Annotated in this window: 124 protein-coding genes, 3 pseudogenes and 1 other annotated feature (1 of these 128 only partly in view); of the genes and pseudogenes, 15 read left to right on the top strand and 112 right to left on the bottom strand. The window is 29.1% G+C overall.

Features of this window, described 5'->3' with window-relative positions; all coding sequences use genetic code 11:
- The 8 genes from BN6774_RS03425 to BN6774_RS03385 form a co-directional block, all read right to left on the bottom strand.
- Positions 1-492: the 5' portion of a carbohydrate ABC transporter permease gene (locus BN6774_RS03425; RefSeq protein WP_066890058.1), read on the bottom strand. 375 nt of this gene lie to the left of the window's left edge; 492 of the gene's 867 nt are visible here — the first part of the coding sequence; it begins with the start codon at positions 490-492; its stop codon lies beyond the left edge, outside the window.
- An 18-nt stretch (positions 493-510) separates the two neighbouring features.
- Positions 511-1,437 (bottom strand): carbohydrate ABC transporter permease, encoded by a 927-nt coding sequence (locus BN6774_RS03420; protein WP_066890056.1) that lies wholly within the window; start codon positions 1,435-1,437, stop codon positions 511-513.
- 82 nt (positions 1,438-1,519) lie between these two features.
- Positions 1,520-2,851 carry an ABC transporter substrate-binding protein gene (locus tag BN6774_RS03415; RefSeq protein WP_066890052.1) on the bottom strand — a complete coding sequence of 444 codons (1,332 nt, stop codon included), beginning with the start codon at positions 2,849-2,851 and terminating at the stop codon, positions 1,520-1,522.
- Between the two features lie 182 nt (positions 2,852-3,033).
- A complete protein-coding gene (locus BN6774_RS03410) occupies positions 3,034-3,843 on the bottom strand; it encodes a substrate-binding domain-containing protein (protein WP_268873153.1) in 810 nt (269 codons plus the stop codon).
- A gap of 584 nt (positions 3,844-4,427) precedes the next feature.
- Positions 4,428-5,759 (bottom strand): ABC transporter substrate-binding protein, encoded by a 1,332-nt coding sequence (locus BN6774_RS03400; RefSeq protein ID WP_066890052.1) that lies wholly within the window; start codon positions 5,757-5,759, stop codon positions 4,428-4,430.
- A gap of 182 nt (positions 5,760-5,941) precedes the next feature.
- Positions 5,942-6,946 (bottom strand): LacI family DNA-binding transcriptional regulator, encoded by a 1,005-nt coding sequence (locus BN6774_RS03395; protein ID WP_066890050.1) that lies wholly within the window; start codon positions 6,944-6,946, stop codon positions 5,942-5,944.
- Between the two features lie 247 nt (positions 6,947-7,193).
- Complete coding sequence (locus tag BN6774_RS03390; protein WP_066890048.1) at positions 7,194-8,144, bottom strand: metallophosphoesterase family protein; 951 nt, start codon at positions 8,142-8,144, stop codon at positions 7,194-7,196.
- A gap of 188 nt (positions 8,145-8,332) precedes the next feature.
- Positions 8,333-10,027 carry a PTS transporter subunit EIIC gene (locus BN6774_RS03385; protein WP_066890046.1) on the bottom strand — a complete coding sequence of 565 codons (1,695 nt, stop codon included), beginning with the start codon at positions 10,025-10,027 and terminating at the stop codon, positions 8,333-8,335.
- 441 nt (positions 10,028-10,468) lie between these two features.
- On the opposite strand from BN6774_RS03385, the gene BN6774_RS03380 reads away from it, so the two are divergent.
- Positions 10,469-12,598: a GGDEF domain-containing protein gene (locus tag BN6774_RS03380; RefSeq protein WP_066890042.1), complete on the top strand. Its 2,130-nt coding sequence runs from the start codon at positions 10,469-10,471 to the stop codon at positions 12,596-12,598.
- A 253-nt stretch (positions 12,599-12,851) separates the two neighbouring features.
- Positions 12,852-12,953: pseudogene (locus tag BN6774_RS18260) on the top strand (5-oxoproline transporter, DUF969 family subunit); the annotation flags it as partial.
- A gap of 8 nt (positions 12,954-12,961) precedes the next feature.
- Here BN6774_RS18260 and BN6774_RS18465 read toward each other — a convergent pair.
- A pseudogene (locus tag BN6774_RS18465) lies at positions 12,962-13,129 on the bottom strand (PTS glucose transporter subunit IIB); the annotation flags it as partial.
- Positions 13,130-13,570: 441 nt separating this feature from the next.
- Between BN6774_RS18465 and BN6774_RS03370 the strand changes: the two are divergent.
- The 5 genes from BN6774_RS03370 (at position 13,571) to BN6774_RS03350 (ending at position 18,649) form a co-directional block, all read left to right on the top strand.
- Positions 13,571-15,700 (top strand): GGDEF domain-containing protein, encoded by a 2,130-nt coding sequence (locus BN6774_RS03370; protein WP_066890042.1) that lies wholly within the window; start codon positions 13,571-13,573, stop codon positions 15,698-15,700.
- A gap of 253 nt (positions 15,701-15,953) precedes the next feature.
- On the top strand, positions 15,954-16,619 hold the full coding sequence (locus BN6774_RS03365) for a DUF969 domain-containing protein (protein WP_066890040.1): 666 nt from the start codon (positions 15,954-15,956) through the stop codon (positions 16,617-16,619).
- An 8-nt stretch (positions 16,620-16,627) separates the two neighbouring features.
- Positions 16,628-17,557, top strand: a complete 930-nt coding sequence (locus BN6774_RS03360) for a DUF979 domain-containing protein (protein ID WP_066890038.1) — start codon at positions 16,628-16,630, stop codon at positions 17,555-17,557.
- A 19-nt stretch (positions 17,558-17,576) separates the two neighbouring features.
- The gene (gene pcp, locus BN6774_RS03355) at positions 17,577-18,218 is read left to right on the top strand and encodes a pyroglutamyl-peptidase I (RefSeq protein ID WP_066890036.1); all 642 of its coding nucleotides are present in this window, start codon (positions 17,577-17,579) and stop codon (positions 18,216-18,218) included.
- Positions 18,218-18,649 carry a gamma-glutamylcyclotransferase family protein gene (locus BN6774_RS03350; protein WP_066890034.1) on the top strand — a complete coding sequence of 144 codons (432 nt, stop codon included), beginning with the start codon at positions 18,218-18,220 and terminating at the stop codon, positions 18,647-18,649. The genes pcp and BN6774_RS03350 overlap by 1 nt, the downstream gene beginning before the upstream one ends.
- Before the next feature lie 345 nt (positions 18,650-18,994).
- Here the strand turns inward: BN6774_RS03350 and BN6774_RS03345 are convergent, their stop codons facing one another.
- From BN6774_RS03345 to BN6774_RS03320, 6 genes are all read right to left on the bottom strand, one after another.
- Entirely contained in the window at positions 18,995-19,498 is a 504-nt protein-coding gene (locus tag BN6774_RS03345) for a DNA topology modulation protein (protein ID WP_066890032.1), read from the bottom strand.
- A gap of 21 nt (positions 19,499-19,519) precedes the next feature.
- On the bottom strand, positions 19,520-19,813 hold the full coding sequence (locus BN6774_RS03340; RefSeq protein ID WP_066890030.1) for a GNAT family N-acetyltransferase: 294 nt from the start codon (positions 19,811-19,813) through the stop codon (positions 19,520-19,522).
- A gap of 82 nt (positions 19,814-19,895) precedes the next feature.
- A complete protein-coding gene (locus tag BN6774_RS03335; RefSeq protein ID WP_066890028.1) occupies positions 19,896-20,405 on the bottom strand; it encodes a DUF2812 domain-containing protein in 510 nt (169 codons plus the stop codon).
- On the bottom strand, positions 20,406-20,711 hold the full coding sequence (locus BN6774_RS03330; RefSeq protein WP_066890026.1) for a PadR family transcriptional regulator: 306 nt from the start codon (positions 20,709-20,711) through the stop codon (positions 20,406-20,408).
- Positions 20,712-20,929: 218 nt separating this feature from the next.
- Entirely contained in the window at positions 20,930-21,118 is a 189-nt protein-coding gene (locus BN6774_RS03325; protein WP_066890025.1) for a hypothetical protein, read from the bottom strand.
- A gap of 104 nt (positions 21,119-21,222) precedes the next feature.
- Positions 21,223-22,938 (bottom strand): methyl-accepting chemotaxis protein, encoded by a 1,716-nt coding sequence (locus BN6774_RS03320; RefSeq protein WP_066890023.1) that lies wholly within the window; start codon positions 22,936-22,938, stop codon positions 21,223-21,225.
- A 185-nt stretch (positions 22,939-23,123) separates the two neighbouring features.
- On the opposite strand from BN6774_RS03320, the gene BN6774_RS03315 reads away from it, so the two are divergent.
- Positions 23,124-23,861: an NAD-dependent protein deacylase gene (locus BN6774_RS03315; RefSeq protein ID WP_066890022.1), complete on the top strand. Its 738-nt coding sequence runs from the start codon at positions 23,124-23,126 to the stop codon at positions 23,859-23,861.
- Positions 23,862-23,915: 54 nt separating this feature from the next.
- Here the strand turns inward: BN6774_RS03315 and BN6774_RS03310 are convergent, their stop codons facing one another.
- The 4 genes from BN6774_RS03310 to BN6774_RS03295 form a co-directional block, all read right to left on the bottom strand.
- A complete protein-coding gene (locus BN6774_RS03310) occupies positions 23,916-24,419 on the bottom strand; it encodes a VTT domain-containing protein (protein WP_066890020.1) in 504 nt (167 codons plus the stop codon).
- Positions 24,420-24,735: 316 nt separating this feature from the next.
- Positions 24,736-26,031 carry a HAMP domain-containing sensor histidine kinase gene (locus tag BN6774_RS03305; RefSeq protein WP_066890018.1) on the bottom strand — a complete coding sequence of 432 codons (1,296 nt, stop codon included), beginning with the start codon at positions 26,029-26,031 and terminating at the stop codon, positions 24,736-24,738.
- Positions 26,028-26,705 carry a response regulator transcription factor gene (locus BN6774_RS03300; RefSeq protein ID WP_066890016.1) on the bottom strand — a complete coding sequence of 226 codons (678 nt, stop codon included), beginning with the start codon at positions 26,703-26,705 and terminating at the stop codon, positions 26,028-26,030. The genes BN6774_RS03305 and BN6774_RS03300 overlap by 4 nt, the downstream gene beginning before the upstream one ends.
- Positions 26,706-26,996: 291 nt before the next feature.
- Positions 26,997-27,680 (bottom strand): GTP pyrophosphokinase, encoded by a 684-nt coding sequence (locus BN6774_RS03295; RefSeq protein WP_066890014.1) that lies wholly within the window; start codon positions 27,678-27,680, stop codon positions 26,997-26,999.
- 239 nt (positions 27,681-27,919) lie between these two features.
- Here BN6774_RS03295 and BN6774_RS03290 point away from each other — a divergent pair, with 239 nt between their 5' ends.
- Positions 27,920-28,903 (top strand): DmpA family aminopeptidase, encoded by a 984-nt coding sequence (locus tag BN6774_RS03290; protein WP_066890012.1) that lies wholly within the window; start codon positions 27,920-27,922, stop codon positions 28,901-28,903.
- 127 nt (positions 28,904-29,030) lie between these two features.
- Here BN6774_RS03290 and BN6774_RS03285 read toward each other — a convergent pair whose 3' ends face one another.
- The 9 genes from BN6774_RS03285 to BN6774_RS03245 form a co-directional block, all read right to left on the bottom strand.
- On the bottom strand, positions 29,031-30,005 hold the full coding sequence (locus tag BN6774_RS03285; protein ID WP_066890010.1) for a glycosyltransferase family 2 protein: 975 nt from the start codon (positions 30,003-30,005) through the stop codon (positions 29,031-29,033).
- A 129-nt stretch (positions 30,006-30,134) separates the two neighbouring features.
- Entirely contained in the window at positions 30,135-30,743 is a 609-nt protein-coding gene (locus BN6774_RS03280) for a copper homeostasis protein CutC (protein WP_066890008.1), read from the bottom strand.
- A gap of 206 nt (positions 30,744-30,949) precedes the next feature.
- Positions 30,950-34,480, bottom strand: coding sequence for a pyruvate:ferredoxin (flavodoxin) oxidoreductase (nifJ, locus tag BN6774_RS03275; protein ID WP_066890005.1), 3,531 nt, complete (start codon positions 34,478-34,480; stop codon positions 30,950-30,952).
- Between the two features lie 375 nt (positions 34,481-34,855).
- A complete protein-coding gene (locus tag BN6774_RS03270; protein ID WP_066890003.1) occupies positions 34,856-35,725 on the bottom strand; it encodes an ABC transporter ATP-binding protein in 870 nt (289 codons plus the stop codon).
- Between the two features lie 6 nt (positions 35,726-35,731).
- Complete coding sequence (locus BN6774_RS03265; RefSeq protein ID WP_066890001.1) at positions 35,732-38,074, bottom strand: hypothetical protein; 2,343 nt, start codon at positions 38,072-38,074, stop codon at positions 35,732-35,734.
- A 53-nt stretch (positions 38,075-38,127) separates the two neighbouring features.
- Positions 38,128-39,246, bottom strand: coding sequence for a hypothetical protein (locus BN6774_RS03260; protein WP_066889998.1), 1,119 nt, complete (start codon positions 39,244-39,246; stop codon positions 38,128-38,130).
- Positions 39,247-39,737: 491 nt separating this feature from the next.
- Entirely contained in the window at positions 39,738-40,445 is a 708-nt protein-coding gene (locus BN6774_RS03255) for a pirin family protein (protein WP_066889996.1), read from the bottom strand.
- Positions 40,446-40,455: 10 nt separating this feature from the next.
- Positions 40,456-41,055, bottom strand: coding sequence for a nitroreductase family protein (locus BN6774_RS03250; RefSeq protein WP_066889994.1), 600 nt, complete (start codon positions 41,053-41,055; stop codon positions 40,456-40,458).
- Between the two features lie 66 nt (positions 41,056-41,121).
- Entirely contained in the window at positions 41,122-41,544 is a 423-nt protein-coding gene (locus BN6774_RS03245; RefSeq protein WP_066889992.1) for a MarR family winged helix-turn-helix transcriptional regulator, read from the bottom strand.
- Between the two features lie 175 nt (positions 41,545-41,719).
- Between BN6774_RS03245 and BN6774_RS18460 the strand changes: the two genes are divergently transcribed.
- The gene (locus BN6774_RS18460) at positions 41,720-41,890 is read left to right on the top strand and encodes a hypothetical protein (protein ID WP_159426810.1); all 171 of its coding nucleotides are present in this window, start codon (positions 41,720-41,722) and stop codon (positions 41,888-41,890) included.
- 84 nt (positions 41,891-41,974) lie between these two features.
- Here the strand turns inward: BN6774_RS18460 and BN6774_RS03240 are convergent, their stop codons facing one another.
- From BN6774_RS03240 to ilvN, 18 genes are all read right to left on the bottom strand, one after another.
- Positions 41,975-43,021, bottom strand: coding sequence for a DUF4179 domain-containing protein (locus BN6774_RS03240; RefSeq protein WP_066889990.1), 1,047 nt, complete (start codon positions 43,019-43,021; stop codon positions 41,975-41,977).
- Complete coding sequence (locus tag BN6774_RS03235) at positions 43,018-43,578, bottom strand: RNA polymerase sigma factor (protein WP_066889987.1); 561 nt, start codon at positions 43,576-43,578, stop codon at positions 43,018-43,020. The genes BN6774_RS03240 and BN6774_RS03235 overlap by 4 nt, the downstream gene beginning before the upstream one ends.
- Positions 43,579-43,744: 166 nt before the next feature.
- Positions 43,745-43,933 (bottom strand): hypothetical protein, encoded by a 189-nt coding sequence (locus tag BN6774_RS03230; protein WP_066889984.1) that lies wholly within the window; start codon positions 43,931-43,933, stop codon positions 43,745-43,747.
- 166 nt (positions 43,934-44,099) lie between these two features.
- Positions 44,100-44,492 carry a hypothetical protein gene (locus BN6774_RS03225; RefSeq protein WP_066889982.1) on the bottom strand — a complete coding sequence of 131 codons (393 nt, stop codon included), beginning with the start codon at positions 44,490-44,492 and terminating at the stop codon, positions 44,100-44,102.
- Between the two features lie 55 nt (positions 44,493-44,547).
- Entirely contained in the window at positions 44,548-45,561 is a 1,014-nt protein-coding gene (locus BN6774_RS03220; protein WP_066889980.1) for a ketoacyl-ACP synthase III, read from the bottom strand.
- A gap of 284 nt (positions 45,562-45,845) precedes the next feature.
- Positions 45,846-46,016: a hypothetical protein gene (locus BN6774_RS18605; RefSeq protein ID WP_167349595.1), complete on the bottom strand. Its 171-nt coding sequence runs from the start codon at positions 46,014-46,016 to the stop codon at positions 45,846-45,848.
- Positions 46,017-46,040: 24 nt separating this feature from the next.
- Entirely contained in the window at positions 46,041-47,867 is a 1,827-nt protein-coding gene (glmS, locus tag BN6774_RS03215) for a glutamine--fructose-6-phosphate transaminase (isomerizing) (protein ID WP_066889977.1), read from the bottom strand.
- Positions 47,868-48,364: 497 nt separating this feature from the next.
- Complete coding sequence (locus BN6774_RS03210; protein WP_066889976.1) at positions 48,365-48,625, bottom strand: GIY-YIG nuclease family protein; 261 nt, start codon at positions 48,623-48,625, stop codon at positions 48,365-48,367.
- A gap of 102 nt (positions 48,626-48,727) precedes the next feature.
- Complete coding sequence (locus tag BN6774_RS03205) at positions 48,728-49,183, bottom strand: hypothetical protein (protein ID WP_066889974.1); 456 nt, start codon at positions 49,181-49,183, stop codon at positions 48,728-48,730.
- Positions 49,184-49,377: 194 nt separating this feature from the next.
- On the bottom strand, positions 49,378-50,343 hold the full coding sequence (menA, locus tag BN6774_RS03200) for a 1,4-dihydroxy-2-naphthoate polyprenyltransferase (RefSeq protein WP_066889972.1): 966 nt from the start codon (positions 50,341-50,343) through the stop codon (positions 49,378-49,380).
- 214 nt (positions 50,344-50,557) lie between these two features.
- A complete protein-coding gene (gene ilvC, locus BN6774_RS03195; protein ID WP_066889970.1) occupies positions 50,558-51,562 on the bottom strand; it encodes a ketol-acid reductoisomerase in 1,005 nt (334 codons plus the stop codon).
- Between the two features lie 20 nt (positions 51,563-51,582).
- Positions 51,583-53,253, bottom strand: a complete 1,671-nt coding sequence (gene ilvB, locus BN6774_RS03190) for a biosynthetic-type acetolactate synthase large subunit (protein WP_066889968.1) — start codon at positions 53,251-53,253, stop codon at positions 51,583-51,585.
- A 144-nt stretch (positions 53,254-53,397) separates the two neighbouring features.
- Positions 53,398-55,056: a dihydroxy-acid dehydratase gene (gene ilvD / locus BN6774_RS03185; protein ID WP_066889966.1), complete on the bottom strand. Its 1,659-nt coding sequence runs from the start codon at positions 55,054-55,056 to the stop codon at positions 53,398-53,400.
- A gap of 15 nt (positions 55,057-55,071) precedes the next feature.
- Positions 55,072-56,142, bottom strand: coding sequence for a 3-isopropylmalate dehydrogenase (leuB, locus tag BN6774_RS03180; RefSeq protein WP_066889964.1), 1,071 nt, complete (start codon positions 56,140-56,142; stop codon positions 55,072-55,074).
- A gap of 144 nt (positions 56,143-56,286) precedes the next feature.
- Positions 56,287-56,769, bottom strand: a complete 483-nt coding sequence (gene leuD / locus BN6774_RS03175) for a 3-isopropylmalate dehydratase small subunit (protein WP_066889962.1) — start codon at positions 56,767-56,769, stop codon at positions 56,287-56,289.
- Between the two features lie 135 nt (positions 56,770-56,904).
- Complete coding sequence (gene leuC / locus BN6774_RS03170) at positions 56,905-58,170, bottom strand: 3-isopropylmalate dehydratase large subunit (protein WP_066889960.1); 1,266 nt, start codon at positions 58,168-58,170, stop codon at positions 56,905-56,907.
- Positions 58,171-58,186: 16 nt separating this feature from the next.
- Positions 58,187-59,782 (bottom strand): citramalate synthase, encoded by a 1,596-nt coding sequence (cimA, locus tag BN6774_RS03165; protein ID WP_066889958.1) that lies wholly within the window; start codon positions 59,780-59,782, stop codon positions 58,187-58,189.
- A gap of 150 nt (positions 59,783-59,932) precedes the next feature.
- Entirely contained in the window at positions 59,933-60,445 is a 513-nt protein-coding gene (gene ilvN / locus BN6774_RS03160; protein ID WP_066889956.1) for an acetolactate synthase small subunit, read from the bottom strand.
- Positions 60,446-61,177: 732 nt separating this feature from the next.
- Between ilvN and BN6774_RS03155 the strand changes: the two genes are divergently transcribed.
- Together BN6774_RS03155 and BN6774_RS03150 are read left to right on the top strand one after the other, a co-directional pair.
- On the top strand, positions 61,178-61,528 hold the full coding sequence (locus BN6774_RS03155) for a hypothetical protein (RefSeq protein WP_066889953.1): 351 nt from the start codon (positions 61,178-61,180) through the stop codon (positions 61,526-61,528).
- A 31-nt stretch (positions 61,529-61,559) separates the two neighbouring features.
- Entirely contained in the window at positions 61,560-61,913 is a 354-nt protein-coding gene (locus BN6774_RS03150) for a hypothetical protein (RefSeq protein ID WP_066889951.1), read from the top strand.
- Between the two features lie 107 nt (positions 61,914-62,020).
- Here BN6774_RS03150 and ygiD read toward each other — a convergent pair whose 3' ends face one another.
- The 10 genes from ygiD to cdaA form a co-directional block, all read right to left on the bottom strand.
- Positions 62,021-62,800 carry a 4,5-DOPA-extradiol-dioxygenase gene (gene ygiD / locus BN6774_RS03145; RefSeq protein ID WP_066889949.1) on the bottom strand — a complete coding sequence of 260 codons (780 nt, stop codon included), beginning with the start codon at positions 62,798-62,800 and terminating at the stop codon, positions 62,021-62,023.
- Positions 62,801-62,956: 156 nt separating this feature from the next.
- Complete coding sequence (gene glmM, locus BN6774_RS03140; RefSeq protein ID WP_066889947.1) at positions 62,957-64,300, bottom strand: phosphoglucosamine mutase; 1,344 nt, start codon at positions 64,298-64,300, stop codon at positions 62,957-62,959.
- An 85-nt stretch (positions 64,301-64,385) separates the two neighbouring features.
- The gene (locus BN6774_RS03135; protein WP_066889945.1) at positions 64,386-64,691 is read right to left on the bottom strand and encodes a YerC/YecD family TrpR-related protein; all 306 of its coding nucleotides are present in this window, start codon (positions 64,689-64,691) and stop codon (positions 64,386-64,388) included.
- Positions 64,692-64,793: 102 nt separating this feature from the next.
- The gene (locus BN6774_RS03130; RefSeq protein WP_066889943.1) at positions 64,794-65,624 is read right to left on the bottom strand and encodes an AIM24 family protein; all 831 of its coding nucleotides are present in this window, start codon (positions 65,622-65,624) and stop codon (positions 64,794-64,796) included.
- Positions 65,625-65,780: 156 nt separating this feature from the next.
- Positions 65,781-66,848, bottom strand: a complete 1,068-nt coding sequence (gene buk / locus BN6774_RS03125; RefSeq protein ID WP_066889940.1) for a butyrate kinase — start codon at positions 66,846-66,848, stop codon at positions 65,781-65,783.
- 18 nt (positions 66,849-66,866) lie between these two features.
- Positions 66,867-67,937, bottom strand: coding sequence for a butyrate kinase (gene buk / locus BN6774_RS03120; protein ID WP_066889938.1), 1,071 nt, complete (start codon positions 67,935-67,937; stop codon positions 66,867-66,869).
- 25 nt (positions 67,938-67,962) lie between these two features.
- Positions 67,963-68,871, bottom strand: a complete 909-nt coding sequence (ptb, locus tag BN6774_RS03115) for a phosphate butyryltransferase (protein WP_066889936.1) — start codon at positions 68,869-68,871, stop codon at positions 67,963-67,965.
- A gap of 220 nt (positions 68,872-69,091) precedes the next feature.
- Positions 69,092-70,693, bottom strand: coding sequence for an NAD(P)/FAD-dependent oxidoreductase (locus BN6774_RS03110; protein WP_066889934.1), 1,602 nt, complete (start codon positions 70,691-70,693; stop codon positions 69,092-69,094).
- A gap of 134 nt (positions 70,694-70,827) precedes the next feature.
- On the bottom strand, positions 70,828-72,084 hold the full coding sequence (locus BN6774_RS03105) for a CdaR family protein (protein WP_066889932.1): 1,257 nt from the start codon (positions 72,082-72,084) through the stop codon (positions 70,828-70,830).
- Entirely contained in the window at positions 72,057-72,908 is an 852-nt protein-coding gene (gene cdaA, locus BN6774_RS03100; RefSeq protein ID WP_066889930.1) for a diadenylate cyclase CdaA, read from the bottom strand. The genes BN6774_RS03105 and cdaA overlap by 28 nt, the downstream gene beginning before the upstream one ends.
- A gap of 154 nt (positions 72,909-73,062) precedes the next feature.
- On the opposite strand from cdaA, the gene BN6774_RS03095 reads away from it, so the two are divergent.
- Positions 73,063-74,058, top strand: a complete 996-nt coding sequence (locus BN6774_RS03095; protein ID WP_066889928.1) for a hypothetical protein — start codon at positions 73,063-73,065, stop codon at positions 74,056-74,058.
- Between the two features lie 63 nt (positions 74,059-74,121).
- Positions 74,122-74,685, top strand: a complete 564-nt coding sequence (locus BN6774_RS03090) for a cell wall hydrolase (protein ID WP_066889926.1) — start codon at positions 74,122-74,124, stop codon at positions 74,683-74,685.
- A 55-nt stretch (positions 74,686-74,740) separates the two neighbouring features.
- Here BN6774_RS03090 and iadA read toward each other — a convergent pair whose 3' ends face one another.
- The 10 genes from iadA to BN6774_RS03040 all read right to left on the bottom strand — a co-directional run bounded on the left by iadA (position 74,741) and on the right by BN6774_RS03040 (position 86,515).
- Positions 74,741-75,916: a beta-aspartyl-peptidase gene (gene iadA, locus BN6774_RS03085; protein WP_066889924.1), complete on the bottom strand. Its 1,176-nt coding sequence runs from the start codon at positions 75,914-75,916 to the stop codon at positions 74,741-74,743.
- A gap of 9 nt (positions 75,917-75,925) precedes the next feature.
- On the bottom strand, positions 75,926-77,032 hold the full coding sequence (locus BN6774_RS03080) for a tetratricopeptide repeat protein (RefSeq protein ID WP_066889918.1): 1,107 nt from the start codon (positions 77,030-77,032) through the stop codon (positions 75,926-75,928).
- Between the two features lie 23 nt (positions 77,033-77,055).
- The gene (locus BN6774_RS03075; protein ID WP_066889916.1) at positions 77,056-77,580 is read right to left on the bottom strand and encodes a chromate transporter; all 525 of its coding nucleotides are present in this window, start codon (positions 77,578-77,580) and stop codon (positions 77,056-77,058) included.
- Entirely contained in the window at positions 77,581-78,117 is a 537-nt protein-coding gene (locus BN6774_RS03070) for a chromate transporter (RefSeq protein WP_066889914.1), read from the bottom strand.
- 90 nt (positions 78,118-78,207) lie between these two features.
- Positions 78,208-79,827: a phosphoenolpyruvate--protein phosphotransferase gene (ptsP, locus tag BN6774_RS03065; protein WP_066889910.1), complete on the bottom strand. Its 1,620-nt coding sequence runs from the start codon at positions 79,825-79,827 to the stop codon at positions 78,208-78,210.
- 309 nt (positions 79,828-80,136) lie between these two features.
- Complete coding sequence (locus BN6774_RS03060; protein WP_066889908.1) at positions 80,137-81,171, bottom strand: ribonucleotide-diphosphate reductase subunit beta; 1,035 nt, start codon at positions 81,169-81,171, stop codon at positions 80,137-80,139.
- Between the two features lie 35 nt (positions 81,172-81,206).
- A complete protein-coding gene (locus BN6774_RS03055) occupies positions 81,207-83,435 on the bottom strand; it encodes a ribonucleoside-diphosphate reductase subunit alpha (RefSeq protein ID WP_066889906.1) in 2,229 nt (742 codons plus the stop codon).
- Positions 83,436-83,652: 217 nt separating this feature from the next.
- Positions 83,653-84,009, bottom strand: coding sequence for an arsenate reductase family protein (locus BN6774_RS03050; RefSeq protein WP_066889904.1), 357 nt, complete (start codon positions 84,007-84,009; stop codon positions 83,653-83,655).
- Between the two features lie 51 nt (positions 84,010-84,060).
- Positions 84,061-85,836 carry a sensor histidine kinase gene (locus BN6774_RS03045; RefSeq protein WP_084767111.1) on the bottom strand — a complete coding sequence of 592 codons (1,776 nt, stop codon included), beginning with the start codon at positions 85,834-85,836 and terminating at the stop codon, positions 84,061-84,063.
- Positions 85,820-86,515, bottom strand: coding sequence for a response regulator transcription factor (locus BN6774_RS03040; RefSeq protein ID WP_066889900.1), 696 nt, complete (start codon positions 86,513-86,515; stop codon positions 85,820-85,822). Before BN6774_RS03040 ends, BN6774_RS03045 begins: the two co-directional genes overlap by 17 nt.
- A gap of 182 nt (positions 86,516-86,697) precedes the next feature.
- On the opposite strand from BN6774_RS03040, the gene BN6774_RS03035 reads away from it, so the two are divergent.
- Positions 86,698-87,558 carry a YitT family protein gene (locus BN6774_RS03035; protein ID WP_066889898.1) on the top strand — a complete coding sequence of 287 codons (861 nt, stop codon included), beginning with the start codon at positions 86,698-86,700 and terminating at the stop codon, positions 87,556-87,558.
- 394 nt (positions 87,559-87,952) lie between these two features.
- Here BN6774_RS03035 and BN6774_RS03030 read toward each other — a convergent pair whose 3' ends face one another.
- From BN6774_RS03030 to rplK, 46 genes and pseudogenes are all read right to left on the bottom strand, one after another.
- Positions 87,953-88,522: a Fe-S-containing hydro-lyase gene (locus BN6774_RS03030; RefSeq protein ID WP_066889896.1), complete on the bottom strand. Its 570-nt coding sequence runs from the start codon at positions 88,520-88,522 to the stop codon at positions 87,953-87,955.
- Between the two features lie 13 nt (positions 88,523-88,535).
- Entirely contained in the window at positions 88,536-89,378 is an 843-nt protein-coding gene (locus BN6774_RS03025) for a fumarate hydratase (RefSeq protein ID WP_066889894.1), read from the bottom strand.
- Positions 89,379-89,610: 232 nt separating this feature from the next.
- Positions 89,611-90,291, bottom strand: a complete 681-nt coding sequence (cwlD, locus tag BN6774_RS03020) for an N-acetylmuramoyl-L-alanine amidase CwlD (protein ID WP_066889892.1) — start codon at positions 90,289-90,291, stop codon at positions 89,611-89,613.
- A 215-nt stretch (positions 90,292-90,506) separates the two neighbouring features.
- On the bottom strand, positions 90,507-92,123 hold the full coding sequence (locus tag BN6774_RS03015; RefSeq protein WP_066889890.1) for a Na/Pi cotransporter family protein: 1,617 nt from the start codon (positions 92,121-92,123) through the stop codon (positions 90,507-90,509).
- Positions 92,124-92,379: 256 nt separating this feature from the next.
- Positions 92,380-92,772: a 30S ribosomal protein S9 gene (gene rpsI, locus BN6774_RS03010; protein WP_066889888.1), complete on the bottom strand. Its 393-nt coding sequence runs from the start codon at positions 92,770-92,772 to the stop codon at positions 92,380-92,382.
- Between the two features lie 26 nt (positions 92,773-92,798).
- Positions 92,799-93,233, bottom strand: a complete 435-nt coding sequence (gene rplM / locus BN6774_RS03005; RefSeq protein ID WP_066889886.1) for a 50S ribosomal protein L13 — start codon at positions 93,231-93,233, stop codon at positions 92,799-92,801.
- A 182-nt stretch (positions 93,234-93,415) separates the two neighbouring features.
- The gene (gene truA, locus BN6774_RS03000; protein ID WP_066889884.1) at positions 93,416-94,150 is read right to left on the bottom strand and encodes a tRNA pseudouridine(38-40) synthase TruA; all 735 of its coding nucleotides are present in this window, start codon (positions 94,148-94,150) and stop codon (positions 93,416-93,418) included.
- Positions 94,151-94,173: 23 nt separating this feature from the next.
- The gene (locus tag BN6774_RS02995) at positions 94,174-94,977 is read right to left on the bottom strand and encodes an energy-coupling factor transporter transmembrane component T family protein (protein ID WP_066889882.1); all 804 of its coding nucleotides are present in this window, start codon (positions 94,975-94,977) and stop codon (positions 94,174-94,176) included.
- Positions 94,978-94,988: 11 nt separating this feature from the next.
- Entirely contained in the window at positions 94,989-95,849 is an 861-nt protein-coding gene (locus tag BN6774_RS02990) for an energy-coupling factor transporter ATPase (protein ID WP_066889880.1), read from the bottom strand.
- Positions 95,834-96,679 carry an energy-coupling factor transporter ATPase gene (locus BN6774_RS02985; RefSeq protein ID WP_066889878.1) on the bottom strand — a complete coding sequence of 282 codons (846 nt, stop codon included), beginning with the start codon at positions 96,677-96,679 and terminating at the stop codon, positions 95,834-95,836. The genes BN6774_RS02990 and BN6774_RS02985 overlap by 16 nt, the downstream gene beginning before the upstream one ends.
- 225 nt (positions 96,680-96,904) lie before the next feature.
- On the bottom strand, positions 96,905-97,246 hold the full coding sequence (gene rplQ, locus BN6774_RS02980; RefSeq protein ID WP_066889876.1) for a 50S ribosomal protein L17: 342 nt from the start codon (positions 97,244-97,246) through the stop codon (positions 96,905-96,907).
- 14 nt (positions 97,247-97,260) lie between these two features.
- Positions 97,261-98,208, bottom strand: a complete 948-nt coding sequence (locus BN6774_RS02975) for a DNA-directed RNA polymerase subunit alpha (RefSeq protein ID WP_066889874.1) — start codon at positions 98,206-98,208, stop codon at positions 97,261-97,263.
- A 102-nt stretch (positions 98,209-98,310) separates the two neighbouring features.
- Positions 98,311-98,931, bottom strand: coding sequence for a 30S ribosomal protein S4 (rpsD, locus tag BN6774_RS02970; protein ID WP_066889872.1), 621 nt, complete (start codon positions 98,929-98,931; stop codon positions 98,311-98,313).
- Between the two features lie 23 nt (positions 98,932-98,954).
- The gene (gene rpsK / locus BN6774_RS02965; protein ID WP_016205877.1) at positions 98,955-99,347 is read right to left on the bottom strand and encodes a 30S ribosomal protein S11; all 393 of its coding nucleotides are present in this window, start codon (positions 99,345-99,347) and stop codon (positions 98,955-98,957) included.
- A 15-nt stretch (positions 99,348-99,362) separates the two neighbouring features.
- The gene (gene rpsM / locus BN6774_RS02960; RefSeq protein ID WP_016205878.1) at positions 99,363-99,728 is read right to left on the bottom strand and encodes a 30S ribosomal protein S13; all 366 of its coding nucleotides are present in this window, start codon (positions 99,726-99,728) and stop codon (positions 99,363-99,365) included.
- Between the two features lie 221 nt (positions 99,729-99,949).
- The gene (rpmJ, locus tag BN6774_RS02955) at positions 99,950-100,063 is read right to left on the bottom strand and encodes a 50S ribosomal protein L36 (RefSeq protein WP_016205879.1); all 114 of its coding nucleotides are present in this window, start codon (positions 100,061-100,063) and stop codon (positions 99,950-99,952) included.
- 41 nt (positions 100,064-100,104) lie between these two features.
- Complete coding sequence (gene infA / locus BN6774_RS02950; protein WP_066889870.1) at positions 100,105-100,323, bottom strand: translation initiation factor IF-1; 219 nt, start codon at positions 100,321-100,323, stop codon at positions 100,105-100,107.
- 7 nt (positions 100,324-100,330) lie between these two features.
- Positions 100,331-100,642 (bottom strand): KOW domain-containing RNA-binding protein, encoded by a 312-nt coding sequence (locus BN6774_RS02945; RefSeq protein ID WP_066889868.1) that lies wholly within the window; start codon positions 100,640-100,642, stop codon positions 100,331-100,333.
- Positions 100,643-100,693: 51 nt separating this feature from the next.
- On the bottom strand, positions 100,694-101,443 hold the full coding sequence (map, locus tag BN6774_RS02940; protein ID WP_066889867.1) for a type I methionyl aminopeptidase: 750 nt from the start codon (positions 101,441-101,443) through the stop codon (positions 100,694-100,696).
- Complete coding sequence (locus BN6774_RS02935; protein ID WP_066889866.1) at positions 101,443-102,093, bottom strand: adenylate kinase; 651 nt, start codon at positions 102,091-102,093, stop codon at positions 101,443-101,445. Before BN6774_RS02935 ends, map begins: the two co-directional genes overlap by 1 nt.
- Positions 102,094-102,115: 22 nt before the next feature.
- Entirely contained in the window at positions 102,116-103,390 is a 1,275-nt protein-coding gene (secY, locus tag BN6774_RS02930) for a preprotein translocase subunit SecY (RefSeq protein WP_066889864.1), read from the bottom strand.
- A 1-nt stretch (position 103,391) separates the two neighbouring features.
- Positions 103,392-103,832 (bottom strand): 50S ribosomal protein L15, encoded by a 441-nt coding sequence (gene rplO / locus BN6774_RS02925; protein ID WP_066889862.1) that lies wholly within the window; start codon positions 103,830-103,832, stop codon positions 103,392-103,394.
- Positions 103,833-103,853: 21 nt separating this feature from the next.
- A complete protein-coding gene (gene rpmD, locus BN6774_RS02920) occupies positions 103,854-104,033 on the bottom strand; it encodes a 50S ribosomal protein L30 (RefSeq protein WP_008681171.1) in 180 nt (59 codons plus the stop codon).
- Between the two features lie 12 nt (positions 104,034-104,045).
- Positions 104,046-104,543: a 30S ribosomal protein S5 gene (rpsE, locus tag BN6774_RS02915; protein ID WP_066889860.1), complete on the bottom strand. Its 498-nt coding sequence runs from the start codon at positions 104,541-104,543 to the stop codon at positions 104,046-104,048.
- Between the two features lie 19 nt (positions 104,544-104,562).
- Positions 104,563-104,925: a 50S ribosomal protein L18 gene (gene rplR, locus BN6774_RS02910; protein ID WP_066889858.1), complete on the bottom strand. Its 363-nt coding sequence runs from the start codon at positions 104,923-104,925 to the stop codon at positions 104,563-104,565.
- Between the two features lie 20 nt (positions 104,926-104,945).
- The gene (gene rplF / locus BN6774_RS02905; RefSeq protein ID WP_066889856.1) at positions 104,946-105,488 is read right to left on the bottom strand and encodes a 50S ribosomal protein L6; all 543 of its coding nucleotides are present in this window, start codon (positions 105,486-105,488) and stop codon (positions 104,946-104,948) included.
- Positions 105,489-105,550: 62 nt separating this feature from the next.
- A complete protein-coding gene (gene rpsH / locus BN6774_RS02900; protein WP_066889854.1) occupies positions 105,551-105,949 on the bottom strand; it encodes a 30S ribosomal protein S8 in 399 nt (132 codons plus the stop codon).
- 31 nt (positions 105,950-105,980) lie between these two features.
- The gene (locus BN6774_RS02895) at positions 105,981-106,166 is read right to left on the bottom strand and encodes a type Z 30S ribosomal protein S14 (RefSeq protein WP_008681179.1); all 186 of its coding nucleotides are present in this window, start codon (positions 106,164-106,166) and stop codon (positions 105,981-105,983) included.
- A gap of 15 nt (positions 106,167-106,181) precedes the next feature.
- Complete coding sequence (gene rplE / locus BN6774_RS02890; RefSeq protein ID WP_066889853.1) at positions 106,182-106,724, bottom strand: 50S ribosomal protein L5; 543 nt, start codon at positions 106,722-106,724, stop codon at positions 106,182-106,184.
- A 23-nt stretch (positions 106,725-106,747) separates the two neighbouring features.
- Complete coding sequence (rplX, locus tag BN6774_RS02885; RefSeq protein ID WP_066889851.1) at positions 106,748-107,062, bottom strand: 50S ribosomal protein L24; 315 nt, start codon at positions 107,060-107,062, stop codon at positions 106,748-106,750.
- A gap of 17 nt (positions 107,063-107,079) precedes the next feature.
- Positions 107,080-107,448, bottom strand: coding sequence for a 50S ribosomal protein L14 (rplN, locus tag BN6774_RS02880; protein ID WP_008681183.1), 369 nt, complete (start codon positions 107,446-107,448; stop codon positions 107,080-107,082).
- Between the two features lie 28 nt (positions 107,449-107,476).
- Positions 107,477-107,731 carry a 30S ribosomal protein S17 gene (gene rpsQ, locus BN6774_RS02875; protein ID WP_066889849.1) on the bottom strand — a complete coding sequence of 85 codons (255 nt, stop codon included), beginning with the start codon at positions 107,729-107,731 and terminating at the stop codon, positions 107,477-107,479.
- 22 nt (positions 107,732-107,753) lie between these two features.
- Positions 107,754-107,966 (bottom strand): 50S ribosomal protein L29, encoded by a 213-nt coding sequence (gene rpmC / locus BN6774_RS02870; RefSeq protein ID WP_008681185.1) that lies wholly within the window; start codon positions 107,964-107,966, stop codon positions 107,754-107,756.
- The gene (rplP, locus tag BN6774_RS02865) at positions 107,966-108,400 is read right to left on the bottom strand and encodes a 50S ribosomal protein L16 (RefSeq protein ID WP_008681186.1); all 435 of its coding nucleotides are present in this window, start codon (positions 108,398-108,400) and stop codon (positions 107,966-107,968) included. Before rplP ends, rpmC begins: the two co-directional genes overlap by 1 nt.
- A gap of 17 nt (positions 108,401-108,417) precedes the next feature.
- On the bottom strand, positions 108,418-109,086 hold the full coding sequence (rpsC, locus tag BN6774_RS02860; protein WP_066889847.1) for a 30S ribosomal protein S3: 669 nt from the start codon (positions 109,084-109,086) through the stop codon (positions 108,418-108,420).
- A gap of 19 nt (positions 109,087-109,105) precedes the next feature.
- Positions 109,106-109,441 (bottom strand): 50S ribosomal protein L22, encoded by a 336-nt coding sequence (rplV, locus tag BN6774_RS02855; RefSeq protein WP_008681188.1) that lies wholly within the window; start codon positions 109,439-109,441, stop codon positions 109,106-109,108.
- 21 nt (positions 109,442-109,462) lie between these two features.
- Entirely contained in the window at positions 109,463-109,747 is a 285-nt protein-coding gene (gene rpsS, locus BN6774_RS02850; protein ID WP_066889845.1) for a 30S ribosomal protein S19, read from the bottom strand.
- Positions 109,748-109,815: 68 nt separating this feature from the next.
- The gene (gene rplB, locus BN6774_RS02845; protein WP_066889843.1) at positions 109,816-110,649 is read right to left on the bottom strand and encodes a 50S ribosomal protein L2; all 834 of its coding nucleotides are present in this window, start codon (positions 110,647-110,649) and stop codon (positions 109,816-109,818) included.
- Positions 110,650-110,713: 64 nt separating this feature from the next.
- Positions 110,714-111,004 carry a 50S ribosomal protein L23 gene (gene rplW, locus BN6774_RS02840; RefSeq protein WP_066889841.1) on the bottom strand — a complete coding sequence of 97 codons (291 nt, stop codon included), beginning with the start codon at positions 111,002-111,004 and terminating at the stop codon, positions 110,714-110,716.
- Complete coding sequence (gene rplD, locus BN6774_RS02835; protein WP_066889839.1) at positions 111,004-111,624, bottom strand: 50S ribosomal protein L4; 621 nt, start codon at positions 111,622-111,624, stop codon at positions 111,004-111,006. Before rplD ends, rplW begins: the two co-directional genes overlap by 1 nt.
- Positions 111,625-111,648: 24 nt before the next feature.
- Positions 111,649-112,278 (bottom strand): 50S ribosomal protein L3, encoded by a 630-nt coding sequence (gene rplC / locus BN6774_RS02830; protein ID WP_066889837.1) that lies wholly within the window; start codon positions 112,276-112,278, stop codon positions 111,649-111,651.
- Positions 112,279-112,357: 79 nt separating this feature from the next.
- Positions 112,358-112,666: a 30S ribosomal protein S10 gene (gene rpsJ, locus BN6774_RS02825; RefSeq protein WP_008681195.1), complete on the bottom strand. Its 309-nt coding sequence runs from the start codon at positions 112,664-112,666 to the stop codon at positions 112,358-112,360.
- 570 nt (positions 112,667-113,236) lie between these two features.
- Positions 113,237-113,398, bottom strand: a pseudogene (gene rplL / locus BN6774_RS02820) (50S ribosomal protein L7/L12); the annotation flags it as partial.
- 32 nt (positions 113,399-113,430) lie between these two features.
- On the bottom strand, positions 113,431-113,934 hold the full coding sequence (gene rplJ, locus BN6774_RS02815) for a 50S ribosomal protein L10 (protein WP_066889826.1): 504 nt from the start codon (positions 113,932-113,934) through the stop codon (positions 113,431-113,433).
- Between the two features lie 37 nt (positions 113,935-113,971).
- Positions 113,972-114,102, bottom strand: a sequence feature (ribosomal protein L10 leader region).
- Between the two features lie 42 nt (positions 114,103-114,144).
- A complete protein-coding gene (gene rplA / locus BN6774_RS02810) occupies positions 114,145-114,834 on the bottom strand; it encodes a 50S ribosomal protein L1 (protein WP_066889824.1) in 690 nt (229 codons plus the stop codon).
- A gap of 52 nt (positions 114,835-114,886) precedes the next feature.
- Positions 114,887-115,312, bottom strand: a complete 426-nt coding sequence (rplK, locus tag BN6774_RS02805) for a 50S ribosomal protein L11 (protein ID WP_066889822.1) — start codon at positions 115,310-115,312, stop codon at positions 114,887-114,889.
- Positions 115,313-115,343: the final 31 nt, after the last annotated feature.

Below are 115,343 nucleotides of genomic sequence, written 5' to 3'. Positions count from 1 at the left end.
AAAAGGCCATCCTACTGCTGGTAAAATTAATGATTTATAAGTATCTATCCAATGTAACTTTGTTAATATTGTAAATAAAGGCACCATTATAACTTGCTTTGGTAATGCCATAGCTCCTATTAGTAACCAGAATATTAGCTTTCTGCCTGGGAATCTCTTTTTAGCTAAAACATATCCTGCAAGAGCTGATGTTAAGCAAACTAAAAATGTTGTTGAAATTGCTATAAAAAAGCTATTAAAAGTCCATCTTACAAGTGGTTGCTTTGATAGATTTATCCAATTTGCCATAGTTGGCTTTGCTGGCCACCATTGTGGTGGTATAGATAAAGCTGCTGCTTGATCCTTAAACGCACCTGTTATAATCCAATAAAAAGGAAATATAAAAATAACTGTAAATATACATAGTATTATTAATGAAACAATATGTTTTGGTGTCCACTGACTTCTCCAGTCATATAGCTCTTCTTTTTCCTTTTTCTTTTTATTAAACATACCTAACCCTTCTCCCCTCTAATATTCTACATCTGTTCCCAAATATTTGTATTGAACAACTGATATAGCCATAACTATTATAGCTAGTACCACACCCATTGATGATGCTAATCCATATTGTCCTAAAGTAAATGATCTTTCATATACTTGATACATTATGGTTGTAGTTGCATAATTTGGTCCTCCAGCTGTTAATAACTGAATTAATGAGAAGCATTGGAATGAATTTATTGTTGTTATAATAACAATGTAAAGTGTAGTAGGTTTTAATAATGGCCATGTTATATTTAAAAATACTTGTCTACTATTTGCCCCATCTATTTCTGCTGCTTCTAAATAATCCTTAGGTATATTTCCTAAAGAAGCCATATATAAAACTATAGGTTGCCCTACTGATAAAGTAACCAATACAATTAGTATTGCCCATTTTGCAATACTTGGATTTCCAAGCCAAACTTGAGGTTCAACTCCAAATAAACTTAAAACATAATTTAAAATTCCATAATTCGGGTGGAATATCCATCCCCATACAACTGTAATACTAACTACAGATGCTATTGCTGGTAAATAAAATATTGATCTAAAGAATGATCTTACCTTAGATGATCTTTTATATATAGTTAAAGAAACAAACATAGAGAATACAACAACTATTGGTACATTTCCAACAACTAAAAATAATGTATTCCATAGAGATTTAATAAATACTGGATCCTTTGCGATTTGTATATAATTTTGTAAACCTATAAACTCTGATGTTCTAGGTCCATAATTAAAGAAACTTATTACTAATCCACCTATCATAGGTAATATTACAAAACCTAAAAAGAAAATTGCTGCTGGTAGTAGGAATAAATATGCTGCTAACCATTCTTTTTTAGCCATTTTTGAATGTTTATTTACTTTGATTTTAGTATGCTTTTTATCTAATACTTCTGTAACCATGCTGTATAAGCCTACCTCCTTTATAATTAAATAATATCGATGGAGGGATTTCCTCCATCAATATTATTTCTAAATTTATATATTATTTTTTAAGGGTCGCATTTGCCTTTTCATTATAAGCTTTTAATGCTTCTGCAGGAGATTTTTGTCCTAAAGTGATTTCTTGTAAAGCTGGGAACCAATGAGTTCTCATTTCAGCAAATCCATTTACAGTGTTGTAATATTTAGCTGTATATTGTCCCATTCTTTCAGCAAATTTCATTTCTTCATCATCATAAATGTTTTTAACTGAATCTCTAACTGAGAATGTTCCAGTTGCTTTTAAGTTCTTTAATTGCCAATCTGGATCATTAGCTAAGAAATCTATAAACTTCTTTGATGCTGCAATCTTATCTTCATCTTTATTATCAAATACACATAATCCACCAATTAAAGATTCTAATTTAAGTTTTCCTTCTGGTGATGGAATTGGAACTAATGCATCTTCAAAAGCAACTGATTTCTTTGATAAATTGCTCTTTAATAAGCCTGTTGAATAAAGTATTGTAACAGCTGCTTTTTGTTGTAAGTATAAATCAATTGCATCACTTGATGCTAAAGCTTCTGTTCCTTGTCCAATAAGTCCTTCATCAATTGCCTTCTTAACCCATTCCATAGCCTTTATAGCTTCTGGAGAATCAAATGTATAAGCAGTTTGATCTTCATTCATAACGCTTCCACCAAATATATTTGCAACAAAGGCTCTTGTTCCTTGATCTCCTGCAGTACTCTTACTATAGAATGTTAGAGGAATTACATCTGGTTTTGCTGCCTTTATAGCTCTTAAAGCTTTTTCAAACTCTTCTATTGTCCATGTTCTATCTTCTTTCCCTAATGGCAATACGTCTAAAAGTCCTGCTTCTTTAAACATATCCTTATTAACTGACATCATAAAGTTTGTAGTATTAAATGGATACATATAATACTTATCTTCTAATTTACATCCTTGTAATATAGATTCGGATACATCTCCTTTTAAATCTGCAATCATATCATCTACTGTAGCTAGAACACCTTGTCTTGCGTAATCTATTATTCTTCCTGGAGCATCATATAGAACATCTGGTGCTGAATTAGAAGCTATAGCTGCATTTATTTTTTCTCCACCACCTGTAAATGAAAGCATTTCTACATTAACTTTAATATTAGGATTTTTAGCTGTAAATGCGGCAGCTAGTTCTTCTTCGTATTTACCAACTACTCCGTCCTTAGTTTCAAAGTTAGGGAATGCCCACCAAGTTATTTCAACTGGTTTATCACTAGCTCCCTTATCGCCTCCAGCATTTTCATTTCCTTTACTTCCACATCCTATAAACATAGATGTAGTAATAGTTGTAGCTAAAAATAATGTTGATAATACCTTAAATTTTTTCATTCATAAATCCCCCTAATATAATTTTATTTTTAAAGAAAATATTTTTATTTTCTTATAAACACTTTAATATTTTTAAAGACAATATTTTTATAGTTTCACGAGAACAAATAGCAATAAAAAAATATTATTTTAAATTTCATAAATAGTTCTCGTGAACATTTTTCTAAATAAAATACACATTTTTAATAAGGCAAATTTTCTTTAAATATAATTGTATTTTCATATTCATTATTAATTTTTTTAGGTTTGACATCTTTATATAAATACTCAAACATATACTTCGCTACTAGGTACCCTAATTCCGAATGCTTTTGTGAAACTGTTGCTATAACCTTTTCATCTCGAATTAATTGCTTTGTATTATTTGAAAAACCATTATCAACTATTCTCAAATTATTATTTCCTCTATTAATTGCCCTTTCTACCATATCAACTAAAAACCTGCTACTATATAAAGACACAATATCACTAGTTAGATACTTTTCTAAAACCCTATCTATATTATTTTTTAAATCACTTTGAAAAACTGGACCTACAATTTCACACTTTTTACTTTCTACTACTTTGCTATAAAAGCCCTCAAAAACTAATTTTGATGATATTCTATCATCTTCAGTATCAATAAGAAGTATTTTATCTCCCTTATTTAAAGCATTTAAAAGAATGTTTGCAGTAATTCTTCCAGCCTTAAAATAATTTGAATATACACTGTATGTATTTCTATCTAAAGGCATGTCCAAAGCCATGAAAACAGTTTTTTCATTTTCTTTTTTTATTTTTATAATTTCTTCTTTGATTAAAGGTATGATTATTACTCCATCAACTTGCTCTTTTTTTAAAATATTTTTTAAAGCAATAACTTGCTCTTCAGGTTTATCAATATCAGTTTCAATAATATTTAATTTATATTTATAAAATTTAAACTCATTTTGTGCCTTTTCAAATCCTGCTTTTATACTATTTCCATAAAACTCTTTCTTTGTTTTTACAATAAATGCATATATACTTTTACTTTTCTTTAAAGCTAATGATGTACTAATAGGATTTTTTGTGTATCCTAACTCTTCACATAAGTTTAATATTTTTTCTTTTGTATCAGGATTAATACTCCCTGTTCCATTTAAAGCTNCTAAAGAATGATCTTACCTTAGATGATCTTTTATATATAGTTAAAGAAACAAACATAGAGAATACAACAACTATTGGTACATTTCCAACAACTAAAAATAATGTATTCCATAGAGATTTAATAAATACTGGATCCTTTGCGATTTGTATATAATTTTGTAAACCTATAAACTCTGATGTTCTAGGTCCATAATTAAAGAAACTTATTACTAATCCACCTATCATAGGTAATATTACAAAACCTAAAAAGAAAATTGCTGCTGGTAGTAGGAATAAATATGCTGCTAACCATTCTTTTTTAGCCATTTTTGAATGTTTATTTACTTTGATTTTAGTATGCTTTTTATCTAATACTTCTGTAACCATGCTGTATAAGCCTACCTCCTTTATAATTAAATAATATCGATGGAGGGATTTCCTCCATCAATATTATTTCTAAATTTATATATTATTTTTTAAGGGTCGCATTTGCCTTTTCATTATAAGCTTTTAATGCTTCTGCAGGAGATTTTTGTCCTAAAGTGATTTCTTGTAAAGCTGGGAACCAATGAGTTCTCATTTCAGCAAATCCATTTACAGTGTTGTAATATTTAGCTGTATATTGTCCCATTCTTTCAGCAAATTTCATTTCTTCATCATCATAAATGTTTTTAACTGAATCTCTAACTGAGAATGTTCCAGTTGCTTTTAAGTTCTTTAATTGCCAATCTGGATCATTAGCTAAGAAATCTATAAACTTCTTTGATGCTGCAATCTTATCTTCATCTTTATTATCAAATACACATAATCCACCAATTAAAGATTCTAATTTAAGTTTTCCTTCTGGTGATGGAATTGGAACTAATGCATCTTCAAAAGCAACTGATTTCTTTGATAAATTGCTCTTTAATAAGCCTGTTGAATAAAGTATTGTAACAGCTGCTTTTTGTTGTAAGTATAAATCAATTGCATCACTTGATGCTAAAGCTTCTGTTCCTTGTCCAATAAGTCCTTCATCAATTGCCTTCTTAACCCATTCCATAGCCTTTATAGCTTCTGGAGAATCAAATGTATAAGCAGTTTGATCTTCATTCATAACGCTTCCACCAAATATATTTGCAACAAAGGCTCTTGTTCCTTGATCTCCTGCAGTACTCTTACTATAGAATGTTAGAGGAATTACATCTGGTTTTGCTGCCTTTATAGCTCTTAAAGCTTTTTCAAACTCTTCTATTGTCCATGTTCTATCTTCTTTCCCTAATGGCAATACGTCTAAAAGTCCTGCTTCTTTAAACATATCCTTATTAACTGACATCATAAAGTTTGTAGTATTAAATGGATACATATAATACTTATCTTCTAATTTACATCCTTGTAATATAGATTCGGATACATCTCCTTTTAAATCTGCAATCATATCATCTACTGTAGCTAGAACACCTTGTCTTGCGTAATCTATTATTCTTCCTGGAGCATCATATAGAACATCTGGTGCTGAATTAGAAGCTATAGCTGCATTTATTTTTTCTCCACCACCTGTAAATGAAAGCATTTCTACATTAACTTTAATATTAGGATTTTTAGCTGTAAATGCGGCAGCTAGTTCTTCTTCGTATTTACCAACTACTCCGTCCTTAGTTTCAAAGTTAGGGAATGCCCACCAAGTTATTTCAACTGGTTTATCACTAGCTCCCTTATCGCCTCCAGCATTTTCATTTCCTTTACTTCCACATCCTATAAACATAGATGTAGTAATAGTTGTAGCTAAAAATAATGTTGATAATACCTTAAATTTTTTCATTCATAAATCCCCCTAATATAATTTTATTTTTAAAGAAAATATTTTTATTTTCTTATAAACACTTTAATATTTTTAAAGACAATATTTTTATAGTTTCACGAGAACAAATAGCAATAAAAAAATATTATTTTAAATTTCATAAATAGTTCTCGTGAACATTTTTCTAAATAAAATACACATTTTTAATAAGGCAAATTTTCTTTAAATATAATTGTATTTTCATATTCATTATTAATTTTTTTAGGTTTGACATCTTTATATAAATACTCAAACATATACTTCGCTACTAGGTACCCTAATTCCGAATGCTTTTGTGAAACTGTTGCTATAACCTTTTCATCTCGAATTAATTGCTTTGTATTATTTGAAAAACCATTATCAACTATTCTCAAATTATTATTTCCTCTATTAATTGCCCTTTCTACCATATCAACTAAAAACCTGCTACTATATAAAGACACAATATCACTAGTTAGATACTTTTCTAAAACCCTATCTATATTATTTTTTAAATCACTTTGAAAAACTGGACCTACAATTTCACACTTTTTACTTTCTACTACTTTGCTATAAAAGCCCTCAAAAACTAATTTTGATGATATTCTATCATCTTCAGTATCAATAAGAAGTATTTTATCTCCCTTATTTAAAGCATTTAAAAGAATGTTTGCAGTAATTCTTCCAGCCTTAAAATAATTTGAATATACACTGTATGTATTTCTATCTAAAGGCATGTCCAAAGCCATGAAAACAGTTTTTTCATTTTCTTTTTTTATTTTTATAATTTCTTCTTTGATTAAAGGTATGATTATTACTCCATCAACTTGCTCTTTTTTTAAAATATTTTTTAAAGCAATAACTTGCTCTTCAGGTTTATCAATATCAGTTTCAATAATATTTAATTTATATTTATAAAATTTAAACTCATTTTGTGCCTTTTCAAATCCTGCTTTTATACTATTTCCATAAAACTCTTTCTTTGTTTTTACAATAAATGCATATATACTTTTACTTTTCTTTAAAGCTAATGATGTACTAATAGGATTTTTTGTGTATCCTAACTCTTCACATAAGTTTAATATTTTTTCTTTTGTATCAGGATTAATACTCCCTGTTCCATTTAAAGCTCTAGCTACAGTAGTTCGAGAAATATTTAATCTCTTAGCTATATCCGATTGTTTAATCATTAAACTTACCTCTTAAATTTTATTACTTTTATACCTTTTTTTGTCTTAACGTCATAATAATACCATCCCTTAAAATCGTTTTCAAGTATATTTTATAAAATTTTCAGAATTTTTTGATTGTTAAAATTTTATCTTTATTTTCCTAATGTTTTTAAATTATAATTTCATAAGAAATAAAAAAATCGTCCATATTTAAATGAACGATTTTTACTAATACCCTGCCTATACCCTATTTTTTAAATCATATTTATTTTGAAACCTCAATGCTATATGTCCATTCTTTTTCTTTTATATCTCTAGCCTTAATGGTAACAGTATTACCATTTGCTTCAACATAAATCCCATTAATATAATCATCCTCTCTTCTAACCCCTTTTTCTTTATCTGGATCAATTACTAAAGTATAATGAATTGCTCCTGTATTAACTATTGTAAAGGGCTCATTTAAAGATATACTATTATCAGATATATCTCTGTGAGTATGAGATGAAAATAATATTACCTCTGGATAATCTGATAATATTTCTCTTAATTCTTTTGCTTGTTCAATTCCAACCCAATTACTATTTGGATATTCTAAATGTTGATGTAAAAATACAAAAATAGGTTTCCCCTTTTCATATTTTTCAGATATTTTTTCTTTAAACCATTCTAGTTGTTCTTCAGATAAAAATGCTGTTACTGAATTCATAGTTTCAGAATTACCATCCTCAGAACCTAATGAAATAAAATGATAACCTTTTATCCATTTATCATGGTACACTTTTTCCTCACCAGAAAACTCTAAATAATTATTAATAAAACTTTGTACTTGCTCCTTGGAATTTACCTCTATATTGTAATCAAAGAATTCATGATTACCTATATTTTTTATAATTGTTTTAGGCAATAAATTCTTATTTTTATCTAAGGTTTCCTTAACAGAATCATATTGTTCATCTATTCCTTGATCTACAACATCACCATTTAAAATTAGTGCATCCATATTAGGATTTATTTTATAAAAATCATCTATTGATTCTTGAAAATGATCTATATTCTCATGAACATCTCCGAAAACAGCAAAAGCAAGATCTGAACTTATTGCAGGTTCTACTACTTTTTCATTAGAAGAATTTTTAGATTTATTTAGATTTATTACTGATATTACTATTAGAACAAAAATTACAATTAAACTAAAAATTTTTATTTTTTTCATAGTGCACTCCTTTCTAATTATTAATTTATTTTAATGCTTTATGTAACTTACAGTTATTTATATTATCTATATATTACCAACTTATCACTTGTTATCCAATAATTTTATAAGAAAATATTAATTTAATAAAAATTTACTATAAAAAAATAAAAAGCTCAGGAAATTTAATTCCTGAACTTTTATTTAAATTAATCTATATCTAATATATTCTTAATTTCATTTTTGTAAGCATCTGCTTTTGCACCAAATATAGCTTGTATTCCGTTACCTACTTCAACTACTCCTGCTGCTCCTAATGCTTTTAATTCATCTTTGTTAACATTTGCTTTATCTTTAACTTCTACTCTTAATCTTGTAATGCAAGCATCAACACTAACTATATTTTCTTCTCCACCTAAAGCAGCTAATACAGCTGGTGCTTTTTCTTGAATTTCATTTCCTTTTGTAGCTTTGTTTGCCGATTTTTCATTTATATCTGCTTGTGGAATACCAGCTTTTGCTTGATAATCTGATTTTGAATAAAGCTTAACTTCTTCTTCGCTTTCATCTCTACCTGGAGTCTTTAAATTAAATTTCTTAATTAAGAATAAGAATAAGAAGTAATAAACTACTGCATAAACTATACCAACTAATATTAATCTTAACCAGTGAGTTGGAACGCCTGCTCCTGCTGGTAATAAACCGAATAATGTAAAGTCTATTAACCCACCTGAGAATGTCATACCTATAAATACATTAAGTACATCCATTAGCATAAATGATAAACCTGCTAATATACAGTGAACTCCATATAATACTGGTGCAACGAATAAGAATGTAAATTCTATTGGTTCAGTTATACCTGTAAGTAAAGCTGTAACTGCAGCTGATGCTAATAATGAACCAACAACCTTTTTCTTACTTGGAGCTGCTGTCTTATACATTGCTAAGGCCGCTGCTGGAAGACCAAACATCATGAATGGGAATTTACCAGCCATAAATCTTGTTGTTCCTGAAACTATTGTAGCCATATCTGCTGATGAAGCTCCAACTAAACTACTCATGCTTGATAATTGAGCAAAGTAAGCTGTATTAGCTCCTGCAACTGTTTGCCAAGCACCATCAACTAATATACGACCTTCAACAAATGATCCATACCAGAATGGAGTATAGAATACATGATGTAATCCAAATGGTATCAATGCTCTTTCAATAACTCCATAGAAGAATGTTCCTATAGCACCTGCATTTCTAACTAGTTCAGAAAGTACACCTATACCATTTTGAACTACCGGCCAGATAAATGCTAATATAGCACCAACTATTGCCATAGCTAATGAAGTAACTATTGGTACAAATCTTGATCCTGAGAAGAATCCAATAACTTGTGGTAATTGAATAGTATGATATTTATTGTGTAATACTGCTGTAACTATACCTGTAATTATTCCACCGAAAACTGACATATTTAAAGTAAATATACCTAAGTTTGTTGTAACATAAGTCCCGTAATCTCCAATAGCATCTGGAGTAACCACTCCTAATTGAGTTAATCCTAATGCAAGCATTGAAGAAATAACTTGGTTCATAACTATAAATCCAAATATTGAAGCTAATCCTGCAGTTCCCTTATCTTTTTTAGCAAGTCCAACTGCAACACCTACTGCGAATAATAATGGTAAGTTTCCAAATATTATATCTCCTATATTTTTCATTATTGTTAGTATTGCTGTAACAACTGGAATGTTAACGAAAGCTATTAATGGTTGATATACTGCTGGTGGATCAGATAATCCTGAAATTCCTAATAATGCGCCACCAACTCCTAATAAAATACCTGCAATTGGTAAAGCTGCTATTGGAAGCATTATTGCTTTACCGATTCTTTGTAATTGTTGTAGCATTTATAATTCCTCCTTAAAAATAAATTTATATAAATAAAAATAAATTACTACAGTAGTTTTGCTACTTCTGATTTATTGTTTGCATATTTTCTTAAAGTTATTACATTACACTTTAAAAAATAAAAAAAGGACTAAAACTTATAGGTATAGTTATACCTATAACATTTTTAGTCCTTGCCTGCTTTACCAGTAACACACTACTTATTTAATTATGCTTTTATAATATCACAAGTTTTTTTTAATGTAAATGTTTTTTTATACCAATTAACATAATCTTATTTTCAGTATAAAAATTAACTATTTATAGTTTTGATTTTATGTTGAAAAAATATTTTCCTAAAATTATTTATGTTTATTGAAATCCTCAGAAAAAATTGTATAATTTTAGTTAAAATTATAATGTTATTTAATATATATATTGTTTTATAATAGGAGAATTTTATGAATTATTATTTTTATGCCAATATAAAAAAATTAAATATATTTTTTATATTATTAATTTTAATTACATCTTTAAGCTTACCTGTAAAACAAATACAAGCTAAAGAAAATGAAGTTATTAAGGTGGGTTACCCAATAGTAAATGGTTTCACTGAATTAAATAATGGATCTTATAGAGGATATGCTTTTGAATATCTATTTGAAATATCTAAATATACTGGTTGGAAATATGAACTTATAGAAATGCCCCTTAGCACTGCATTAGATAAGTTACAAAGTGGAGAAATTGATATTGTTGCTGGTATGATTAAAAATGATAAAACAGAAGAGTTATTTGATTTTCCAAACTTAAATTCCGGATATACTCATTCAACATTAGCTACACTAAATACTAATAATACTCTTAGCTATTATGATATTTCTACGTTAAATGGAATAAAGATTGGATATTTTGATAGAACTCAATCAAATTTAAGTAAATTAGAAGAGTTCTTTACAAGTAATAATATAAAGAACATAACTTATAAGTCTTATCCTTCAAATGATTCAGAAGCTTTAATAAATGCCTTAAAGTTAAAAGAAGTAGATGCCATTATAACTGGTGATTTACTATTAAATAATGATTTGAAAATTTTGAAAAAGTTTGACTCATTACCTTACTATTTTGCTACTACAAAAGGAAAAACTCATATAAAAAATGGCTTGAATGATGCTATTAATAAGATAAATGAATCTGATTCTGACTTTGCTTTAAATATATATAGTAAATATTTTCAAACTAAAGTAGATACATCTATTATTCTCACTAAAGATGAACAAAAATATCTATCTAATTTAGGAACATTAAAAGCAATTTACGTAGATAACTTTTATCCTATTCAATACTATGATAAAACAAAAGGAGAAGCTGATGGTGTTATAGTAGATATAGGTAAATTAGTGTTTGAGAAATTAGGAATAGATTTTGAATTAATAAGAGCTAATAATTTTGAAGAAGCATGTAAGTTAATAAATGAAAATCCTAATTATTTAGCAATTGGACTTCCTGTTGACTACAACACTTCTACTCTAAATAATATATTATTTAGTAAATCGTATTTAGACTTGTCAATTGTAAAAGTCTATTCTAAATCTTATTCAAAGGATAAAGATAAAATTTTAGCTTTACCTTATGGATATGGTTATAACGAATTAAATAATGGTTTTAAAATTAAATATTATGATACTATAGAAGATTGCTTAATTGCAGTAGAAAAGAATGAAGCTTATTTTACTTATAGTAATTACTACACTATTTCTAAATATATGTCTACTAATTTTCTATCTAATACTTCTATTGTTGCTGATGAACATTCGAACTTTGCATCCTTTGCATTTTCTTTTAATGTTGATAGAAATTTATTTAACATAATAAACAAAGCTATTATGTCAATTCCTAATGATGAAATTAGAAATATAATTTATACTAATTCTAGTAATTCAAAACTTTCAATTACATTAAAAGTATTTTTTCTAAGTAATCTAACTCTTTGCTTAACCATAATATCAATAATATTAATTATTATAGTATTATTAATTTCAATTATTGTTAGGCTTAAATTTAAAACTTTAAAAACGAAAAAAAATATTTTACTTTCAAAATCTCAAATAGATCAATTAAGTGGTCTTTATAATCGTAATACTTGTGAAGAATTAATTAAAAATTATTTAAGTAAAATAGATAACTCAGTATATTTTTCTTTTATTATTATTGATATAGATTACTTTAAACAAATAAATGATAAATTTGGTCATCAAGCTGGAGACAATTTATTACGAGAGTTTAGTTCTTTACTTAAAGAAGTATTTTCTTCTGAAGACATTATTTCTCGTTGGGGTGGAGATGAATTCATTATTTTTATTAAAGATATAAATAAAAATAATATTAATACCATTAATAAAAGACTAGAGAAATTATCAAAATTAATGAATAAAGAAATAGAATATAATGGTATAACTCAAAAAATATCTCTTAGTATTGGAGCCATTATTTCAAAGGATATTAATGATTTTAATAAGTTATATAAAGAAGCTGATGAAGCATTATATGATGTAAAACGCAGTGGAAGAAATGGATATAAAATAAAATAGATTTTTCTAAATTTTATAATTTTACTTATTAATTAACAAAAATATATTCTATAAAATAATATTTTTATAGAATATATTTTTATTTTTTCTGCATAAATATACTAATGTTTTTTCATTTTTTGCCTATTTTTATATTTTTCTCCCTTCTATTTGCATAAACTTTCAAAAATTACTATGGATTTTTAATAAAATTACATATATAATAAAATTAAAAATATTTTTAAACTACAAATTTCGAAAGGATTCGATAATCATGGCATTAATAGGAATACTAATAATTATAGTAGGATTTGCACTAAAGTTTAATACAATTGCCGTAGTAATTGTTTCAGGTATTGTAACTGGTTTAATTGCAGATATNACAACTGGAATGTTAACGAAAGCTATTAATGGTTGATATACTGCTGGTGGATCAGATAATCCTGAAATTCCTAATAATGCGCCACCAACTCCTAATAAAATACCTGCAATTGGTAAAGCTGCTATTGGAAGCATTATTGCTTTACCGATTCTTTGTAATTGTTGTAGCATTTATAATTCCTCCTTAAAAATAAATTTATATAAATAAAAATAAATTACTACAGTAGTTTTGCTACTTCTGATTTATTGTTTGCATATTTTCTTAAAGTTATTACATTACACTTTAAAAAATAAAAAAAGGACTAAAACTTATAGGTATAGTTATACCTATAACATTTTTAGTCCTTGCCTGCTTTACCAGTAACACACTACTTATTTAATTATGCTTTTATAATATCACAAGTTTTTTTTAATGTAAATGTTTTTTTATACCAATTAACATAATCTTATTTTCAGTATAAAAATTAACTATTTATAGTTTTGATTTTATGTTGAAAAAATATTTTCCTAAAATTATTTATGTTTATTGAAATCCTCAGAAAAAATTGTATAATTTTAGTTAAAATTATAATGTTATTTAATATATATATTGTTTTATAATAGGAGAATTTTATGAATTATTATTTTTATGCCAATATAAAAAAATTAAATATATTTTTTATATTATTAATTTTAATTACATCTTTAAGCTTACCTGTAAAACAAATACAAGCTAAAGAAAATGAAGTTATTAAGGTGGGTTACCCAATAGTAAATGGTTTCACTGAATTAAATAATGGATCTTATAGAGGATATGCTTTTGAATATCTATTTGAAATATCTAAATATACTGGTTGGAAATATGAACTTATAGAAATGCCCCTTAGCACTGCATTAGATAAGTTACAAAGTGGAGAAATTGATATTGTTGCTGGTATGATTAAAAATGATAAAACAGAAGAGTTATTTGATTTTCCAAACTTAAATTCCGGATATACTCATTCAACATTAGCTACACTAAATACTAATAATACTCTTAGCTATTATGATATTTCTACGTTAAATGGAATAAAGATTGGATATTTTGATAGAACTCAATCAAATTTAAGTAAATTAGAAGAGTTCTTTACAAGTAATAATATAAAGAACATAACTTATAAGTCTTATCCTTCAAATGATTCAGAAGCTTTAATAAATGCCTTAAAGTTAAAAGAAGTAGATGCCATTATAACTGGTGATTTACTATTAAATAATGATTTGAAAATTTTGAAAAAGTTTGACTCATTACCTTACTATTTTGCTACTACAAAAGGAAAAACTCATATAAAAAATGGCTTGAATGATGCTATTAATAAGATAAATGAATCTGATTCTGACTTTGCTTTAAATATATATAGTAAATATTTTCAAACTAAAGTAGATACATCTATTATTCTCACTAAAGATGAACAAAAATATCTATCTAATTTAGGAACATTAAAAGCAATTTACGTAGATAACTTTTATCCTATTCAATACTATGATAAAACAAAAGGAGAAGCTGATGGTGTTATAGTAGATATAGGTAAATTAGTGTTTGAGAAATTAGGAATAGATTTTGAATTAATAAGAGCTAATAATTTTGAAGAAGCATGTAAGTTAATAAATGAAAATCCTAATTATTTAGCAATTGGACTTCCTGTTGACTACAACACTTCTACTCTAAATAATATATTATTTAGTAAATCGTATTTAGACTTGTCAATTGTAAAAGTCTATTCTAAATCTTATTCAAAGGATAAAGATAAAATTTTAGCTTTACCTTATGGATATGGTTATAACGAATTAAATAATGGTTTTAAAATTAAATATTATGATACTATAGAAGATTGCTTAATTGCAGTAGAAAAGAATGAAGCTTATTTTACTTATAGTAATTACTACACTATTTCTAAATATATGTCTACTAATTTTCTATCTAATACTTCTATTGTTGCTGATGAACATTCGAACTTTGCATCCTTTGCATTTTCTTTTAATGTTGATAGAAATTTATTTAACATAATAAACAAAGCTATTATGTCAATTCCTAATGATGAAATTAGAAATATAATTTATACTAATTCTAGTAATTCAAAACTTTCAATTACATTAAAAGTATTTTTTCTAAGTAATCTAACTCTTTGCTTAACCATAATATCAATAATATTAATTATTATAGTATTATTAATTTCAATTATTGTTAGGCTTAAATTTAAAACTTTAAAAACGAAAAAAAATATTTTACTTTCAAAATCTCAAATAGATCAATTAAGTGGTCTTTATAATCGTAATACTTGTGAAGAATTAATTAAAAATTATTTAAGTAAAATAGATAACTCAGTATATTTTTCTTTTATTATTATTGATATAGATTACTTTAAACAAATAAATGATAAATTTGGTCATCAAGCTGGAGACAATTTATTACGAGAGTTTAGTTCTTTACTTAAAGAAGTATTTTCTTCTGAAGACATTATTTCTCGTTGGGGTGGAGATGAATTCATTATTTTTATTAAAGATATAAATAAAAATAATATTAATACCATTAATAAAAGACTAGAGAAATTATCAAAATTAATGAATAAAGAAATAGAATATAATGGTATAACTCAAAAAATATCTCTTAGTATTGGAGCCATTATTTCAAAGGATATTAATGATTTTAATAAGTTATATAAAGAAGCTGATGAAGCATTATATGATGTAAAACGCAGTGGAAGAAATGGATATAAAATAAAATAGATTTTTCTAAATTTTATAATTTTACTTATTAATTAACAAAAATATATTCTATAAAATAATATTTTTATAGAATATATTTTTATTTTTTCTGCATAAATATACTAATGTTTTTTCATTTTTTGCCTATTTTTATATTTTTCTCCCTTCTATTTGCATAAACTTTCAAAAATTACTATGGATTTTTAATAAAATTACATATATAATAAAATTAAAAATATTTTTAAACTACAAATTTCGAAAGGATTCGATAATCATGGCATTAATAGGAATACTAATAATTATAGTAGGATTTGCACTAAAGTTTAATACAATTGCCGTAGTAATTGTTTCAGGTATTGTAACTGGTTTAATTGCAGATATGAGCATTTCTGAAATATTAACAACTTTAGGACAAACATTTGTACAAAAAAGAGAAATGAGTTTATTTCTTTTAACATTACCAGTTATAGGTTTATGTGAAAGATATGGATTAAAAGAAAAAGCAATTATGTTAATAGAAAAAGTAAAAGGTCTATCTACTGGTAAACTTATCTCTGGATATTTATTCATAAGACAGGTGGCAGCAGCAATGGGAGTTAAGTTGGGTGGACATCCTCAATTTGTAAGACCTCTTATTAATCCAATGGCACAAGGAGCTGCTATATCAAAATGTGGAAAAATTGATGAGAAAGATGAAGATTTAATTAAAGCTACTTCGGCAGCTGCTGACAACTATGGTAACTTCTTTGGACAAAATGTCTTTTTAGCAAACTCTGGAGTACTTCTTATAGCTGGAACATTAGAGACTCTAGGTTACAATGTAGATACATTGCAAATTGCTAAAGCTTCAGTTCCTGTTGCTTTAATCGCATTTGCTTTAGGAGTTATTCAAAATTACTTATTAGACAAAAAACTTTCTAGAAAATATAAAAATAGGTAGGAGACAGTATGGATATTAAGGCACTTTCAAATATATTATTACAAATATTCTACATCATGGTTGGCCTATTCTTTTTACTTACTATGATGTTTACTTTAAAAGATAAAAATCATAAAACTAAATATGGTACTGCTCTATTTTGGGGAATTCTTGGTTTCATATTTATATTAGGTGAAGCTATTCCTCCTGTTATTTCAGGTTTTTTAATAGTAGTAATAGGTGTTTTAGCAGCCTTTAACCAAATTAATATGGGTACTATAAAACAATTAGATAGTACTTTCGCAAGCTTACAAGCAAATAAAATTGGTATAAAAATATTTGTTCCATCACTAATAATAGCTTTAGTAGCATTACTTATTGCTCAATTTACACCAATTTCTGGTGTAGCTGCTGTAGGTATTTCTGCAATGGTTGCTCTAGTAGCTACTTTCTTAATAACTAAAGCTAAACCTAGTGAACTTGTTGAAGATAGTAATAGAATGTTCCAAGCTGTTGGTTCAACTGCAATATTACCACAATTACTAGCTGCATTAGGTGCATTATTTACTGCTGCAAGAGTTGGTGATATTATATCTAATCTAATTTCAAGTGTTATTCCAGAAGGAAACATTTTAATAGGAATAACTGCTTATTGTGTAGGAATGGCTGTGTTTACTGCTATTATGGGAAATGCTTTTGCTGCATTTTCAGTTATTACTGTAGGTATTGGGGTTCCTTTCGTATTTGCACAAGGTGGAGATCCAATAGTTGCATCAGCACTAGCTATGACAGCTGGATTCTGTGGAACATTATTAACACCAATGGCTGCCAACTTCAACATTTTACCTGTGGCACTATTGGAAACAAAGGATAAAAATGCTGTAATAAAAGCTCAAGCTGTATTTGCATTTATTTTACTTGCAATACATATTCCGCTTATGTACTTTTTAGCATTCTAGTTTTAAAGGAGGCTTATATATGAAAATATTAATAACTGGTTTTGATCCATTTGGTGGAGAAAATATAAATCCAGCTTTAGAAGCTGTTAAAAAATTACCAGATACTATTTTAGGACAAGAAATCATTAAAATTGAAATACCAACTGTATTTAGAAAATCTTTAGAAACAATTGAAAAAAATATACAAAAGCATAATCCAGATGTAGTAATATCTGTTGGTCAAGCTGGTGGAAGATTTGGCGTTACTCCTGAAAGAGTTGCTATAAATATAGATGATGCAAGAATTAAGGATAATGAAGGCAACCAACCTATAGACATTTCTATCTATGAAGATGGAGAAGCTGCTTATTTTTCTAACCTTCCTATAAAGGCTATGGTTAAGGAAATGAATGACAATGGTATTCCTTCTTCAGTTTCAAACTCTGCTGGAACCTTTGTATGTAACCATGTTATGTACGGAATACTATACCTAGTAGATAAGAAATATCCAAACATCAGAGGTGGATTTATACATGTACCATACATACCATCTCAAGTAACTACAAAACCTAATACACCATCTATGTCTATTGATGATATAGCTAAAGGCTTAGAACTTAGCATAAAAGCAGTAATAGAAAATTCATCAGATATAAAAACTGTAGGTGGAACTATCTGCTAATGAGTAAAAATGTTAATATCTTTGTTTATGGTAGTTTAAGAGAAGGCTTTTTTAACTATGATCTTTACTTAAAGGGAAAAGTTAAATCAATAAGACCTGCTGAAATAAGTGGTTTTGAATTATACCATATGCCTTATAAAGGTTATCCAGCAGTATTGCCTGGCAACAATACCATAATAGGTGAAGTTGTTGAAATTGAAGATTACGATTCAACACTTAAAGCAATGGATGAAATGGAAGGTTTTCTAGGAGAAGGAAACCCTAATAATGAATACACAAGAAAACTTGTAAAAGTTAAATTAACTGATGATGAAAGCTATGAAGATTGTTATTCTTATTTTTACAATAAGGATATAGATCCAAAATTCCAAGATGAAGCTGTTTATATTGAAAATGGTGATTGGAAACACTACATGCTAAGTTCGAAATAAATTGTAAATACGCCTAGATATAGTTATACTACTTTCTCCGTCGCAAGCTCCAAGTCGACATACGTAAAACTATATCTAGGTCTTTCTTTTACATTTATATCTTTTTAAATGTAAAACTTAATGTTAAAACTTAGCATAAAGCTAAGTTTTTAAAATAGAAGTTGATATATATTATGCTTCGTCTCAATTTTTTCTTTATCGTATCTCTTTAGTGAATAAAACACTCGCTGTTCTACTGAATCTTTAATAACATAATGCAACATTGTAAAGAAAACTATTGTTCCTATAATTCCCCATCCATCATATCACTTCATCGCCATACTTATTAACATTTAAATAATTTACTTATTGTAAGTTTACTAAAAAATTATTACATTCTTTTCTATTCTTAAAAATGTATATATCTTTATCTTTTTCTTCTTTAAGAATATTATAAAAATTAGCTCTATGTGTCTTATTAAAATTCCATATCCATTTCATAAAATCTAAGTCGAATCTTTCAGGACAACCTCCCGCCATATCTGGACGCACTTTACCATAACTTGATATTACTCTTTTTATTACTCCAAAGAGGCATACCCTTCTTGGATAATCTAAGTACACTACAGTATCACATCTTTTTAATCTTTCCTTTAGGGTTCTATCATAATTACCATCTATAATCCATTTTTCTTTCTTTAATTCCTCATTAAGTAAACTATCAAATTCTTCCTTAGATATATTTACCCAACCTTCTTTCCAAAATAATTTATCTAAATGAATTACTGGTAATTTAATTTTTTCAGATAAATTTCTAGAGAAAGTGGATTTCCCACTTCCTCCACATCCAATTACTAAAACTCTTTTCATAAATTCCCCTCCTTTGTACACTTAAAAGTAATCTTTCCTTAGCAATCCATACCAAGCTTCATCACATATTCCAATATTATTCTTTCCAGCTTCCCTTAAAATCCCTTCAAATTTTAATCCACACTTCTCCATGACTTTTCCAGAATAAATATTACGTGTATCATGCCTAGCTTCTATTCGGTTAACCCCTACCTCTTCAATTAAATACTTTATTACAGCATAAAACGCCTCAGAAACTATACCTTTATTCCACCACGCCCTACCTATGCAATAATATATATGTGCTGATTCTACATTTTCATTAAATTTTCCCAATTATAAATTAACCTAATTATAGTTTAAAATACATTAACTTACAATTATAAAAAGTGCCTTATTAGGCACTTTTATTTAATACTTATTCAATTTCTTTTTTCAAAGATAATATCTTTCTCTGACACTTATATACCTGATAAAAAAAGGTGACACATATAATACTTATTAGAATAGCAAAATAGAATGAAATATTAGAATGATAATTTAAATAGTTATTCCATTGTGATGGTAATATAAGCAATTCACATATTGCTAAAATCAAGAATGTTTTTTGTATTCTTCTATACTGCTCAATCTTACTTTCATTATCACTATACAGCTCAAAACTCCCTTTCTTCCTAAAAAAGGCCCATACACCCCAAGTTTCTACAAGTTCCCCACCCGTCTCACGAACTAAATCATAAAATTCATTTTTTTGCTGTGTATCTTTATCTCTGATAATATCAACTCTATAAGTGTATTCTCCAGGTTCACATTTTTCAAACCAATATACGCCTAAGAAAAAACGTGTCATTGCATATCCTCTAGTCACCATGTAATTTAAAAAATACTCTTCACGATCTTTATCATAATACCATCTAAATTTAATCATTTACCCAATCTCACCTCTACCATTTTTTATAAGCTCTTCTAATCTATCTATTTCCTCTAATAAAATACTTTTCCCTAAGTTTGTAATCAGATACTCCTTTTTTCTCCTAGAATTCTTTTCTTCACTATAAAGCATAATCCAACCCTTTTCTAGCAATGTATTTATAGCACCATAGAGGGTACCTGCTCCTAATGAAACTCTTCTATTTGTTAGTTCCTCGACTCTTTGAATAATCCCATAGCCATGATTAGGTTTTAACACTGCTAACAATATATAATAAGTTGATTCTGTTATAGGTGTTCCCATTTTATAGCTCTCCTCTCGATATATCGTTACATGATATATTTATTATATCATATGACGATATATTGTAAATATGTTCCATTTATAAATTATGATATTAATTTTTATTTATATAAATACTACTTGTAATAAATAAAGACATGCAAAGATTATTTAATTCTATTGCATGTCTTTAACATTAAATATTTTTCATTAGTAATTCAAATTTCTATTCTTATATCTTAATCATTTATTTCATATTCTTGTAAGTTACTTTCACCCATTTTCTTCAAATCTTCAGCATTTGAAACATGGTTTCCACAATTATTTCCACAACATATTCCTTTTTTTATTGGTGCAAGTAAGAACCCTGCAACAACTCCTCCTAAAAAGCATGATAAAGCTAATAACCTTTTTTCATTATCATTCATAAATTTGTCCCCCTTATTATATATAAAATAATTATACCATTATATTATCCATTTTTATCCACTATGTTTCTATCTGTTAGTATTACTAAAACTTTTATTAAAATTTATATTTTAAATTTTGATATAATACCTTGTAATTTATTACTTAATTGATTTAAGTTATTTGTTACTGATTTTATTTCTTCCATTGAACTATTCTGTTCTTCACTAATAGCTAATACTTCTTCAGTAATTGCTACATTTTCTTCTGCTACTGAAGAAATACCTTGTATTTTATCAACTATAGTATTTGTATTATCTCCAATGCCTTTAAAAGATACACTTATTATTTGAATCCTTTGAAACATACTTTCTATCTCTTTTGTCATATCACTAAATGTTATCCCTGTACTATCAACTGCAATTTTTTGTTCTTTAGCAATTAAATCTGCGCATTTAATCTCATCAATAGATAACTTAGTATCCATAGTTATTCTTTTTAAAATTTCTCCAATTTCATTAGTTGCTACAGATGCTTCTTCTGCTAATTTTCTTACTTCTTCTGCTACTACAGAAAAACCCTTTCCATGCTCACCAGCTCTTGCTGCTTCAATTGCAGCATTAAGTGCTAATAAGTTAGTTTGTTCTGATATATTAGTAATAGTTGAGAGAATTTCCTCCACTTTTGCTACTTCTTTAGCAAGTTTTCCTACAACTTCTGTAACTTTATTGAATGCAACTAAATTTTCTTCTGTTTTTATACTTTGATTATTTACTGCTTCAAGCCCACTATTTATTAAATTCTTAGTTTTATCAACTGATTTATTAATAATATCTATATTCTTTTTATTTTCATCTATGTCTTTAGCAATTTCTTGAATTCCACTAGAAATATTATTGACACTTTCAGATTGTTTTGTAGCTCCTAATGCTATATTTTCAATGGCACAGGCCACTTCTTCTACAGATTTTTTATTTTGATTAATAGTATTATTCAAATCTTCAGAGGAACTTGCTACTCTATCAGCAGCACCTGTTATTTCTTCTACGATTGACTTTATACTTTTTATAAAATCATTGACTTCATTTCCTAGGGTTTCTAATTCATCTCCTGTTTTAATTTCTATTCTTTGATTTAAATCTCCAGATGAACTAATTTCCTTGAATCTTTTACCAAGCAAGTAAATAGGATTTGTTATTTTACTAGCTAATAAACTAGATAATATTAAAGCTAAAATAATACTAAAAACCATATTTATAGATATACTTGCAATCAACTGACTTCTTGCTTCTAAAATTTTACTAGAATCTATATCTACACCAATTATTGCTATTACTTTCCCATTGCTATTTTTTATAGGCGCATATCCTGAAATAACTGTTCCCCATTCATCTGTGTACATTTCTTTGTCTGCAGATGCTATTCCTTCAAAAGCACTTTTCATTTCTGGTAAGTAATCATATTCATATCCTATGGCAGTTTTGGATTCTTCATCTGAATCTATAATAAAAGCTGTTTTATCTTTTCCCTTTTCTACCATAGTATAAATGCCTTTTATTCCTGTTTCTTTTTTGAAATTAATCATTCTAGTTCTCAAGTCTTTATAAATATCACTTGACTGATCATCAATGCTTTTTAATTTCTCATGAAGATCTCCATCAATTATTAAAGAAGAAGCAGATGCTAATCTTGATACCTCTACTCTAATATCTTCTAAAAGACGTTTATTATTAATATTATATTGTATTATCCCTGTTATTAAAGAGATAAAAATAACTATCATTCCAAAATATAAAAATAATTTTCCCCTAATGCTTCTTAATACCTTTAACCTTACCATTATCTAATATTCCTTTCGCTCCCAAAATCCAATTATTTAAAAATAGATTTTCTTCCCCATTTTCTAGTAAAATATATTTTTAAAATTTCTATTCAAGGAATATTCTACCTTCTTTATCAATATGAGTCAAAATAAAATTTACATTATATGATATAATAGTTACAAATATTATTGGAGATGATTTAATGGAAAATAAAATAGATATACTAACACAAATAATTAAAGAAAGTAATAATATAGTATTCTTTGGTGGGGCTGGAGTAAGTACAGAATCAGGTATTCCTGATTTTAGAAGTTCTAATGGTCTATTTAATGAAAAACTTAATATAACATTTACTCCTGAACAATTAGTATCACATAGCTTTTATATAAGATATCCTGAAGAGTTTTTTAATTTTTATAAGGCTAAACTTATATATCCTGATGCTAAGCCGAATAAAGCTCACATTACTTTAGCTAAGCTTGAAGAAATGGGAAAATTAAAAGCTGTTATAACTCAAAATATAGATGGCCTTCATCAAGCTGCTGGAAGTAAAAATGTTTTTGAACTTCATGGTTCTGTTCTAAGAAATTACTGTGTTAGCTGTAATGCCTTTTATGATGAAAAATTCATTTTAGAATCTAAGGGTGTACCTACTTGTACTAAATGTGGCGGAAGAGTTAAACCAGATGTTGTTTTATATGAGGAAGGCCTTGATGATGCTACTATTAGAGGTTCAATTGATGCAATTTCTAAAGCAGATACCTTAATTATTGGTGGTACCTCCCTTGTAGTCTATCCTGCTGCTGGGCTTATAAATTATTTTAGAGGAAAGAACTTAGTCTTAATAAATAAAAGTACAACTTCTGCTGATAACAAAGCTAATTTAGTTATTCATGATTCCATAGGAAAAGTTCTAGATGAAGCTGTTAATAATCTATAAAAAAGTATTAAAAAGTCGTTATAACAATAGTCTTAATTGCTATAACGACTTTTTCTAGCTTATACATAACTTAATTTTTTTAATAATAGAGATACCTATAATTAATACTATGGATATTGCAATATAAATTGGATTAAAGTTTATTAACTCTAAAGAATATGCTAATGAAATCGAAGTTACTAATTTGGACATAGTCGCTATTCCAATAAATTTATATGAATTCATTTTTGCCAATCCTGCTCCAATACAAATAACTTCATCAGGCAGTATAGGTAAAACAAATAACATTAGTATTATTATAGTCTCATTTTTTTGTATATATTTATTAAATTTATCTATTTTTTTATCATCTATTATTTTATTTATAATACTTCTTCGTGCAAATTTTGCAATTAAAAACATAACTATTATTCCAAGAACGGTACCTGTAAATCCTATAGTCGCCCCCTTTAGAGGCCCTAGTATAGAACTGCCTCCAATTATAGTAACTGGCTCTGGCAAAGGTAATATTATTGGTTGTAAAAAACATACTATAAAATACAATATCTCTTCATTCATAACTTTATATTACTCCTCTCTATTATTCTTAAAATAGTAAAATGCTATTACTGATGTTAAAAGAGTTAAAAGTGCTAAATAACATTTATTAAAAAGTAATATACTAAACATAATTATTAATATTAGTTTCATATTTAATTCCTTTCATCAACTGATTTACTTAAATATTAGAAGAAATACTTTAACGAAATACATATGAAAATATTAATTTTTCTTAATAAATAAAGAGATAAACATTATATTCCTTGCTCCGTCGCATGGGCTCCAAGTCATCTTGTTATGATACTTTAAAACTAAAGAAGCATAGCTTTCTTAGCTATGCTTCTTTTAGTATAACATCAAATTTTATATAATCACTTATTTTTTCTACCTTTATGTCACCTTCATGCAAATCAATTATTCTTTTCACTATGGCTAATCCTAAACCTGTTCCTTCTTTATTTCTTGATTTATCTTCTCTATAAAATCTTTCAAAAAACCTATCTAAATCTTTTTCTTCTAACTTTTCACACTTATTAATAAATGAAATTACTACTTTACTATTAACAACATTTAATTCAACCTTAAATTCAGAATTATAATCACTATATTTTTCTGCATTTTTTATAAGATTTTCAAACACTCTCAATATTTGAACAGCATCAATATCACAAAAAACTTCTTCGTATTGATTTTTTAATTTGACCTCTATGTTTTTTTCATCAAAGCTTATAATACTCTCCCCTACTGCTTGACTCAATAACATTGCTATATTAACTCTAGTTTTTTCAAGTTTAATGTCGTTACCTGTTAGTTTTGTATATTCAAACAATTCATTTACTAATGATTTAAGCCTTAAACTCTTATTATAAGCAATGCTAATATATTCATCTCTAAGATTTTCATCAATATCTTTTCTATTTAGAAGCTCTAAATATCCTACTATAGAAGTTAAAGGAGTTTTTAAATCATGGGATATATTTGTTATTAACTCATTTTTATTATTTTCTATTCTTTTTTCATTTTCTATTTTTTCCCCTAATTCTAAGGACATACTATTTATACTTTTACAAAGGTCTGCCAGTTCATCTCCACCTTTTACTTTAATTGTTTTTCCAAACCCTTCATCTTTAATTATCTTAACTTCTTTCGTTATAAGCTTAATATACTTTACTTTTCTATTTACAAGAAATAAAAATACTATTAAGAATATAGATATCCCTATAATACAAATCAAGTAAAATAAGTTAATTGAAAAAAAATAGTCTATTCCTACATATTTTTTAATTTGCGGAAATACTTTCAATCCAATTACACTTATAAATAATAAACCTTCAATAGCCATTATAATTGATATCAATACTACTAAAATTAAGTAAATACTAAGCTTTTCAAAATTAATTTTTCTAAATGGTTTTGTATTAAACAGTAATATGGTTATTATAAATATAACTATTGCAAATATCTTAAAATCTGTATCATCAATATTAAATAAATTAATATTTATTACTCCAGTATTTTGCTGTTTTGCTACTAATACAGCATATCCCTCTACCATAATCATTTGTGCTAGAATAAACCCAAATAGAGCACCTAAAATTAAATTGTATTTAATTTTCCTTATACTAATCATATTTTGTACCCTACTCCCCATACTGTTTTTATATATTCTGGATTCTTAGGGTCCTCTTCTATCTTTTGTCTAAGTTTAGTTATATGAACCATTATAGATGTATCTGAAACAGAATATTTATCTCTCCATATAGATTCATAAATCTTATCAACACTAAAAACAATATTTCTATTCCTTGCAAGAAGTTCTAAAATTTTATATTCTGTTGGAGTAAGATTTTTTTCTTCTCCTGCTACTGTAACTCTATGCATATCTGTATTAATCTCTAGATCTTCTATTTTAATAATACTTTTATTACTATTATTAAAAACTGTATATCTTCTTAACTGTGCCTTTACCCTAGCAATAAGTTCCATGGAACTAAATGGCTTTTGAATATAGTCATCTGCACCTAAAGTAAGTCCTTTAACCATATCAATTTCTTCACTTTTTGCAGTCAAAAATATAACTGGCATAGTATACTCTTTTCTTATATTTATTAATGCTGTTGTTCCATCCATTTTAGGCATCATGATATCTAATATCACTAAATCATAATCTTTTTTGCTTATTGCTTCTAATACTTCTTCTCCATTTGATACTTTGTCTATATAAAACCCCTCTGTCTGTAAATATATTTCAACTAAATCTCTTATTTCATTGTCATCATCTGCAATTAATATTTTCTTACTCATCATTGCCTCCTTTACACCTTAAAACTATAAAATTAGTATCTTCAAAGTTTATGGTATTTATCATTTCACTTGCTAAATATCAGCTACTTCATGCTATAGCTCCTACTAATCTTGGATTTTTAATATACTCTAACATAAACATTAATTATCACTCCAAATACTTATTTCCAATAATTCTAGAAAAAAATATTTAATTTGTAAGTAATAAAATTATTAAGATTTATTAATAATTTCTAAAAATAAAGAGAGGCTATTTGTATAAATGGCCTCTCTAAAACACTTAAAACTATTTTATAGCTTTTTTTCAATTCTATTTCTTATATCCTCCATGCGCTTATCCAAAGCTGCACTAATCTCTGAACATTCAATTAATTCCTTACTTATTACTTCAGCCTCATCTGGATCGATATTTTTCTTATATCTTAATTTATGTTCTAAGCTTGCCCAAAAATCCATTGCTATTGTTCTAAGTTGTACCTCTACCTTCATCCTTTTCTTTTCATTCTTTAGGAAAATTGGCACTTCTATAATTAAATGTAAACTTCTATAACCGCTTTCTTTAGGATTTTTTATATAATCTTTTTTTTCAATTAATTTAATATCATCTTGGCTTAGCAAACATTCTGCTAACATGTAAATATCTTCAGGAAATGAACAAATTACCCTTACCCCTGCTACATCATTTATATTCTCTTGTATTGCTTCTAATGAAAAAGGTAGTTCTTTTCTATTAAGCTTTCTTATAATCCCATCAGTAGATTTTAATCTGGACTTTATATTTTCTATAGGATTTCTATCATATTGTAATGAGAACTCTTCATTTAATACATTAAATTTTGTTTCAACTTCCATAATTGCACAACGATAATAAGCCATTAACTCATTCATAGGCATCATATTTCTTTGTATGGCTTCTAATATATCCTCATTTATTAACTTTTCTCTTAAAAACTTTTTACCAACCCTTTTTAGCATATAATCATCCTTTTCATAGTTAATGTTACTACACTAATATATTAACATCACCTGAATATAAAAACATTACTTTTATTACATGTTAATAATTTTTTAAAATATTATAATAAACTTATTCCAATAAACTTATGTAATATTATTTAAAGGAATTTCCACTAATTTTTAGTATACTATACTATATAAAAATAATTATATAATATCATTTAAAACAAAATCATGGTATGAAGAGGTGTTTACATATGAAAAAAGGAAAATTAAATAAAATAACTGATGTTAAAGGAATAAAAGTAGGACATAAAACTATAGATAATGGTGATATTCATACTGGAGTAACAGTAATCATTCCAAGTGAAGATAACATATTCAAAAATAAATATGTTGCTTCATCTTATATAATAAATGGGTTTGGTAAGACAAGTGGTTTAGTTCAAATAGAAGAACTAGGAACTTTAGAAAGTATTATAGGTCTTACAAATACTCTAAATGTTGGTACCGTACAACAATCTATTGTAAAGCATATGCTAAAAGATAACTTAGATATAGGTAAGGAAACAGGAACTATTAATGTTGTTGTAGGAGAATGTAATGATGGTTATCTTAATGATATCCGCGCTTGTGCTATTAAAGAAGAAGATGTTTATGAAGCTATTGAAAATGCATCTACAGATTTTGATCTTGGAAGTGTTGGCGCAGGTAGAGGAATGTCATGTTTTCAAATGAAAGGTGGGATAGGCTCTGCTTCTCGTATTATTGAGTTAGATAGGCAAGAATATACTGTAGGTGTTTTAGTTTTAAGTAACTTTGGACTAAAAAAAGATTTTATCTTTGATAATATTAGTTTTGCTGATATAGAGGATGAAGATTTAGAAAAAGGAAGCATCATGATTATACTTGCTACAGATATCCCCCTATCATCACGCCAATTAAAGAGAATTTGTAAAAGAATGAGTGTTTCTTTATCTAGGCTTGGATCTCACTTAGGAAATGGTAGTGGCGATATTGTAATTGGTTTTTCTACTGCAAATGTAATTCCTCACTACTCAGAAGCTGATATAATTAACGTAAAAGAAATTCACGAAAATAAAATAGATACAGTTTTTAGAGCTTCAATTGAAGCATGTGAAGATGCAATTATGACTTCTTTATTATGTAATGAAACTCTTTTAGGAAGAGATGGGAATACTAGATTATCTTTAAAGGATACACTAAATAAAATAATTTAGCATATGTTAAGAAATATCATATTTCTACCACTTATTATTTATATTTTTTAGAGAAATATGATATTTCATAATTAATTTTTGAACGTAAATATTTTTAATAATATAACTGAAAAATATATTTTTTATTTTATCTATAAAGTTCATTTACTTCCTCATTCACTATTAACTTTTCTTTAATTATATACCTTGGTCTAGCTTTAGTTTCATTATATATTTTACCTATATATTCTCCTATTACACCTAAAGAAAGTAATTGGATTCCACCTATCATCCAAATTGAAATTACAATTGATGTCCATCCTATTTCAGCTTTTCCTAGAAATTTTACTACTAACGAGTATATTAACGCAATTAAACTTATGAAGAAAAGAAGGAATCCTAAAGTAGAAATTATTCTTATAGGCTTAATACTAAAAGAAGTTATCCCATCTATTGCAAATCCAATCATCTTCTTCAATGGATACTTAGACTCTCCAGAAAAACGTTCATGCCTTTCATATTTAATAACAGAATTTTTGTAGCCCATTAGGGGAACTAGTCCTCTTAAAAATAAATTTACTTCCTTGAACTCACTTAAAGTATTTAATGCTCTTTTACTCATTAGCCTATAATCTGCATGATTATAGATAATTTCTACTCCTAGCTTATTCATAACTTTGTAAAAGCTTAAAGCCGTTGTTCTTTTAAAAAAGCTATCTTTTTTTCTTAAATTTCTAACTCCATATACTATATCATTACCTAAGTAATATTCCTTAACAAATTCCTCAATAATATTTATATCATCTTGCATGTCAGCATCTAAGGAAATAACCATGTCTGCTTTTTCTTTAGCTGTCATTAACCCTGCAAACAATGCATTTTGTTTCCCTATATTTCTTGATAAACTTAATCCTAATACTTTACTATTTCCATTATGTAGACTTTTAATTATATCCCAAGTTTCATCTTCAGATCCATCATCAACAAATAATATTTTGCTTTTTTCAGATATTTGTTCATCATATATCATTTTATTTATTTTTTCTAAAAGTCTTTTATTTATTTCTATTAAAACCTCTTCTTCGTTATAGCATGGTATAACCACATACAATACTTCTCTCATATCTTATCCTCATAAAACCATTAAATAATATCTACTTTATATTTATTTTAGCATTTATGTTTTATTTTGTATCTTAAAAATAAAAAAAGACTGTAAAAACAGCCTTTTTCAGTTTTTATACTATAAATATTAGACTACTCTTGTACCATGAATTTCATTAGCACCAGTATATTCTAATATAAACTCTCTATTTTGCTTATTTACACCTTTACCAGGCATAATAATTATTCTATCATTAGCATAATTAACTAATTTTTTAAGAGCTTCTCTTCCTATTAATGCATTTTCCATTCCACCTTTAGTAAGTATTCTATCTACTCCAAGGTCCACTAATTCATCAATAGCCTCATTTTTATTTTCTATACTGTCAAAAGCCATATGGAAGGTTATTTTCATAGGTTTAGCTTCTTCCACTAATTTTTTAGTTAATTCTAAATCTATTTTCTTTCCTTTTAAAGCTCCAATTACAACTCCATAAGCTCCTAGTTCTTTACACATTTTTATGTCTTCTAACATAATTTCTGTTTCTTCTTTTGAATATTCAAAGCTCCCACCTCTTGGTCTTATAATGACCATAACTGGAATTTTAAGAGTGTTAATTGTCTTTTTTATAGTTCCAAAGCTAGGAGTAGTACCATCTTCTAGAAGATTATCACATAATTCTATTCTATGTGCTCCTAGAGCTTCTGCTTTAACTGCTTCATTGTAATTTCCAACACATGCTTCATATATTTTCATAAAAAACCTCCTAAGTTAAATGACTATAGAAAACTTATATATTAAATATTATTATATAAACATCAAATCTATGTCAAAAATAAAAAACTCAAAAGAAAACTCAACCTAAGTGAAGTTATTCTTTGTACAGTATTTATTTAACTGTACAATATAAAATAACAAATCTCAAGGTTGAGCTTTTAAATTAATATTTTCTTAATGTTTTATTATAATATTGGAGTTTCTGCTAAATTTTTATACCTTTCATATCTTTCCTTAGCATCTTGCTCTGTTTTTGCAAATAAATCTTCTGCAAGTTCTGGGAATGCCTTTGCTAATGAAGCATATCTAACTTCACCCATTAAGAATTCTCTTAAGCTACTAGTTGGTGCTTTGGAATCTAAATTAAATGGGTTCTTACTATTAATCTTTAAATCTGGATTATATCTATATAGATGCCAATATCCTGAATCAACAGCTCTCTTTTCTTCATATGGAGTATTAGACATACCTATCTTAATTCCATGAGATATACAAGTAGCATAAGCTATTACTAATGAAGGTCCCTTATAAGCTTCAGCTTCTGCAATTGCTTTAAGAGTTTGATTTAAATTAGCTCCCATACAAACTTGTGCTACATATACATAACCATATGTCATAGCCATTAAACCTAAATCTTTTTTCTTAGTTCTCTTTCCATTTGCAGCGAACTTAGCAACTGCTGCTTCTGGTGTTGACTTAGAGGATTGACCACCAGTATTTGAATAAATTTCAGTATCAAATACTAAAACATTTATATCTTCTCCAGATGCTAATACATGATCTAAGCCCCCATATCCAATATCATAAGCCCAGCCATCACCACCAAATATCCATTGAGATCTCTTAACAAAGAACTCCTTATCCTTTAATATTTCCTTTGCTATTTCTGAATTATCTTCTTCTAAAACTCTTCTTAAGTTTTCTGCTCTTTGTCTTGTTCCTTCTCCATTATCTACATTATCTAACCAGTCTTGTAATACAACTTTAGCTTCTTCGGACATATTACCTTCTTTTAAAGCTATTCTTATATTGTCAGCAATTCTTTCTCTAATAGTCTTAACTCCTAAAAACATTCCAAGACCATACTCTGCATTATCTTCAAATAATGAATTAGCCCAAGCTGGACCATGACCATTATGGTTTGGTCTATAAGCAGTAGCAGCACCTGATGAAGCCCAAATTGATGAACATCCAGTTGCATTTGCAATCATCATTCTATCACCAAATAATTGAGTAACAAGTTTAGCATATGGAGTTTCTCCACATCCTGCACAAGCTCCTGAGAATTCAAGTAATGGTTCTTCAAATTGACTACCTTTAACTGTATTCTTACTCATAGGATTTTCTTTTGGAGTAAGCTTTTCAACAGCATAATTCCATGCTTCAATTTGCTCACTTTGAGTATCCATTGGTTTCATAACTAAAGCCTTACCTGGTGCTGGACAAATTTGAGCACAGTTTCCACATCCAGTACAATCTAAAGGAGTAATACCTATAGTATAATTATATTCCGTATTTCCCTTAACTCCATTTGCTTTTACACTCTTATAGCTATCTGGAGCATTTTCAACTTCTTTATTAGTTGCTAAAAATGGTCTAATAACTGCATGAGGACATACAAATGAACATTGATTACATTGAATGCATTTATCTGGAAGCCATTCAGGAACGTTAACAGCTATACCTCTCTTTTCAAAAGCAGTAGTTCCAGCCATAAAAGTACCGTCTGAAACTCCTAAATCTACAAAGGTTGATACAGGTAAACTGCTTCCTTCTAATTTGTTTATTGGAATACAAATTTCCTCAACAAATTTTGGAACACTCATCTTTTCTGCTAACATATCATCTTCTGCATTTTTCCAATCACTAGCAGGGTTTACTTTAACTAATGATTCTAAGCCCTTATCAATAGCTTCATAGTTCATATTAACTACTTTTTCACCCTTTTTGCCATAGGATGTAACTACTGCTTCTTTTAAATATTTAACAGCATCTTCAATAGGAATAATGTTTGCTAATTTAAAGAAAGCAGCTTGCATTATCATATTAATTCTTCCACCAAGACCTATTTCTTGAGCTATTTTAATTGCATTAATAATATAGAATTGTATATTATTTTCTGCTATATACCTCTTTATCTTAGCTGGAAGTCTTTTATTTAATTCTTCTTCATTCCAAATGGTATTTAAAACAAATACTCCATTTTTCTTAAGACCTTTTAATATATCATAATTATAAACATAAGATTGATTATGACATGCTACAAAGTCTGCTTGATCTATTTCATAATGAGACTTAATTGGAGTTTTACCAAATCTTAAGTGAGAAACTGTAATTCCTCCTGATTTTTTAGAGTCATAAGCAAAATATCCTTGAGCATACATATTTGTATGATCTCCTATTATCTTAATAGCACTTTTATTTGCTCCAACTGTACCGTCTGAACCTAATCCCCAGAACTTACATGCTGTTATTCCTTCTGGAGTAGCATCTATATCATCCTTAGGAGATAGAGAAAGATAAGTAACATCATCTTCAATTCCTATAGTAAATCTGTTTTTAGGTTTTTCTTCTTTTAAATTATCAAAAACTGCTGCTATATCTGATGGGTATGGATCCTTTGAACCAAGTCCAAATCTACCACCATATACTTTTGGTGGATTTTCCATTTCATTAACAGCTCTAACTATATCTAAATATAAAGGCTCGCCAATAGATCCAGGTTCTTTAGTCCTGTCTAATACAGCTATTTTCTTCACACTCTTTGGTATAACTTTTAATAGCTTTTCTATTGAGAATGGTCTATAAAGTCTTACCTTTACAAGTCCAACCTTTTCACCCTTACTTCTTAAATAGTCTATAGTTTCTTCAGCAACTTCCATTACTGATCCCATAGCTACTAATATTCTATCTGCATCTTTATCGCCATAATAATCAAAACAATGATATTCTCTTCCAGTAAGTTCAGTTATTTTTGCCATATATTCTTCAACTATATCTGGAATATCTTCATAGTATTTATTTAAAGATTCAGTTAACTGGAAGTACACATCTGGATTTTGTGCTGTTCCTCTTATAACTGGATGATCTGGATTTAATGCATTTCTTCTAAAATTATCTAAAGCTTCATGATCTACAAGCTTTGCTAACTCATCATATTCTAAAAGTTCAATTTTTTGTATTTCATGAGATATTCTAAATCCATCGAAGAAATTTACAAAAGGCATCCTTGCCTTAATAGCAGTTAAATGTGCAACTGCTGATAAATCCATAACTTCTTGAACTGATCCTTCTGAAAGCATTGCAAACCCTGTTTGCCTTGCTGCCATAACATCTTGGTGATCACCAAATATGCTTAGAGATGAGGTTGCAATTGCTCTTGCAGCTACATGTATAACTGCCGGAAGCCTTTCTCCTACCATCTTATACATATTAGGGATCATAAGTAATAAACCTTGTGAAGCTGTAAAAGTTGTTCCTAAGGCCCCTGCTTGAAGAGTACCATGAAGTGCCCCAGCTGCTCCTGCCTCTGATTGCATTTCAACTACCTTTACAGGCTTACCAAATATATTTTTTCTTCCCTTTGCAACCCATTCATCTACATGCTCAGCCATAGGTGAAGAAGGTGTTATTGGATAAATAGAGCTTACTTCTGTTAAAGCATAAGAGACATAAGCTGCTGCAGTATTTCCATCCATGGTTTTTGTTCTTCTCATACTTATTAATCCTCCTTTGAATTTTCTACTAATAAAATTATTTATATAAAAACACTTTAATATTTTAAGTATTTGCATTGCTATCTTCTATTATGCAATCAATATTTTATATAGAAATATAGCGTAAATTTACTATACCAAATTTTTCTTAATTTTAAAAGATAATGATTTTAATTATCAGCAGTAATATGTTATAAAGTTTTACTATCATATAATTTAATAAAAAATAGAGTCTTGAAGTCCTTTAGTGCTTATTAAAAAAAATTAAATATAACTCCCTTTAAATTAAATAAGAGTATTAACGAATTTAAATGGTTAATACTCTTTTCTAATTAAATTGTTATTAATTGTAACAGTCTAAATACATGTAATCTTTTAATTAAAGTGGTATAAATATAATTCTTCTAAAGAAGGTTGAACACTACGGTATTCATATCCTTCAATTTTTTTATCAGTAACTATTCTAGCAAAAATTTTATTATTATAATTAGTTAAATTTGTCATAATGAACTTCTTTTCTATTTCTTTTATATCTTTCTTATCTTTTATTTCTATTTCAAATGTTTTATCTTCAATTTCTTTAACTAATTTAGTTGGAGAATCTTTTTTTATAATTTCCCCTTTTTTAACTAAAAGAATTTCCTTTGCTATAAATTCAATATCCGAAACTACATGAGTTGCAATAATAACTATTTTATCTAAAGAAATTTCACTTATAAAATTTCTAATTCGTATTCTTTCCCTAGGATCTAATCCAGCTGTTGGTTCATCTAAAATTAAAACCTCTGGATCATTTAAAAGAGCTTGAGCTATTAAAATTCTTTGTTTCATTCCACCTGAATAACTTTTTAATTTTTTATGTTTATGTTCTTCCATATTGACAAGTCCTAGTACATATTCTATTTTTTCTTTTGCTTGTTTTTTACTTAATCCTTTTAAAGCAGACATATACCATAAAAATTTTTCTCCTGTAAAATCATCATAAATCCCTTGATTCTGAGGCATATATCCAAGTATATTTCTAAAAACTTCTCCAATATCAATTATATTTCTTCCATTATATAAAATCTCACCACCACTTGGTTTTAAGTTATCAGTTATTATATTCATTAAAGTTGACTTTCCGGCTCCATTAGGCCCAAGTAATCCATAAATCCCCTTAGTCAAGGTTACATTAAAATCCTTTAATGCATAAGTAAGTCCTTTATCATAGCTTTTATTTAAATTTTTAATTACTAATTCCATAAATTATTACCCTTCCGTTATTACATATTTTTTATAACTAAAAATACTTATAAGCATTATTAAAAGTAAACTTAAACTATAATAAATGAAATTTTTTATACATCCATTTGTAAATGAAAAACTATTAAATGATAAAAATACATTATTGAAACTTAAAAACCTTAAAGTTGTAATTCCTTTAAACTCTATTATTAAAGGTAATAAAATAATAATAGCTGATAAAATTATTGATTTAATGGTATCTTTTAAATAAATTGAGATTAGCATAATAATCAAGGATATTAAAATAAAGCCAATAACCCTAAATAACAAGTTTAAAAATAAAAACTGCAAAGTATTTAAGTTTAGATTTATATTTTGATAAAAACTAATATTTTTAATATTTGCTTCTAAATAATTAATACCTAACATATTCTTAGTCTGAAAATATATAGGTAAAATAGTAAATATACTTACTATTAGTGATAAAATTATATTTAAGGAAAACTTACTTTTAAAGATATCTTTCCTTCCTTTTAAGGTTGTCCTTATAAGTTTTATAGAATTATTTCTATAGTCATACGAAAATATGCTATTAACCGTAATTATTAAAGCTAATGCTGCCAAAATCCCTAAATTTAAAGATGTATTAGTATTTAAAAATAAATTTCTTGCAGAAAGTTCATTTAATAAATATTTATTATTAACTTCAGTATTTTTTATATTTAAATATTGATTAAAAAATATACTAAATCCTAAGTAATTCTTTAATATATCATCTAATTCTAATATTTGAATATTATATTCTTCTTCACTTATTTCATTATTTTTTAACTTCTTAGACAGATCCGAATAAATTTCAGAATAATTATCAAAAGTATACTTTTCTTTTAATATGGCTTTTTCCTTTTCCTCTGTTAATTCACCATTAAATTTATTTATGTAATTTAAATAAACTCCTTTGTTTATATCAATAAAATAGTAATTATCCTTTATTTTATTCAAGCCTATAAATAATAATATTAATAAAATTATTATCCCTTTGTTCAATATAAATAACTTATAGGTTTCAAAAAAAGTTATTTTTACTGTTGAAAAAATTTTATCAGTAAATCTATTTATTACTAAAATATTCTTATTAAAGTCATTTTTATTTTCTTCTTTATTCATATAAATATGGATATTTATCCAAATAAATAAGGGAATTAAGACGCCCAAACTAATTAAAGTAAACTCTTTTAAAGAAATTGCCCTATTAAAAATGCTAATGTTTATATAATTCCCTAAAATATTATAAGCATTTAAATAAGAATATAAGTTTATATATTTAAAAAAATTTAAAGAGGATATTTCTGGAAGTATATTATAAGTAATAATACTAATGAGAAAAATAGCAATTGTATATAAAATAACCTTCATAGTATTTTTAACTTTTGTAAACATATATGCTATAAATAATCCTATAAAAATATTTATAATTATCTTATATATAAAATATAATATTAAAAATCCATCTAAATTAATATTTAATATTGATGTTTTAAAAATTTCCAAGGACTGAAGTGGAACCTTTAAATTTCCAAATCCAAAAAGAAACTTAGATAGCATAAATATTCCACCATATAAAATAATAGAAAGTATTGTAATAGTAATTATGTGAAGATAAATTTTACTTACTATAGTTTTCTTTCTACCATTTTTATTTGCTTTAATAAGATTTAATAGCCCCTTATCCCTTTCATATTGAAAAATATAAAAGCTTAATAAAAACACCAAAACCATAGATATAATATCTACTATTTTGTATTCCATTATAGCTTCAACACCTTTCCCATATATGAGAGAAAGATTTAATCCTTCCATTTTTTCAAAATCATTAGCTGTTTTTATAATATTATTATAAGAAAAGCTACCCTTTTTATTAAAAATAGAAAACTTAAGCATTTTATCTTTATTACTTTTAACATTGTTTAAAAACTCATCATAAGAATTTATATAATTTATATTCTCTTTTATATAGTTCAGTAAAATAAGGTCTTCGTCTAATTCTTTAGAATTTTTATATCTATTCACATCTAAATTATTTTTTATTTCTATCAATTTTTCATCAAATTCATTTGAATCTGTAAATAATAAATAGTAATTTGATTTTTCTTGTATTTCTTTTTCTATTATAGATTTTGCTTCTTCTATATCTGCATTTTTTATGTTACCTAAATACTCCTCATATGCTGACTCTTTAAAAATAAAGTTCTTTGAAAATGTTGATTGAGATATTAAAAATAGACTTAAATTTAATATTATTCCTAAATTTATTAGAATTATTACTGATATTTTGCTAAAAACTTTTTTAAATTCATATTTTAACATATATATCCCTCTCTAAATTCTTAGTATAAAGCATTAATTTATAAATTATCATGCTAATTGAATCCATAATCTACTTCTAATAAATCCTTTACTTTTCCATAACCCTTTAATAATTCTTCTTTATCTATATATTTAATACCACTAATATTGGGATTTTCTATACTTTTATAGTAAATAAATGCTCTCTCATTACCTGGTGCAAAATTCACAATATTTTTTGATAAATCAAAGTTCTCAAAATAAACTTCTTTTAATAACTCATTCTCAGTATTATAAATCTCTAATTTATTTTTATCCTCAAATAACTTATAAATATACTCAAGGTCAGAATAATATTGTCTAATTTCTTTAACTTCATTCTCCTTAATGATATTCCCATCTAAATCAGTAATATATTCTATTCCATCACTACCATTATAACTATAGAAATATAATTTATCATTTAAAGCAACAGGTCTACTAATTCCATCATCATAAACTGGAAATTTATCAAGTTTATTATTTTTTATATTATAATTATATACTTCATTGTAAGAAGTATATTTTTCATCTGTCTTTGATGCTTCAAAATATAAATTGTTTTTATATGCATACAAACTAAGTATATAAGTTTTATTATTATTATCTTCATAAACAGTTTCCAGTTTCTCTTTTTTAAGATCATAAGCATATACTCCTATCCCACTATCCATACCATTTGGCATAGTCGAAAAATAGACCTTCCCCCTATGAATTATAAAATCATTAACTGGAGTAGAAAAATATAAAATTTCCTTTTTGTTTGTCCCATCAAGATCTGCTTTAAATAAAGATAAGTAACTTTCCTGACCTTTTAAATATTCATTTATATAATATATATTATTATTATAAATAATTGGAGCAATTTCAGGAAAATATCCACTATATCCATGACATTCTTCATTATTGTGATTACAGTTAGGCTTATTACATAAAATTATAGAGTTATCAGATTCTTTATCAGAATAGTAAATATTATTTTTTAATAAATAATAATATCCATTATCTGATTCATATAAATCATGAAATCCATTACTACTAAAATACATATACTGATAATCATAATCTTGATTATATTCATCATCTTTAAATGAAGTACATCCAACTAATAAAATTAATATTGCTATTAAACTAACAAAAAATTTTTTTCTCATTCTCTCTCCTATTATCACCATATAAAGGAGCTATCGCAACAGCCCCTTTATTAGTTATTATTATAATATATTATATAGTTCCTCTGTTACTCTTCCAGTTCCAGTTTCTAATGCCTTACCTACCGCATATCCAATTCTATAAGTTTCGTTAGTCTTTGCTCCTATCTTTCCAGAAGCGCTTCCTGCTTACATTCCTTCCTAATAACCTTATACCACTTAATTGATTTTTTGTAAATAATATACATGGCTTTCCGTGTATTAATACAACATTAATTATCTAAATTGTTCTTTTTTACAATTAATAGGAAGAAGTTAACTTTAATTATTTCTTTTTCCCTATAGAATCTCTATCTTAAATTACCTACTACTCTTTCTCATTACTAATAGTAAATTTTCTCTTAACAATATTATCTCTAATAAACTAATCTCAATTTTATCTATAAATTATTTCATATACTAGATAAAAAAAAGTAGGAGATAATTCTCCTACTTTACCACTTTAATTCCTTTTTCATTTCAATAACAAGTATATGGGATTTTTTATTAGCCTTAATCTTTATATCTTCCTCAACAATTTCAAGTGCATCTCTTTCATTAAGATCAATATTATTAATAGTTGAGTTTCCTTCTATTTGAACTAAATATCCTTGTCTTCCTTTTCCTACTGGAAAATCTATTTCTTTATTCTCATCTAGTTCAACTACATAGAAGTTAGCATCTTGATTAATCTTTATAGGTGCACTTCCATCTTTACTTGATACTATATTAAGCCATTTATTTTTTCTTTCTTCTTCTTTAAATCTATAGTCCCCATACGCTGGATTATACCCCTTCTTATCTGGAACTACCCAAATTTGAAGCAATCTTGTAGTTTCATTGCCTAAGTTTTGCTCACTATGAAAAACTCCTGTACCAGCACTCATATATTGAACTTCTCCTCTATATACAGTGTTTTTATGTCCCATAGTGTCACTATGACTTAATCCACCACTAATAACATAAGATACAATTTCCATGTCCTTATGTGGATGAAAATCAAATCCTGTACCTGCTTCTATTAAATCGTCATTTATTACTCTTAAAACTCCAAAGTTCATATTATCTATATTGAAATAATCTGCAAAAGAGAAATGGAATATACTTCTTAGCCATCCTAAATCACTCTTCCCCATATTTCTATGATCTAATTTTCTTAACATAAATTCTCTCCTATCTTAATACCTTAACCATATCTTCTATTGGATTAAAAGTCTTTTCTCCTGCAGCTTTTACAATCTTTCCAAAAGGCATTTGAGATATCATTTTCCAATTGTTAGGTATATTAAATTCCTTCTTAACTTGTTCATCTATTAATTCAGTATAGTGTTGAAGACTTGCTCCTATACCCTCTGTTGCAAAAGCAGTCCACACTGAAAATTGCATCATTCCTGAAGTTTGTAATGCCCATACTGGGAAATTATCCTTATATAATTCGAATTGTTTTTGTAAAGATTCAACTACTGCAAAGTCCTCAAAGAACAGTACAGTGCCATGTCCAGCCTTAAAAGAGTTAATTTTTTCTTCAGTTGAAGAAAAATCTTTCTCAGGAACTACCTTTCTTAAAGCTTCCATAGTTATATCCCATAGCTTATTATGAGATTCTCCTAACAATATAACAGTCCTTGTTGTTTGAGAATTAAAAGCTGATGGTACGTGCTTTACAACTTCCTCAACAATCTTTACAATTTTTTCATCTGATATTGGTGATTCCTTACTTATAGCATAAATACTTCTTCTTTCCTTTATTGCATCAAAAAAATTTTTATTCATTTAAAATCCTCTCCTTTTCTTTATATAAATTACCCTTATTCTATTTATATTTAATTTTCTTATAAACTATTTTAATACTTTTCTTAACTTAATTAAGTTTTCTAAAAGTTGAATTTTATTTGCTTCATCTAAATCTCTAAATAAGTTATCTATAAAATCTTTATGCTTAGGAAATATATCCTCAATAAATTCTTTTCCTTTTTCAGTTAATGATACATAGAAAACTCTTTTATCTTTATCACATTTTCTACGAATAACAAGATCTTTTTTTTCTAATTTATTTATTACATAAGTGATTGTACCACTAGTAACAAGTATTTTTTCTGCTACCTTTTGTACTGGCTGATCACCTTTATGGTATAACATTTCTAAAACACCAAACTCACTAATATTTAGTCCAAAATCTTGAACATTTTTTTCTATTTGAAAAAACAAATCGTCATAAGTTCTTGCCATTGCAATAACTAATTTTAAATTTACATCATTCATATATCCACCTACATTATCTTGACTTCAAGATAATTATATCTCTAAAATATCTTGAAGTCAAGATATTTATTGATAATTATTTTCAATTAATTTTATATAGTACCTATCCACATAAATTTTTCTTTAAAAGTAAATTAATGTATAATTAATATAAAAACTAAGGGAGGTAATTTTAATGCTAGGAAAAATACTTATTGCCATAAGCTTTATTTTAATTCTTTTTACATTTTCAGGTGGTTTTTATCCTCAGTTCAACTACTATTTTATAACCTTTATTATATTTATTCTAGGAATTCATTTTGACCTTAAATCTAGTCTTGAAGATTGGTTTAAAAATAATAAATAAAAAGCACTCATATAACTTTTATAAATTTCTAAAATACAAAATAGGTGCTGCAAAATATAAAAAAATTTGCAACACCTATTTTACCTATTTATCTTCTTTTATAAAATCTAATACTATATCCTCGTTATCTACACCTTTAACAATCATTTTAAATTCATTTAAATTATCAAATGTTGTTAAATCAAACATCATTGAAATCTCTACCCCACCATTACTTATAGTATTCATTCTAGCAGAATTAAACCTATCAAATTCATTTCCATTTTCATCAATAATTGATACTCTATTTATAATATTTTCATCTATACTTGAATTTATTGTAAACTGCAAAAGCAGCCCAGTTGGATATGCTTCTGCAGAAACAATGTTAACAATATCATTATTGTTTATAGGATTATATTTTAAACTCTCTCCATTTATAAATTTTTCATCTAAATTTAAAGATAAATTCCATTCACCTTCTATTTTTTTATTGTTTCTCATATCCTCTTCGTATAATTTAATTTCATCTATTTTTATTGAAAGACTATTTACATCTTTTAGTTGTCCATCTGTAGAATACATTTTTAAATAATATTTTATTTCCCCATTATCTTTGTTAGATATATCTATATTAGATTCCATTCCAATATAATATGGAGTATGAATACCTTCTTCTAAATGTTCAAAAATAATTCTATCATTATTATCTTTCACATTTAGCCCTAATTGCATTCCAGCAACGTTCTTCAATTTATCAACATCTTCAAATTTAAAAGTAAAAGAAATAGCTATCTTCGTTTGATCTGCCACTACATCATCAATCTTAATAGAAATTCCATTATTATTAACTACGTTTTCTTTAACTTCTTGAATATAACCATTATTTGCAGCCTTTTGCACTCCCTTATCCTTAAATAGAGAATTAATTCCTGCTATAACCTTTGGATTTACTATAATTGTACCTATAATAAATATTGCTATAAAAGATACAACTAACTTTTTATTAAATTTAAATATTGATTTCGTTACTTCATTTTCTTCTATTCTAATTTCATTAAAAGCATTATTAATTTTATTCAAAACAGATTGAGGTATTTCTACATCTCTTTTTAATTCATTTTCCACTTTTTTATCAATATCAATCTTCACTTTGCGCTACCTCCTAAATATAACTCAGAAAAATTTTTATTATCATCTAGATAAAAATTTTTTAATTTTTCTCTAGCTCTGCTAAGTCTTGACTTAATAGTGCCTTCTTTTTCATTTAATATTTCACTTATTTCCCTTGTATTAAATCCATTAACATAATATAAAACAACAACTGTTCTATATGACTCACTTAAATTTTTTAGTATTTCTCTAAAAGCAATATTATTTTCAAAATTATCTTCATCCTCTAAAATCTCATTGTTAATAGAACCTTCATAGTATTCTTCTACATATACTACTTTTTTATTATTTGTTATTATGTCATTGCACTTATTTATAAGAATCCTGATTAACCATGTTTTAAAGTAGCTTGTATTCTTTAGCACACATATATTTTTATAGGCAGATAAAATAGTTTCCTGTATTGCATCACCAATATCCTCTTCTGAATTAAGCCTAGATTTAGCAACCTTATACATATCTTGAGTATATTTTTCTATAAGTTTTATAAAGGCTTCCTTATCTCCCTTTTGTGCTCTTCTTATCATTAAATCCATATATTTAACCTCCTGTAACCTAAACCCTATGCGCATAAGTTATTGTTACATATATTAGACTAAAAAACTTTAAAAATAGTTGCATAGTATTAGATTATTCTTAATAATTCTTATAAAAAAACTAAAGATGCTATATTTGATATAGCACCTTAAAAACTTTTCATATTTAATTATCCTTAATTTTAACTTTAATAATTTGAAATAAAAATGTAATAACAAATATAATAATAAAACTAATAAGACTTTCCTTAATAAAAAAATTTTTATTAATTATATCTAATAACACAAATATTGATTCTATAATAATTGAATAAAATAAACTAAACCTTAAAACTTTTATATATTTTTTCTTCATACATATTCTCCATCTATATAAATCAATATTTTAGTTCTAAGATTATTTTACCACCTTATTAATTAAATTACAAATTATGTAATATAATTGTGAAAATTTATTAAAATAAAAAATACATAAAACCTCTATTAAAATTAATGAGAGATTTTATGCCATAAATATTGTCTTATATTCTTTCTAATGCATCACTAAAATTATCTACATATTGAACTGATTCAGTCCAACCTGGTATTTCTTTTCCTAATCTTTTAAATTGGGATATAGTAATAATATTTCCTTTTGTAACTAAAAATCTTTTCTTAAAAGGAACTTCCATATATCTTTGTAATAATACCCCTAACATTTTTGCAACTTCTGGGCTTGATGGCTTTAATTCTGGAGCATCAATCACTAAAGCATAATCCTTTGAAGGAAATGTCTTAGTGGCTTCATTATAATCTTTTAAGAAAGATTCTCCATCTTCTTCAGTAAAGAATCCTGCTGCTTGAGCATGAAAAACCTTCTTTACATTATCCACATCAAATTGATAGCTTGAATTTTTACCTTGGTATTTTTTCATAATAATTTTCCCCCTTAAGTTTTACTTTTATATTAAAATATTTTAAACTTGTTTATTAAAGCTTAAATAATAAAACCGATACTACTGATCCTGACCCCATAGATGATAATGTTATATAGTCACCTTTTTTAACTTTTCCAGTTTTTAATGCTCTATCAAGTACTACTATAGGACTGGTAGTCCCTGTATATCCAAACTCATTTCCTATATAGGTTGTCTTATTTACATCTATACCTAACTTTTCTAAAGTAAGCTTAGCATCGGGAATTGTAAATTGTGAAAATATCAAATGATCTATATCTGTTACATTTATCTCATTATCCTTTGCAATTTCATTAATTAAATTTACCCATACATCTGATATGAAACTTCCATCAAAAGGATTCCAATACCACTTATTTTCATCTCCATTTTCTATTCCATTTTTTGTTATTCTTGAATAACCACCCTTAGGCATAAGTATATTATTGCACTCTGATGTTTGAGCTAAATGAACTGAATCAATAAATCCTCTTTTTTCATTTTCTTCAACTTTTTCTAAAACCACTGCTGCTGCTGCATCACCAAAATTAGAATATGCAACTGAATCCTTTGGATTTCCTACTGAGCTAAATAAAATTCCCCCAACAACTAAAGCTCTCTTAAATCTTTTATTAGTCATAAGTATTCTACTTGCTTGATCTAAAGCTGTTATCATTCCCAAACAATTAGAATTAGTATCATAAGCCATTTTTATTCTAATATCATCTCCACCTAGTAATTCTAGAACCTTAACTGCATTTGATGGTGATGTATATTCTGGCGTATCTGTTGCAAATATAAGTAAATCAATATCTCTTATATTTAACTTTGCTTCTTTTAAAGCGTTAATACTTGCCTTATATGCCATTGTTATTACAGTTTCATTTTCATCATTAGAAAGATATCTATACTCTCTGTGTAAATGCTTTAGTAATCCTTCTACTTCAATTCCCATTTCCTTAAAGTGATTAATAAAGTAATCATTATGTACCTTATTTTCAGGATGATAAACTCCAGTACTAATAATGTTAATGTTTTCTTGTCCCATAAATACTCCCCTTGTCCTTCACGTTGCTTAACATTGGTATTAAAACCAACTCATTCTATATTTTACATATTTATTAATATAAATACATATTATAACAATATATGCCATATTTCAATAATTTTTAAAAATTTTTATATTTTAGTTAAAAAAATTTTTAAACTTTTCTTGTGAATAGGAGTATAAAAAATAAGCGATAATCACCTTATAATACAGCACTACTTATTTATATAACAAAAAACTATGTATCAAAAGATACATAGTTTCTTTGTTGTAATTTATTTAATTTAGTTAGCTGTCATATCTGACAATTTTTCCAAATCCGCTATAATAACCTTAACTAAATCTAATTTTCCCTTAGCATAGTCCTTTTCATTAAGCCAATCTATTCCTAACTCTAATGCCTTTTCTGTTTCTTTATATTCTTCTAATAATTTTTTAATTAATTCTTCTCTCATATTCTTATCTCCTTAAATCTAATATTACTCAACAGTAACTGATTTTGCTAAGTTACGAGGCTTGTCTACATCGCAACCCTTTTGCTTAGCCATATAATATGATATTAATTGAAGTGGAACTACTGACAGTGCTGGTGTTAATAATGAGTTTGTTCTTGGAATATAAATTACATCATCACAAACTTCCTTAGCATCTTCATCACCTTCATTTGCTATTGCTAGTACTCTAGCTCCTCTTGTAACTACTTCTCTAATGTTACTTATCATTTTATCTTTTAATCTATCTTCTGTTAGTAATGCTATTACAGGAGTTCCTTGCTCTATTAAAGCTATTGGACCGTGCTTAAGTTCTCCCCCAGCATATGCTTCTGAGTGAATATATGATATTTCTTTTAATTTTAATGATCCTTCTAATGCAACAGCATAGTCTAATCCTCTTCCTAAGAAGAAAAGATCTTTATCCATATAGTTTTTAGATGCAAACTTTTGTAAGTCATCCTTTTTAACTAATATTTCATTTACCTTTTCTGATAAGTTCATTAACTCATCTTTAAGAGTTTCTGCTGTTTCATTATTGATAGTTCCCTTAACTTCTCCAAAATATATTCCTAAAATATACATTGCTATTAATTGTGTTTCATAAGCCTTTGTAGATGCAACTGCTATTTCTGGGCCTGCCCAAGTATAAAGCACATGATGTGCTTCTCTTGATGCTGAGCTTCCAACAACATTTGTTATAGCTAAAACTTTTGCTCCTATTCTTTTTGCATCTCTTAAAACTGCTAATGTATCTGCTGTTTCTCCTGATTGGCTTACAACTATTAATAATGATTTTTCTGTTATTAATGGATCTCTATATCTAAACTCTGATGCAATATCGACTTCAACTGGTATCTTAGCTAACTTTTCTATTATAGTTTTTCCAACTAATCCTGCATGATAAGCTGTTCCACAAGCTACTATAAATACTCTATCAAAGGACTCTAATTCTTCTTTTGTAATATTTATATCATCTAATTGAACTTTTGAATTCTTTAATACTCTAGATGTTAATGTATCTTTTATAGCCTTTGGTTGTTCATGAATTTCTTTTAACATAAAGTCCTCATATCCACCCTTTTCAGCTGCATCAACATCCCAAGTAACATGGTAAATTTCTTTATTTACTACTTCTCCATCTTCAGTTTTAATTTCTATTCCCTCATTAGTCATTATTACAAATTCTTTATCTTCTAATAAATAAACTTCTCTAGTGTGGTTAAGAACTGCTGGTATATCTGAAGCTATAAAGTATTCATTTTCTCCAAGTCCAACTATTAATGGGCTATCTTTTCTTACTGCTACTATTTTGTCTGGTTCATCCTTACAGATAACCCCTATAGCATAGCTTCCTTCCATTTTAGAAGTTGCTTTTACAACAGCATCAAATAAATCACCCTTATAGTAATAATCCACTAAATTAGGAATAACTTCTGTATCTGTTTCTGAATAAAATTCATATCCCTTTGTTTTAAGCCATTCCTTTAGCTTCATATAATTTTCTATTATTCCATTATGAACAACACTTATTGTTGCGTTCCCATTTGTATGAGGATGTGAGTTTATATCTGATGGCTCTCCATGAGTTGCCCATCTAGTATGTCCTATTCCTATATTTCCAGTTAAAGGACTCTGCTTTAAATTATCTTCTAAATTCTTTAAACGGCCTTTATATTTTCTAACCTTTATTTCTCCATTTTCTAATACAGCTACTCCTGCTGAGTCATATCCTCTATACTCAAGCTTTGATAATCCCTCAACTAATATTGGAGATGCTCCCTTTTTTCCTACGAATCCAACTATTCCGCACATATTCTTTTCTTCCTTCCACTTACGTATATTATTGATTTTAAAATTATCTTTGAAGGCTTTAACACCAAGCTAATCTTGTCCTGCAAATCACTTCACAGTTTTATTAGCTGTTAACGGTAGTGTGCATACCGTGGGGCACCCGCCGAAGTATCGATACTCCCCAACCTCGTCAGCTATTTACTAACTAAAATAGTAAATAGCTCTGGCGCTTTTTTATTCTTCTATCCTCCTTTTTATTTTATATTCTATCTTATGCGCTTCAATTTAAAATCTACACTAATTTTAGCATACTTTTTCTTAAAATCAACGATTTTAATTCAAATTTAATTATTTTTTCTTATTTTATTAGTTTATTTTAATATTTCTTCAATTATCTCTTGTTTACTCCTGTTAATAACTATACATATAGAGGTCTAGACATTTCTACAATTAATAATGGATAATATATAATTGATAATTATAGAGAAAACTCAGCTTAAGCTGAGTTTCTATGATATTCAAATTGTATCTTTCTCAATAAAATTCTCTATTAATTTTAATTTTTCTTTTCTAGATAATTGTTTTATTGCATATTCTCTTTTCATTGCATCCTTTTTATCTTCAAATTTTTCATAATATACTATTTCTACTGGAAGTCTAGCCTTAGTATATTTTGCACCTTTTCCATCATTATGAGCCTTAAGTCTTTTTTCTAAGGAGGTTGTCCACCCGGTATATAATGTATCATCAGAACATCTTAATATATAAACGTAATTCATTTTATCACCCAGTTTAATCTTTATTATAATCTTAATAAGTAAATTATAGCTCAATAAAAGGCCATCTTAAACTACTCTTTTAAGATAGCCTTTAATTTACTACTACTTTAATGAATCTTCTATTTTATTTTTTATTTCTTGCACCTTTTCCTTAGCTACATCTACTTTTTCACTTATAGCTTTATCATACTCATTAAAAAGATTTTGCATATCATCTACTGTGCTTTTAAGTGAAGAATCCTTTACTGTATTCTTAATATTACTTATTTCACCCTCAAATTCAGTTTTATATTTATCCCATTCATCAGCTTTTATTTTATCTACTCCAGCTTCCACCTTGCTTTTAAGTTCAGTATATAAATTTTCAATATTCTTTTTAGCTTCATCCATATTATTTCCAACTGCTGTTCCTGGTGTTTTAGCACTATTTGAATCAGTTCCTTCAGTAACTCCAGAATTAGAATTATTATTTGTTGATGAGTTTTCTGTATTGGTTTTTCCACAGGCAACTAGTCCCAAAGTGCAAGTTATTAACATACCTATTAATAATTTTTTCATCTCGCTACCTCCTTTTCTTAAGTTATGTTTATTTTCTCTCTTATCAAATAAATTATACCGTTGGCAGTTATCATGTATTTATGGACTTAAATACTATAAAATACCACAACTTAAAATAAAAAAGTGCCCCTATATAATTTCTCTTATGACCTTTCATTGTTTAAAGTCATTTCAAAATTAATAGGCACACCTAATTAACTGTTAATTATAAATTGTAACACAACTCCAATTAATATAGTTAAAGCATAAACTAAATTTGTAATAACAAAGTTTTTTACTGCTAAAACAAAGGTATCTTTTTTAGTTTGAAGCTTTTTAAATTTATTAATATTTCCTTGTACTAATTTTAATACTAATAAAGTTACTATAGAAACAATTGGTAAAGCTTTAGTTATAATAGCTATTACAATTGATATAAATCCAATATAATATAACCACTCAAATAGCTTTAGAGCTCTTTCTTTTCCTATATAAATAGGTAATGTATATCTTTTATTTACTATATCTTCTTCAATATCACAAATATTGTTTGCAAGCATTATGTTTGCTATCCCCATTATTGGTGATAAACTTATTAAAAATATATTTATTAATTCTATAATATTAAGATTTATATTTATACTGCTTAAATTATTAAAATTTAAATTTAATATTTCAGCATCAAAAACATGAATATATACTGATAAAAATGTTATTATAAATCCCATTGCAAGCCCAGAAAAAACCTCACCAAAGGGTGTCCTTGAAATTGGGATAGGTCCAAAAGAATATGTAATTCCAATAACAAATGATATAGCTCCAATTAACAATACTATTATATTGGTATTCTTAACTAATAATAATCCTAATAAAGTTGCCACTACTAACATAACAATAATTGTTAGTCTAACTATTTTAGGATTTAACTTATAACTTACTATAGCATTATGAGTTTCGTATCCATATCCTTCTTTTTTTATAGCCTTAGCGTAATCCATATAGTTATTTATAGCAGTTGTAGTCATATCAAATATTATCATTGATAAAAACATTATAATTGCATTTTTTGCATTAAAATTATCATATCTGTATAAAGCATAAAATGTACCTAATAAGTATGGAATCACACTTGCTACTTTTGTTTGTATTTCCACTAATTTTAAAAAGCTTTTAATATTCATTTTACCCTCCATTTATTTTTATTACTTCATTATTTTAACACAAATTAAAAAAATGTAGAATGAGTAATGAAGAATGAAAAATTACGGTTGTTTTGCAAAGCAAAACTTAATCTAAAGGGTGCGAAGCACTCTAATTAAAATCCGAAGGATTTTTTCCTTAATTCTACATTCTAAATTCTACATTCTACATTTAAGATTGCTTTACAATCTTATTCTAGTCTAGCTTTTTAGTGTCTATCCAGCTCATCATTTCTCTAAGCTCTTTACCAACCTTTTCAATTGGATGTTCTGCTTCCATCTTTCTTCTTGCATTAAACATAGGTCTTCCTACTTGGTTTTCTAATAACCAGTTCTTTGCAAATGTTCCATCTTGGATTTCCTTTAAAACCTTTTTCATTTCTTTCTTTGTTTCTTCTGTTACTATTCTATCTCCAACCATGTAGTCACCATATTCTGCAGTGTCTGATATTGAGTATCTCATCATACTCATGCCGCCTTGATATAGTAAATCTACTATTAATTTCATTTCATGTAAACATTCAAAATATGCATTTTCTGGCGCATATCCAGCTTCTACTAATGTTTCAAATCCAGCTTTTATAAGAGCTGTACATCCTCCACAAAGAACAGCTTGCTCTCCAAATAAATCTGTTTCTGTTTCATCTTTAAATGTAGTTTCTAATACTCCAGCTCTAGCTCCACCTACTCCATTTGAATATGCAAGTGCTAAATCACGAGCGTTTCCTGTAGCATCTTGGTATACAGCTATTAAACATGGAACTCCTGATCCTTCTGTATAAGTTCTCCTTACCATATGTCCAGGTCCCTTAGGTGCACACATAAATACATCTACATCTGCTGGAGGAACTATTTGTCCATAATGAATATTAAATCCATGAGCAAATACTAAAGCATTTCCTGCTTCTAAGTTTGGTGCTATTTCTGTTTTATAAACTTGTGCTTGCTTTTCATCTGGTAATAAAATCATTATAACATCAGCAGCCTTTGTTGCTTCTGCAACTGTAGCTACTTGTAAACCTGCTTTTTCAGCTCTTTCCCAAGACTTACTACCATTATAAAGACCTACAATAACATCTACTCCACTTTCTTGTAAATTTAATGCATGTGCATGTCCTTGGCTACCATATCCAACTATAGCAACTTTCTTCCCCTTTAATAATTCTAAATTTGTGTCCTTTTCATAATACATTTTTGCCATTTGTCTAACCCCCTATTATTTTAAACATCTTCTTCGCTTATTATTTCATTAATTGGTGCACCAGGTGCTACCATAGGAAATACTTTTTTATCATTGTGAATTGCATAATCTATTACAACTGGTCCATCATACTCTAAAGCCTTTTTTAATACAGGTACAAGCTCTTCTTTTTCAAAAACTCTATATCCCTTTCCTCCAAAAGCTTCTGCTAACTTTACAAAATCTGTAGACCTATTTAATGTTGTAGAAGAATATCTTCCTTCATAGAAAAAGTTTTGCCATTGTCTAACCATTCCTAATGAATTGTTGTTAACTATTATAACTTTTACTGGTAAATTATTTTTTACTGCTGTGGCTAATTCATTACAATTCATGCCAAAGCTTCCATCACCAGCTATATTAAAAACCGTCTTATCTTTTAAAGCCATTTGTGCCCCAATTGAAGCTCCTAATCCATATCCCATTGTTCCAAGACCACCTGAGGATATAAAAGTCCTTGGCGTTTTATAATCAAAGTATTGAGCTGCCCACATTTGATGTTGGCCAACTTCCGTTGACAAAACAAAGCTTCCATCATCTAGTTCACTTAACTTTCTAAATAAAAACTCTGGTGTCAATTCTCCTGTTTCAGAAGTTTCTTTTACATTCAATGCTTTAAGTTCATTCATTTTTTTAATCCAATCCTCATTCTTCTTTTCTTTAAGAAGTGGAATTAATTTTTGAAGAACTATTTTTAAGTCTCCTATAACGAAAGCATCAACCTTAATATTTTTATTAATCTCTGCTGGATCAACATCTATATGAATTACTTTTGCATTTTTAATATGCTTTTGGTTATTGATAACTCTGTCACTAAATCTTGCTCCCAAATTTATTAATAAGTCACATTTGCTTGTTAATATATTAGAAGCTTTGCTACCATGCATTCCAATCATTCCAGTATATAATGGATGGTCATATGGAAATGAGGATATTGCCATAAGAGAAGTTGCAATTGGTGAATTAATCTTATTAACTATCTCTTTAAGTTCCTCGTAAGCCCCAGATGCTACCACCCCTCCACCAGCATATATAAAAGGATTTTCCGATTCATTTATCAACTTTGCTACAGTTTCTAGAGCTTCATCTGTTATATGCTTAGTTTTTCTTTCCACTTTTTTAGGAATTATAGGTTCGTAAATTGCTTTAGCTGCTGTTATATCCTTAGGGATATCTATAAGTACTGGGCCTGGTCGCCCTTCTTTAGCTATATAAAAAGCTTCTTTTACTATTCTCTGTAAATCATTAACATCTTTAACTATATAATTGTGCTTTGTAACTGGCATTGTTATACCTGCTATATCAACTTCTTGGAAGCTATCCTTTCCAAGAAGCTGCTTCGTTACATTACCTGTTATAGCTACCATAGGAATTGAATCCATATATGCTGTTGCTATACCAGTTACTAGATTAGTTGCTCCTGGACCAGAAGTAGCTAAGCAAACACCAATTCTTCCAGTAGCCCTAGCATATCCATCTGCTGCATGAGCTGCTCCCTGCTCATGAGCAGTTAATATATGAGTTATCTTTTCCCTATATTTATATAATTCATCATATATATTAAGGACAGCTCCTCCAGGATATCCAAATATAGTATCTACTCCCTCATCTAAAAGAGATTTTATTAATATCTCAGCTCCCGTCAAAAACATAAATACCCCCCTTTTTTAATGTAGAATTAAGAATTAAAAATGAAAAATTAATGATATAATTCAGCAAAGCTGAATTATTAAAATTTTTCTAAACTCCAAAGGAGTTTATTCCCCAATTCTACATTCTTAATTTTTCATTCTTAATTACTTAAGTATTGCCCCTGTGCTTGCTGAACTTACTAGTTTAGCATATCTTGATAAATATCCTTCTTTTACTTTTGGCTCTAGTGGTTTTAGATTTTTTCTTCTTTCTTCTAAAACATCTTTATCTACTAAAAGTTCTAGCTTTTTGTTTGGTATATCTATTGATATAATATCTCCTTCTTCTACTAAGGCTATAGTTCCACCTTCTGCAGCTTCTGGAGAAATATGTCCTATTGCCGCTCCCTTTGTCGCTCCACTAAATCTTCCATCTGTAATAAGCGCCACATATTTATCTAATCCCATTCCTGCTATTGCTGAGGTTGGAGATAACATTTCTCTCATTCCTGGACCACCCTTAGGTCCTTCATATCTAATTACTACTACATCACCTTTAACTATTTTCTTTGAAAGAATTGCATCTATAGCGTCTTCTTCTGAATCGAATACTCTTGCTGGTCCTTTATGAGTTAACATTTCTTTTAACACTGCAGACTTTTTAACTACAGCTCCATCCTCTGCTAAATTTCCTCTTAAAATTTGTATTCCTCCAGTTTCACTAAATGGATTATCTATACTTTTTATTACATCGTAATCAAGAACTTCTACTCCCTCTAAATTTTCCTTATGAGTTTTTGAAGTAGCTGTTATACAATCTAAATCTAATAAATCCTTTTTAGATAATTCTTTCATAACTGCTTGAATACCACCTGCCCAGTATAATTCTTCTATATGTGTATCTGAAGCTGGTGCTAGCTTACAAAGATTTGGAGTATTTGATGATATTTCATTTATAGTTTCTAAGTCCATTTCAACTTTTGCTTCATTTGCTATAGCTGTTAAGTGAAGTACACTATTTGTAGAACATCCTAGAGCCATATCTACAGTTAACGCATTTCTTATTGAATTTTCATTTACTATATCTCTTGGTTTAATATCCTTTTCTAATAAATCCATTATTCTCATACCTGCATACTTAGCAAGTCTTAATCTTTCTGAATATACTGCTGGTACTGTTCCGTTTCCAGGTAACCCAAGCCCTAAAACCTCTGCTAAACAGTTCATTGAATTTGCAGTAAACATACCTGAACATGATCCACATGTTGGACATGCCTTATTTTCCATATCACATAAATCTCCCTCTAAGAGAGTACCGTTCTCAAAAGCTCCTACTGCTTCAAACATAGTTGAAAGAGATATGTCCTTACCTTTAAACTTACCTGCAAGCATTGGTCCACCACTTATGATTATTGATGGAATATTAAGCCTCAATGCTGCCATCATCATGCCTGGAACTATTTTGTCACAGTTTGGAATTAATACTAAAGCATCAAAGGCATGAGCTTTTACCATACACTCAATGGTATCTGCAATAAGCTCTCTTGTAGCCAATGAATATCTCATTCCTTCATGTCCCATTGCTATTCCATCACAAACTCCTATAGTTGGAAATACTAAAGGGGTTCCTCCTGCTATTAGTACTCCCTTCTTAACTGATTCAACTATTTTATCTAAGTTTATATGCCCTGCAATAATATCATTTTGAGATGTTACTACTCCAATTAAAGGCTTGTTTATTTCTTCATCTGTAAGACCAGTTGCCTTAAATAATGATCTATGGGGGGCTTTTTGAGGCCCCTTTTTAACTACGTCACTCCTCATATAATCACCTCTTATTTAAATCTTTTCTAATACTAGCCTTCCTATTTCACCAGTTCCAACTAGCTTCATCCCTTTGCTCATTATATCCCCAGTTCTATATCCGTCCTCTAAAACTTTAATCACAGCATTTTCAATTACTTTTGCTTCTTCTTCTAAATTAAAACTAAACTTTAGCATCATTGCTGCAGAAAGTATTGTTGCAAGTGGATTAGCCACTCCTTTACCAGCAATATCTGGAGCGCTACCATGTATAGGCTCGTACATGCCAATTTTTCCATCACCTAAAGATGCTGAAGGAAGCATTCCTATAGATCCCGTTATCATACTTGCTTCATCTGATAAAATATCACCAAACATATTTGATGTGACTATTACATCAAATTGTCTTGGATCTCTTACTAATTGCATTGCAGCATTATCTACATACATGTGATTAACTTTAACTTCAGGATAATCTTTAGCAACTTCTTCTATAACACTTCTCCAAAGTCTTGAAGTTTCTAATATATTTGCTTTATCAACACTAGTAAGTTTTTTATCTCTCTTCATAGCTGTTTCGAAAGCTATCTTAGCTATTCTTCTTACTTCATCTACATTGTATCTTTCAGTATCATAAGCGCCCTTTACTCCATTAACTTCTTCTCTACCTCTTTCTCCAAAATATATACCTCCAGTTAGTTCTCTAACTACGCATATATCTATTCCATCTCCAATTATGCTATCTTTAAGTGGAGATGCATCCTTTAAAGGTGCATATAGTAATGCTGGCCTTAAATTACAATATAAATTTAATCCACCTCTTAAACCAAGTAGTGCTTGTTCTGGTCTAACCTTTGCATTTGGATCATCCCACTTTGGCCCCCCAACAGCACCTAGAAGTACAGCATCAGCTTTTTTACAAGCTTCTAAAGTCTCTTCTGGAAGTGGTGCTCCTTTTTCGTCAATAGCACATCCTCCTGCTAATAAATATTCATATTCAAAAGTATGATTAAACTTATCCCCAACATAATTTAAAACATTCACAGTTTGTTCCACAACCTCTGGACCAATTCCATCCCCAGGTATTACAGCTACTTTATAATTCATCTAAACTCCCCCTGTTTTTAATGTAGAATGTAAAATTTAAAATTTAAAATCATTGATATAATTCAGCAAAGCTGAATTATGAAATTTTCATAACTAAGCTCTGCTTAGTTATTTCATCAATTCTACATTCTTCATTCTTAATTCTTAATTTTTAATGTAGTTTATTAATCCACCACAGTTTATTATTTTTTGCATGAATTCTGGGAATGGTTCTCCCTGATATTCTTGATTTTTTGTATTATTTTTTATTATTCCCGTTGTAAAATCTATTTCTAATTCATCTCCTGCATCTATTGCTTTTACAGCTTCATCGCATTCTAATATAGGTAGTCCAATATTTATTGCATTTCTATAAAATATCCTTGCAAAGGTGGATGCTATAACACAACTTACACCGCTTTCTTTTATAGCTATTGGTGCATGTTCTCTTGATGATCCACAGCCAAAGTTTTTATTTGCAACTATAATATCGCCTTGCTTAACCTTTTTTACAAATTCCTTATCTATATCTTCCATACAGTGATTAGCTAATTCCTTTGGATCTGAAGTATTTAAATACCTTGCAGGAATTATTACATCTGTATCTACATTATCTCCATATTTAAAAACTCTACCTTTTGCTTTCATTTAAAAGCCCCCTTTTTTTAATGTAAAATGTAAAATTAAAAATGTAGAATTATGGATAATTCAGCGTAGCTGAATTTTATTTTAATTATTAACTTAGCTTTGCTAAGTTATTTCATTAATTCTTCATTTTCATTCTTAATTCTTAATTTCCTCAGGGTTTGTTATCTTCCCTGTTATTGCTGATGCTGCTGCAACTGCTGGACTTGCTAGGTATACTTCTGATTCAACATGCCCCATTCTTCCTACAAAATTTCTATTTGTTGTTGAAACTGCTCTTTCTCCTTTTGCAAGTATTCCCATATGTCCTCCTAAACATGGTCCGCAAGTTGATGTTGAGAATACGGCTCCAGCCTCTACTAAATCTTTAATTATTCCCTCTTCTAAGGCTTGAAGATAAATCTTTTGAGTTCCTGGGAATACTATACACCTAACTCCCTTTTTAACTTTTCTTCCTTTTAAGATATCTCTTGCAATTCTTAAATCAGATATTCTTCCATTAGTACATGAGCCTATAACTACTTGATCTACTTCTATTTCCCCAACTTTATCAATAGTTCTTGTGTTTTCTGGTAAATGAGGGAATGCTACAGTTGGTTTTAATGAGTTTAAATCTATTTCATAAACCTCGTCATATTCAGCATCTTCGTCAGCTTCATAAACTTTCCACTCTCTATCTGAATGATCTTTTAAATATTCAACTGTTACTGAATCTACTGGGAAAATCCCATTTTTTCCACCTGCTTCAATAGCCATATTTGCCATTGTAAATCTATCGTCTATGGAAAGATATTTTAATCCATCTCCCACAAATTCCATTGATTTATATAAAGCTCCATCTACCCCTATTAACCCAATAATATGAAGTATTATATCTTTACCACTTACCCATTTAGCAGGCTTATTTTTTAAAACAAACTTTATTGCTGATGGAACCTTAAACCAACACTTCCCTATTGCCATGCCAGCCGCCATATCTGTAGACCCTATACCTGTTGAAAAAGCTCCTAATGCTCCATAAGTACAAGTATGAGAGTCAGCTCCAATAACAACATCTCCTGCTACTACTAAACCTTTTTCTGGAATTAGACAATGCTCTATTCCCATTTCTCCAACATCAAAATAATTTGTTATTCCCTTTTCTTTTGCAAATTCTCTTATAAATTTATTTTGTTCTGCTGCTTTTATATCTTTATTAGGAGTAAAGTGATCTGGAACTATTGCCACCTTATCCTTATCAAAAACATTTTTTAGCTTTAATTTATAAAATTCATTAACTGCTACCGGTGATGTAATATCATTCCCTAGCACTAAATCTAAATTGGCTTCTATTAATTGTCCCGCCTTTACACTTTCTAACCCTGCATGGGCTGCAAGAATTTTTTGAGTCATAGTCATTCCCATGTATTTGTCCCCCTTTTTAAAAATAAGTTTTTAATTTTCTTTCTATATCTTTTATTAATTTATATTCAATTGAATCAACTAAAGCTATTAAGCTAGCTTGTACAACGTCTCTAGATACCCCAACTGTACTCCAGTTTTCTATTCCATCTGTTGATTCTATAAGAACTCTTACCTTTGCTCCTGTAGCACTTTCTGAATCTAAAACTCTAACTTTGTAATCTACAAGTCTTACTTCCTTTAATTGTGGATAAAAAGATTCCAAAGCTTCTCTTAAAGCTTTATCTAATGCATTAACAGGACCATCCCCCTCTGCAGCTGTCATTTTATTTTTTCCTTCAACTATTACATTTATTAAGGCTGTTGAAGTAAAATCCTTAGTATTCCATGGCTGCTCCCCAATAGTTTTAAAATGCTTAAGTTCAAAGAATGGCTTATATTTTCCTATTGTTTTTCTAATTAAAAGTTCTACCGTACCTTCAGCACCTTCAAACTTATACCCTTCATATTCTAATTCCTTAAGCCTATTTGTTATCTTTTCCACTTCTTTACTTTCTCTTGTTATACTTGGGAAAATCTTTTGTATTTCTTTTACAATAGTACTTTTTCCACTTACTTCTGATACTAAAAATCTTCTATCATTCCCTACAACTTCTGGGCTTATATGCTCATAAGATTCAGGAGTTTTAAAAATAGCATCTATATGCATTCCACCCTTATGTGCAAAGGCTGATGCTCCTACATATGGCATATTATCTAATAGTTTTATATTTGATATTTCTGAAATATATTTTGCAGTTTTTGTTAGTTCTGAAATATTCTCATCTGGAATAATTTCATAACCAAGTTTTAATTGTAAAGTAGGTATTATTGCTGATAAATTTGCATTACCACATCTTTCCCCAACACCTATAAAGGTCCCTTGTATATGGCATACCCCATTTTCTACTGCCATTATTGAATTTGAAACTGCCATATCTATATCGTTATGACAATGTATTCCTACCCTTCCACCAACTTTAGAAATTACAACTCCTACAATATCTTTAATTTCTGAAGTTAAAGTTCCTCCATTTGTATCACAAAGTACAACTACATCTGCCCCTGCTTCCTTTGCTACAATTAAAGTTTTAATAGCATATTCAGGATTTGCCTTATAGCCATCAAAAAAATGCTCCCCATCAAATATAACTTCTTTATTATTGCTTTTTAAATAAGCTACAGACTCTCTGATCATATTTAAGTTTTCTTCTAGTGAGGTATTTAATATTTTTAAAACTTGAAAATCCCATGTCTTTCCGAAAATAGTTACTACATCTGTTTCAGCTTTAAGTAAACTTTTTATATTATTGTCCTCTTTAACATTTATATTTGCCTTTCTTGTTGATCCAAAGGCTGCTAACTTAGAATTTTTAAGTTCAACTTTTTTCATTTGCTTAAAAAATTCCATATCCTTCGGATTAGAACCAGGATTACCAGCCTCTATATAAGAAACCCCAATTTTATCTAAAGCTACAGCAACTTTTATCTTATCCTCAAGAGAAAATGATATATCCTCACCCTGTGCCCCATCTCTTAAGGTAGAATCAAAAATTTCTATACACCTATTGCTCATTGCTCCCACCCCTTATTTGAATGTAGAATGTAAAATTAAGAATGTAGAATAAATGATAACTCAGCTTAGCTGAATTTTAATCTATTATTTTATAACTTAGCTAAGCTAAGTTATTTCCTTAATTTTCCATTTTAAATTCTTCATTTTTAATTAATCAAAGTATTCTCCATACTCCGTAATATCTTTGTCTCCTCTTTCTAATGCTGCTATTCCAGTTCTAACTATTTCTACTATTCCATAGTCTTCCATAAGTTCTATTAAAGCATTTATCTTGCTATCATCACCTGTCAATTCGATAGTTACTGTATTGTGAGCTACATCTATTATCTTGCTTCTAAATATCTTAACTACCTCATTTATTGCCCCTCTTTTTTCTGGTGAAGCTTGTACTTTCACTAAAACTAACTCTCTATAAACTGAATATTCCGACTTTAATTCATGTACTTTTAAAACATCTTCTAACTTATTAAGCTGTTTAGTAAACTGTTCTAGAACATCATCATTCCCCATTAAAACTATAGTCATCCTAGATATTTCTTCATTATCAGTTCTTCCTACTGTTAAACTATCAATATTAAAACCTCGTCTAGCAAACAATCCTGATACTCTAGTCAAAACCCCTGATGAATTTCTAACTAATACAGATAATACATGTCTTTCCAATCCCTTAGCCCCCTTTTAAAAAATTGTGTAAAAAAACCACCCGTAATGATAGATCACTATGGTGGTAATAAAATCCGCCTTAATTTATACAATCACTAGGTTCTAACAAACCCTTGCCTTTAACGGTGCTTACCGGTTATCGCTTACTCATACATCATTGTACTTTCTGGACACTGCTCCGGAGTGATTTTTAATTAGTAAAGTATCCATTCACACCTACCATGGACTCTCTGAAACTTTTTATCTAAATAAATGTCTCCTTCTTTGCATTTATAATTCATAAGGTCATATTAAATTTTGTTATTGCTAAAATTTTACTACCCATTTATGGGAGTGTCAAGAATTTTAAGAAAACTTTGCCAAATCACTTTTTGAAGTCTTTTTCAGAGATATAAAATTATTCATTTAATACCAAAATAGTGTTTTTATTGTTAAATTATCAATAATAAATTTATCTAAATAAATTTATATTAACAAAAATATATATTTTATTACTATTTTTATTTATAATAAAATTTTATAATTTATCCTGTATTTTATTTACATTTTTACTCTCTAATAGTATAATTTGGTTATATAGTTTTTTATATTATATAAAAAGATTAATATAATCTTTTTTATCGTCTAATAATACCATAGCCAATATCGTTTTGATTTTTTAATTTATACTAAATACAGTTCAAATCCATTTTGTATATTATAAAATATTTAAATGTAGAAAGGATGTTTTTTATGTATGGATTCCCATCACTACAACTAACAGTAGTTAATGTATCAAACAACACCGATAAAACTATTGATGAACTATTATTTAATTATGAAGGTAGCATGGCTGAGGATGTAGTTATGCATAATCTAAAGGCTCATAGCAATAAGCAAACAGGAATTTCCACCATTCATCTACAAGATCATGCCAATATTATGATGTATAACAATGTTAACGGAGAAACTCACTCCTATATTTTAAAACCTAATGCAATAAATCCAGGAAAAGCTGCAAAGTACTCAGGAGTGCTTTATATAAATATCAATAATATAAAAGAAAGTGGCGAACTAGAGTTATCCATTAGAATAGATGAATAAACTCAAATTTATTTATAAGGAGATAGTTTAAATGATTGGTTATGCAATTGCTGCTAATGTTTTAGTGTTAAAAGTTATCAATAATACAGACAAGTCTATAAATAAAATTTACTTTAATTACGATGAAAGTAATATGAAAGATGTAGCTATATCTAAAATAAAGCCTAATCAAAATAAGCAAGTAGGCATCTCAACAATTAATATTAAAAAAGATAGTAAAATTAAAATGTACAATGAAGTAGATGGCATAGTTTATTCTTATATCATTAAGGATAATACTATTAATTATGAATTATCTAAACAGTATTGTGCACCAATAAATATCTACATTGATACTATTAAAGATAATGGAGAGCTTGAATTAACTATAAAGTTAGCCGAATAAAATAAATACACTATAAGTATTTAATATTTATAGTGTATTTTTATATTAAAATATTTATTTTTAACATCTTGTTTAAAATAACCCTATACTATAATTCTAACTAACAATTACTCTCCTATTTTAATACAACTCATAGAAACAGAAGAATTTTGAATGCTTCTATGGATAATTTCTACTTTATCATCCTTTTCTTGAGCTCCAATTACATATAATAATGGTAGAAAATGCTCATCTGTAGGTACAGCAAGCTTTGATATATCCCCTAGTGCTTTATAGCTGATTATTTGATTATGATTGTATTCCTTCACTGAATCTATAATATAATTATCAAAGGCTTCTGCCCATTCGTAAGGTTTACCATAAACATCAGAACTTGCATCTCCTAAATTATGAACTATATTTCCACTTCCTATTATTAAAACTCCTTCTTCTCTTAACTTAGATAACTTCTTACCTATCTTATAGTGCTCCTCTTCTGTTAATTCAGCATTTAAACTTAATTCCATAGTAGGTATATTAGCATTGGGATATAAATATTTTAAAACTCCCCAAGCTGCATGGTCTAACCCCCATTCATCAGTAAGCTTTACACCATCTGCTTTAATTTCTTTGTAGATTTTTTCAGCATATTCTTTTCCACCATTCGGCTCATATTTTATATTATATATTTCCTCTGGAAATCCATAAAAATCATATATTTGCTTTGGTTTTTCACTATATGTCAAATATGTTCCTTTAGTTTTAAAATGAGCTGAAATTATAAGTATGGCATTTGGCATTTCTAACTCTTGTCCAAGGTTTATTAAAGCTCTTGTATATTCATTATCTAAAACTACATTCATTGGGCTACCATGAGATAAAAATAAAACTGGCATCTTTCTATTCATTTATATCACCTCATAAACTTTATTTATTATACACATATTAGTCTTATCTTTATATCATGTCAAATACAAAAAATATTCACACAAACAAAATTTTATAACTATATAAATAAAAAACTCAGACTTAGTCTGAGTTTTTTTATTATTTTTAGTTATTATTTAAATTTTGCTTAATATTAAATCTACTAATCCATGAGCCATCTTATCTATTTCTTCTTGGTTTTCTCCTTCTAGCATAACTCTTACTAGAGGTTCTGTTCCTGAAGGTCTTATTAATACTCTTCCTGCTCCATGTAAAGTTTCTTCAATTTTCTTAATTTCATTTACTATTTCTTCATCTTCTAAGTATATGTTTTTCTTATCATTCGGTACCTTAGCATTTACTAATACTTGTGGAAGTTCTTTCATTATTCCTGCAAGTTCACTTAAAGTCTTTCCACTTCTCTTTCTAATAGCTGCAACTTGAAGAGCAGTTACTAATCCATCTCCAGTTGTATTGTAGTTTAAGAATATTATATGTCCAGATTGTTCTCCACCTAATACATATCCATCCTTAATCATTTCTTCTAATACATATCTATCTCCAACCTTAGTCTTTATAGTCTTAATACCTTCTTTTTTACAAGCAATATCTAAGCCTAAGTTACTCATAACTGTAACTACTAATGTATCATCCTTAAGCTTTCCTAAATCTTTAAGATGCTTTGCGCATAACATTAGTATAAAGTCTCCATTAATAAGATTTCCTTTTTCATCAACTGCTAGACATCTGTCTGCATCTCCATCAAAAGCAAAACCTAAATCACATTTCTTTTTAACAACGTATTCTTGAAGTTCTTCTGGGTGAGTTGATCCACAGTTTTCATTTATATTAGTTCCATCTGGATTATCATTAATTACATAAACTTCTGCACCTAGCTCTCTAAAGGCTTTTACAGCAGCCTTATAACAAGCTCCATTTGCACAATCTAATGCAACTTTTAAACCTTTTAAATCTACTGGTATAGTTGATAATGCATAATCTGTATACTCGTCAAGAGCTCCAACTTCAATTCTTGATCTTCCTAAATCATGACCTGTTGGACTTGGTACTCCTTCAAATCCACTTTCTATAACTCTTTGAATCTCATCTTCTAAATCATCTGGCAATTTATATCCTCTATTATCAAAAAATTTAATTCCATTATATTCAACAGGGTTATGTGAAGCTGAAATCATAATTCCCGCATCAGCATTGTATTCTCTTATTAAGTGAGCAACTGCTGGAGTAGGAACAACACCTAATATAACTGCTTCTGCTCCAACTGATAGTATACCAGACACTAAAGCTGCTTCTAGCATGTCCCCTGATATTCTCGTATCCTTAGCTACTAATATTTTTGGTTTGTGAGTTCCTTCTGTTAATACATAAGCACCTGCTCTACCTAAGCCATAAGCTATTTCAGATGTTAGCTCTATATTAGCAATTCCTCTAACTCCATCTGTCCCAAACATTCTACCCATATTTTTTTACCTCGCTTTTTTTCAATTGGTTATACATAATATCATAATAATAGTATATATTTATAGTTTATACATTACAACTTTATTATTTCTTAATTTTTTCTAACCTATTTAAAATTAATTCATATCCGCCAGTACCATAATTCAAACATCTATTAACTCTACTTATAGTAGCTGTACTAGCCTTAGTTTTTTCTACTATTTCTGTATAAACCTTTTTATCCTTTAATAACTTTGCAACATGAATTCTCTGTGCTAATGCTTTTAATTCATTTATAGTTGCAACATCTTCAAAGAAGCTATAACATTCATCTATAGTTTTTAGTTCTAAAACAGCCTTAAAAAACAAATCTAATTCAGGGTTTTTTAGCTTACTTTCAACTATACCCATATAACTCACTCCTAACTTTAGTATCATCTTTTGAATACTTACTTTATAAATAGAATTATATCTTTACTATTTACAATTTACAACTATATCAGAGTAAAGCATTTATTCCTCTAAAATATCTTCATCAATATCTTTTAAATCCTTTAATCCACTTTCTTTTAAAGTATCATAGATAGAACTAGTTGGAACTAACCATACTTCTCCAGTTCCATTATAAACATTAAGTAACCCTTCTCCATTTATGGCAGTTCCAACAAGGGTAGTACCTGACTTTTCTACTGTAAATTCTATATTTCCACTTCTTAGAATAGCAAAATTTCCATCCACCTTTAGAGTATCTCTAAATATCTTACATCTTAGTATTTCCTTTTCAGGTACTGGTATTTCTAAAACTACTATACCACTACCACTTAGCTTAGTTTGATAAAGGCCTTCTTTTCCAAAAAACATGGAAGAAATATTTTTCTGCATTATAGGTTCAACTTCTATTCCTTCTTCACAAGCGTAAAACAACTTATCATCTATTATTATTTCTTCATCTTCTAATTCTATTAATGTAAAATATCCAAAACTAGATTCTAAAAACACTTCACCAGTTCCTCTAAGCACAGGTTTAAACATTGATTCTCCTGTTACCTTACTAGAAAATAGCTTTTTTCCTAAACCAACTATACCACCAGTTTTCGTAATAATATCTATATTCCCCTTCATATAACTTAAAGCACCAGCTTCTATTTTAACTGAACTATCATCTAAAATAATCCTAACTTGCTTTAATCTTATTCCAGAGTCCTTCATTAACTTTATTTGTAAGGCTGTATTTAAATCCCTTGCACCTTGTAAACTATCATATTCTAATATTTGAAAGGTACTTTCATTTTTCATTTCTGATATCATAGTTATCCTATTTTTTATATTATCCGAAGTTATCAAAATATCCCCTCCTTTCAAATATTTTACCATAATAATACAAACCTATGCTATTACTCAATAAAAAATAAAAAATTAAGTATTATCTATTTAAATACTTAATTTTCTATTTTAACTAATATAATTTAAATTAAGAGATTATTATAAGTATTCCTTAATTTAATATTCTTTTGCTTCCTCTTCTCCTGTAATTACTCTAATGGCTCCTTGGGCTAACGCAAGTAATTCATCTTCACCAGGATAAACAGTTATATCTGATATCCATCCAACTCTTTTTCTTAGCTCTTCTATAACTTTCTCCGAATAAGCTATTCCACCTGTAAATATAATTCTATCTATCTTTCCTTCTAGAACTGTTGCCATTTCTCCTATTGATTTTGCAATTTGATATATAAAGGCATCAAAGCAAATTTGTGCATCTTTATTACCTTCTGCAGCTAACTTTAATACGTCTCTAGCATCATTAGTATTTAAATATGCTACAAATCCACCCTTTCCAACTACCTTGTTATATACTTCTTGTTCTGTAAATTCTCCACTATAGCACATTTTTATAAGTTCTCCTACAGGAACACTGCCTGCTCTTTCTGGTGAAAACGGTCCTTCACCATCCAAAGCATTATTTACATCTATTACTCTTCCATTTTTATGAGCTCCTACCGAAACTCCGCCTCCCATGTGAACTACAATTAAATTCAAATCTGAATACTTTATTCCATTTTCTTTTGCATATCTTTTTGCTACTGCTTTTTGATTTAATGCATGAAATTTACTTACTCTTGGTAACTCGGGTACTCCTGAAATTCTAGCTACTTCATTAAGCTCATCTACTACTACTGGATCAACTATGAAAGCTGGTATATTCAGTTCATTACCTATTTGGTTTGCAATTATTCCTCCTAAATTTGAAGCATGCTGTCCTTGCACCCCATCCTTTAAATCCTGAAGCATTTTATCATTAACCTTATATGTTCCACTTTCAATAGGCTTCAGCATTCCACCTCTACCTACAACAGCATCTAAAGTTTTTATATCAAATTCTTTTTCCTTTAATACATTAATTATTATATCTTTTCTAAATTTAAATTGATCATATATTGTTTCGTATTTAGATATCTCCTCACTTGAATGTCTTAAGGTTTCTTCTAATACTTCTTCCTCTCCATCAAAAACCCCTATCTTAGTTGATGTAGAACCTGGATTTATTATAAGTAATTTTAAAGCCATTTAAACTTCCTCCTATGATTATTTATATTCTTTCGCTATCTCTTCTCCTCTCAAAACTCTTAAAGCTCCTTGAGCTAAAGCCAATAGCTCATCTTCTCCTGGATAAACAGTTATTGGTGCTATAAAATTTACCATTCTATTTAAATCTCTTATAAGCTCTTTCCAATAAGCTATACCACCAGTTACTATTATTCTATCTACATTTCCTTCTAAAACTGTTGCCATTTCTCCTATTGCTTTTGCAATTTGATAAACAAATGCATTATAATATTTTATTACTTCTTCTTTTCCTTCATTTACCCAATCTTCTAATTCTCTAGCGTCATTTGTATTTAAGTAAGCTACAAACCCACCTTTTCCAACTATTTTATTGTATATTTCTTTTTCAGTATATTTTCCACTAAAACATAATCTTATTAACTCACCAACTGGAACACTACCTGCTCTTTCTGGTGAAAATGGACCATCTCCATCAAGGGCGTTGTTTACATCTATTACTTTTCCATTTTTATGAGCTCCTACTGAAACTCCTCCCCCTAAATGAACTACTATTAAATTTAAATTTTCATACCCTTTTCCAGATTCTATTCCGTATCTTTTGGCTACTGCTTTCTGATTTAATGCATGGAATTTACTCACTCTTGGTAATTCAGGTACTCCGGATATTCTTGCTACGTCTTGTAACTCATCAACAACTACTGGGTCAACTATATATGCTGGTATTTTTAATTCTTTAGCTATTTCATTAGATATAATTCCACCTAAGTTTGATGCATGCTGTCCTTGTACACCTATTTTTAAATCTTCTATCATAGTTTCATTTACTAAGTAAGTTCCGCCTTCCATTGGCTTTAGCATACCGCCTCTACCAACAATTGCGCTTAATTCCTTTAGGTCGATATTATTTTCTTCTAATGCTTTTACTATTATTTCTTTTCTAAATAGGAATTGACTATAAATACTTTCATAGCTTCCTATTTCCTCTGAAGAGTGTCTTAAGGTTTTAACAAAAACCTCTTTCTCATCTTGGTAAACACCAATTTTAGTTGAAGTTGATCCTGGATTGATAATTAATAGTTTGTAAGACATAACAAAGTCTCCCCCATATTCTTTTTTATTTTTTTGCTTCTGCAACTAATGCAGCTAGCGCTATGGAGTGTACCTTTGTTTCAAAACTATCAGCCCTTGATGTTAAAATTACAGGAGCAGATGTTCCAACTAAAAGTCCTCCATTTCTTGATTTTGATGTATATGTTAATGTTTTATACATAACATTTGCGGTTTCAATATTTGGAAGTAATATTATATCTGCTTTTCCTGCTACTTTTCCTGTTATTCCTTTATGTTCTGCTGCTTCTTCTGATAAAGCATTATCTAATGCTAAAGGACCATCTACTATACAACCTTTAATTTGCCCTCTATCATTCATTTTTGACATTAATGCTGCATCTACAGTTGCTGGCATATCTGGATTAACTACTTCTACTGCACATACTGGTGCAACCTTAGGTAGTTCTATACCACAAGCATGAGCTACATCAACTGAATTATTTAATATTTGAACCTTTGCCTTTAAATCTGGATAAGTATTAAATGCTGCATCTGTTAATAGAATTAATCTATCTATCCCTTCTATTTCAAATACAGATACATGAGACATTAATTTGCCTGTTCTTAAGCCTACTTCCTTATTTAATACACTTCTTAGGAAAGTTGCTGTATCTACTAATCCCTTCATAACCATATCAGCTTTACCAGATGACACTAATCTTATAGCTTCTAAAGCAGCCTTATTTACATTTTTCTCATCAACAATTTCAAATTCACTAAGATCCATATCAATTTTACTAGCTATTTCTTTAATCTTTTCTAAATCTCCAACTAATACAGCATCTGCTATGCCTTTTTCCTTTGCAGCTTTAATAGCTTCTAACACTGGCTCATCCTGTGCTACTGCAACAGCTACCTTTTTCTTTTCACAATTATTAACCTTTTGTAATAGATCATCAAAATTTTTGCTCATTTCTGCACCCCTCATTTTTATAGTATATTTTAACAATTAAGTATTACCTAATAATTTAGAATTTTCTTTCTATAAAAACTATTATAAACCTAAATTCTTATTCTTACATTATAATTTTGTTAAATTTATATCAATTTATGATATAATCTACAAATATTTTCCTTTCTATTGTAACAAAAAAAATTCTGAAAACTTAAATTTTCAGAATTTTCTCTAATATTTATTTCATTGGTTTGTATTCTTGTATTATTTTTTCAGCAACCTTTAATCCATCAACTGCTGCTGAAATTATGCCTCCTGCAAAACCTGCTCCTTCTCCTGCTGGATATAATCCTACTACTGAGACACTTTGTAAATTTTCATCTCTATTCATTCTAACTGGAGCTGAAGTCCTTGTTTCTATACCTGTTAAAATTGCATCATAGTTTCCATAACCTTTAATTTTTTTATCAAAATCCATTATTCCTTCTTTTAATGCTTCAACCACATACTCAGGAAGACATTCTCTTAAATCTTTAAAAACATATCCTGCTGTGTAGCTTGGAACAACTTCTCCTAGCTTTGTACTAACCTTATCTTTCATAAAATCTCCTACTAGTTGTACAGGAGCCTTATGATTTCCTCCACCTAGCTTATATGCTAGATTTTCATAATGTCTTTGGAACTCCATACCTCTTAGTGGTGAGTCTCCTTCAAAGTCATCTGGTCCTACTGTAACTACTAAAGCCGAATTTGCATTATCTAAATCTCTAGCATGATAACTCATTCCATTAGAAACTAATCTTTCATTTTCTGAAGCAGCAGCAACTACCACTCCACCTGGACACATACAGAAAGAATATACTGCTCTTTTTAACTTTTCACTTTGGTATGTTAATCTATATTCAGCAGCCTTAAGTCTTGGATGGTTATACATTTCTCCATACTGACTCTTATTAATTAATTCTTGAGGATGCTCTATTCTAACCCCTATAGCAAAAGCCTTAGGCTCCATAAATACCCCTACCTTATGTAGCATTTCATAAGTATCTCTTGAGCTATGTCCTATAGCAAGAATTAAGTTTTCGCATTGAATTTCTTTTCCATTTACTATAATAGATTTTACTTTTCCATCTTCTATTTTTATTTCTTCTAATTTAGAAGAAAATAATACTTCTCCACCTAAAGATTTAATTTTTTCTCTTATATTTTTTACTACTCCCTTTAATAAATCTGTTCCCACATGTGGCTTAGCTATATAAGTTATTTCTTCTGGTGCTCCTGCCTTTACTAATTCTCTTAATACATAATCACATCTAGTATCTTTAATTCTAGTTGTTAATTTACCATCAGAAAAGGCTCCTGCTCCACCTTCACCAAATTGTACATTTGATTCAGTATTTAGCTTTCCAGTTTTCCAAAAGTTATCAACAGTCTCTGTTCTTTTATCCACATCTTCTCCACGTTCTATCACCAATGGTTTATAACCCTTTTCTGCTAATAGAAGTGCCGCAAATATTCCTGCTGGACCAAAGCCTACTACTACTGGCCTATTTTTAAGTTCTTTGTCTCCAAACTCTATTTCTGCATTATAAGATGGATTTTCTAATTTTATATCTTTATCCTTAAGTTTTTTAACTAACTTTTCCTCATTATTATGCTCTACTTCCACACAATAAACATATTTAATATCATGCTTCTTTCTTGCATCTAAACTTTCTTTTATTATCTTAAAACTTTTCACCTCATCCTTAGATATTTTTAATTTCTTCAAAACTTTATTTAATAATAAATCTTTATCTTCATCTATGCTTAAGGCTATATTATTAATTTTTATTGCCATTTTATCTACTCCTCTATATCATTATATTTTATAAAGATATTTTTCAATTTCTTATTTTAACATATATCCTTATAAAAAATAAATATCATGTTTTGGTAACTTAACTTATAATACCAAAACATGATATTTTTTAATTAATCATTATTATTTTCATTATTGTTTGGTGGAACTTGTGCGATTTCTTTAGAAACAGTAACCTTTATTTTTTCTACAGCCTCTATAGAAAAATTACCATTTAGTCCTTTCAGACTAACTTTAGGCTCTACATCAAATGTTCCTTCTTCCTTGTAACCACTAATATCTAATGTAGCTAATATATTATCTGCAACTACACCTTCTATTTCATCTTGATATCCCTTAATAGTGACCTTTACATTTTCTTTACTTGGAAGTACTTTCATTCCTTCATTAGCTCCAGTTATACTTACCTTTATGCTAAATTCCTTAGTTATCATAGAAATAACATTAACCCTTGCAGTTAAATTCTCTTCACCTTGAGCTACACTTACTCCTTCTGGTAACACTACACTAAGATTTATATCTTTATTTCCAGTAATAGTTGAAAGATCTATTGGATTAGTATTCACTTCGTTAATAGTATCTAATATTTCTTTTGGCCCTAAAAGCTCTACTGACTTTCTACTGCTGTCTATTGACTTTAGTTTTACTCCACTTGGTAACTGACCTATAGTTGGAATAGTTATATTAACAGATTTTCCTTTGCTAACCTTAATTTCTACCTTTGCTATTTTTTCTGAAAGATTTACACCTAAAACATCACTTCCATTTTCATCTACAGGCTTTATTTCATAATTATCCACTATATCTTCATGAACATCTTCTTTTTTATCTGTTATTACTAATTTTGATACCTTATTTACAGCTGACTCTGCTCCCATTACCTTAACCTCTTCTGGGGTAACATTAGGTTTTGAAGCAAAATATCCAGACTTAGTGGTAACTCTAATATCTGATGTAACTGGCATAGATTTCTCAACCATATCTTCTATATTGATAGAAATAGTTAGATTATTTGTGTTCCTAATACTAACTGTTATTGGATAATCTACAATGGATACAGGTACCTTATTTTCTCCCTTTTTCCATGCATACTCACTTAAGTCCACTTGTACCTTAAAATCACTTTTCTTTATTTTGTTAATATCATTTGTATTACCTTCAACTTTCAAGGTAACATAAAATTCTTGATTTGGAGTCAATGCTAGTTTAGATGATGTTAATGCATCTAAATTTACTAATTCAACTGGTATTTTAGTTATTTCTGTTGTTCTTATTTTATTTTCAACATTTGTAACATAAACCCACAAGCCTATAGATAATAAAAGGCATATAAATGGTACTACTAATCTATTTTTTTCCTTCTTATCCATGCCTTCACCTTCTCCCCAGCTGATTTAACCTTCTTCTTATCATTATGTTGCATCATCTTAAGTAAAATAATTCTTAACTTTTCTTTATCATAACTTCTAGTTAATCTTCCATTTATAGCTAAGGATATAATTCCTGTTTCTTCTGAAACTATAATAACTATAGCATCAGAAATCTCAGACAATCCTATTGCAGCCCTATGTCTTGTTCCTAACTTTTTATCTATAGTTGTATTGTTTGTTAATGGCAGAACACAACCTGATGCTAATATTCTATCTTTTCTTATTATTGTTGCACCATCATGTAGCGGAGTATTTACTACAAATATATTTTCAAGTAAATTTGATGTAACATTTGCATCAAGTATAGTTCCTGAATTTAATATATCTCCTAGTCTAGTAGCTTGCTCAACTACAATTAAAGCTCCAGTCTTAGATTCTGCTAAATTACCTACAGCACTAACAATTTCATTTACTGTTATATTTCTCTTTTCCGCATCCTGAATATTATGAATTTCTTCAAAAGCACTTCTTCCAATATGCTCTAGAGCTCTTCTAATTTCAGGTTGAAAAATAATAACTACAGAAAGTAAACCTACAGTAAGAGTCTTATTCAAAATAAAATTAAGCATTTCTAACTTTAAAATATAACTTATTGGTATAAGTATAATCATTAGAATAATACCTTTTAAAAGTTGTTCAGCTCTTGTTTCTTTTATTAAGGAATAACCCTTATAAAAAATATAGGCTACTACCACTATATCTAAAATTGATGATATTGATATGTTTTTTAATGTGTTACTTAAAAATGTTAAAACTTCTTGCATTAAAGGGTCCCCCCCAACTACTTATATATATTAATTATACACCAATTAATAAAATCTTAGTATAATACTTTGTTTTTTTATTCTTTTTTTAATAATATTTTAAGATTCTTTATAATATAAATTTATGTAAAGAGAATTTAATGGTGGTGATTTTATGATTAAAAAATTTTTTACTTATGTTAAAGAGCATAAAAATATTGTTATTATATTTTTAACCTTATTCTTTATATTATCATTTTCTTTATTTTTTATGACATATAATTCAAAAGAAAATAGGACAAAAAGATACTTAAAAAATCTATCTAAGGATATAAGTAGTATTAACTTAACTCTTTCTAAATGTATAAAAGACCTTACTATAGATACAAATACTAGTAAGGAAGTCTTATCTAATGGAATTGATGAATTTAATAATATTTTAAAAGAAGTTTCTGAGGTAGAAGAGCTTAACCAAGATATATCATCAATTAAAACTAATTTATCTAATGCTTTAAATTCAACTATTGCTTTATATAACAATGCTTTAATAGTTCTATCTGATTCTAAATCTATTAGAAGTAATGATGCTTTAAATAATTTCAATACTTTTAAAGAAAACTGCATATCAGATTATTTAAAATTAAAAGATAACGGAATAAACCTTAGGTTTTCAGAAGATAGCTTAAAGTTCTTTGATAATTTTTATAACTATTTAAATACACTAATTAAAATAAATAGAGATTCTGATTTTAACAATTCTCAAAAAAGAGAATTCATTAATACCCTTGAAGGTTTTAATAAAGACTTTACTTACTTAAATGAGGATTTAACCTTAGCAATAAATAAAGTTAGGGAAGATAATAGAGATTTAAATGTAATTATAGATGATCTTTTAAAAAAAGAAGAGCTTTTTAATAGTATAAAAGAAAAATCAGCTTCAATTTCTATTCCTGAAGGTTGTATGGAAGTATATGAAAACTTAAACGAATACTTAAACTCTTATCCAATTTATCTTAATGCCATTAAAGAAGCTGTTATCTATGAAAAAACGGCTGTTGATGTAGAAAAGCTTTCTTCTGAAATTAATAAATATTATAAAAATGCATTTTCTAAAAGAGATGATATATTAAAGGTTTATAAGTCCTATGAGTCTAAACTAAAAAATAATTAGTATTAAAACTTTTCTTTTGGTAATAATAATGTTTGGATTATATTATCCAAAAGGAGGTTATTTATGAAATATTTAAAAACATTATCTATTTTATTTTTAACCCTTTTATTTTCAGCTAATATTAAAGTATTTGCTTATAGCAATACCACAGAAATGAGGAAGAGTAATTTAAATGAAGAATTGAATGTTAGTTTAATAAATACACCAAAGGAAGAGGTTGTTCAAGTTTTTAGTCACAATGATAACGCAGTTTATCTAACTAAAGAAGATTTAGATTTAATGGCTAAAATAGTCTATGCTGAAAGTAAAGGTGAACCCTACGAGGGTAAAGTTGCAGTTGCATCGGTTATTTTAAATAGAGTGTTAAGTCCTGGATTCCCTAATAGTGTAAAAGACGTTATATTGCAACCAAATGCATTCTCCTGTGTAATTGATGGAGAAATTAATGTTATTCCAACAGAAGAATGCTACAATGCAGTTTACGATGCTATTAAGGGTAATGATCCAACTAATGAGGCTTTATTTTTCTATAATCCTGCTATAGCTACATGCTCATGGATGCAGGATGTTGAAAAAGCAGATAGCAAACTCATTGGTCAACATGTATTTTTTAAAACAGGATACTAAAAAAAGATATTAAAAAAGCTGAGGAAACTCAGCTTTTCATTATTTAATAAATATTTTAATTTTCAAAGGTTCCTTTTACTACAGCTTCACCATCTTTAACCATAACTTTTCCCATAGCTATAACTGTATCAATATCTAATGTTTTTTCATCAACTATAACTAAATCAGCATCTTTTCCTACTTCTATAAATCCCTTGTTCTTTAATTTTAATACCTTTGACACATTGGATGTAATAACTTTAAGAGCTTCCTCTATAGGAATATTATGAGTTATTATACACTTCTTTACTTCCTCATAAAGACTTGCTACAGAACAAATTCCAACCTTTATTAATTTTCCCTTATCATCAAAAATAGGCATACTACCATTACCATCTGATGAGAAGGTTACATTTTCAACATTAGATTTATTTTTTATTAAAATACTTAAGGCTTCACTTGCACTTAATTCACCAGGAGCTAATAAGTTATCTGGTGTACTTGTAGTAAAATCTATGTATCCACCCTTATTTATATATTCTTCACCAGATTTAAATAATTCCCCATTCCTATTTATATGAGTAGGAAGAATTTGTGTTATAGGTAACTCCGTTTCATCTGCTAACCTAAATAGGTACCCTAGTTTTCTTGTTCCATCACCTAAGTGAATATTTACTATTCCAGATTTTCCTGATAATAAGCCCCCTACTCTAGATTGAGCTATTGCTTGAATTAATTCATCATAAGTTGCTTGAGAACTTCTAGTGTCAGATATAGCTATTTCACCAATTCCTATAATTTTATCTATAAGCATTATATCCTTCTTTATACTACCAGTTAAGGTTTTTACAGGTATTTCGTAAGAGCCAGTATAACAATAAGTTGTTATACCTTCCTCTTCTAAGGCTTTAGCCTTAGCTATTAAACTTGCCATATCTCTACAAACACCATCTGTACCTATACATCCAACTACTGTTGTTATTCCAGCTCTTGTTAAATCTGAAAGCATTATTTCAGGTGTTCTCATATTAAAACCACCTTCTCCACCTGCTCCATTTATATGAACATGATTATCTATAAAGCCTGGGAAAAGTAGCTTTCCTTCTCCATCAATAACTTCTATATTTATAAAATTTTCTGGTACTTCTAAATCATCGTATATACCCTCAATTTTATTGGATGATATAACTAGATTCTTTTTTCCTAAATACTCTGGAGCATAGATTTTAATATTTTTTATAACTTTAATCATTTTACCCTCCTATGAATTCATTATTTCTTCTACATAACTATTATTATATATAGAATTGGGGTAATTTATTAAAATTTTATTTGCATAACTTTTACTTATAACTATATCTTTATTTTTATATAGTAAAGCAGCTTTATAATAAGCTTCCTGTATATAGCTTCCATCTGAATACTCTGTTATATATCTATCAAAATTTTCTATAGCTTTATCTATATCTCCTAATTCATCACATACAGAACCAAGTAAAAATATAATATCATCATCTAAATGACCTCCACTTAGATAAGTAATAGTCCTTTCTAATAATTCTTTTGTTTCTTCATATTTTCCTTCATCAAAATATTCAGTAGCTTTTATATAATTTTCTCTTATTTCTTCATTACTTAGATTTTTCTCACTTATAGTTTCTTGTTCTTCCTTTGTATTTTCTATATCATCATTAATTATTATTTCAGTTTGTTGGTTTTCTTCTAAACTATTCAAAGCCCCCAATGGGTCTTTATTATTTTTTTCATAATTAAACAAGTTATTTTTACTTATAAATATTATTAATATAATTGATATACTTAAAGCTAACATTAAAACAGCTTTATTTATAATTTCTCTTTTATCATTATATTTAAAAACACTTTCTAACTCTTTATTAATTTCTTTTGCTTTATCATTATATTTATCTAATTTAAATACCTTTTCTAGGCATTCCTTTACCTTCTCATAATCACCTTTTTTAAAATAGCATGTAGCTAATGCATTGTTTACATTTATAGAGTTAAAATCACTTTCTCCACACCTATTTAAAATATCTATTGCTTCATCTATATTTAAATTATATATTAACTCTTCTGCCTCTTCGTAAAGTTCTCTTCTTTTAAAATCCCTTTGTGCATCCTTTAAATATGAGCTAGATATATTATCATTGTTATAATCTATATTTATATTCCATAAGGCTATGGAATCCTCTAATTCTCCCTTTAAATATAAAAGAACTCCTTTTAAATTAATTACATTGGAATTTGTTAAGTCCTTAGACATTTCCTTTTCACAAATTTCTATTGCTTTCTCAATATTCCCCTTATTATATAAACAAAGTGCTTTTTCATATCCCTTATTCTTCATTATTATCCCTCATAAATTACATATTATATATAAAATACCAACCCTACAATTCCTGCTAAAACTATAACTAATATTGGATGTACCTTCTTACTTAATAGTACTAATCCTATTATCGAAGCTATTATTAAACTCTTTAAATCTAAATAAGATTCTTTTGCTAAATCTAAAAAAGCTTTAATAATTAAAGCTATTAATACAGGTCTCATTCCCATTAAGGCTGCTTTAATTACTGCTGACTCCTTGAACTTTTCAAGCATTTTACTTATTATAGATACTAATATAAATGAAGTAAATATTACCCCTAATGTTGCCATAATACTTCCTAAAACTCCAAGAACTTTATAACCAACAAAGGTTGCTGAATTAATTGCAATTGGACCTGGCGTCATTTGTGATATTCCTATAATATCCATAAATTCATTTATGTTTATCCAATTATTATTATCTACTATTTCTCTTTGAATAAAGGGTAACATGGCATATCCCCCACCAAAGCTAAAGGTTCCTATTTTGACAAATGCTAAAAATAGTTTTAATGCTAACTCCATTTATTCCACCTTCTTTCTTAAGAATACTGCTCCATATATTGCTGATGCAATTATTACTATAACTGGATGTATATCAAAGAAGGTTAAAGCTATAAGTGCAATTATTATAATAGCTATTGTTCTAGTATTTCTTTCTAAACCTTTTCCTAAGCTAATTGCACCTACCAAAACTAATAACGGTACAGCCGCATTAATTCCCATAAAAGCTGCATTAACATAATAATTATTTCTAAATTGCATAAAGAAAGCTGCTATTAAAAGGATTATTAAAAATGATGGTAAAATTACAGCTAATAATGCCATACAACCTCCAAGGATACCTGCTATCTTGTATCCTAAGAACATTGAGCAATTTACTGCTAAGGCTCCTGGTAAGCTTTGAGAAACTACTAGTATATCCATAAATTCCTCTTTACCTATCCATTTTTTATTATTAACTACTTCTTCCTCAATTAAGGGAATCATAGCATAGCCACCTCCAAAGGTAAAAGCTCCTATCTTAAAAAATGCAACAAACATTTCAATTAATTTTTTCATTACGTCACCACCCTAATATTTATTATCTTACAAATTTCTAAAAAAAGCAAAAAAGTCGCATTTATATTATGCGACTTTTTATTATTTTAATTATTCTTGATCTAATATTATCTTCTTAGCTGTTAGTATTGATGTAGCACTCATTGAGAATTCATCTAAACCATATTCAACTAATGTTGGGATAGCAGCTTCATCTCCTGCCATTTCTCCACACATTCCAACCCACTTACCGTGCTTGTGAGCTCCATCTATAGTCATCTTTATTAATCTTAATACAGCTGGATGCATTGGGTTGTAAAGGTATGATACCTTTTCACTCATTCTATCTGCAGCTAATGTGTATTGAATTAAGTCATTAGTTCCAATTGAGAAGAAGTCTACATGCTTAGCTAATTCATCAGCATATACAGCAGCTGCTGGTATTTCTACCATTATACCCCATTGGATATTTTCTGAGTATTCTTTTCCTTCTGCTTTTAATTCTGCTTTACATTCTTCAACGAATTCTTTTGCAGCTTGGAATTCTTCTAAGCCTGAAATCATTGGGAACATAACTGCAAGATTTCCATATACAGAAGCTCTAAGTAATGCTCTTATTTGAACTCTAAATATATCTTTTCTATCTAAACATAATCTAATTGCTCTATATCCTAAGAATGGATTCATTTCTTGTGGTAATGGTAAGTATGGAAGTGTCTTATCTCCACCGATATCTAGTGTTCTAATAACAACTTGCTTTCCATCCATTATTTCAAGAACTTTTTTATAAGCTTCGAATTGTTCTTCTTCTGTTGGAGCTGAATCTCTATCCATGTATAAGAATTCAGTTCTGAATAATCCAACACCATCTCCACCATTTGCAACTACTGCTTCAGCATCTGCAGGTGATCCTATGTTTCCACAAACTTCAACTCTTCTACCTGATTTAGTAACTGTTTTAACAGTTATTAATTTCTTTAATTCTTCTTGCTCTGCTAAGAATTTTTCTCTCTTTGCTGTATATTCATCTATAACTGATTGTTCTGGGTTTATTATACATATACCTTCGATACCATCAACTATAACCATATCTCCATTTTTAACTGATGTAGTTATATCTTTTAATCCAACTATTGCAGGAATTTCTAAAGTTCTAGCCATTATAGCTGAGTGAGAAGTTCTTCCTCCAATGTTAGTTAAGAAACCTACTACTTTACTTCTATCTAATTGAGCTGTATCTGATGGAGTTAAATCATGAGCTACAACTATAGTATTAGCTTCTGAAATAGCAAAAGCATCTCCACCTTTTCCTGCTAAATTAGAAATAATTCTCTTTGAAACGTCCTTTATATCAGCTGCTCTTTCCTTCATATATTCATCTTCCATTGAATCGAAGATCATAACGAAAGTATTAGTAACATTTTCAACTGCTTTCATTGCATTTATGCTATTTGATTCAATTTCTAATAACATTCCACCTGTGAATTCTGGGTCATCTAATAAGGTTAGGTGTGCTTCAAAAACTTGAGCTTCATGTTCTCCTATTTCCTTTAAAGCTTTATCTCTTATTGCAGATAATTGAACTTTTGCTTGCTCTAAAGCTTTATTTAGAACTTCTTTTTCAGCTTCTACATCAGAAACCTTTGCATCTGTTATTACTATCTCTTCATGTTCTTGTAAAAATACTTTTCCTATTGCATATCCTTTAGATGCAGCTATACCTTTTTTCATTATTGAGATTCCTCCTTAATAATAGCTATAAATTCAAATAGTATATGAATTTTATAGAACGTACTAATCTATTAAATTAATTACAACTACAATGTATTATAACATATTTTTTATTTATGTTAATAATAATGTACATAATTTTTGTTATTTTCTATCTTTAAATTTATGCCATTATATATTTTATTGATAGATTTTCTATATAAGTATAATTTACGAAAAAATATTCCCTAAATTTTCAATTTAGCATCTTATTTATAATGGTATTACTTATATAAGCTACACTATTTTAGGTAATTATACTAATATTACTTATAAATCATCAATTAATGCTCCTGCTTTTGCATAGGCAGTTGATTTAGCTTCAAAAAAATCTGTTTTAACAGAATTAGCATCTGCTAATATATCTACCCAAGAAGCTGGATTATTCTTATGTCCATCATATATTTCATCTAATCCAATAGCTTTCATTCTTATGTTTCCTAGATACTTAATATAATCATTAATTAATGTTTTATTTATTCCTTGTATATTATCACCAATTACATAATGTCCCCATGAAATTTCATGATTAACTGCCGTTTTCATCATTTCTCTTAATTCATCTTTTAGCTCTTCAGTAAATATTTCCGGCTCTTCTTGTTGCAATTCCTTTAATATATTTCTAAATAACCATAAATGAGTATTTTCATCTCTATTTATATATCTAATTTCTTGAGCTGATCCTGGCATTTTCCCATTTCTCTCAAGATTATAGAAAAACATGAATCCTGAATAAAAATAAATTCCTTCTAATATATAATTAGCCATTACAGTTTTAACCAAATTTTCTTGAGTGGGATTTTCCAAGAAATTATTATAAAGCTCTCCTATAAATTTATTTCTTTCTAATAATATTTTATCATCTTTCCATTGATATAATATTTCATTTCTCTTTTCAGGAGAACAAATTGTATCTAGCATATAGCTATAGCTTTGTGAATGAACTGCCTCTTGAAAAGCCTGAATAGTTAAACATAGGTTTACTTCACTAGCAGTTATATAACTATTTATATTTGATAAATTTGCAGTTTGAATAGAATCTAAAAATATTAAAAATGAAAGAATTTTATCATAGGCTGTTCTTTCTTCTTTTGTTAGTTTATTATAATCCTTTAAATCTTGAGCAAGATTTATCTCTTCTGGTATCCAGAAGTTATTCATTGCTTGCCTATACCAATCTGAAACCCATTTGTATTTCATATTATTAAAATCATTTAGATTAGTTGTATTTCCGTTTATCATCCTCTTTTTTGATGTTTCTATATCCCCAAACTCATTAAAAAGAGGTTTTTTATTAATGAACATACCTTACCTCCCAAAAATTAAAAAATCTATTAAGCTTATGCTGAACAACTTTCACAGTCACTTACAGTTAATGATTTTGATCTTACATAGTAAATTGATTTTACTCCTACCTTACATGCTTCAATATATAAATTCATAATTTGTCTCATAGTATAATCTGTAGTTATATATAAGTTAAAGGATTGACCTTGATCAATGTGTCTTTGTCTTACTCCATTAATTTGTACACACCACTTTTGATCTATGTTATAAGCTGAATTATAGTACCAATAATTTTCTTCATTTAAGTTAGGTGCAGTCTTTGGTATAATACTACCCTTCTTTTCTTCTAACCAGAATCTTGCCATTACTGGATCTATTCCTTCTGAAGTTCCAGCAATAGTTGCTGTAGATCCATTTGGTGCTACTGCTATTAAATAACCATTTCTTAGTCCGTTAATTGCTACCTCTTCTCTTAGCTTATTCCACTTTTCTGAATTATAATTCCTAAGCTTAAAGTAATCACCAGTTTGCCAATCTGAACCTTCAAAACAAGAGTATCTTCCCTTTTCCTTAGCAATGGTCATACTTGCCTTTATAGCATGATAGTTTATTCTTTCATAAACATCATCAGCAAAATCTTTGTGCTCATCAGCAGTCCAATGAACTAAATTATTTGCAAGCATATGATGATATCCACTAGTTCCAAGTCCTATAGCTCTATACTTTTTATTAGTTACCTCTGCAAATGGTACTGAGTAGTAATTTAAATCTATTACATTATCCATAGCTCTTATTTGTGTTTCTACAACATATCCAAGCTCCTCGTCATTTTTAACATCTACATTACCTAAAACTACTGATGATAAGTTACAAACTACAAAATCTCCTGCTTTAGTTTTTTCAACTATAATAGTATCTCCATTTTCATCAGTAATTTCTGATTTTTGTATTTCCATAGCACTCATATTTTGCATTATTTCAGTACATAAATTAGATGAATATATCATTCCTTTATGTTTATTTGGATTCATTTTATTTACTGTATCCCTATAAAAAGCAAAAGGCGTTCCAGTTTCTGCTGCACTTTTTATAATTAGTCTAACTATATCCTTAACTGGCATAGCTCTTTTGCTTATCTTCTCATCTTCTACACATTCGTAATATTTCTTTTCCCACTCTTCTCCATAGAAGTCTTCTAAAGAATATCCCTTTACTAATCTTATTTCGTGTGGACACATCATATACCACTTAGCATCTATATCTGTTTCAGCAAGCTTCCAGAACAAATCAGGATAACATATTCCTGGGAATACATCATGAGCCTTCTTTCTATCATCACCATTATTAGTTCTTAATTGTAAAAATTCTGGAATGTCTTTATGCCAAGCATCTAACCAAATAGCAACTGATCCATTTCTTACACCTAATTGATCTACAGCTATTGCCGTGTCATTAAATAGCTTAATCCAAGGTATTACCCCTCCTGAAGCTCCTTTAAATCCTCTTATAGGTGATTCTAAAGCTCTAACCTTTCCGATATAAATTCCCATTCCACCGCCAAACTTTGAAACCTCTGCAAAGTTATCTAAAGATTTATATATGCCTTTTAAGCTATCATCTACCGTATCTATAAAACAAGAACTTAATTGGTAAAATGGCTTCCTAGCATTAGACATAGTTGGTGTAGCCATAGTTGCCTTTAAAGAACTTAAAACATCATAAAATCTTTTGGCCCAAGCTACCTTGTTTTCCTTATTTTCTGGTACTGCAAGGTGCATAGCTATTCCCATAAACATTTGTTGTGGTAATTCTAATTTGCTTCTATCATAGTCTTGAATTAAATATCTCTTTGCCAAAAGATTTATCCCACTGTATGTAAATAAGAAGTCTCTTTCAGGCTTAATTTCTCTTTCTAATTCAAGTATTTCTTCCTTAGTATAGTTTTCTAATATGTATTTTCCATATAATCCTTTATCCGTTAATTCTTCAATAAAACCATATAAATTTCCATATAGATTATCATCTGTATCTAAATTTCTATTTTTTCTTACTTCGTCATATAGTTTATATACATATAATCTTTCAGAGGCTTTTTGCCAATCTGGTTCCATATCAGTAGTAAGCTCTAAAGACACCTGAATAAGCGAATCTCTTATTTCTTCATCACTCATATTAGGTCTTACTATATGGTTTAAAGCATCTAAAAGCCTTTCCTCTGTATAAATTTCGTCACCTTTATCTATCCCAATTAAAGCATTTTTGCAAATATCTAATAAATTCATAACTTTCCCCTTCCACTACATATAGTATATAACTCCAAGATGACTAGAGAAATATACAAGATATAGATACATTATAAATTCCTTTTTTATTAAAGTAAAACTTAAGATTCTAAAAATAGCAATGAAAAAAGAAGATATCTCTTCTAATATCTCCTTTTTTCACCCACAGTCAAATGATATTAATTATTTATTAACATCTGAAATTTAAAAAGATTTATTATTTTAGATTTTCATTCCATTCTTCTTCTTTAAATCCTACTAAAACTGTATTATCCTTAATAACTATTGGTCTTTTAACTAGCATACCATTGCTAGCTAATATATCTAATAGCTCATCTTCAGGTAATTCCTTAACTTTATCCTTTAATTGCATTTCTCTATAAAGAACTCCTGATGTATTAAAGAATTTTTTTATTGGTAAGCCACTCTTATTAAGCCACTCTTTTAATTCATCTTTACTTGGATTTTCTTCTACTATATGTCTATCAACAAAATTAATATTATTTTCCTCTAAGTACTTTTTTGCTTTTCTGCAAGTAGTACATCTTGGATATTCAACAAATAAAACTGACATAGTATCACTCCTTGATTATAATTATTATTTAACTTTCTTTATTATAACATATTATTTCTTAGGTATAACTAGATAAATTTTAAACATATCTCCTTCTACCTCAATTTTTATATTTCCACTATGCAGCTCTATTATACTTTTTGTAATTGCTAAACCCATCCCTGAACCTTCTACTGAAGAGTTTCTTGACTTATCAGCTCTTGTAAATCTCTCAAAAATATCTTGAGTATTAAAATCCATCTCATAATTAGAAATATTTTTAAATGAAATTTCAACTACGTTTTCCTTAGACTGTATATCTATATATACCCTTGTATTCTCTAGAGAATATTTTAAAGAATTAACTATTAAATTTTCAAAAACTCTAGACATTAATTTTCCATCTAAATCTAAAATTATTTCTTCTTCATTGGAGCTTACCTTAAATTCTATATTTTTCTCTTCATAAAGATTTGAGTATTCTCCAATACCCTGATAAACCAGTGAAACTATATCTAATTTTTCTTTTTCTATTTTCATTTTTCCACTATTTAATTTAGAAGCTTCAAATAAATCTTCTATTAAAGTCTTAAGCCTTTTAGAATTTTTATCTAATATCATTAAGTAGTCTTTTCTTTCCTCTTCTGTTATATTAGTCTCATTTAATATATTTACATAATTTATTATTGAAGTTAAAGGCGTTTTTAAATCATGAGAAACATTAGATATTAATTCAGTTTTTAATTTTTCGTTCCTAACTTGCTCATTTAATGCTATTTTGTATCCTTCTTTAATTTGATTTATATTCTCTACTAATTCTTTAACTTCTCTTTCTCCAGTATTATTTAGTGTATATTCCAAATCTCCTGAGTTTATTTTTTTTAATCCATCATTAATTATTGAAATATCTAAACTCTTTTTTAAGGAATATAGTACACATACTAAAGGAATTAATACCAAAATTAAAGTTCCCTTAAAAGGATACCTAGTTAAAAAGGTTACTAATACATTTTGATTTCTTATTCCTGCAACTAAATATAAATATATTAATATTACAGCAATAGCTCCACTTACTGAAAAAATTATCTTATTTCTTGTATTTCTATACTTATATCCATATCTTAATACAAAAAATAATCTTTTTAATACCTTTATTTCTAGGTGAATATTATTTCTATTAAATATTGAGTTAAATATTACCTTAACTAAAAGAACTAAAGCTAATATAGTAGCTGCTATCATTATCTTTGCAGTTAATGCTTCTGTTTTTATTAAATAAGAATATGCTACTGGATTCTTATAATATATTTCAATATACTTATCTATGTTTTTCATGCTAATTTTGTCATTCATACTCATAACATAGTAATTGTATTTATCTTTATTATCTAGCCTAATTGAAGCTAATCCTGTTTCCTTTAAATAGACATTTATATTATCTTCTAATAGTGCTACATTATCAGAATATTTCTCTAATGAATTATACAAATTAGCATCATTTGTTGTAAAATCACCAGTTTCCTTGTTTATCAAAACATAGAAAATCTCATCATAGTAGTATATATTTTCTGATAAATATTCATTTTCATACTTTATAGCACTTATATCTTCTAAATTTTTACTATTTGAATATATGTATTGTGAAATATTTTTACTTTCATAATATATCATAGATTCAATATATTTTTCTTTATTAAATAAGGCATCAAAAGTTCCTGCCCCTAATTTAGAAAACTCATCATTAAAAGCCTGATAATATCCTATACTTAATGTTACTAAAAGAATAATTAAAGTTAATATTTCTATGCCCCATACACCTGTTGCATAATATTTAATTTTCTCTTTCAATTTTATATCCAACTCCCCATACCACTTTTATATATTCTGGATCCTTTGTATTTATCTCTATTTTTTCTCTTATTCTTCTTATGTGAACAGTTACTGTGTTTTCACTTCTATAAAATGGTTCTTCCCATACTTTTTCGTATATTTCTTTTATAGAAAAAACTTTTCCCAAATTTGAGGCTAAAAGTTGAAGTATTTTAAATTCTGTTGCTGTAACCTTAATTTCTTCTCCTCTAAGGTATATTGTTTTTTCTTTATTATTTATAACTAGATCCTTAACTTCTATTATGTCAGGACTATCTTCTTCTAATTCTAAAGGTTTTTGATACCTTCTTAATTGAGATTTCACCCTTGCAACTAACTCTAAATGATTAAATGGCTTTGCTATGTAATCATCTGCACCAACATTTAACCCTAAAATCTTATCGCTATCTTCTCCCTTAGCAGATAACATTATTATAGGTAAATTTCTTTTTTCTCTAATTTTTAAACATGTTTTTATTCCATCTAATCTTGGCATCATTATATCTAATACTATTAAATGTATTTTTTCTCTATCTAAAACTTCTAAAGCTTCTATTCCATCTTGAGCCTTAAAAACCTTCATGCCTTCTCCTCTTAAATATATGTCAATGGCATCTCTAATTTCTTTTTCGTCGTCAACAACTAAAACATTAAACATTTATAAAACACCCCTTGATTTATTCTATCTTATAATTATAATATCTTATATTCTCCTATTTTACTAATTATAAAAATTACATTTTTATTAAAATGAATATTTCCAAAATTATATTTAACATATTATCTTATTTGATATATAATTTATGTGTACATTTACTTATTATTTTAAGGAGTTTCATAATGTTTAGTAATGTTTCAATCAACAAACACATGGTACTAGATTTTATTCTTATTTTTATTGGATGTGTAATAGCATCCCTTGGGGTTAACTTATTCTTAGTTAATGCTCAATTACTAAGTGGAGGCGCAACTGGTGTAGCACTTATTCTTCAATATTTATATAATGTGCCTTCAGGAATAACTGTATTTTTAATTAATATTCCATTATTTTTTATTAGCTACAAAATGCTAAATAAAAAATTCACCTTATATTCTGCAGTTGGAATGTCTTCATTATCTCTTTCATTAATGATAACTAAACCTTTATCTAGTTTAGTTAGAGTAGACGACTTGTTGCTTTATTGTATTTATGGAGGAGTACTATGCGGACTAGGCTACGGATTAGTATTTTCTAGAAATGGTTCTACTGGTGGAACAGATATTATAACTATGGTTCTTAGAAAAAAATATTCAAATTTAGAAATTGGTAAGCTTAGCTTTGGGCTCAACTGTGTTATAGTTTTTATAGGCGCATTAATATTTGGACTTCCTAAAGCACTATATACATTGATTTCTATGTTTGTTCAAGGAGTTGTAATAGATAGAGTTATAAATGGATTTACTAGTAAAAAGCTTCTTCTTATCTTAACAGAAAAGGAACAAGAAATTATTCAGTATGTAATTAAAGATATGAATAGAGGCGTTACTTCTCTTATAGCAGAAGGTGAATATACTCATGAATTAAAGAAAATGTTATACATAGCTGTTACATCAAGCCAAATGATTAGATTAAAAAATAAAATATTAAGAATAGATCCAAAAGCCTTTATAACAATAATTGACGTTTCTGAAGTAAACGGAAAAGGCTTCTACAAAATTTAATATCTAACTAAACTATATCCATATTATCAGTTCTTCGTCGCTCTGCTTCAAGTGGACCTTCGCATTAATATGGATATAGTTTTGAATTTTAAAACTATCTGTTATTTATTATTTTAGTTATACTGCTACTTTTCAAATCTATCTCACAATTATTTATAAAGCCAATGCATAATATTTTTTCATTATCTAATAACCGAATATCAAAATACATATCGTTATAGTATTTTAGTCCAATCCTATCAGAATAATTTTTGAGTAATTCAGATATGTTCCCCAATATAAAATATCTTTTTATCACTCATATTTCTCTCCCTTTAATAAATAAATAGTACTTTCAACCAATATAAATTAAGTTTTGCTATTCAAAACATCCTTAATTATCCATTATCAATTTTTAAGATTGCTTCTCACTCTTAAAGTTTAGGTATTCCTCTTGACCTTTTTTATATAAGTTATTTCCTTTTGTATCTATAATTACTGTTAAAGGCATATCTTTAACTTTCATTCTTCTAATTGCTTCTGCACCTAAATCTTCATATGCAATAATTTCTGATGATATTATTGTTTTTGATATTAAAGCTGCTGCTCCACCAATGGCTCCTAGGTAAATAGCTTTATTTTTTATTATAGATTTAATGACTTCTTCATTTCTATCTCCTTTTCCAATCATAACCTTTAATCCTAAGTCTAAAAGTTTTGGTGAATATGAATCCATTCTATAGCTAGTAGTGGGGCCTGCTGAACCTATAACTTGTCCTTCTTTAGCTGGTGTTGGTCCTACATAATATATAGTTTCATCTTTAATATTTATAGGTAAGTCTAAACCATTATCTATTAATTCTACTAATCTTTTATGCGCAGCATCTCTTGCTGTATATATAACTCCAGATAATAATATATTATCTCCTGCTTTTAAATCCCTTATTTTTTCATAAGTTAGTGGAGTATTTATCTTTATTTCCATTCTCTATCTCTCCCTATAAAATAGCTTCTTTATGTCTAGTTGCATGACAACTAATGTTAACTGCCACTGGTAGCCCTGCTATATGTGTTGGATACGTTTCTATGTTAACTCCTAAGGCAGTAGTCTTTCCACCAAAACCTTGAGGTCCTATTCCAAGCTCATTTATCTTTATTAATAACTCCTCTTCTAAGTTACTGTAATATTCATTTTCATTTTTACTATCTATAGGTCTTAGTAAAGCTTTTTTAGAAAGATAAGCTGCCTTTTCAAAAGTTCCTCCAATCCCAACTCCCACTACCATAGGAGGACATGGATTAGGCCCTGCTTCCTTTACAACTTTAATAATAAAATCTTTTACACCTTCTATTCCATCAGATGGTTTCAACATTTTTATTTGACTCATATTTTCTGAGCCAAATCCCTTTGGAGAAACTATTATTTTAAGAGTATCTCCTGGAACTACTTCATAATGAATAATTCCTGGAGTATTATCATTAGTATTAATTCTATCAATGGGATCTTTCACAACAGAATTTCTTAAATAACCATTTTTATAGCCTCTTCTAATCCCTTCGTTGATAGCCTCTTCAAGACTTCCACCTATTATATGAACATCTTGTCCAATTTCTATAAATACGCACGTCATTCCTGTATCTTGGCAAATTGGTATTTTTTCATTTTCCGCAATTTTAGAATTTAATATTATCTTATCTAATATATTATCTGCTAAAGTCCATATTTCTTCTTCTTTTGCCTTTCTTATCCTATTTAAGATATCTTTTGATAAATTATAATTTGCTTCAATACATAATTTTTCTATAGTCTCTTGAACCTTTTCAATGTGGATTTCTCTCATTTTCCCACTCCTTTTATTATAATAAACTATAAATATTTTAACATATATCCCTAATAATAGTATAAAGGTATAAAAAAAGTAGTTATATGTAATATTATTAAGTTTTTTATTAAAAAATAACTTAATCTTACATATAGCTACTTGAAAAGTATAGGATTTAGATATTTCTCTATATACTGTATAATTCTATACTTTAGAATTATTTTTTGTTATATTTCCTCGGAAATTAAATTTAATTATTCTTTATTTCCTCAAAATATTTTTCTATTCCCAATGAAATGCCTTCAACCAATACATTTTGATGTTCTTCAGTTTGCAACTTCTTTTCCTCTTCCATATTTGACAAGAAACCACATTCTACTAATACGGATGCTCCTTTATAATCATCTCTTAATATTAAATAAGCATCTCCTGCAGGTTTTGAAACTCTTTTATTATTGTCATTTACACTTTCTTTTATAGAATTTTGTATATTATCTGCTAATACCTTACTTACACTATTAGAGCCGTGCCATACCTGTGCTCCATAGCATTTTTCTTGTGGAAACATATTTTGATGAATAGAAATGAAAACATCACAATTAGTTTCTTTTTTCATTTCTCTCCTTTTTTTCAAATCTTCTCTTTTCTTTTCTTTAATGGTGGAACCATTATTACCTAAAGCTTCATCATTTTCTCTTGTTAAATATACCTTATATCCCTTTCCCTCTAAATTTTCCTTAAGTTTCATGCTTATTTGCAAATTTATATCCTTTTCTATTACGCCATTTTTAGATTTAGCTCCTCCATCAAAACCACCATGCCCTGGATCTATTAATATTATTTTTTCATTACCTTCAGCCATTACTTTTATTGGAATACATATAATTATAAATAAAAGTACTACTAGAGAAGCAAGTTTAAATTTTCTCATTTATTTTCCTCCATATTAACTCTAATTATTTATAAAATTATTATGTCCAGAATCTATTTTTACATCCTAATATATAAAAAAGTCAAACTATATTTATTCTTATTATAAATCCATAAATCTTAATCTAAAAAAATAAGAAGCTGTTTAAAACAGCTTCTTATCATAAAATATATAATTTAAAATTACTTAATATCTCATTATTAAACACTTAAAATTTAACTATTTTCTATAATACTTTCAGCAATATTTAATGAGTGATCACTAACTCTTTCTAAATTACTTAATAAATCTAGATATATTGCCCCTGCATAAGCATTGCAAGTACCATCATAAAGTCTCTTTATATGAAGATCTCTATATTTCTTTTGAAGTCTATCAACTTCTGCTTCAATATTATTAACTTGCTTTGCTTTTTCTATATCTTTTCTAGCATAACTATCAATTGCAGTTTCTAAAGCTTCTGTAGTCTTGCTATACATGTTTTTAATTTGTTCTATAGCTTCTTCACTATATTCTAACTTTTTATTTATTTTTTGTAATGTTATGTCTGCTATGTTTTCAGCATGATCTCCAATTCTCTCTATATCATTTATGATATGGAAGGTTGCAGCAACTATACTTGACTCCTCATCTGATAACTCTCTCTTAGAAAGTTTAACTAAATAGTCAGTAATTGCTTCATTTAAAGTATTTATGATATTTTCATTATCATAAACTTTTTGAATTAATTTTTCATCATTTTTTTCAAAAGCTTCTAAAGCTATTGATAAACCTTTTTTAGCTTTATTAGCCATTCTTAAAGTCTCTTTAGCTACTTGCCCAGCTGCAATAACTGGAGTTTCTAATAATCTATCATCTATGTATTTTGGTCCTAATTTTTCTTCTTCATCATCACCAGGTATAATCATATTAACAACTTTAATTAATACACCTGTTAAAGGTAACATTATAGCAGTATTTACAACATTAAATACTGTATGAGCATTTGCTATTTGTCTACTAACATCGTCAGGACTTAAATATGACACTGCATTTCCTAAAATTCCACTTATTAAAACTGGAATAAATATTAATGTACCACCTAAGTTAAATATTAAGTGAAGGATAGCAGCTTTATGTGCTGTTTTTGTAGTTCCTACTGAAGCTAACATTGCTGTAATACAAGTACCTATATTACAACCAAATACTATTGGAAGTGCTTGAGTTATATCTATTGCACCTGCTGTTGCTAGAGCTACTAATATACCAGTAGTTGCTGATGAACTTTGAAGTACTGCTGTTATAATTGCTCCTGCTATTATTCCTAAATACCAATGTCCACCTACCGTAGTTAAAATTTCATTAAATATAGGTAATGATGTTAGTGGCTTCATTGCTCCACTCATTTGACCCATTCCAACAAATAGTACACCAAAACCTAACACAATATTACCAATATCTTTTCTCTTTTTCTTTTTGCAGAACATAACCATAAGTGCTCCAACAAATACAAAAAGAGGTGCTACATGATCTAATTTAAATGCAACAAGTTGAGCTGTAATAGTAGTTCCTATATTTGCTCCCATTATGATTCCAGCTGCTTGAGCTAAATTCATTAATCCAGCATTAACAAATCCAACTACCATTACTGTTGTGGCACTACTACTTTGAATTACTGCTGTAACTACCGCTCCAACTATTACTGCAATAATTGGATTTCTAGTAACCTTTTCAAGAATCGACTTTAATCCATCCCCTGCAGCATTTTCAAGACCATCACCCATGATCTTCATTCCGTAAATAAATAGTCCTAAGCCACCAAGTAACTTTATAATAACCATTAATGATTCCAAAGTTATTCTCCTTTTCAACATTATTTTTACAAACCTAGTTTACATTATTTTTTAACATTTGTTAAGTAATTAAACTTATTTTTAACATGATTTTAATATAGTAATATTTTCTTGTATTATTTTTTAATTTCATTATAAGTATTGCTTTAACTAAGGTTATAAATACTAATTAATATTTAAAAAAATAATAAATTAATATTTTGCGCATAAAAAAACCTCGAAACCATAAGTTTCGAGGTTTGTAAGCTTCCAAATATTATCTCTTTGAGAATTGTGGAGCTCTTCTTGCTTTCTTAAGACCGTATTTCTTTCTTTCTTTCATTCTTGGGTCTCTAGTTACAAATCCAGCTTTCTTTAATTCTGGCTTTAAGTTTTCGTCAGATTTAATTAAAGCTCTAGTTATTCCGTGTCTTATTGCTCCAGCTTGACCTGTGAATCCACCACCGTGAACGTTAACTAAAACGTCGAATCTGTCTTTAGTTCCAGTTAAAACTAATGGTTGATTAACGATCATTCTTAAAGTTTCTAATCCAAAATAGTTTTCGATTTCTCTGTTATTTATAACAACTTTACCATTTCCAGGTACAAGTCTAACTCTTGCTATTGATTTTTTTCTTCTTCCAGTTCCCATGTATTGAACTTTTGCCATTTTTTATTCCTCCTCCCGAGCATGTATTAGTACTTTAATTCAAGTACTTCTGGTTTTTGAGCATCGTGTCCGTGCTCAGCACCTCTGTATACTTTTAGCTTCTTAAGCATTTTTCTTCCTAAAACACCTGATGGAAGCATTCTTCTTACAGCTTCTTCGAAAGCGAATTCAGGTTTCTTAGCTAATACTTCTCTGTATGGAGTTTCCTTTAATCCACCTGGATATAAGCTATGCTTTCTCATTAATTTTTGATCTAACTTCTTACCAGTTAAAACAACTTTTTCAGCATTGATTACGATAACGAAATCTCCGCAGTCAACATTTGGTGTAAATGTTGGCTTATTTTTACCTCTTAAAATTGAAGCAACTTGGCTAGCAACTCTTCCTAGTGGCTTACCAGCAGCATCAACAACATACCATTTTCTTTCAACTTCTTGCGCCTTAGCGATGTATGATTTCATGTTTTTCCCTCCCTGAACTTACATTTGTGCTTTACTTCTTTTTAAGTAACTGCTTTTATGTCAAGACCCGGGGCTAGTGGATCTTATATACATAAATATTCTAACAAACAAACTTATTATAATACACGCTTACGGGTGTGTCAATATATTTTGTTTCATTATTTAAATTAATTTTTTTAATTTTAATAGTAGACTTTTTCTAGTGTTAAACCAGTAGGAGGCACACATATACCTGCATTATCCCTATTCTTACTATTTATTATATTTTTTATTTCTTCTGGTTTAATTTTATTATTTCCAACCATAATTAGAGTTCCTACTATTATTCTAACCATATTGTATAAAAAACCATCACCTGTAACAAAAATTTTTATAATATTATCATTTTTTTCAATATATAGGTCACTTATAGTTCTTATACTACTCTTAACTGAACTTCCACTAGTTTTAAAGGCAGAAAAATCATAAGTTCCTATAAAATACTTGCAAGCTTCTCTCATAGAATTTAAATCTAATTCACGCTTTACATGATATATATAATTTCTATCTATAGCTGATGTTACATCTCTATTTAATATGGAATAGGAATAGGTTTTTCCCCTAGCGTTATACCTTGAGTGAAAATCATCTTCTACCATTTCTGATTTTAATATTACTATATCATCAGGTAACTTATGATTTATAGCTTCTCTAAATTTTTCTGCTGGTATTTTGCTATTGGTTTTAAAATTAGCTATAAAACCTCTTGCGTGTACTCCTGCATCTGTTCTGGAGCTCCCAATAACTTCTATATCTTCATGAGTTAAAGTCTTTATAGCCTCTTCTAAGGTTCCTTGAATAGTTTTTCCCACCTTTTGCTTTTGCCACCCTAAATAATTAGTTCCATCATATTCTAAAGTTATCTTGATATTTCTCATATTCTATCACCTTTATAGCTGGATTATAATACAAATCTAACTAGTAGGCTTCCTACAAACAATACTGAAAATATACCAAAGGCTATTATATCTTTATTAGAAAATTTTAATTCCTTCATTCTAGTTCTACCATTTCCCCCTCTATAAGCCCTGGATTCCATTGCCATAGCAAGCTCATCCGCTCTTCTAAAGGAACTTATAAATAGTGGTATTAGTAATGGTATTAAGCTCTTAGCCTTTTGAATTAATCCACCGCTTTCAAAATCAGCGCCTCTTGCCTTTTGAGCCATCATAATTTTATCAGTTTCATCCATTAACGTTGGTATAAACCTTAGGGCTATTGTCATCATCATAGCAAGTTCATGGGCCATTTCTTTACCAATAGGTCTAAGTAATCTTTCTATTCCATCTGTCAATTCAATTGGAGATGTAGTTAATGTAAGAACCGATGTACCCATTATTAAAAAGATAAGTCTTAAAGCCATAAATGCTGCTGTTCTCAAGCCTTCACTATATACTTTAATAAATCCAAGTTCAAAAATCAAAGTATTAGCTGTTCCTTTTATCATAAATATATTTAAAACTGCAGTAAAAATTATAAGAAAGAATACAGGTTTTAATCCTTTGTATAAATATCTTGGTGGTAATTTAGCTACATATACTGTTAATGCTAAAAATCCAATTATTAATACATATCCAACGAATTTATCTACAATAAATAAAGAAACAATAAATAAAATTGATAATATTATTTTAGTTCTAGGATCTAATTTATGAACAAAGGTTTCGCCTGGTATGTATTGACCTATAGTTATATCTTTTATCATTTTTGATCCCCCTAATTTTTAACTTCCTTTAATATTCTTAGTAATTCTTCTTTACCTTGATTAATAGTATAAACCTCATCTGATACATTAAATCCTTTTTCTTTTAATGCTCTCATAAGGTAAGTTACTTGCGGTACTGCTAACCCTATCTTTTCTAATGTATCAACTTCTTTAAATACTTTAGCTGGTTCTCCTTCTAAGGCTACTTGGCCCTTATTCATAACTATTATTCTTTCAGCAAGCTTTCCTACATCTTCCATGCTATGGCTAACTAAAATAATAGTCATCTTATATTCTTCATGTAAGATCTTTATTTGAGCTAAGATATCATCTCTCCCCTTTGGATCTAATCCAGCTGTTGGTTCATCTAATATAAGCACCTTTGGTTCCATAGCTATAACTCCAGCTATAGCAACTCTTCTTTTTTGCCCACCACTTAAATCAAATGGTGATTTATTTTTATACTCCTCATAATCTAAACCAACCATTTTCATAGAATTTTTTACTCTTCTTGTTATTTCTTCTTGATTAAGACCTAAGTTTCTTGGTCCATATTCAATATCTTTTTCTATAGTTTCTTCAAATAATTGATACTCAGGATATTGAAAAACTAGACCTACTTTTTTTCTTATATCTGTAAGCTTTATACCCTCTTTAGTAATATCAATTCCGTCTACTATTATCTTTCCAGATGTAGGCTTAAGTAATCCATTCATATGTTGAATTAAAGTTGATTTACCCGAACCTGTATGACCTATTAAAGCAACAAATTCTCCTTCGTTTATTTCTAAGTTAACATTATTTAAAGCTACTTTTTCAAAAGGAGATTTTGGCATATAAACATGTACTAAATTCTCTATCTTAATTGACATATCGCATTCACCATCTCATCTACATTTAAAATATTTGTATCTATATTTATACCGCTATTCTTTAATTCATAGCATAATTCTGTCACTTGTGGAACATCTAATCCTATTTCTTTCATCTCTTTTACATTAGAAAATACTTCTCTTGGCTTTCCTTCTAATATTATCTTTCCATTATCCATAACTATTACTCTATCTGCTTGTGCAGCTTCATCCATATAATGAGTTATAAGAACTATAGTTATTCCATATTTTTTATTAATTTCTTTTATATTATTTAGAACTTCTTTTCTTCCTGATGGATCTAACATTGCAGTAGGCTCATCAAATATAATGCATTGTGGCTTCATTGCTAATATTCCAGCAATTGCAATTCTTTGTTTTTGTCCTCCAGAAAGTAAATGTGGTGCATGCCTTCTATATTCATACATTCCAACTTTTTTTAAACTTTCATCGACTCTTTTTCTTATTTCTTCTGGTTCTATGCCTAGGTTCTCTGGTCCAAAAGCAACATCTTCTTCAACTATAGTAGCTACTAGCTGATTATCAGGATTTTGAAAAACCATCCCAGCCTTTGCCCTTATATCCCATAAATTATTCGGATCTGATGTATTTAAATTATCTACTACAACAGTTCCATTTGATGGTACCAAAAGAGCATTCATATGTTTAGCAATAGTTGATTTACCAGAACCATTATGCCCTAAAATTACTAGAAATTCTCCTTTTTCAACTTGAAAACTTACGCCATTAACTGCATATCTTTCTTCTTCTCCCTCATTTGCCCTATATTTAAAAGATACATTATCGCATTTAATCATTGCTTCTTTCATAATATAGCCCTCCTTAAATTGCTTAACTCAAATTAAGTATTATATAAAAACTTAATAAGTGTATATACATTAACATAAGAATATTATAATATACATTATTTCATTTACAATTACTTTAATTATAAATTTTTAAATTCTTATATAATATTTAACATACTTAAAAACATAATTATTTTTTTATATGCAAAAATGGGGACTAAGTTATACCACTTAATCCCCTATATATTATACTAATTCAAGTATAACAACTTCAGCTCCGTCCCCTCTTCTTGGGCCCTTTTTGTACATTCTAGTGTATCCACCATTTCTTTCAGCGTACTTTGGAGCAATGTTGTCAAATAGGTTTTGAACTACTTCTTCTTCGTGAACAAAAGCTAAAACTTGTCTTCTAGCGTGAAGGTCACCTCTTTTTGCTAAAGTGATCATCTTTTCAGCTAATTTTCTAGTTTCTTTTGCTCTTGTTTCAGTTGTTTCTATTTTACCATGCTTTAAAAAGCTTGTAACAAGGCTTCTTAACATAGCTCTTCTTTGGTCAGTAGGACGACCTAATTTACGATAACCTGCCATATGGATTTACCTCCTTACTCATCGTTTAGTCTTAATCCTAAGCCTAATTCCTTAAGCTTTCTTTCGACTTCCTCTAAAGATTTCTTTCCTAGATTTCTTACCTTCATCATGTCATCCATTGATTTTCCAGCAAGTTCTTGAACTGTATTAATACCAGCTCTCTTTAAACAGTTATATGATCTAACTGATAAATCTAACTCTTCTACAGTCATTTCTAGTACTTTTTCTTTTTTATCTTCTTCTTTTTCTATCATAATCTCTACATCATTAGTACTATCTCCTAATGACATAAATAGTTTAAAATGTTCTATAAGAATTTTTGCAGATAAGCTTATAGCTTCATCTATTTTAATAGTTCCATTAGTCCAGATTTCTAATGTTAACTTATCGTAGTCAGTAATTTGACCTACTCTTGTATTTTCAACATTAAAGTTAACTCTCTTAACTGGTGTATAAATTGAGTCTACAGCAATAGATGATAATGGAAGATCTTCACTCTTATTTTTATTTTGAGTAACGTATCCTCTTCCTCTATTAACTGTTATCTCCATATATAGCTTACCATTATCATCTAACGTAGCAATATGAAGATCTTTACTTACAACTTCAACATCTCCATCAGTTTTTATATCTGCACCTGTAACTACTCCAGGTCCTTGAGCATCTATATATATAGTCTTTGGACCTTCACCATTCATTATTAAAGCTAAAGATTTGATGTTTAATATTATTTCTGTAACATCTTCTTTAACACCTTGTACAGTTGAAAATTCATGTAGTACTCCATCAATTTTAACTGATGTTGGAGCTGCACCTGGAAGTGATGATAAAAGTATTCTTCTTAGAGCATTTCCAAGAGTTATACCATATCCTCTTTCTAATGGTTCAACTACATATTTACCATAAGTACCATTTTCATTTGCTTCTATACATTCAATAATTGGCTTTTCTATTTCTAACATGTACAAACCCTCCTTATATTTTAAATGGCAACTTTATTCTGAGGGCAACTGTTTATATATTTGTATTGTAAGATAAATCTTAACAATACAAATACTAAACTATTACTTACTATATAACTCAACGATAAGAGTTTCATTAACTGGAACGTCAATGTCTTCTCTTGATGGCTCAGCTATAACTTTTCCTGAATAATTTTCAACATTTGCTTCTAACCACTTTGGTAAAGTCTTTGGATTTTCAATAAATGTCTTGAATTTTTCAGTTCCTCTGCTCTTTTCTGTTACTAATATTTCATCGTTAACAGAAACTTTGTATGAAGCAATATCAACTTTCTTACCATTTACTAAGAAATGTCCATGAGTAACTAATTGTCTAGCTTCAGCTCTTGAAGCACCATAACCTAATCTGTAAACAACGTTATCTAATCTCATTTCTAATAATTTAAGTAAGTTTTCACCAGTGATACCTCTCATATTATCAGCCTTTTCATAATAAGTTCTGAATTGGCCTTCTAATACTCCGTATATTCTTCTAGCTTTTTGCTTTTCTCTTAATTGTACGCCGTAGTTAGATAATTTTTTCTTAGCTGCTCCATGTTGTCCTGGTGCATAACTTCTTCTAACAAAAGCACATTTATCTGTATAACATCTATCCCCTTTAAGGAATAATTTCATACCTTCTCTTCTACATAATCTACATGTAGCTCCAGTATATCTTGCCATTAATTACACCTCCTATATGAATACTAGACTCTTCTTCTCTTTGGTGGTCTACATCCGTTGTGTGGAATTGGAGTAACATCTTTAATTAGAGTTACTTCTAATCCAGCTGCTTGTAAAGATCTGATAGCTGCTTCTCTACCAGCTCCAGGTCCCTTTACATATACTTCTATACTTTTTAATCCATGTTCCATAGCTGCTTTAGCTGCTGTTTCAGCTGCCATTTGAGCTGCGAATGGAGTACTCTTTCTTGATCCTCTGAAGCCTAAAGCTCCTGCACTTGACCATGATAAAGCATTTCCTACTGCATCAGTTAAAGTAACTATTGAGTTATTGAAAGTTGATTTGATGTGTGCAGCACCATGCTCAACGTTCTTTCTTTCTTTTCTTCTTCTAGTCTTTTTAACTTTTTGAGCCATCGAATTCCCTCCTCACTACTTCTTCTTATTTGCGATAGTTTTCTTTGGACCTTTTCTTGTTCTAGCGTTAGTCTTAGTTTTTTGTCCTCTAACTGGAAGACCTTTTCTATGTCTAATTCCTCTATAACATCCAATTTCTACTAATCTCTTGATATTTAAAGCAACTTCTCTTCTTAAGTCACCTTCAATTGTTAAAGTCTTTACGTATTCTCTGATTTTTGTTACTTCTTCTTCAGTAAGATCTTTAACTCTTGTATCAGGATTAACTCCTGTTTCTGCTAAAATCTTGTGTGAAGTAGAAAGTCCTATACCGTATATATATGTTAGACCTATTTCAACTCTTTTTTCTCTTGGTAGGTCTACGCCTGAAATTCTTGCCATTAAAACTTACACCTCCTGATATTGAAATGCATACAATTTTGATTATATGTGTGTATTTATATAATAAAATCCTAGGTCAGTAGAGCTATTCTCTACTGTCAGCCGCACCTAAAATTTATCTACTTATTTGAATGCCTATATAATCATATTTGACTTTAACTGAAAAGTCAATACGATATACATAGTAAAATTATACTTTTTCTGCCTATACTTTGATTGTATTAGCCTTGTTTTTGCTTGTGCTTAGGATTTTCACAGATAACCATTACTTTTCCTTTTCTTCTTATAATCTTGCACTTTTCGCAAATAGGCTTAACTGATGGTCTTACTTTCATCGCTAACCCTCCTTGTAATACTTAGTGGTCTTTACCACTTTTTATTTTGCTCTCCATGTAATTCTACCTCTTGTTAAATCATATGGAGAAAGTTCTATCGTAACCTTATCTCCTGGTAGAATTCTTATGAAGTTCATTCTTAATTTTCCTGAAATATGTGCTAGAATCTTGTGACCACTCTCTAGTTCAACTTGGAACATAGCATTTGGTAGTGCTTCTAGTACAGTACCTTGCATTTCTATTACATCATCTTTTGACATAAGGTAATCAACCCTCCTTAACAATGCCTTTAAGTTTTAGAAATCTTTTTATTTTTAAATCAGTACCTCTATCCTTTGACATGATAGATTCTTTAATCTCATCATCTACATCATTTAAAACACTTATATGTTTTAAATTCTTCTGTTTCGGCATCTGAACTGTTTTAGTGCTCCCATTACTAAGAATTACATAATTATCACTTAAATGCCCTATTACAACATATAAATGACTTTTATCTCTTCCTCTTTTTGAAAGAACCACTTTCCCAATTAAGTCATTGTTTTGCAAACTTTTCACCTCAATGATTACCTTAGCCATAAATCTACAAGCCACCTTTTGGTATCATGCGAATTTATAACTAAGCAACACTTATTTAATCAGTGTTAATATTTCGGGTCCATCTGGTAAAATTACAATTGTATTTTCGTAGTGCGCAGATAGACTTCCATCACTAGTTACTACAGTCCAGTTATCTTTTAATGTCTTAACTTTATAGCTGCCTACATTAACCATAGGTTCAATGGCTAAAGCCATTCCCTCTACTAATTTTGGTCCCCTTCCCGGTTGACCATAATTAGGTACTTCTGGATCTTCGTGTACAACTCTACCTATACCGTGTCCTACGAAATCTCTAACTACAGAAAAGCCTGAGGCTTCAACGTAGCTTTGTATTCCATGTGATATATCAGTAAGTCTGTTCCCAACCTTAGCATATTCTATACCTCTAAAGAAACTTTCTCTAGTTACATTAATTAACTTTTTTGCTTCTTCACTTATATTTCCAACACCAAAGGTTCTTGCAGCATCTCCGTGAAATCCATTAATATGAGCCCCACAGTCTACACTAATTATATCGCCATCTTTTAATACATAACCTCCTGGGATCCCATGAACTACTTGCTCGTTAACAGATATACATAGTGAAGCTGGAAAACCATACAGCCCTTTAAATGAAGGCTTTGCTCCATGCTTAGTTATAAATTCTTCTGCTATCCTGTCTATTTCAGCAGTAGTTATTCCTGGTCTTACTTTTTCCTCAACTAGTAGTAATGTTTCTGCTACTATTTTACCTGCTGATCTCATTAGGTCTATTTCTTTGTTGTTTTTAATGATGATCATTATTCAACGCTCCCTAAGATACTACAGATACCTTCAAATACTTCATTAATAGCTTTTGTTCCATCTACAATTGAAAGTAAGTTTCTTTCTTTATAAAAATCAATCAGTGGTTGTGTTTGTCTCTCATACACATCAAGTCTTTCAGATACAGTTTCTTCTGTATCATCTTTTCTTTGGATTACATCACTTCCACAAACATCACATTTGCCTGCTATAGTTGGTGGATTAAACTTTATATGATAGCTAGCTCCACATGATGGACATACTCTTCTACCTGTCATTCTTTCTAAAATAAATCCAGTAGGTACTTCAATTAATAAAGCAGTATCAAGGGATTCATTTCTTCCTAAAAGGAATTCTTGAAGCGCTTCTGCTTGATTAACTGTCCTTGGGAAACCATCTAATAAATATCCATTTTTACAGTCATCTTGTTGTAACCTGTCTTTTACCATATTAATAGTAACTTCATCAGGTACTAACTGTCCTTTATCGATGTGCTTCTTAGCTTCTATTCCTAAAGGAGTATTTTCAGAAATATTTTTTCTAAATATATCTCCTGTAGAAATATGTGGTATTGAGTATCTATTACTAATTGATTTTGCCTGTGTTCCCTTACCTGCTCCAGGAGGACCTAATAATACTATCTTCACGGGCATCATCTCCATTATTAATCTATTTTAAGAATCCTTGATAATGTCTCATTACTAATTGTGAGTCTAATTGTCTTGAAAAATCAAGTCCAACCCCAACCATAATTAATAATGATGTTCCACCAAATTGAATTCCTTGTAATTGTGAGTTTGAAATTAATATTGGTAGTATTGCTAGTAAAGCAGCAAATACTCCTCCAACTAAAGATACTTTTGTAAGTACTTTTTCAAAATATTTTTCTGTTGCTTCTCCTGGTCTTACTCCTGGTACAAATCCAGCTGATTTATGCAGATTTTCTGACATTTCATCTGGTTTAAAAGTAATTTGTGTATAGAACCATGTAAAGAATATAGTTAATATTGAATAAACTACTGGATACATCCAAGTTTTTTCATTAAATATACTATATTTATTACTTGTTATCCAAATTGCCCAGTCATAATTTGGGAAGAATTCTGCAATTGTTTTAGGGAACATCATAACTGACATAGCAAATATTATGGCTATAACAGCAGATCCTATAATACTTAAAGGAATATGAGTGCTTTGGCCTCTCATAACCTTAGATCCAACAGCCTTACCAGCATATTGTACAGGGATTCTTCTCTCTGCTAATGAGAAGAATATTACTATTCCTAATAATAAAATTGCAGCAGCAACAAATAATAAAATTTCTATTATAGAAATTTTTCCTTGATCCTTTAATGTAAATAATGACATTAAAGTTATAGGTAACTGAGATACTATATTTACGAATATCAATATAGATATACCATTTCCAAATCCTTTAGCTGTAATTTGATCTCCTAACCACATACAGAATGTTGAACCTGCTACTAAAGCTATTAATACAACAATAATTTCAGGCCATACCATTCCTACTGTAGCTCCTTTAGCTGCAACCATGCTATAAGTACCAAAAGCAAGAATAAATCCAATAACTATTGATAAAATTCTTGTGATCTTTTGAATCTTCTTTCTTCCATCTTCGCCTTCTTTTGAAAGTTGCTCTAATGAAGGAATTGCTATAGTTAAAAGTTGAACTATAATAGAAGCATTAATATATGGTGTTACACTTAAAGCAAATATACTAAATTGTCTAAATGCTCCTCCTGATATTAGATCATAGAAACCAAAAATAGTTCCACTACTAGCTAAATTTTTTAAAACATCTGTGCTAATTCCAGGAACAGGAATATGTGTTCCTATCCTGAAAATTGCAACTAAAAATATAGTCCATAAAAATCTCTTTTTTAATTCGGGAACCTTCCAGGCATTACGTAGGGTTGATAGCATACTAAATCACCTCAACTTTTCCTCCAGCTGCTTCTATCTTTTCAGCCGCTGATTTTGAGAACTTACATCCTTTAACAGTTAGGCTTTTCTCTAGTGTTCCGTTTCCTAAAATCTTAACGCCGTCTTTTACCTTACTGATAACTCTTCTTTCAAGTAAAACTTCTGGTGTTATTTCAGTTCCGTTTTCAAATATATTTAATCTATCTACATTAATGCTAACATATTGCTTAGCAAATATATTTGTGAATCCTCTCTTAGGAAGTCTTCTGTATAATGGCATTTGACCACCTTCAAATCCTGGTCTTACTCCGCCACCTGATCTAGCCTTTTGGCCTTTTTCACCTTTTCCAGCATTTCTACCTAAACCTGAACCAGTACCTCTACCAACTCTTTTAGGAGCTTTCTTACTTCCAGCTGCTGGTTTTAATTCATGAAGTTTCATTACCCAATGCACCTCCTCTTATTAAACTTCTTCTACTTTTAGTAGATAGTCAACTTTGTTAATCATTCCTCTGATTTGAGGAGTTTCTTCATGTTCTACTGTCTTACCAATCTTTTTTAGTCCAAGGGCATGTGCAGTAGCAATATGGTCTTTTTTTCTTCCAATTAAACTCTTAACAAGAGTAACTTTAATTTTTGCCATTGCTTTTCCCTCCTAACCTAAAATTTCTTCAACAGTTTTGCCTCTTAATTTAGCTATATCTTCAGCTGTTCTTAAGTTTGCTAAACCGTTAATTGTAGCATTTACCATGTTTTTTGGATTGTTTGAACCTAATGACTTAGCTCTAACATCCTTTAATCCTGCTAATTCTAATACAGATCTAGCTGGACCTCCAGCGATAACTCCTGTACCTTCTTTAGCTGGCATTATAAGAACTTTACCAGTTCCGAATTTTCCATATATTTCATGAGGAACAGTTGTTCCAACTATTGCAACACTTACTAAATGTTTCTTAGCGTCTTCTATTCCTTTTTTAATTGCTTCTGGGATTTCTATTGACTTACCCATTCCAACGCCTACGTGTCCGTTTTCGTCACCTACAACTACTAAAGCGCTGAATCTGAAGTTTCTACCACCCTTAACAACCTTAGTTACTCTGTTTATGTTAACAACCTTTTCCTTAAGGTCTAGTGTGCTAGGATCGATTCTCATGTATTTCCCTCCTTGTTTATTAGAATTTTAAGCCTGCTTCTCTTGCTGCTTCAGCTAAAGTTTGAACTCTTCCGTGATATACGTATCCACCTCTATCGAATACAACTTCTGAGATTCCCTTTTCTAAAGCTTTCTTAGCTATTAATTCACCAACTAATTTAGCTGCTTCTTTATTTCCGCCTACTTTAACATCTACTGCTTTATCTAAGCTTGAAGCTGAAACTAATGTTACTGAATTAACATCATCTATAATTTGAGCATATATATTTTTTTCACTTCTATATACTGAAAGTCTTGGTCTTTCAGGAGTACCAGAAATTTTCTTACGTACTCTTAGGTGACGTCTTTCTCTACTAGCTTTTCTGTCTACCTTCTTAAACATAAAGGTTTCACTCCTTTCTATTATTTCTTACCAGTTTTACCTTCTTTACGTCTGATTACTTCGTTATCGTACTTGATTCCTTTACCCTTATATGGTTCAGGCTTTCTCCATGATCTGATATCAGCCGCTGCAGCTCCAACTTTTTCCTTGTCTATTCCTTTAACAACTACTTTAGTTGCAGCTGGAGTTTCGAAAGTAATACCTTCCATAGGTTCTATTTCAACTGGATGTGAATATCCTAAGTTCATTACAAGTTTCTTTCCTTGTAATTGAGCTCTGTAACCAACACCGATTAATTCTAAATTCTTTTCGAATCCTTTTTCTACTCCAATTATCATGTTGTTGATTAATGCTCTAGTTAATCCGTGAAGAGCTCTGTGCTCTTTTTGATCACTAGGTCTAGTAACAACAACTTGGTTATTTTCAACTGCTATATTCATGTCTTTGTCCATAGCTTTAACAAGTTCGCCCTTTGGACCCTTAACTGAAACAACGTTATCTGCTGAAACAGCTACAGTTACGCCTGCAGGTATAGTTATAGGTAATCTACCTACTCTTGACATAATCGCACCTCCTGTTTTACTTGTTCTTATATATGTTAATCTAGTTACTTTCTAATTTGCAATTACCAAACGTAGCAAAGTACTTCTCCGCCTAATCCAGCTTTTCTTGCTTCTCTGTCAACTAATAATCCAGTTGATGTTGAGATTATAGCAATACCAAGTCCGCTTAATACCTTTGGAATTTCATCTTTCTTGCAGTAAACTCTAAGTCCTGGTTTAGAAATTCTCTTTATACCAGTTATAACTCTTTCTTTATCTGCACCATACTTAAGAGATATTCTTAACATTGGAACAACACCATCGTTATATTCCTCTAATTCTTTTATATATCCCTCTTGTAATAATATATTTGCAATAGCCTTCTTCACGTTTGATGAAGGAACTTCTACTACTTCATGTCTAACAGCATTTGCGTTTCTTATACGAGTTAGCAAATCTGCGATAGGATCTGTCATAACCATTTAATGTGCCTCCTTTCACTATATCAGTTTTTTACCAACTTGCTTTCTTACAACCAGGGATTTGGCCCTTGTAAGCAAGTTCTCTAAAACATATACGGCATATACCAAACTTCTTTAATACTGAATGTGGTCTTCCACATATTCTGCATCTTGTATAAGCTCTTGTTTTATATTTTGGTTCTTTTTTCCACTTTTCTATAATAGCTTTACGTGCCACGGTTTCCCCTCCTTATTATTGAGCGAATGGCATTCCAAGGAATCTTAGTAATTCTCTTGCTTCTTCGTCAGTGTTAGCTGTTGTTACGAAGATGATATCCATTCCTCTCACCTTGTCTATTTTATCATACTCGATTTCTGGGAATATTAATTGCTCTTTAACTCCTAGTGAGTAGTTTCCTCTACCATCAAAAGCTTTGCTTGAAACTCCTCTGAAGTCTCTAACTCTTGGAAGAGCAATTGTCATTAACTTATCAGCAAATTCATACATCTTTGCTTTTCTTAATGTAACCTTACATCCTAAAGCCATATTTTCTCTAATCTTAAAGTTAGCAACTGATTTCTTAGCTCTTGTTAAGATTGGCTTTTGACCTGCAATTATGCTTAAATCGTTAACTGCTGCTTCTAATATTTTTTGATTGTCCTTAGCTTCTCCAACACCCATGTTGATAACTATCTTTTCAAGCTTTGGAACTTCCATTATATTTTTATATCCGAACTTTTCAATCATAGCTGGAATTACTTCTTTTTGATATTTTTCTTGAAGTCTTGTTGTCATAATTTAGTACCTCCTTTCAGATTTTAGAATGTTTCTCCGCACTTCTTACAAACTCTAACTTTAGTACCATCTTCTAATATTTTGTTACTAATTCTTGTAGCATTTTTGCACTTTGTGCAGTATAACATAACTTTTGAGCTGTATATAGCTCCTTCTCTTTCAACTATTCCGCCTTGCATATTCGCTCTGCTTGGCTTTTGGTGCTTTTTAACTATATTAACTCCTTGAACAATAACTTTACCTGTCTTAGGATATACCTTTAAAACTTCACCAGTTTTTCCTTTATCTTTACCAGAAACAACTACAACTGTGTCGTTTTTTCTAACATGTACCTTCAAATAAGACACCTCCTCCATTATAGAACTTCAGGTGCTAATGATAAAATCTTGTTAAATTCGTTATCTCTTAGCTCCCTAGCAACTGGTCCGAAGATACGAGTTCCTCTTGGTTGCTTATCATCCTTTATAATAACAGCTGCATTTTCATCAAACTTAATGTATGAACCATCAGCTCTTCTTAATCCTCTTACTGATCTAACTATAACAGCCTTTACAACGTCTCCCTTTTTAACAACTCCGCCTGGTGTTGCACTTTTAACGCTAGCAACTATTACATCTCCAATGTTACCGAACTTTCTCTTTGATCCGCCTAAAACTCTTATGCACATAATTTCCTTTGCACCTGAGTTATCTGCTACTTTTAGTAAGGTTTGTTGTTGTATCATTGAATTACCCTCCTTTCAGACTTAAAGCCTATTTAGCTTTTTCAACTATTTCAACAAGTCTCCATCTCTTATCTTTAGATAATGGTCTAGTTTCCATAATTAAAACTCTATCATTAATTTTAGCTTCATTGTTTTCATCATGAGCCTTAAACTTAGTTGTTCTATTAACTGTCTTACCATATAATGGGTGTCTAACCTTAGTTTCAACAGCAACAACTATTGTTTTATCCATTTTATCTGAAACAACTCTACCTATTCTTTTCTTTCTTAGTCCTCTTTCCATTAAGAGTTACCTCCTTTCAGATTTACTGCTCGAAAGCCCTGATCTCTTCTTCTCTAATGATGGTTTTGATTTGGGCTATAGATTTTTTTACTTCTCTTATTCTCATAGGATTTTCTAATTGACCTGTAGCTAATTGGAATCTTAAGTTGAATAATTCAGCCTTAAGGTCATTTAATTTAACCTTTAAATCTTGAGGATTATTTGCTCTTAATTCTTTTAATTCTCTAGCCTTCATTATTCTTCACCACCCATTTCCTCAAAATCTCTTCTTGTAACGAATTTACACTTTACAGGAAGTTTGTGTGATGCAAGTCTCATTGCTTCTCTTGCAACTTCTTCATTAACTCCTGATAATTCAAATAAAACTCTACCAGGTTTAACTACTGCTACCCAGTATTCTGGTGAACCCTTACCTGAACCCATTCTTGTTTCAGCTGGCTTTTCAGTTACTGGCTTATCTGGGAAAATCTTTATCCAAAGTTTTCCTCCTCTTCTTATATATCTGTTTATAGCAATTCTGGCAGATTCAATTTGATTACTAGTTATCCAACCACATGTTGTAGCTTGAATACCAAAATCTCCGTATGCAAGGAAATTACCTCTTGTAGCTTTCCCTTTCATTCTACCACGTTGTACCTTACGATGCTTAACTCTTTTAGGCATTAACATGACTAATTCCTCCTTTCTTATGCGTTAACTTCTTCCTTCTTTTCAACTTTTTTAGTTGGAAGAACTTCTCCATTATAAACCCAAACTTTTACGCCGATTTTTCCGTATGTTGTATCAGCTTCTGCAAATCCATAATCGATGTCTGCTCTTAAAGTTTGTAGTGGAATTGTTCCTTCATGATATTGTTCTGTTCTAGCTATTTCAGCTCCGCCTAATCTACCTGAACAAGCTGTCTTAACACCTTTAGCTCCAAGTTTCATAGCTCTTTGGATGCTTTGTTTCATAGCTCTTCTGAATGATACTCTTTTTTCTAATTGAGCAGCTATATTTTCTGCCATTAATTGAGCATTTGCTTCAGCATTCTTAACTTCAACTATGTTGATTAATAAGTTTTTATTGTCAGCAACTTTAGCTAACTTAGCTTTTAAAGCTTCAATTCCTGCTCCACCTTTTCCGATTATAACACCTGGTTTAGCAGTATATATATTTAACTTAACTCTCTTAGCAGCTCTTTCAATTTCAATCTTTGAAATTCCAGCTGAGAAAAGTTCCTTCTTTACGAATTCTCTTATTTTGTTATCTTCGATTAGATTGTCTGCAAAGTTCTTCTTTGAAGCATACCATTTAGCATCCCAATCTTTGATAACTCCTACTCTAAGTCCATGAGGATGTACTTTTTGACCCACTTGATTTCCCTCCTTCTTTCTAAGCTCTTTCTTTAACTACAAGTGTAATGTTACTTGTTCTTTTGTTAATTCTAAATGCTTTACCGTGATCCATTGGTCTGAATCTCTTAAGTGTTGGACCTGCACCAACGAATGCTTCTGCTACATATAATCTTTCTACATCCATTTCGTGATTATTTTCTGCATTAGCAACAGCTGATTTTAAAACTTTGTTTATAACAACAGCTGCATCTTTTGGAGTATATTGTAAAATAGCGAAAGCCTCTTGAATATTTTTTCCTCTTATTAAATCAAGAACTACTCCTACTTTTGTTGGAGACATTCTAACATATTTAGCTATAGCTCTAGCTTCCATTTATGTTCCTCCTTTCCGGGATTACTTTCTTTTTCTTGCTGCTTTTTCGTCATAATCGTGTCCTCTGTAAGTTCTAGTTAATGCGAACTCACCAAGCTTGTGTCCAACCATGTCTTCACTTATGAAAACTGGAACATGCTTTCTTCCATCGTGAACAGCTATTGTATGACCGATCATTTGTGGGAATATTGTTGAACTTCTTGACCAAGTTTTAACAACCTTCTTATCTCCACTAGCATTCATTTCTTCAATTTTCTTTAAAAGTCCTTCATGTACAAAAGGCCCTTTTTTTGTTGATCTACTCACTATAATTTGCCTCCCTTCATAATCTCTAGGCTGACAAGCCATGAAGAGAAATTTAACTTCTCTTCATACTACTTATCGTTTCTTCTCTTTATTATGAATTTGTCAGAATACTTCTTATTCTTTCTTGTCTTGTATCCAAGTGCTGGTTTACCCCATGGAGTAACTGGACTTGGTCTACCGATAGGTGATCTACCTTCTCCACCACCGTGAGGGTGATCGCAAGGGTTCATTACAGAACCTCTAACTGTAGGTCTCCATCCCATATGTCTCTTTCTACCAGCTTTACCGATATTGATTATATCGTTAGTAGTATTTGAAACAGTTCCGATTGTAGCTCTACATTCGATTCTAACATATCTCATTTCACCTGAAGGTAATCTTAATGTAGCATAGTTACCTTCTTTAGCCATTAATTGAGCTGAAGTACCAGCTGATCTTACCATTTGGCCACCTTTGCCAATTTGTAATTCAATATTGTGTACAAAAGTACCTACTGGTATGTTCTTTAATGGAAGAGCGTTACCAACTTTGATATCAGCATCTGCTCCTGAAACTATAACATCTCCAACCTTTAATCCAACTGGAGCAATTATATATCTCTTTTCACCATCAGCATATACAACTAAAGCTATGTATGCTGTTCTGTTTGGATCGTATTCTATTGTAGCAACCTTTGCTGGGATACCATCCTTATTTCTCTTGAAATCTATTATTCTATATTTTCTCTTAGCTCCACCACCGTGGTGTCTAACAGTTATTTTACCTTGAGCATTTCTACCACCAGTTTTGTTTAATGAAACAAGAAGTGACTTCTCAGGAGTACTTGTTGTAATTTCTTCAAAAGTAGCCATTGTCATTTGTCTTCTTGATGGGGTAGTTGGTCTAAACTTTTTAACTGCCATGTAAATTCCCTCCTTACTTTAAGCTTCTCTGGTATTTAAATACCAATAATACGCTTTATTTGCGTTATTGCATTCCTTCGAAGAATTCAATGTTCTTACTGTCTTCTGTTAAAGTAACAACAGCTTTCTTGAAGTCTGCTCTTTTTCCTACATGTACGCCCATTCTCTTTGTTTTTCCCATAGTTCTTAAAGTTTGAACTTTGTCAACCTTAACGCCGAAGATTTCTTCTACAGCCTTCTTGATTTGAACTTTGTTTGCATTTATTTGAACTATGAAAGTGTACTTCTTGTCTGCCATAGCATTCATGCTTTTTTCAGTGATAACAGGCTTTCTTATGATATCATAGCTTGTCATTATGCGTACACCTCCTCAATTTTTGATACAGCATCCTTAGTTATGATTAATTTTTCAAACTTTAATAAATCATAAACATTGATGTTGTTAACTGGCATAATTTGTACGTCAGCAATATTTCTAGCTGATTTGTAAAGTACTTCGTTAGATTCTCCAGTTACTATTAAAGTTTTCTTAGCATCAAATGCTTTTAAAACTTCAACCATTTGCTTAGTCTTTGGTGCTTCTAAAGATAACGCTTCAAGAACTACCATTTGGTTGTCTTGAACCTTACTAGTTAAAGCAGACTTCATAGCTACTCTTCTCATGCTCTTTGGAACTGAAACTCTGTAGTCTCTTGGCTTTGGTGCAAAAACAATACCACCTTTTATCCATTGTGGTGCTCTTATAGAACCTTGTCTTGCTCTACCAGTTCCTTTTTGTCTCCAAGGCTTGATTCCGCCTCCTCTAACCTCAGCTCTTGTCTTAGCTGATTGAGTTCCTTGTCTTTTGTTTGCTAATAAAGCAACAACAACTTGATGCATAGCATCAGTGTTAACTTCAACTCCGAACACATTATCATTTAATTGGATATCTCCAACTTGTTTTCCTTCTTGATTAAATAATCCTACTGTAGGCATCCTGTTTCCTCCTTTCTACAGAAATTAAGCTTTAACTGCATTTCTTATTACTACTGTACCTTTATTAGGTCCTGGGATACCACCCTTGATTAGTATTAAGTTCTTTTCAGCTATTACCTTAACTACTTCTAAATTTAATACTGTTGTATTAACAGCTCCCATATGTCCTGGCATATTCTTGTTTTTGAAAGTTCTTGATGGATCTGATGAAGCTCCCATTGAACCTACTGCTCTGTGGAACTTAGAACCGTGAGTCATTGGTCCTCTATTAGCATTCCATCTCTTGATAACGCCTTGGAATCCCTTACCTTTAGAAACTCCTGATACGTCAACTTTTTCTCCAACTTCGAATAAGTCAGCTTTTATTTCTTGACCAACTTCATAAGCTGAACAATCTTCTAATCTGAACTCTTTTAATCTTCTCTTTAATGAAACTCCTGCCTTAGCATAGTGTCCCTTCTTTGGCTTGTTAACTAATTTTTCTCTTATGTCTCCAAAACCTACTTGTATTGCTTCATAACCATCCTTCTCGATAGTTTTCTTTTGAACAACAACACATGGGCCAGCTTCTACTACTGTTACAGGAACAACTTTTCCGTTAGCATCAAAGATTTGAGTCATTCCAATTTTCTTTCCTAATATAGCTTTTTTCATGTATCTACACCTCCTAAACATATTAGCGGATTGTTATTACAATCATAATAGTTCAAACTGTTTATTTAATAAGTATTGACTATAGCTTTATTTCGATATCAACACCAGCTGGTAAGTTTAATCTCATTAATGCATCAACTGTTTTTGGTGATGGATTAACTATATCGATTAATCTCTTGTGTGTTCTGATTTCGAATTGCTCTCTGGAATCTTTGTATTTGTGAACAGCTCTTAATATAGTAACAACATCTTTTTCTGTAGGTAGTGGTACTGGACCTGCAACCTTAGCTCCTGTTGATTTTGCTGTTTCAACAATTTTCTCAGCTGATTGATCTAAAATGTTGTGATCAAAAGCCTTTAATCTGATTCTTATTTTTTGTTTTGACATCTTGGTTTCCCTCCTTTTCATGTACGCTTTACTTCTAACGCACAACAGCGGATGTTCTATAAACTGTTCCACGTGTTTCATATTTTGACACATGGATTTACAAAACCCCTGTCGTTGGATTCTAGATCCTAACATACTCATCAGGAATTAACCCGGAAGTCCGGCAACCTCCTGATTCATCGCTGTTTGCTATACAACTCCTACATTATACTATGATTGCATAGGCTTTTCAAGAGTTTTTTAGCGTTTTTTCTTAAAATTTAAAACATAATTTTTAATATCTTTTTATTTATAATTTCTTTAGCAAATATATTTTATATGTGTTTCTTTTATTTATCAATATATTTTTTTATGTAATTTTTCACATATATTTTTTCTCTTTATTATTTTTAACCATTTTTAATATATTAATCATTTACAAGTAATTTATATTTTTTTATTTTATATAAATCTATTGATTTTCATAAAAAAAGAAAAGAGAGTAAAGGCGTCCCCTTACTCTCTAAATGTGATCACAATTTCTTATATTTATTTTAAATTTATTTTACTTACTTTATGCAAATTATTACNAGTTTTTTCTTCTGCAGCTGCAGCACCACCTGCAACAGCTCCTGCAACTGCTACTGGAGCAGCAGCGCTTACACCAAATTCTTCTTCACAAGCTGTAACTAGCTCGTTTAATTCTAAAACAGTCATTTCTTTTATAGCTTGAATTATATCTTCTCTTGTCATTTTAATTGCACCTCCAAAATTTTTATCAGTTATTATTCAGCTGATTCTGATTCTTTCTTTTCTTTAATTGCATTTAATAAATATGCAAGGTTTGATAATGGAGCTTTGAAGCTTCCAAGAAGTTTTGCGATAAGAACTTCTTTTGATGGTATTGTAGCAAGCTTTTCAACTTGTTCTTTGTTGTATATAGTCTTATCTACCATACCTGCTTTTAATTCTAATTTCTTGTGATCCTTAGCAAATGTATGTAATACTCTTGCTGGAGCAGTAGCATCTTCATAACCAAATGCTATAGAAACTGGTCCTTCTAAGTATTCATCAAGACCTTGAATTCCTAATTCATTAGCAGCTAATACTACTAGGTTGTTTTTATAAACCTTGTATTCAACACCTGCTTCTCTTAAGCTTTTTCTTAAAGCTGTATCTTCTTCAACTGTTAAACCTTGATAGTTTGCTAGAACAACTCCTTGAGCTTTTTCTAACTTTTCTTTAATTTCAGCTACCTTAGCTTCTTTAATTTGTCTATTCTTGTTCATTACTGTGTGTCCACCTCCTCACAGTTTTTAACTGCAATTTTATATTAAGAAAGGCCTTCCCATAGACATAGGAAGACCAACAAATAATTACTTACCTTGGTATTCCTCGGTAGGCAATTATTTAAACCTTTCGGCACCTACTGTCTTTGGAATTAGTATTCTTTTTTTCAACAGATAAGATTATATTACATAGTCTTATACTTGTCAATACTAATCTAAAACTTTTGTTGGGTTAATTTTAGCTCCAGGTCCCATTGTGCTTGAAACAGATACTGATTTAACGTATTGTCCCTTAGCAGCAGCTGGTTTTGCTTTTATTAAAGCATCCATTAAAGCGTGGAAGTTTTGTTGTAGTTTTTCAACTCCAAAAGACTTCTTTCCGATTGGGCAGTGAACTATAGCAGTTTTGTCAACTCTATATTCAACCTTACCAGCTTTGATATCAGCTATAGCCTTAGCAACATCAAATGTTACTGTTCCTGATTTTGGGTTTGGCATTAATCCTTTAGGTCCTAAAACTCTACCGATTCTACCAACAACACCCATCATATCTGGTGTAGCTACAACTACATCATAATCAAACCAGTTTTCAGTTTGGATCTTTTGAACTAATTCTTCAGCTCCAACGAAATCTGCACCAGCTTCTTGAGCTTCTTTAGCTTTTTCGCCCTTAGCGAATACTAAAACTCTTACTGTTCTACCAGTTCCGTTTGGAAGAACAACAGCTCCTCTAACTTGTTGATCTGCGTGTCTTGGGTCAACCCCTAATCTAACGTGTAGTTCTATAGTTTCATCAAACTTTGCCTTAGCAGTTTTAACAGCTAAATCTAAAGCTTCAGATGGAGTGTATAATGCACTCTTATCTATTAATTTTGCGCTTTCAATATAATTCTTTCCCATAATTTGCCTCCTTTGTGGTATTAACGGTTTTTACCTCCCACTTTTTTACGAATTACTCTTCAACAGTTACTCCCATACTTCTTGCAGTACCTTCGATCATGCTCATAGCAGTTTCGATAGTTGCTGCATTTAAGTCAGGCATCTTTAACTCAGCAATTTTTCTTACTTGATCCTTTGTTAACTTACCAACTTTAGTTCTGTTTGGAACTCCTGAACCACTTTCGATTCCTAATTCCTTCTTTATAAGAACTGCTGCTGGTGGAGTCTTTAGTATAAAACTAAAAGATCTATCTTGGTAAACTGTTATAACAACTGGTATTATTAATCCAGCTTGGTTAGCAGTCTTTGCATTGAACTCCTTACAGAATCCCATAATATTAACACCATGTTGACCTAATGCTGGTCCTACTGGTGGTGCTGGTGTTGCCTTACCTGCAGGAAGTTGAAGTTTAATCATCCCTGTTACTTTCTTAGCCATGTTAATATTCCTCCTATACTGTGGTAATACG

The organism is Clostridium nigeriense (genome assembly GCF_900086595.1).
Lineage (GTDB): Bacteria > Bacillota > Clostridia > Clostridiales > Clostridiaceae > Clostridium > Clostridium nigeriense.
This window is presented reverse-complemented; position numbering and strand designations above follow the sequence as displayed.

Excerpts from the sequence above, each read along its gene's own strand:
- BN6774_RS03420 (WP_066890056.1), bottom strand. The coding sequence starts at position 1,437 with ATGGTTACAGAAGTATTAGATAAAAAGCATACTAAAATCAAAGTAAAT.
- BN6774_RS03415 (WP_066890052.1), bottom strand. The coding sequence starts at position 2,851 with ATGAAAAAATTTAAGGTATTATCAACATTATTTTTAGCTACAACTATT.
- BN6774_RS03400 (WP_066890052.1), bottom strand. The coding sequence starts at position 5,759 with ATGAAAAAATTTAAGGTATTATCAACATTATTTTTAGCTACAACTATT.
- BN6774_RS03395 (WP_066890050.1), bottom strand. The coding sequence starts at position 6,946 with ATGATTAAACAATCGGATATAGCTAAGAGATTAAATATTTCTCGAACT.
- BN6774_RS03390 (WP_066890048.1), bottom strand. The coding sequence starts at position 8,144 with ATGAAAAAAATAAAAATTTTTAGTTTAATTGTAATTTTTGTTCTAATA.
- BN6774_RS03385 (WP_066890046.1), bottom strand. The coding sequence starts at position 10,027 with ATGCTACAACAATTACAAAGAATCGGTAAAGCAATAATGCTTCCAATA.
- BN6774_RS03380 (WP_066890042.1), top strand. The coding sequence starts at position 10,469 with ATGAATTATTATTTTTATGCCAATATAAAAAAATTAAATATATTTTTT.
- BN6774_RS03370 (WP_066890042.1), top strand. The coding sequence starts at position 13,571 with ATGAATTATTATTTTTATGCCAATATAAAAAAATTAAATATATTTTTT.
- BN6774_RS03365 (WP_066890040.1), top strand. The coding sequence starts at position 15,954 with ATGGCATTAATAGGAATACTAATAATTATAGTAGGATTTGCACTAAAG.
- BN6774_RS03360 (WP_066890038.1), top strand. The coding sequence starts at position 16,628 with ATGGATATTAAGGCACTTTCAAATATATTATTACAAATATTCTACATC.
- pcp (WP_066890036.1), top strand. The coding sequence starts at position 17,577 with ATGAAAATATTAATAACTGGTTTTGATCCATTTGGTGGAGAAAATATA.
- BN6774_RS03350 (WP_066890034.1), top strand. The coding sequence starts at position 18,218 with ATGAGTAAAAATGTTAATATCTTTGTTTATGGTAGTTTAAGAGAAGGC.
- BN6774_RS03345 (WP_066890032.1), bottom strand. The coding sequence starts at position 19,498 with ATGAAAAGAGTTTTAGTAATTGGATGTGGAGGAAGTGGGAAATCCACT.
- BN6774_RS03335 (WP_066890028.1), bottom strand. The coding sequence starts at position 20,405 with ATGATTAAATTTAGATGGTATTATGATAAAGATCGTGAAGAGTATTTT.
- BN6774_RS03330 (WP_066890026.1), bottom strand. The coding sequence starts at position 20,711 with ATGGGAACACCTATAACAGAATCAACTTATTATATATTGTTAGCAGTG.
- BN6774_RS03325 (WP_066890025.1), bottom strand. The coding sequence starts at position 21,118 with ATGAATGATAATGAAAAAAGGTTATTAGCTTTATCATGCTTTTTAGGA.
- BN6774_RS03320 (WP_066890023.1), bottom strand. The coding sequence starts at position 22,938 with ATGGTAAGGTTAAAGGTATTAAGAAGCATTAGGGGAAAATTATTTTTA.
- BN6774_RS03315 (WP_066890022.1), top strand. The coding sequence starts at position 23,124 with ATGGAAAATAAAATAGATATACTAACACAAATAATTAAAGAAAGTAAT.
- BN6774_RS03310 (WP_066890020.1), bottom strand. The coding sequence starts at position 24,419 with ATGAATGAAGAGATATTGTATTTTATAGTATGTTTTTTACAACCAATA.
- BN6774_RS03305 (WP_066890018.1), bottom strand. The coding sequence starts at position 26,031 with ATGATTAGTATAAGGAAAATTAAATACAATTTAATTTTAGGTGCTCTA.
- BN6774_RS03300 (WP_066890016.1), bottom strand. The coding sequence starts at position 26,705 with ATGAGTAAGAAAATATTAATTGCAGATGATGACAATGAAATAAGAGAT.
- BN6774_RS03295 (WP_066890014.1), bottom strand. The coding sequence starts at position 27,680 with ATGCTAAAAAGGGTTGGTAAAAAGTTTTTAAGAGAAAAGTTAATAAAT.
- BN6774_RS03290 (WP_066890012.1), top strand. The coding sequence starts at position 27,920 with ATGAAAAAAGGAAAATTAAATAAAATAACTGATGTTAAAGGAATAAAA.
- BN6774_RS03285 (WP_066890010.1), bottom strand. The coding sequence starts at position 30,005 with ATGAGAGAAGTATTGTATGTGGTTATACCATGCTATAACGAAGAAGAG.
- BN6774_RS03280 (WP_066890008.1), bottom strand. The coding sequence starts at position 30,743 with ATGAAAATATATGAAGCATGTGTTGGAAATTACAATGAAGCAGTTAAA.
- nifJ (WP_066890005.1), bottom strand. The coding sequence starts at position 34,480 with ATGAGAAGAACAAAAACCATGGATGGAAATACTGCAGCAGCTTATGTC.
- BN6774_RS03270 (WP_066890003.1), bottom strand. The coding sequence starts at position 35,725 with ATGGAATTAGTAATTAAAAATTTAAATAAAAGCTATGATAAAGGACTT.
- BN6774_RS03265 (WP_066890001.1), bottom strand. The coding sequence starts at position 38,074 with ATGTTAAAATATGAATTTAAAAAAGTTTTTAGCAAAATATCAGTAATA.
- BN6774_RS03260 (WP_066889998.1), bottom strand. The coding sequence starts at position 39,246 with ATGAGAAAAAAATTTTTTGTTAGTTTAATAGCAATATTAATTTTATTA.
- BN6774_RS03255 (WP_066889996.1), bottom strand. The coding sequence starts at position 40,445 with ATGTTAAGAAAATTAGATCATAGAAATATGGGGAAGAGTGATTTAGGA.
- BN6774_RS03250 (WP_066889994.1), bottom strand. The coding sequence starts at position 41,055 with ATGAATAAAAATTTTTTTGATGCAATAAAGGAAAGAAGAAGTATTTAT.
- BN6774_RS03245 (WP_066889992.1), bottom strand. The coding sequence starts at position 41,544 with ATGAATGATGTAAATTTAAAATTAGTTATTGCAATGGCAAGAACTTAT.
- BN6774_RS18460 (WP_159426810.1), top strand. The coding sequence starts at position 41,720 with ATGCTAGGAAAAATACTTATTGCCATAAGCTTTATTTTAATTCTTTTT.
- BN6774_RS03235 (WP_066889987.1), bottom strand. The coding sequence starts at position 43,578 with ATGGATTTAATGATAAGAAGAGCACAAAAGGGAGATAAGGAAGCCTTT.
- BN6774_RS03230 (WP_066889984.1), bottom strand. The coding sequence starts at position 43,933 with ATGAAGAAAAAATATATAAAAGTTTTAAGGTTTAGTTTATTTTATTCA.
- BN6774_RS03225 (WP_066889982.1), bottom strand. The coding sequence starts at position 44,492 with ATGAAAAAATACCAAGGTAAAAATTCAAGCTATCAATTTGATGTGGAT.
- BN6774_RS03220 (WP_066889980.1), bottom strand. The coding sequence starts at position 45,561 with ATGGGACAAGAAAACATTAACATTATTAGTACTGGAGTTTATCATCCT.
- BN6774_RS18605 (WP_167349595.1), bottom strand. The coding sequence starts at position 46,016 with ATGAGAGAAGAATTAATTAAAAAATTATTAGAAGAATATAAAGAAACA.
- glmS (WP_066889977.1), bottom strand. The coding sequence starts at position 47,867 with ATGTGCGGAATAGTTGGATTCGTAGGAAAAAAGGGAGCATCTCCAATA.
- BN6774_RS03210 (WP_066889976.1), bottom strand. The coding sequence starts at position 48,625 with ATGAATTACGTTTATATATTAAGATGTTCTGATGATACATTATATACC.
- BN6774_RS03205 (WP_066889974.1), bottom strand. The coding sequence starts at position 49,183 with ATGAAAAAATTATTAATAGGTATGTTAATAACTTGCACTTTGGGACTA.
- menA (WP_066889972.1), bottom strand. The coding sequence starts at position 50,343 with ATGAATATTAAAAGCTTTTTAAAATTAGTGGAAATACAAACAAAAGTA.
- ilvC (WP_066889970.1), bottom strand. The coding sequence starts at position 51,562 with ATGGCAAAAATGTATTATGAAAAGGACACAAATTTAGAATTATTAAAG.
- ilvB (WP_066889968.1), bottom strand. The coding sequence starts at position 53,253 with ATGTTTTTGACGGGAGCTGAGATATTAATAAAATCTCTTTTAGATGAG.
- ilvD (WP_066889966.1), bottom strand. The coding sequence starts at position 55,056 with ATGAGGAGTGACGTAGTTAAAAAGGGGCCTCAAAAAGCCCCCCATAGA.
- leuB (WP_066889964.1), bottom strand. The coding sequence starts at position 56,142 with ATGAATTATAAAGTAGCTGTAATACCTGGGGATGGAATTGGTCCAGAG.
- leuD (WP_066889962.1), bottom strand. The coding sequence starts at position 56,769 with ATGAAAGCAAAAGGTAGAGTTTTTAAATATGGAGATAATGTAGATACA.
- leuC (WP_066889960.1), bottom strand. The coding sequence starts at position 58,170 with ATGGGAATGACTATGACTCAAAAAATTCTTGCAGCCCATGCAGGGTTA.
- cimA (WP_066889958.1), bottom strand. The coding sequence starts at position 59,782 with ATGAGCAATAGGTGTATAGAAATTTTTGATTCTACCTTAAGAGATGGG.
- BN6774_RS03155 (WP_066889953.1), top strand. The coding sequence starts at position 61,178 with ATGTATGGATTCCCATCACTACAACTAACAGTAGTTAATGTATCAAAC.
- BN6774_RS03150 (WP_066889951.1), top strand. The coding sequence starts at position 61,560 with ATGATTGGTTATGCAATTGCTGCTAATGTTTTAGTGTTAAAAGTTATC.
- ygiD (WP_066889949.1), bottom strand. The coding sequence starts at position 62,800 with ATGAATAGAAAGATGCCAGTTTTATTTTTATCTCATGGTAGCCCAATG.
- glmM (WP_066889947.1), bottom strand. The coding sequence starts at position 64,300 with ATGGGTAGAATGTTTGGGACAGATGGAGTTAGAGGAATTGCTAATATA.
- BN6774_RS03135 (WP_066889945.1), bottom strand. The coding sequence starts at position 64,691 with ATGGGTATAGTTGAAAGTAAGCTAAAAAACCCTGAATTAGATTTGTTT.
- buk (WP_066889940.1), bottom strand. The coding sequence starts at position 66,848 with ATGGCTTTAAAATTACTTATAATAAATCCAGGTTCTACATCAACTAAG.
- buk (WP_066889938.1), bottom strand. The coding sequence starts at position 67,937 with ATGTCTTACAAACTATTAATTATCAATCCAGGATCAACTTCAACTAAA.
- ptb (WP_066889936.1), bottom strand. The coding sequence starts at position 68,871 with ATGAGCAAAAATTTTGATGATCTATTACAAAAGGTTAATAATTGTGAA.
- BN6774_RS03110 (WP_066889934.1), bottom strand. The coding sequence starts at position 70,693 with ATGGCAATAAAAATTAATAATATAGCCTTAAGCATAGATGAAGATAAA.
- BN6774_RS03105 (WP_066889932.1), bottom strand. The coding sequence starts at position 72,084 with ATGGATAAGAAGGAAAAAAATAGATTAGTAGTACCATTTATATGCCTT.
- cdaA (WP_066889930.1), bottom strand. The coding sequence starts at position 72,908 with ATGCAAGAAGTTTTAACATTTTTAAGTAACACATTAAAAAACATATCA.
- BN6774_RS03095 (WP_066889928.1), top strand. The coding sequence starts at position 73,063 with ATGATTAAAAAATTTTTTACTTATGTTAAAGAGCATAAAAATATTGTT.
- BN6774_RS03090 (WP_066889926.1), top strand. The coding sequence starts at position 74,122 with ATGAAATATTTAAAAACATTATCTATTTTATTTTTAACCCTTTTATTT.
- iadA (WP_066889924.1), bottom strand. The coding sequence starts at position 75,916 with ATGATTAAAGTTATAAAAAATATTAAAATCTATGCTCCAGAGTATTTA.
- BN6774_RS03080 (WP_066889918.1), bottom strand. The coding sequence starts at position 77,032 with ATGAAGAATAAGGGATATGAAAAAGCACTTTGTTTATATAATAAGGGG.
- BN6774_RS03075 (WP_066889916.1), bottom strand. The coding sequence starts at position 77,580 with ATGGAGTTAGCATTAAAACTATTTTTAGCATTTGTCAAAATAGGAACC.
- BN6774_RS03070 (WP_066889914.1), bottom strand. The coding sequence starts at position 78,117 with ATGAAAAAATTAATTGAAATGTTTGTTGCATTTTTTAAGATAGGAGCT.
- ptsP (WP_066889910.1), bottom strand. The coding sequence starts at position 79,827 with ATGAAAAAAGGTATAGCTGCATCTAAAGGATATGCAATAGGAAAAGTA.
- BN6774_RS03060 (WP_066889908.1), bottom strand. The coding sequence starts at position 81,171 with ATGTTCATTAATAAAAAACCTCTTTTTAATGAGTTTGGGGATATAGAA.
- BN6774_RS03055 (WP_066889906.1), bottom strand. The coding sequence starts at position 83,435 with ATGAATTTATTAGATATTTGCAAAAATGCTTTAATTGGGATAGATAAA.
- BN6774_RS03050 (WP_066889904.1), bottom strand. The coding sequence starts at position 84,009 with ATGTCAGTTTTATTTGTTGAATATCCAAGATGTACTACTTGCAGAAAA.
- BN6774_RS03040 (WP_066889900.1), bottom strand. The coding sequence starts at position 86,515 with ATGTTTAATGTTTTAGTTGTTGACGACGAAAAAGAAATTAGAGATGCC.
- BN6774_RS03035 (WP_066889898.1), top strand. The coding sequence starts at position 86,698 with ATGTTTAGTAATGTTTCAATCAACAAACACATGGTACTAGATTTTATT.
- BN6774_RS03030 (WP_066889896.1), bottom strand. The coding sequence starts at position 88,522 with ATGGAAATAAAGATAAATACTCCACTAACTTATGAAAAAATAAGGGAT.
- BN6774_RS03025 (WP_066889894.1), bottom strand. The coding sequence starts at position 89,378 with ATGAGAGAAATCCACATTGAAAAGGTTCAAGAGACTATAGAAAAATTA.
- cwlD (WP_066889892.1), bottom strand. The coding sequence starts at position 90,291 with ATGAGAAAATTTAAACTTGCTTCTCTAGTAGTACTTTTATTTATAATT.
- rpsI (WP_066889888.1), bottom strand. The coding sequence starts at position 92,772 with ATGGCAAAAGTTCAATACATGGGAACTGGAAGAAGAAAAAAATCAATA.
- rplM (WP_066889886.1), bottom strand. The coding sequence starts at position 93,233 with ATGAAATCATACATCGCTAAGGCGCAAGAAGTTGAAAGAAAATGGTAT.
- truA (WP_066889884.1), bottom strand. The coding sequence starts at position 94,150 with ATGAGAAATATCAAGATAACTTTAGAATATGATGGAACTAATTATTTA.
- BN6774_RS02995 (WP_066889882.1), bottom strand. The coding sequence starts at position 94,977 with ATGATAAAAGATATAACTATAGGTCAATACATACCAGGCGAAACCTTT.
- BN6774_RS02990 (WP_066889880.1), bottom strand. The coding sequence starts at position 95,849 with ATGTCAATTAAGATAGAGAATTTAGTACATGTTTATATGCCAAAATCT.
- BN6774_RS02985 (WP_066889878.1), bottom strand. The coding sequence starts at position 96,679 with ATGAAAGAAGCAATGATTAAATGCGATAATGTATCTTTTAAATATAGG.
- rplQ (WP_066889876.1), bottom strand. The coding sequence starts at position 97,246 with ATGGCAGGTTATCGTAAATTAGGTCGTCCTACTGACCAAAGAAGAGCT.
- BN6774_RS02975 (WP_066889874.1), bottom strand. The coding sequence starts at position 98,208 with ATGTTAGAAATAGAAAAGCCAATTATTGAATGTATAGAAGCAAATGAA.
- rpsD (WP_066889872.1), bottom strand. The coding sequence starts at position 98,931 with ATGGCAAGATATACTGGAGCTACATGTAGATTATGTAGAAGAGAAGGT.
- rpsK (WP_016205877.1), bottom strand. The coding sequence starts at position 99,347 with ATGGCTCAAAAAGTTAAAAAGACTAGAAGAAGAAAAGAAAGAAAGAAC.
- rpsM (WP_016205878.1), bottom strand. The coding sequence starts at position 99,728 with ATGGCAAGAATTTCAGGCGTAGACCTACCAAGAGAAAAAAGAGTTGAA.
- rpmJ (WP_016205879.1), bottom strand. The coding sequence starts at position 100,063 with ATGAAAGTAAGACCATCAGTTAAGCCTATTTGCGAAAAGTGCAAGATT.
- infA (WP_066889870.1), bottom strand. The coding sequence starts at position 100,323 with ATGTCAAAAGATGATGTAATAGAAATGCAAGGTACTGTACTAGAAGCA.
- BN6774_RS02945 (WP_066889868.1), bottom strand. The coding sequence starts at position 100,642 with ATGGCTAAGGTAATCATTGAGGTGAAAAGTTTGCAAAACAATGACTTA.
- map (WP_066889867.1), bottom strand. The coding sequence starts at position 101,443 with ATGATCATCATTAAAAACAACAAAGAAATAGACCTAATGAGATCAGCA.
- secY (WP_066889864.1), bottom strand. The coding sequence starts at position 103,390 with ATGCTATCAACCCTACGTAATGCCTGGAAGGTTCCCGAATTAAAAAAG.
- rplO (WP_066889862.1), bottom strand. The coding sequence starts at position 103,832 with ATGAAACTTCATGAATTAAAACCAGCAGCTGGAAGTAAGAAAGCTCCT.
- rpmD (WP_008681171.1), bottom strand. The coding sequence starts at position 104,033 with ATGGCAAAAATTAAAGTTACTCTTGTTAAGAGTTTAATTGGAAGAAAA.
- rpsE (WP_066889860.1), bottom strand. The coding sequence starts at position 104,543 with ATGAGAATCGATCCTAGCACACTAGACCTTAAGGAAAAGGTTGTTAAC.
- rplR (WP_066889858.1), bottom strand. The coding sequence starts at position 104,925 with ATGTTTAAGAAGGTAGACAGAAAAGCTAGTAGAGAAAGACGTCACCTA.
- rplF (WP_066889856.1), bottom strand. The coding sequence starts at position 105,488 with ATGTCAAGAGTAGGTAGATTACCTATAACTATACCTGCAGGCGTAACT.
- rpsH (WP_066889854.1), bottom strand. The coding sequence starts at position 105,949 with ATGGTTATGACAGATCCTATCGCAGATTTGCTAACTCGTATAAGAAAC.
- rplE (WP_066889853.1), bottom strand. The coding sequence starts at position 106,724 with ATGACAACAAGACTTCAAGAAAAATATCAAAAAGAAGTAATTCCAGCT.
- rplN (WP_008681183.1), bottom strand. The coding sequence starts at position 107,448 with ATGATACAACAACAAACCTTACTAAAAGTAGCAGATAACTCAGGTGCA.
- rpsQ (WP_066889849.1), bottom strand. The coding sequence starts at position 107,731 with ATGGAAAGAGGACTAAGAAAGAAAAGAATAGGTAGAGTTGTTTCAGAT.
- rpmC (WP_008681185.1), bottom strand. The coding sequence starts at position 107,966 with ATGAAGGCTAGAGAATTAAAAGAATTAAGAGCAAATAATCCTCAAGAT.
- rplP (WP_008681186.1), bottom strand. The coding sequence starts at position 108,400 with ATGTTAATGCCTAAAAGAGTTAAGCATCGTAAGGTACAACGTGGTAGA.
- rplV (WP_008681188.1), bottom strand. The coding sequence starts at position 109,441 with ATGGAAGCTAGAGCTATAGCTAAATATGTTAGAATGTCTCCAACAAAA.
- rplB (WP_066889843.1), bottom strand. The coding sequence starts at position 110,649 with ATGGCAGTTAAAAAGTTTAGACCAACTACCCCATCAAGAAGACAAATG.
- rplW (WP_066889841.1), bottom strand. The coding sequence starts at position 111,004 with ATGACAAGCTATGATATCATAAGAAAGCCTGTTATCACTGAAAAAAGC.
- rplD (WP_066889839.1), bottom strand. The coding sequence starts at position 111,624 with ATGCCTACAGTAGGATTATTTAATCAAGAAGGAAAACAAGTTGGAGAT.
- rplC (WP_066889837.1), bottom strand. The coding sequence starts at position 112,278 with ATGAAAAAAGCTATATTAGGAAAGAAAATTGGAATGACTCAAATCTTT.
- rpsJ (WP_008681195.1), bottom strand. The coding sequence starts at position 112,666 with ATGTCAAAACAAAAAATAAGAATCAGATTAAAGGCTTTTGATCACAAC.
- rplJ (WP_066889826.1), bottom strand. The coding sequence starts at position 113,934 with ATGAACAAGAATAGACAAATTAAAGAAGCTAAGGTAGCTGAAATTAAA.
- rplA (WP_066889824.1), bottom strand. The coding sequence starts at position 114,834 with ATGGGAAAGAATTATATTGAAAGCGCAAAATTAATAGATAAGAGTGCA.
- rplK (WP_066889822.1), bottom strand. The coding sequence starts at position 115,312 with ATGGCTAAGAAAGTAACAGGGATGATTAAACTTCAACTTCCTGCAGGT.